At 38.0% G+C, this 115343-nt stretch carries 100 protein-coding genes and 2 rRNA genes (1 of these 102 running past the window's edge); 38 read left to right on the top strand and 64 right to left on the bottom strand.

Annotated elements, in window-relative coordinates; translation table 11 throughout:
* Both AACV01_RS06185 and AACV01_RS06180 read left to right on the top strand, forming a co-directional pair.
* Positions 1-871, top strand: partial view of an SGNH/GDSL hydrolase family protein gene (locus AACV01_RS06185; protein WP_004245807.1) — the 3' portion only. Its footprint begins 323 nt before the window's first position; only the last 871 of its 1194 coding nucleotides appear in the window; the start codon falls outside the window, past its left edge; it ends in the stop codon at positions 869-871.
* Positions 846-2078 (top strand): SGNH/GDSL hydrolase family protein, encoded by a 1233-nt coding sequence (locus AACV01_RS06180; RefSeq protein WP_004249223.1) that lies wholly within the window; start codon positions 846-848, stop codon positions 2076-2078. Before AACV01_RS06185 ends, AACV01_RS06180 begins: the two co-directional genes overlap by 26 nt.
* A 66-nt stretch (positions 2079-2144) precedes the next feature.
* Here the strand turns inward: AACV01_RS06180 and AACV01_RS06175 are convergent, their stop codons facing one another.
* The 4 genes from AACV01_RS06175 to gntR all read right to left on the bottom strand — a co-directional run bounded on the left by AACV01_RS06175 (position 2145) and on the right by gntR (position 6413).
* Positions 2145-3071 (bottom strand): methyl-accepting chemotaxis protein, encoded by a 927-nt coding sequence (locus AACV01_RS06175; RefSeq protein WP_004249221.1) that lies wholly within the window; start codon positions 3069-3071, stop codon positions 2145-2147.
* 151 nt (positions 3072-3222) lie between these two features.
* On the bottom strand, positions 3223-4560 hold the full coding sequence (gene gntU, locus AACV01_RS06170) for a gluconate transporter (protein ID WP_004245814.1): 1338 nt from the start codon (positions 4558-4560) through the stop codon (positions 3223-3225).
* Complete coding sequence (gntK, locus tag AACV01_RS06165) at positions 4557-5111, bottom strand: gluconokinase (RefSeq protein ID WP_004245815.1); 555 nt, start codon at positions 5109-5111, stop codon at positions 4557-4559. Before gntK ends, gntU begins: the two co-directional genes overlap by 4 nt.
* 306 nt (positions 5112-5417) lie before the next feature.
* Positions 5418-6413, bottom strand: a complete 996-nt coding sequence (gene gntR / locus AACV01_RS06160; protein WP_004250141.1) for a gluconate operon transcriptional repressor GntR — start codon at positions 6411-6413, stop codon at positions 5418-5420.
* 234 nt (positions 6414-6647) lie between these two features.
* On the opposite strand from gntR, the gene AACV01_RS06155 reads away from it, so the two are divergent.
* The 6 genes from AACV01_RS06155 to AACV01_RS06130 all read left to right on the top strand — a co-directional run bounded on the left by AACV01_RS06155 (position 6648) and on the right by AACV01_RS06130 (position 13202).
* Positions 6648-7679, top strand: a complete 1032-nt coding sequence (locus AACV01_RS06155; RefSeq protein ID WP_049218972.1) for an iron ABC transporter substrate-binding protein — start codon at positions 6648-6650, stop codon at positions 7677-7679.
* Positions 7676-8674, top strand: coding sequence for a FecCD family ABC transporter permease (locus AACV01_RS06150; protein WP_004250139.1), 999 nt, complete (start codon positions 7676-7678; stop codon positions 8672-8674). Before AACV01_RS06155 ends, AACV01_RS06150 begins: the two co-directional genes overlap by 4 nt.
* Positions 8671-9465 carry an ABC transporter ATP-binding protein gene (locus AACV01_RS06145; RefSeq protein ID WP_161682595.1) on the top strand — a complete coding sequence of 265 codons (795 nt, stop codon included), beginning with the start codon at positions 8671-8673 and terminating at the stop codon, positions 9463-9465. The genes AACV01_RS06150 and AACV01_RS06145 overlap by 4 nt, the downstream gene beginning before the upstream one ends.
* Entirely contained in the window at positions 9452-10276 is an 825-nt protein-coding gene (locus tag AACV01_RS06140) for a class I SAM-dependent methyltransferase (RefSeq protein WP_046335013.1), read from the top strand. Before AACV01_RS06145 ends, AACV01_RS06140 begins: the two co-directional genes overlap by 14 nt.
* A complete protein-coding gene (gene modD, locus AACV01_RS06135) occupies positions 10273-11121 on the top strand; it encodes a ModD protein (RefSeq protein ID WP_046335012.1) in 849 nt (282 codons plus the stop codon). Before AACV01_RS06140 ends, modD begins: the two co-directional genes overlap by 4 nt.
* Positions 11122-11252: 131 nt before the next feature.
* A complete protein-coding gene (locus AACV01_RS06130) occupies positions 11253-13202 on the top strand; it encodes a TonB-dependent receptor plug domain-containing protein (RefSeq protein WP_161682593.1) in 1950 nt (649 codons plus the stop codon).
* Positions 13203-13308: 106 nt separating this feature from the next.
* Here the strand turns inward: AACV01_RS06130 and AACV01_RS06125 are convergent, their stop codons facing one another.
* From AACV01_RS06125 to AACV01_RS06045, 17 genes are all read right to left on the bottom strand, one after another.
* The gene (locus AACV01_RS06125) at positions 13309-14355 is read right to left on the bottom strand and encodes an IpaD/SipD/SspD family type III secretion system needle tip protein (protein WP_046335010.1); all 1047 of its coding nucleotides are present in this window, start codon (positions 14353-14355) and stop codon (positions 13309-13311) included.
* Positions 14356-14414: 59 nt separating this feature from the next.
* Positions 14415-15245, bottom strand: a complete 831-nt coding sequence (locus tag AACV01_RS06120) for a type III secretion protein (RefSeq protein ID WP_161682592.1) — start codon at positions 15243-15245, stop codon at positions 14415-14417.
* Positions 15246-15269: 24 nt separating this feature from the next.
* Positions 15270-17429 carry a type III secretion system translocon subunit SctE gene (sctE, locus tag AACV01_RS06115; RefSeq protein WP_046335008.1) on the bottom strand — a complete coding sequence of 720 codons (2160 nt, stop codon included), beginning with the start codon at positions 17427-17429 and terminating at the stop codon, positions 15270-15272.
* A 4-nt stretch (positions 17430-17433) separates the two neighbouring features.
* The gene (gene sicA, locus AACV01_RS06110) at positions 17434-17952 is read right to left on the bottom strand and encodes a type III secretion system translocator chaperone SicA (protein WP_004245829.1); all 519 of its coding nucleotides are present in this window, start codon (positions 17950-17952) and stop codon (positions 17434-17436) included.
* A 121-nt stretch (positions 17953-18073) separates the two neighbouring features.
* A complete protein-coding gene (locus tag AACV01_RS06105) occupies positions 18074-19135 on the bottom strand; it encodes an EscU/YscU/HrcU family type III secretion system export apparatus switch protein (protein WP_046335007.1) in 1062 nt (353 codons plus the stop codon).
* Positions 19128-19901 carry a type III secretion system export apparatus subunit SctT gene (gene sctT, locus AACV01_RS06100; protein ID WP_020946301.1) on the bottom strand — a complete coding sequence of 258 codons (774 nt, stop codon included), beginning with the start codon at positions 19899-19901 and terminating at the stop codon, positions 19128-19130. Before sctT ends, AACV01_RS06105 begins: the two co-directional genes overlap by 8 nt.
* A 5-nt stretch (positions 19902-19906) precedes the next feature.
* Positions 19907-20155, bottom strand: a complete 249-nt coding sequence (gene sctS / locus AACV01_RS06095) for a type III secretion system export apparatus subunit SctS (protein ID WP_004249210.1) — start codon at positions 20153-20155, stop codon at positions 19907-19909.
* A 5-nt stretch (positions 20156-20160) separates the two neighbouring features.
* Positions 20161-20820 (bottom strand): EscR/YscR/HrcR family type III secretion system export apparatus protein, encoded by a 660-nt coding sequence (locus AACV01_RS06090; RefSeq protein ID WP_004245833.1) that lies wholly within the window; start codon positions 20818-20820, stop codon positions 20161-20163.
* 3 nt (positions 20821-20823) lie between these two features.
* A complete protein-coding gene (locus AACV01_RS06085) occupies positions 20824-21753 on the bottom strand; it encodes a FliM/FliN family flagellar motor switch protein (RefSeq protein ID WP_161682590.1) in 930 nt (309 codons plus the stop codon).
* Positions 21750-22955, bottom strand: a complete 1206-nt coding sequence (locus AACV01_RS06080; protein ID WP_161682588.1) for a type III secretion protein — start codon at positions 22953-22955, stop codon at positions 21750-21752. Before AACV01_RS06080 ends, AACV01_RS06085 begins: the two co-directional genes overlap by 4 nt.
* Positions 22936-23397 carry a hypothetical protein gene (locus tag AACV01_RS06075; RefSeq protein ID WP_049197667.1) on the bottom strand — a complete coding sequence of 154 codons (462 nt, stop codon included), beginning with the start codon at positions 23395-23397 and terminating at the stop codon, positions 22936-22938. Before AACV01_RS06075 ends, AACV01_RS06080 begins: the two co-directional genes overlap by 20 nt.
* Positions 23381-24679: a type III secretion system ATPase SctN gene (gene sctN, locus AACV01_RS06070; protein ID WP_161682586.1), complete on the bottom strand. Its 1299-nt coding sequence runs from the start codon at positions 24677-24679 to the stop codon at positions 23381-23383. The genes AACV01_RS06075 and sctN overlap by 17 nt, the downstream gene beginning before the upstream one ends.
* Positions 24680-24682: 3 nt before the next feature.
* Positions 24683-25096 (bottom strand): InvB/SpaK family type III secretion system chaperone, encoded by a 414-nt coding sequence (locus tag AACV01_RS06065; protein WP_004245838.1) that lies wholly within the window; start codon positions 25094-25096, stop codon positions 24683-24685.
* 8 nt (positions 25097-25104) lie between these two features.
* Positions 25105-27204 carry an EscV/YscV/HrcV family type III secretion system export apparatus protein gene (locus AACV01_RS06060; protein ID WP_161682584.1) on the bottom strand — a complete coding sequence of 700 codons (2100 nt, stop codon included), beginning with the start codon at positions 27202-27204 and terminating at the stop codon, positions 25105-25107.
* Between the two features lie 26 nt (positions 27205-27230).
* The gene (gene sctW, locus AACV01_RS06055) at positions 27231-28307 is read right to left on the bottom strand and encodes a type III secretion system gatekeeper subunit SctW (protein WP_060554906.1); all 1077 of its coding nucleotides are present in this window, start codon (positions 28305-28307) and stop codon (positions 27231-27233) included.
* Positions 28308-28311: 4 nt separating this feature from the next.
* Positions 28312-29967, bottom strand: a complete 1656-nt coding sequence (sctC, locus tag AACV01_RS06050) for a type III secretion system outer membrane ring subunit SctC (RefSeq protein ID WP_233902366.1) — start codon at positions 29965-29967, stop codon at positions 28312-28314.
* Positions 29968-30010: 43 nt separating this feature from the next.
* The gene (locus tag AACV01_RS06045; protein WP_004245842.1) at positions 30011-30766 is read right to left on the bottom strand and encodes a helix-turn-helix domain-containing protein; all 756 of its coding nucleotides are present in this window, start codon (positions 30764-30766) and stop codon (positions 30011-30013) included.
* 289 nt (positions 30767-31055) lie between these two features.
* Between AACV01_RS06045 and AACV01_RS06040 the strand changes: the two genes are divergently transcribed.
* The 7 genes from AACV01_RS06040 to AACV01_RS06010 are packed head-to-tail and all read left to right on the top strand — an operon-like array spanning position 31056 to position 35149.
* On the top strand, positions 31056-32129 hold the full coding sequence (locus AACV01_RS06040) for a hypothetical protein (RefSeq protein ID WP_004249200.1): 1074 nt from the start codon (positions 31056-31058) through the stop codon (positions 32127-32129).
* 49 nt (positions 32130-32178) lie between these two features.
* A complete protein-coding gene (sctF, locus tag AACV01_RS06035; RefSeq protein ID WP_004249199.1) occupies positions 32179-32433 on the top strand; it encodes a type III secretion system needle filament subunit SctF in 255 nt (84 codons plus the stop codon).
* Between the two features lie 23 nt (positions 32434-32456).
* Positions 32457-32735: a type III secretion system inner rod subunit SctI gene (sctI, locus tag AACV01_RS06030; protein WP_161682582.1), complete on the top strand. Its 279-nt coding sequence runs from the start codon at positions 32457-32459 to the stop codon at positions 32733-32735.
* A gap of 2 nt (positions 32736-32737) precedes the next feature.
* Positions 32738-33490 carry a type III secretion system inner membrane ring lipoprotein SctJ gene (gene sctJ / locus AACV01_RS06025; RefSeq protein WP_104836774.1) on the top strand — a complete coding sequence of 251 codons (753 nt, stop codon included), beginning with the start codon at positions 32738-32740 and terminating at the stop codon, positions 33488-33490.
* Positions 33483-34055: a type III secretion protein gene (locus AACV01_RS06020; protein WP_046334998.1), complete on the top strand. Its 573-nt coding sequence runs from the start codon at positions 33483-33485 to the stop codon at positions 34053-34055. The genes sctJ and AACV01_RS06020 overlap by 8 nt, the downstream gene beginning before the upstream one ends.
* The gene (locus tag AACV01_RS06015) at positions 34036-34728 is read left to right on the top strand and encodes a hypothetical protein (protein WP_046334997.1); all 693 of its coding nucleotides are present in this window, start codon (positions 34036-34038) and stop codon (positions 34726-34728) included. Before AACV01_RS06020 ends, AACV01_RS06015 begins: the two co-directional genes overlap by 20 nt.
* The gene (locus tag AACV01_RS06010) at positions 34718-35149 is read left to right on the top strand and encodes a hypothetical protein (RefSeq protein WP_004249195.1); all 432 of its coding nucleotides are present in this window, start codon (positions 34718-34720) and stop codon (positions 35147-35149) included. Before AACV01_RS06015 ends, AACV01_RS06010 begins: the two co-directional genes overlap by 11 nt.
* Here AACV01_RS06010 and soxR read toward each other — a convergent pair whose 3' ends face one another.
* A complete protein-coding gene (gene soxR / locus AACV01_RS06005; RefSeq protein ID WP_046334996.1) occupies positions 35150-35599 on the bottom strand; it encodes a redox-sensitive transcriptional activator SoxR in 450 nt (149 codons plus the stop codon).
* 124 nt (positions 35600-35723) lie between these two features.
* On the opposite strand from soxR, the gene AACV01_RS06000 reads away from it, so the two are divergent.
* Genes AACV01_RS06000 through AACV01_RS05990 form a run of 3 tightly spaced genes read left to right on the top strand, consistent with a single transcriptional unit; the run spans position 35724 to position 40388 of the window.
* Complete coding sequence (locus tag AACV01_RS06000) at positions 35724-36146, top strand: DoxX family protein (RefSeq protein ID WP_046334995.1); 423 nt, start codon at positions 35724-35726, stop codon at positions 36144-36146.
* 45 nt (positions 36147-36191) lie between these two features.
* Entirely contained in the window at positions 36192-37298 is a 1107-nt protein-coding gene (locus tag AACV01_RS05995) for an efflux RND transporter periplasmic adaptor subunit (protein ID WP_004249194.1), read from the top strand.
* Between the two features lie 12 nt (positions 37299-37310).
* The gene (locus tag AACV01_RS05990; protein ID WP_060554910.1) at positions 37311-40388 is read left to right on the top strand and encodes a MexW/MexI family multidrug efflux RND transporter permease subunit; all 3078 of its coding nucleotides are present in this window, start codon (positions 37311-37313) and stop codon (positions 40386-40388) included.
* Positions 40389-40469: 81 nt separating this feature from the next.
* On the opposite strand, the gene AACV01_RS05985 is transcribed toward AACV01_RS05990, so the two are convergent.
* From AACV01_RS05985 to yddG, 19 genes are all read right to left on the bottom strand, one after another.
* The gene (locus tag AACV01_RS05985; protein ID WP_046334993.1) at positions 40470-41606 is read right to left on the bottom strand and encodes a protein-tyrosine phosphatase family protein; all 1137 of its coding nucleotides are present in this window, start codon (positions 41604-41606) and stop codon (positions 40470-40472) included.
* 196 nt (positions 41607-41802) lie between these two features.
* Positions 41803-42129, bottom strand: coding sequence for a DMT family transporter (locus tag AACV01_RS05980; RefSeq protein ID WP_004245856.1), 327 nt, complete (start codon positions 42127-42129; stop codon positions 41803-41805).
* Positions 42130-42211: 82 nt separating this feature from the next.
* A complete protein-coding gene (locus tag AACV01_RS05975) occupies positions 42212-42628 on the bottom strand; it encodes a DMT family transporter (RefSeq protein ID WP_004249190.1) in 417 nt (138 codons plus the stop codon).
* Positions 42629-42662: 34 nt separating this feature from the next.
* Positions 42663-43367, bottom strand: coding sequence for a hypothetical protein (locus AACV01_RS05970; RefSeq protein WP_004245859.1), 705 nt, complete (start codon positions 43365-43367; stop codon positions 42663-42665).
* Positions 43368-43384: 17 nt separating this feature from the next.
* Complete coding sequence (locus tag AACV01_RS05965; protein WP_004245860.1) at positions 43385-44029, bottom strand: phosphate propanoyltransferase; 645 nt, start codon at positions 44027-44029, stop codon at positions 43385-43387.
* On the bottom strand, positions 44029-44535 hold the full coding sequence (locus AACV01_RS05960; RefSeq protein ID WP_046334992.1) for a BMC domain-containing protein: 507 nt from the start codon (positions 44533-44535) through the stop codon (positions 44029-44031). Before AACV01_RS05960 ends, AACV01_RS05965 begins: the two co-directional genes overlap by 1 nt.
* Before the next feature lie 16 nt (positions 44536-44551).
* A complete protein-coding gene (cutD, locus tag AACV01_RS05955) occupies positions 44552-45502 on the bottom strand; it encodes a choline TMA-lyase-activating enzyme (RefSeq protein WP_004249185.1) in 951 nt (316 codons plus the stop codon).
* A gap of 103 nt (positions 45503-45605) precedes the next feature.
* On the bottom strand, positions 45606-49034 hold the full coding sequence (gene cutC / locus AACV01_RS05950; RefSeq protein ID WP_161682580.1) for a choline trimethylamine-lyase: 3429 nt from the start codon (positions 49032-49034) through the stop codon (positions 45606-45608).
* A gap of 51 nt (positions 49035-49085) precedes the next feature.
* Entirely contained in the window at positions 49086-50234 is a 1149-nt protein-coding gene (locus AACV01_RS05945; RefSeq protein ID WP_004245865.1) for a 1-propanol dehydrogenase PduQ, read from the bottom strand.
* A 7-nt stretch (positions 50235-50241) separates the two neighbouring features.
* Complete coding sequence (locus tag AACV01_RS05940; RefSeq protein WP_004245867.1) at positions 50242-50505, bottom strand: EutN/CcmL family microcompartment protein; 264 nt, start codon at positions 50503-50505, stop codon at positions 50242-50244.
* Positions 50506-50531: 26 nt separating this feature from the next.
* A complete protein-coding gene (locus AACV01_RS05935) occupies positions 50532-52184 on the bottom strand; it encodes an acetaldehyde dehydrogenase (acetylating) (RefSeq protein WP_052715544.1) in 1653 nt (550 codons plus the stop codon).
* A 67-nt stretch (positions 52185-52251) separates the two neighbouring features.
* Positions 52252-52530 carry a BMC domain-containing protein gene (locus AACV01_RS05930; RefSeq protein ID WP_004245869.1) on the bottom strand — a complete coding sequence of 93 codons (279 nt, stop codon included), beginning with the start codon at positions 52528-52530 and terminating at the stop codon, positions 52252-52254.
* Positions 52531-52544: 14 nt separating this feature from the next.
* Complete coding sequence (locus AACV01_RS05925; protein ID WP_004245870.1) at positions 52545-52829, bottom strand: BMC domain-containing protein; 285 nt, start codon at positions 52827-52829, stop codon at positions 52545-52547.
* A gap of 20 nt (positions 52830-52849) precedes the next feature.
* Positions 52850-53128 carry a BMC domain-containing protein gene (locus tag AACV01_RS05920; protein ID WP_004249182.1) on the bottom strand — a complete coding sequence of 93 codons (279 nt, stop codon included), beginning with the start codon at positions 53126-53128 and terminating at the stop codon, positions 52850-52852.
* 583 nt (positions 53129-53711) lie between these two features.
* Positions 53712-54230, bottom strand: coding sequence for a FidL-like protein (locus AACV01_RS05915; RefSeq protein ID WP_004245872.1), 519 nt, complete (start codon positions 54228-54230; stop codon positions 53712-53714).
* Positions 54230-55090, bottom strand: coding sequence for a transcriptional regulator (locus AACV01_RS05910; RefSeq protein ID WP_004249178.1), 861 nt, complete (start codon positions 55088-55090; stop codon positions 54230-54232). Before AACV01_RS05910 ends, AACV01_RS05915 begins: the two co-directional genes overlap by 1 nt.
* Before the next feature lie 20 nt (positions 55091-55110).
* Positions 55111-55704 (bottom strand): TetR/AcrR family transcriptional regulator, encoded by a 594-nt coding sequence (locus AACV01_RS05905; protein WP_046334990.1) that lies wholly within the window; start codon positions 55702-55704, stop codon positions 55111-55113.
* Positions 55705-56134: 430 nt separating this feature from the next.
* Positions 56135-57409, bottom strand: coding sequence for a bifunctional O-acetylhomoserine aminocarboxypropyltransferase/cysteine synthase (locus tag AACV01_RS05900; protein WP_109880464.1), 1275 nt, complete (start codon positions 57407-57409; stop codon positions 56135-56137).
* Between the two features lie 188 nt (positions 57410-57597).
* On the bottom strand, positions 57598-58533 hold the full coding sequence (gene yddG, locus AACV01_RS05895) for an aromatic amino acid DMT transporter YddG (RefSeq protein ID WP_004245877.1): 936 nt from the start codon (positions 58531-58533) through the stop codon (positions 57598-57600).
* 869 nt (positions 58534-59402) lie between these two features.
* Here yddG and AACV01_RS05890 point away from each other — a divergent pair.
* The 6 genes from AACV01_RS05890 to AACV01_RS05865 all read left to right on the top strand — a co-directional run bounded on the left by AACV01_RS05890 (position 59403) and on the right by AACV01_RS05865 (position 65242).
* Positions 59403-59963 carry a fimbrial protein gene (locus tag AACV01_RS05890; RefSeq protein WP_004245878.1) on the top strand — a complete coding sequence of 187 codons (561 nt, stop codon included), beginning with the start codon at positions 59403-59405 and terminating at the stop codon, positions 59961-59963.
* A 98-nt stretch (positions 59964-60061) separates the two neighbouring features.
* Positions 60062-60739: a fimbrial biogenesis chaperone gene (locus tag AACV01_RS05885; protein ID WP_046334989.1), complete on the top strand. Its 678-nt coding sequence runs from the start codon at positions 60062-60064 to the stop codon at positions 60737-60739.
* 36 nt (positions 60740-60775) lie between these two features.
* A complete protein-coding gene (locus AACV01_RS05880; protein ID WP_161682578.1) occupies positions 60776-63307 on the top strand; it encodes a fimbria/pilus outer membrane usher protein in 2532 nt (843 codons plus the stop codon).
* Complete coding sequence (locus tag AACV01_RS05875; protein ID WP_004245882.1) at positions 63307-63825, top strand: fimbrial protein; 519 nt, start codon at positions 63307-63309, stop codon at positions 63823-63825. Before AACV01_RS05880 ends, AACV01_RS05875 begins: the two co-directional genes overlap by 1 nt.
* Complete coding sequence (locus tag AACV01_RS05870) at positions 63825-64898, top strand: fimbrial protein (protein ID WP_004250113.1); 1074 nt, start codon at positions 63825-63827, stop codon at positions 64896-64898. Before AACV01_RS05875 ends, AACV01_RS05870 begins: the two co-directional genes overlap by 1 nt.
* 26 nt (positions 64899-64924) lie before the next feature.
* Positions 64925-65242 (top strand): helix-turn-helix domain-containing protein, encoded by a 318-nt coding sequence (locus tag AACV01_RS05865; protein WP_004245886.1) that lies wholly within the window; start codon positions 64925-64927, stop codon positions 65240-65242.
* Between the two features lie 132 nt (positions 65243-65374).
* Here AACV01_RS05865 and potD read toward each other — a convergent pair whose 3' ends face one another.
* From potD to AACV01_RS05835, 6 genes are all read right to left on the bottom strand, one after another.
* Complete coding sequence (potD, locus tag AACV01_RS05860; protein WP_004245887.1) at positions 65375-66418, bottom strand: spermidine/putrescine ABC transporter substrate-binding protein PotD; 1044 nt, start codon at positions 66416-66418, stop codon at positions 65375-65377.
* A gap of 116 nt (positions 66419-66534) precedes the next feature.
* Positions 66535-67314 (bottom strand): spermidine/putrescine ABC transporter permease PotC, encoded by a 780-nt coding sequence (potC, locus tag AACV01_RS05855; RefSeq protein WP_004245888.1) that lies wholly within the window; start codon positions 67312-67314, stop codon positions 66535-66537.
* Positions 67311-68171, bottom strand: a complete 861-nt coding sequence (gene potB / locus AACV01_RS05850) for a spermidine/putrescine ABC transporter permease PotB (protein ID WP_004250112.1) — start codon at positions 68169-68171, stop codon at positions 67311-67313. The genes potC and potB overlap by 4 nt, the downstream gene beginning before the upstream one ends.
* Positions 68155-69270, bottom strand: a complete 1116-nt coding sequence (gene potA / locus AACV01_RS05845) for a spermidine/putrescine ABC transporter ATP-binding protein PotA (protein ID WP_004245891.1) — start codon at positions 69268-69270, stop codon at positions 68155-68157. Before potA ends, potB begins: the two co-directional genes overlap by 17 nt.
* Before the next feature lie 443 nt (positions 69271-69713).
* A complete protein-coding gene (locus AACV01_RS05840) occupies positions 69714-70988 on the bottom strand; it encodes a S8 family peptidase (protein ID WP_230629664.1) in 1275 nt (424 codons plus the stop codon).
* A gap of 225 nt (positions 70989-71213) precedes the next feature.
* The gene (locus AACV01_RS05835; protein ID WP_004245893.1) at positions 71214-72278 is read right to left on the bottom strand and encodes an Abi family protein; all 1065 of its coding nucleotides are present in this window, start codon (positions 72276-72278) and stop codon (positions 71214-71216) included.
* A gap of 496 nt (positions 72279-72774) precedes the next feature.
* Here AACV01_RS05835 and dusA point away from each other — a divergent pair, with 496 nt between their 5' ends.
* Positions 72775-73809, top strand: coding sequence for a tRNA dihydrouridine(20/20a) synthase DusA (dusA, locus tag AACV01_RS05830; protein ID WP_012368489.1), 1035 nt, complete (start codon positions 72775-72777; stop codon positions 73807-73809).
* 106 nt (positions 73810-73915) lie between these two features.
* Here the strand turns inward: dusA and AACV01_RS05825 are convergent, their stop codons facing one another.
* On the bottom strand, positions 73916-74899 hold the full coding sequence (locus AACV01_RS05825; RefSeq protein ID WP_004245895.1) for an NADPH:quinone reductase: 984 nt from the start codon (positions 74897-74899) through the stop codon (positions 73916-73918).
* 167 nt (positions 74900-75066) lie between these two features.
* Between AACV01_RS05825 and dnaB the strand changes: the two genes are divergently transcribed.
* Genes dnaB through AACV01_RS05810 form a run of 3 tightly spaced genes read left to right on the top strand, consistent with a single transcriptional unit; the run spans position 75067 to position 78857 of the window.
* Positions 75067-76476 carry a replicative DNA helicase gene (dnaB, locus tag AACV01_RS05820; protein ID WP_004245896.1) on the top strand — a complete coding sequence of 470 codons (1410 nt, stop codon included), beginning with the start codon at positions 75067-75069 and terminating at the stop codon, positions 76474-76476.
* 40 nt (positions 76477-76516) lie between these two features.
* On the top strand, positions 76517-77608 hold the full coding sequence (alr, locus tag AACV01_RS05815; protein WP_004245898.1) for an alanine racemase: 1092 nt from the start codon (positions 76517-76519) through the stop codon (positions 77606-77608).
* Positions 77609-77663: 55 nt separating this feature from the next.
* Positions 77664-78857 (top strand): amino acid aminotransferase, encoded by a 1194-nt coding sequence (locus AACV01_RS05810; protein WP_060554917.1) that lies wholly within the window; start codon positions 77664-77666, stop codon positions 78855-78857.
* Positions 78858-78978: 121 nt separating this feature from the next.
* On the opposite strand, the gene AACV01_RS05805 is transcribed toward AACV01_RS05810, so the two are convergent.
* The 3 genes from AACV01_RS05805 to uvrA form a co-directional block, all read right to left on the bottom strand.
* Positions 78979-80328 carry an L-cysteine desulfidase family protein gene (locus tag AACV01_RS05805; RefSeq protein WP_046334368.1) on the bottom strand — a complete coding sequence of 450 codons (1350 nt, stop codon included), beginning with the start codon at positions 80326-80328 and terminating at the stop codon, positions 78979-78981.
* Positions 80329-80389: 61 nt separating this feature from the next.
* The gene (locus tag AACV01_RS05800; RefSeq protein WP_004249166.1) at positions 80390-81721 is read right to left on the bottom strand and encodes an amino acid permease; all 1332 of its coding nucleotides are present in this window, start codon (positions 81719-81721) and stop codon (positions 80390-80392) included.
* A gap of 652 nt (positions 81722-82373) precedes the next feature.
* Complete coding sequence (gene uvrA, locus AACV01_RS05795; RefSeq protein WP_004249165.1) at positions 82374-85208, bottom strand: excinuclease ABC subunit UvrA; 2835 nt, start codon at positions 85206-85208, stop codon at positions 82374-82376.
* 252 nt (positions 85209-85460) lie between these two features.
* Between uvrA and ssb1 the strand changes: the two genes are divergently transcribed.
* Both ssb1 and zur read left to right on the top strand, forming a co-directional pair.
* Entirely contained in the window at positions 85461-85985 is a 525-nt protein-coding gene (gene ssb1, locus AACV01_RS05790; protein WP_004249162.1) for a single-stranded DNA-binding protein SSB1, read from the top strand.
* 341 nt (positions 85986-86326) lie between these two features.
* Positions 86327-86857, top strand: a complete 531-nt coding sequence (gene zur / locus AACV01_RS05785) for a zinc uptake transcriptional repressor Zur (protein ID WP_004245904.1) — start codon at positions 86327-86329, stop codon at positions 86855-86857.
* Between the two features lie 144 nt (positions 86858-87001).
* Here zur and lexA read toward each other — a convergent pair whose 3' ends face one another.
* Both lexA and AACV01_RS05775 read right to left on the bottom strand, forming a co-directional pair.
* Entirely contained in the window at positions 87002-87613 is a 612-nt protein-coding gene (lexA, locus tag AACV01_RS05780) for a transcriptional repressor LexA (RefSeq protein WP_004245906.1), read from the bottom strand.
* Positions 87614-87740: 127 nt separating this feature from the next.
* Positions 87741-88112 (bottom strand): diacylglycerol kinase, encoded by a 372-nt coding sequence (locus AACV01_RS05775; protein ID WP_004245908.1) that lies wholly within the window; start codon positions 88110-88112, stop codon positions 87741-87743.
* 130 nt (positions 88113-88242) lie between these two features.
* Here AACV01_RS05775 and plsB point away from each other — a divergent pair, with 130 nt between their 5' ends.
* Positions 88243-90726 carry a glycerol-3-phosphate 1-O-acyltransferase PlsB gene (plsB, locus tag AACV01_RS05770; protein WP_012368492.1) on the top strand — a complete coding sequence of 828 codons (2484 nt, stop codon included), beginning with the start codon at positions 88243-88245 and terminating at the stop codon, positions 90724-90726.
* 113 nt (positions 90727-90839) lie between these two features.
* Here the strand turns inward: plsB and ubiA are convergent, their stop codons facing one another.
* The 3 genes from ubiA to pgi all read right to left on the bottom strand — a co-directional run bounded on the left by ubiA (position 90840) and on the right by pgi (position 94100).
* Entirely contained in the window at positions 90840-91694 is an 855-nt protein-coding gene (gene ubiA, locus AACV01_RS05765; protein ID WP_004250107.1) for a 4-hydroxybenzoate octaprenyltransferase, read from the bottom strand.
* Between the two features lie 28 nt (positions 91695-91722).
* Complete coding sequence (gene ubiC, locus AACV01_RS05760; RefSeq protein WP_004245914.1) at positions 91723-92232, bottom strand: chorismate lyase; 510 nt, start codon at positions 92230-92232, stop codon at positions 91723-91725.
* Between the two features lie 221 nt (positions 92233-92453).
* The gene (pgi, locus tag AACV01_RS05755) at positions 92454-94100 is read right to left on the bottom strand and encodes a glucose-6-phosphate isomerase (RefSeq protein WP_161682576.1); all 1647 of its coding nucleotides are present in this window, start codon (positions 94098-94100) and stop codon (positions 92454-92456) included.
* A 264-nt stretch (positions 94101-94364) separates the two neighbouring features.
* Between pgi and lysC the strand changes: the two genes are divergently transcribed.
* Both lysC and AACV01_RS05745 read left to right on the top strand, forming a co-directional pair.
* The gene (gene lysC / locus AACV01_RS05750) at positions 94365-95735 is read left to right on the top strand and encodes a lysine-sensitive aspartokinase 3 (protein WP_020946341.1); all 1371 of its coding nucleotides are present in this window, start codon (positions 94365-94367) and stop codon (positions 95733-95735) included.
* Between the two features lie 224 nt (positions 95736-95959).
* On the top strand, positions 95960-96658 hold the full coding sequence (locus tag AACV01_RS05745) for a hypothetical protein (protein WP_237584999.1): 699 nt from the start codon (positions 95960-95962) through the stop codon (positions 96656-96658).
* A 70-nt stretch (positions 96659-96728) separates the two neighbouring features.
* On the opposite strand, the gene AACV01_RS05740 is transcribed toward AACV01_RS05745, so the two are convergent.
* Together AACV01_RS05740 and metH are read right to left on the bottom strand one after the other, a co-directional pair.
* Complete coding sequence (locus AACV01_RS05740; RefSeq protein ID WP_004249153.1) at positions 96729-97307, bottom strand: hypothetical protein; 579 nt, start codon at positions 97305-97307, stop codon at positions 96729-96731.
* Between the two features lie 133 nt (positions 97308-97440).
* Positions 97441-101112, bottom strand: coding sequence for a methionine synthase (metH, locus tag AACV01_RS05735; protein ID WP_041701347.1), 3672 nt, complete (start codon positions 101110-101112; stop codon positions 97441-97443).
* 263 nt (positions 101113-101375) lie between these two features.
* Between metH and iclR the strand changes: the two genes are divergently transcribed.
* The 3 genes from iclR to AACV01_RS05720 all read left to right on the top strand — a co-directional run bounded on the left by iclR (position 101376) and on the right by AACV01_RS05720 (position 105091).
* A complete protein-coding gene (gene iclR / locus AACV01_RS05730; protein ID WP_004245921.1) occupies positions 101376-102212 on the top strand; it encodes a glyoxylate bypass operon transcriptional repressor IclR in 837 nt (278 codons plus the stop codon).
* A gap of 305 nt (positions 102213-102517) precedes the next feature.
* On the top strand, positions 102518-104374 hold the full coding sequence (gene edd / locus AACV01_RS05725) for a phosphogluconate dehydratase (RefSeq protein WP_004249150.1): 1857 nt from the start codon (positions 102518-102520) through the stop codon (positions 104372-104374).
* Between the two features lie 75 nt (positions 104375-104449).
* Complete coding sequence (locus AACV01_RS05720) at positions 104450-105091, top strand: bifunctional 4-hydroxy-2-oxoglutarate aldolase/2-dehydro-3-deoxy-phosphogluconate aldolase (RefSeq protein ID WP_004245923.1); 642 nt, start codon at positions 104450-104452, stop codon at positions 105089-105091.
* Positions 105092-105163: 72 nt separating this feature from the next.
* Here the strand turns inward: AACV01_RS05720 and aceK are convergent, their stop codons facing one another.
* The 3 genes from aceK to aceB all read right to left on the bottom strand — a co-directional run bounded on the left by aceK (position 105164) and on the right by aceB (position 109929).
* Positions 105164-106882 (bottom strand): bifunctional isocitrate dehydrogenase kinase/phosphatase, encoded by a 1719-nt coding sequence (aceK, locus tag AACV01_RS05715; protein ID WP_161682575.1) that lies wholly within the window; start codon positions 106880-106882, stop codon positions 105164-105166.
* A gap of 71 nt (positions 106883-106953) precedes the next feature.
* Complete coding sequence (aceA, locus tag AACV01_RS05710; protein WP_004245925.1) at positions 106954-108261, bottom strand: isocitrate lyase; 1308 nt, start codon at positions 108259-108261, stop codon at positions 106954-106956.
* Positions 108262-108336: 75 nt separating this feature from the next.
* Positions 108337-109929, bottom strand: coding sequence for a malate synthase A (gene aceB, locus AACV01_RS05705; protein ID WP_161682573.1), 1593 nt, complete (start codon positions 109927-109929; stop codon positions 108337-108339).
* A gap of 341 nt (positions 109930-110270) precedes the next feature.
* On the opposite strand from aceB, the gene metA reads away from it, so the two are divergent.
* On the top strand, positions 110271-111200 hold the full coding sequence (metA, locus tag AACV01_RS05700) for a homoserine O-acetyltransferase MetA (protein ID WP_004245927.1): 930 nt from the start codon (positions 110271-110273) through the stop codon (positions 111198-111200).
* A 57-nt stretch (positions 111201-111257) separates the two neighbouring features.
* Here the strand turns inward: metA and AACV01_RS05695 are convergent, their stop codons facing one another.
* The gene (locus AACV01_RS05695; protein WP_004245929.1) at positions 111258-112361 is read right to left on the bottom strand and encodes a glycerol dehydrogenase; all 1104 of its coding nucleotides are present in this window, start codon (positions 112359-112361) and stop codon (positions 111258-111260) included.
* A gap of 359 nt (positions 112362-112720) precedes the next feature.
* Between AACV01_RS05695 and idi the strand changes: the two genes are divergently transcribed.
* The gene (gene idi, locus AACV01_RS05690) at positions 112721-113266 is read left to right on the top strand and encodes an isopentenyl-diphosphate Delta-isomerase (RefSeq protein WP_049197719.1); all 546 of its coding nucleotides are present in this window, start codon (positions 112721-112723) and stop codon (positions 113264-113266) included.
* A 122-nt stretch (positions 113267-113388) separates the two neighbouring features.
* On the opposite strand, the gene rrf is transcribed toward idi, so the two are convergent.
* Both rrf and AACV01_RS05680 read right to left on the bottom strand, forming a co-directional pair.
* Positions 113389-113504: ribosomal RNA gene (gene rrf / locus AACV01_RS05685) — 5S ribosomal RNA — on the bottom strand.
* A gap of 117 nt (positions 113505-113621) precedes the next feature.
* Positions 113622-115343 (bottom strand): 23S ribosomal RNA (locus tag AACV01_RS05680); the annotation flags it as partial.

Genomic DNA, 115343 nt, shown 5'->3' with positions numbered 1-115343 from the left:
ACATTTTATCAATGGCTATACTCGCCCCGCTTCGCAATTAACACAACAGTTTCCGCAACTCCTACAACGTCAATATGCACAAGGTACATTAGCAAATGCATCAACTATTGATCTGACAAAAGCCGCTGCTGAAGCCCAAAAACCTATTGTGCAAAAAACAGATGTCATATTATCTCCCAAAGACAAAGTGCTGTTTGCTGGAGATTCAATGATGCAAGGCGTTGCCCCCTTATTAAAACGCCAATTGCAAACAGATTATAATATAAGCAGTATTGATTTGAGCAAACAGAGCACAGGATTAGCCTATCCTAAGTTTTTTAATTGGCCTCAAACTATTGCTAATCGGTTAGCTAGCGATGATTCCATTAAGTTACTGGTTGTTTTTTTAGGGCCTAATGATCCTTGGGACATGCCCCCAGATGGTGGCGGACGTTATTTAAAATTTGCCAGTGAAGCGTGGGGTACCTTATATCGCGCACGTATCGCCAGCATTATTGATAATGCGCGCCAACATAATGTGAGTGTGATTTGGATTGGTCCTCCGAATATGCGTAAGCAAAAATTATCTCAAGGTATGGCTTATCTAAATCAACTTTACCGGGAAGAAGCAGAAAAAACGGGAGAAATTTACCTTTCTGTCAATGATATGTTTAAATATGAAAAAGATATTTATTCTGATTATATCGGTGATGGTAGCAGCCGCGTGAAGCTAAGAGCAGGCGACGGTATTCACTTTAGTTTAAAAGGGCAACAAATCATTGCTCAGCAGGTATTCTCGCGTATCCATCTGCAAAAAGTTGATGATGTGCCAGATGATGTAACAGACAAAAATATGGTCACGCCAAATGAAACAATTAACGCACATCCTTAAACCTCGAACCTTAGTCAGTCGTTCTATTATACTGGCTTTGGTTTCGCTGTTAGTCGCTTGTAACCAAGAGAAAGATAAATCTCTTACGCTATCAACACCTAGCGTGTTACCTGCAGATGGTTCAAGACAACTCTACAACTACCACGATCCCAACTTTGCCGCTTTTGCGCAAAAGTTAAAGCAACGACGCCAAAGGGTACATATCGTACAGTTGGGTGATTCACATACCGCTGCGGATTTTTTCAGTGGTAAACTACGTGAACGTTTTCAAGCTGATTATGGCAATGGTGGTATAGGTTTTATTCCCCCTACCGCTATTGCGGGTCAACGTATTGCCAATATCCAATATCAAAGCAGTAAAAAAGCGTGGGATTTACTTTCTAGTCGCAAAGAAAGCGATCCTGATTTTCCCTTAGGAGGATTTATCGCTGAGCCAGTCGCGAAATGGTCAGCATTGCAACTAAATGAAAATCCGACAACAGGTCAGCGTTACCAATTACAAGCGTTATATAAGGCGCCTACGGCTTCACAAATCCATTTACAATCCGCTGGCAGTAAAACGCTTTCACTTTCACAGACACAAGGTGAATGGCAATTTTCTAAACCCACAACGATCACCTTCCCAATCAATATTACGATTAGTAAAAACCAACCGATTAAATTAGGCGGTTGGTTAATCAGCAACCAAAAGCCAGGGGTGATGTTATCCGCATTAGGTATTAACGGCGCAACCATTAATATGATGGATAAATGGGGAGCACAGTGGAGTAAAACATTAGGCCAATTACATCCCGATATGGTGATTTTAGCTTATGGCACTAATGAAGCCTTTAATGATACTTTTGATTTAGTGGCTTACCGACAACTGCTTGTTGAAAAAATTCGTCAAATCCGCCAGCAAGCCCCGAATAGTGCCATTTTATTAATTGGTCCGTCGGATTCTATTAAGAATAAAGATGCATCAGATTGTCGCTCTCAACAACCCCAATGGTTAACCGATATTATTCGTATCCAAAAGGAAGTAGCTCAACAAGAGCGTACATTATTCTGGGATTGGCGCGATTATATGGGAGGAGAGTGCTCAATTAAAGCATGGTCTATTTATGATCTTGCAAGGCCGGACGGTGTCCACCTTTCTCGTGAAGGGTATGAAAGTAGTGCAAATACTCTCTATAGCCAATTATCAGCGCTGATTAATAAAAGTTAGATATTATTATAACGAAAAGGAGCCTCAGCTCCTTTCTCGTTATGTAGACTCTCTGTCATCGCATTATTAATTATGTAAAGCATCAATATATTTAATGACATCAACACTCGCTTGTTCCATTTGCTGAATATACTTCACTACCGCATCCTGATCACCGGCCATATTCGCCGCCAATGCAAGACGCCCACTTTGATGAACCAATTTATGAGGCTCTTCTAAACGACGAAAAGCTTCACTACCGGCAAATTTGCGTCCTTCACCTTGGTAGTACCATTTTCCTAAACGACATTCAGTATGCTGATTAACACAATTTTCATCATCATTATTTAATAAGTGAATATAAATCGCTTCTTTCCATAAAACATGATCTATTTTCACAGTATTAAAAAATTGTTGTATCGACATAAACTGAAAGATATTTTTTAAATCATTGGCTTGTTGAGCAAGCGCTGATAAATTAGCATGACCTTCCGTAACAAGATTTTTTATTTGCTTCAGTTGTTCTTGATTTTTCTGAGTATTTTGTTTTATTGGTGTAAAGCGGGCACTTACATTATTGTTGATAGACGCTATTTCTGAGGCCTGATTTTGGATCTTTTGTGAAAGGCTTTTCATCTCTTGTGCTAATACAGAAAATCCTGCACCTGCATGACCTATATGTCCTGCCTCTATTGCTGAATTAATTGATAATATATTGGCTTGATTTGACAGTTTATCAATATTATTAGCGCTATCTTTTATTTTATTTAGCCATTTAGCAAAATTCTCAATTTCTTCATTACTATGAGTAAAATGCTCATCAATTTCATTAAAAAAGACCACTAATGATTCTGCATTGATAAGCATATCATTAAAGAGATGTTCCATTTCTTCCAGCAATGCTAGCTTTTCTTGTAATTTCTGACTAGATGCCAAAATGGAATCACGAATAAGTGTAATAGTATGAATATTACACTCCGTATGCTGTTTAAACAGTGAATTATAATCACCCATAAAAATATCAGCCTCACCATGTTCACAAAACAATAAGACCTGTAGATTAATCAGTTGTTAACTATTTTCTATCAGATTTAATGGTGATTTATAGCAATGAAAAATGGCGCACCTATTGATGCGCCATTTGTTAAAAAGGAACAGCTCATTTTTATAAAAATGCAAAGAAAATCATTCCAACCACTGCGCCTGTAGTACCTAAAATGGTTTCCATTAATGACCATGTTTTTAAGGTTTGTCCTTCTGTCGCACCAGTAAATTTACCGTATAACCAGAAGCCGGAGTCATTAACATGGCTTAAAATAATAGAGCCACCAGCAATACAAACCGATAACGCCGCCATTTGTGCACCGCTATAACCTAGTTCACTGATCACCGGTAACACTAAACCAACCGCAGTTAAACAAGCCACAGTCGCAGAGCCTTGAATAACACGTACAGCACCTGCAAGAATAAAACAAGCCACAGCAATCGGCATACCGGCACCAATTAATGCATTCCCTAATGCTGGCCCCACACCTGAATCCACCAGCACCTGTTTAAATACGCCACCAGCACCCGTGACTAATAAGATGATCCCCGCAGGTTGAATAGCCGCAGAGCATACTTCCATGACTTTTTCTTTGCTCATTCCACGGCGAATAGCCAAGCCATAAATAGCCACTAAACACGCCACAAGGATGGCAATAAAGGGGTGACCAATAAACTCAAGAATATTGAATAGCTGAGAGTCAGGCTCAACAAAACGCGCACCAATGGTTTTACATCCAACCAAGACTAATGGTAATAAGACCAATGCAAGACTGAAGCCAAAAGAAGGCATTTTACTTTGTCCTAAGCTTGGCTCATCAAAATCTTTCGGTAATTCTAAGGTCACATAACGGCTAATAAAGTTACCAAAAATAGGCCCCGCTAATAACATACCTGGAATGGCTGCACATAAACCAATTAAGATCATCCAACCAAAATCAGCATTCATCTGGTCAGCAAGCAACATAGGCGTTGGCCCCGGTAATAAGAAAGCGGCAGCCCCTGCAACACCGGCAAAGAGAGGGATCGCCATTTTAACAACATTTCCCCCCGTACGACGGGCAACAGCAAATACCACCCCGATCAGTAAAACCACCGCAACATCGAAAAACAGAGGTAATGCGCAAACTAAACCCGCAATACCCAGTGCATAGTTAGCCCGTTTTTCACCAAAGGATTTCAGTAGCCGTACCGCAATTTGGTCTAATGCCCCCGTTTCATGCAGAATTTTACCAAACATTGCCCCCAAGGCGACCACGATGGAGAGAAAACCCAGTGTTCCCCCCATTCCGTTTTGCATGGTTTGCGTGATTTTTTCTAACGGCATGCCAGAGAAAATACCTGCACCAATAGCAACAATCATTAACGCAATAAAGGCGTGTAAACGCGCATACATTACAAAGAAGAGCAATAATAGGACGGAGCCAACCGCAGTTAGCACCAGTGTTAATGTACTCATACCGCACTCTCCTCAGTAATAGGTTTAGTAACAGATTCTATAGTGTTGATGACATTTTCAATCACGTTATCAAGAGATGGCGAAATATCTATTTCATAAACATCAGGTTCGTCATTCGTTGGCTCTTCTAATGTTTCAAATTGAGTAATCAACATCTGTGGTTTAAAGAAGTGACCTTTACGCTCTTTTAAACGACTTTCAATTAGCGCGTAATCCCCTTTTAAATAGAGAAAATGTAAGCAGTGATTACCTTCTCTTAACATATCGCGATACTGTTTTTTTAATGCGGAACAAACGATTAATGACACTTTATTGGTTCTTTGCATTGCAAAAGCAGCATCATTGAGAGCGTGTAACCAAGGTTTGCGATCTTCATCATTTAAAGCATGACCTGAAGCCATTTTAGTGATGTTTGCACGAGGATGAAGGAAATCGCCATCTAAAAATGCCGCACCGATACGTTGTGCTACACCATTTGCAACCGCTGATTTACCGCTGCCTGATACCCCCATTAAGATAAAGACATGGTGTAGGGATTGGGTATCTTTCATATATTGCTCCTTTAGGCAGTTATTAACTTTTTTGTAATGTTACCCGTAACTGTTACGGGTAACATTACTCGATCCAGAAAGATAAAAACAACCTACAAAACAAACTATGAAATGAAAGTGTGAAGCGTCTCGCAAATAGATTGTGGAAAAACAACAAAGTTACAACAAAATCATAAGTAATTGATAAGTTAACGACTGATTTTTACAAAGCAAAAAAACGCTAGGATATATCACTATATAATCAAAAATAGGGTCAATAAAAAAACCCTACCAAAGAAAAAAATAATTTAATAATCAAATAAATAACTAAATACTTTCACCGGTGATGATACGGAATCCCACATCAATCACTTGCCCACGAGCAATTTTACCCTTCATTCTTTTTAGTAATAAATCCGCCGCTTGTTGTCCCATTTCATCACGTGGCGTAAAAATACTGGCTAACCGTGGAGTCATGACTTGTCCCACATCATGACCGTGGAAACCAGAAATAGCAATTTGCTCAGGTACCGCAATCCCCATACGCTGACATTCGAAAATAGCCCCTATCGCAATATCATCATTGGTGCAATAGAGCCCATCTAAGTCAGGATATTGCTTGCGTGCCTCATGTAAAAGTTCTGTACCTAACGAATAAGAAGAGCTTTTAGGTGTCATCACATGACCTATGGGTAAGCCTGCTTCTTGCATCGCTTGTTCATATCCTTGTAAACGCATTAATGTTCGCTCATCTTGTCTTGCCCCAAGATAGATAATTCGTTTACAACCACGGTGGATCATTTCGCTGACCATTTTTCGCGAGGCTTCAATATTGTCTAACCCTACCGCCGAATCAAAACAAGGTGAAACACTATCCATAATTTCCACCACCGGAATACCCGCCGTTTCCAGCATTTTGACCGTTTTGGGTGTGTGTGTTCTTTCCGCTAAGATCAACCCATCAATATTATAAGAAAGCAGAGAAATAAGACGCTCTTCTTCTTTTTCTGCTTGATAGCCATAGTGCGCCAACATAGTTTGATAACCATATTTATCCGTCACAGATTCAATACCACGAATAACTTGTGCAAACACTTGGTTAGTAAGAGAAGGCAATAATACGCCAATCGCATGGCTGGTCGCATTCGACAAAATATCAGGTGCACGATTAGGAATATAATTCAGGCTGTCTAATTCACGAGCGATTTTGACTCGTAATGCTTCGGAAACTTGTTCTGGATTACGCAAAAAACGACTAACTGTCATTTTTGTGACACCAACACGGTCGGCAACATCCTGTAATGAGGGGCGTTTTTTTTTCATTTTATATCGTAACTATCCAAAATATCAGTATTAATACGCACTTGAGGTTTATTTAACAAACCTGATTATATCCTTAGGTTATACACTATTTCGAATAAAGTTTATCGGATGTCTTCTTAGATTTAATTTTGAATGCCTCTCCCTTGACTTAAGCCAAAGGAAATATAGTATGCATCGTTATATAATTTATGAAATAACGATTATTAATATAAAACAACACTACAGTGTGAACCTATGGCTATCCACAGACGACAATTTCTGAGTTATTTAACGACGCTTGCAGCATTATCAGCACTGCCACGTTGTGCAAGAGCGGCAATCACTTCGCGTATCGCCGCTCAATTTGGTGTGCTTCCTACACCAGAAAATATTCATCGCGTTATTAGCGCAGGCCCCCCAACCGACCAACTGTTGTTGGCTTTAGTACCAGAAAAATTATTAGGTTTCTCCTCGCTTAATCTAGGAAAAAGTAGCTTATTTGCCGACAAGTTGCGTAAATTGCCCCATTTAGGTCGTCTGTCTGGCCGTGGTAGTACACTCTCCTTAGAAACATTAATGGCGCTAGAGCCAGATATCATTATTGATAGTGGTAATGTTGATGAAACCTATCGTTCATTAGCTAAACGTGTTAGTACGCAAACAGGTGTACCTTATGTGTTAATTGACGGCAGCTTAAAAGACAGCCCAACTCAGTTACGCCAAACGGGGGCTTTATTAGGTGTGGCAGAAAAAGCAGAAACATTAGCACTTATTGCAGAGCAGTATCTTAGTGATGCGACCTTGTTTGCTTCTACTCTAAAAATAAGACCTCGTTTTTACCTTGCACGTGGTGCAAAAGGCTTACAAACGGGCTCAACAGGATCTATTCATACTGAAGCTATTGAACTATTAGGGTTCGAAAATGTCGCTGATATTGCTGGTTTTACCGGTCTTACTGATGTTTCCCCTGAACAGCTCCTTATGTGGAACCCTGAAGTTATCATCACACAAGATGAAAATGCCTATCAACAAATCAGGCAAGACTCTATATGGAAAAATATCCAAGCTGTTAAAAATAATAAAGTGTTATTATTTAAAGGATTACCATTTGGCTGGTTAGATGGCCCTCCTGGTATCAACCGTTTAATGGGAATGCGTCGCTTACAGAGCCATTTTGACCATCGAATAGCAGAACAAGCCACGCAAGATCTGCAAAATTACTTTGCTTATTTTTACCATACATCGTTAAGTGCTGAGCAATGCCAGCTGTTGATGAGGTCTTCATGAGCCAATCAGCACGTATCACTCTGTTGTTGCTGTTATTCTCAGCGGCTGTAGTTATTGCTATCACTAGTGGTAAGTATTCACTTACAGTCAATGAACTGTGGACAGTCGTCAGTAGCAAATTAACCGGGCATATTGAAGAGAGTCGAACAGCAACTGTGTTCTGGCAAATACGCTTGCCTCGAGTACTTGCTGCCATTTTAATTGGAGGTGGACTTGCTATTGCGGGGGCGGCTTATCAAGGTATGTTCCGTAACCCACTAGTATCACCTGATATTCTCGGAGTGTCATCAGGGGCTGGAGTCGGTGCTGTATTGGGTATTTTTCTTGGTCACTCCATGTTGTCAATTCAGCTTTTTGCTTTTGTCGGAGGGCTTATCACTGTTGCTTTAGTCTATTTTATTGCCAAATTGGCGAAACAACAGGATCCGGTCCTTTCTCTCGTTTTAGTCGGTATTGCGATTAGCGCCTTATGTGGCTCAGCTATTTCATTAATGAAAATTTTAGCTGATCCTTATACTCAGCTACCTTCCATCACTTTTTGGCTGTTAGGAGGGCTATCAACTATCACGGCGCCTGATTTACTCTCTGTTGCACCTTTAATGCTACTCGGGTTTATTCCACTGATTTTATTACGCTGGCGAATGAATATTCTCAGCCTTTCTGATGAAGAAGCGCGCTCCTTAGGCCTTAATGTAGAAATTACCAGACTTATCTTTATTTTATCGGCCACATTAATCACCGCGAGTGCAGTTTCTATTGCGGGTATTATTGGCTGGTTAGGTTTAATTGTTCCGCATATCGCAAGATTGTTAGTTGGTGCTAACTTCGGATATCAACTGCCTATTTCCTTACTCGTGGGCGCAACAATGTTATTAATAACGGATACACTAGCACGAACTATTGCGAATATTGAGTTGCCTTTAGGCATTTTAACCTCAGCTATTGGTGCGCCTTTCTTTCTGATGTTATTACTCAAAACAAGGCGGGATAGATGATCATCACTGCAGCTAAACAACTCACAATTGGCTATAAAACAACACCCTTGATCCAAAACCTCTCTTTTTATATTAAACAAGGGCAAATTGTCTGTTTATTAGGCGCAAATGGCTGTGGTAAAACCACGTTGATGCGTACCTTACTTGGTTTGTTACCCAGTCTTGCAGGCCATATTATCATTGAAGGCAAAGAAATAAGTAAGTGGTCACCAACTGATTTAGCCAAAGTGATTGCCTATGTTCCTCAAGCAACCCACCTCCCTTTTTCTTTTAAAGTGATTGATATGGTGATTATGGGGCGTGGAGCACATATCTCTTTTTTCTCGATGCCTAGCTCACAAGATAAAGCAATGGCAATGGAAACCTTAGAAATGCTCTCTCTTTCGCATCTTGCTCACCGCACTTTTGATACGTTAAGTGGTGGTGAAAAACAGTTGGTATTGATTGCACGGGCTTTGGTGCAACAACCTAAATTACTGGTTATGGATGAACCTGCTGCCAGCCTTGATTTTGGTAACCAAATCAAGCTAATTAACCAAATTAAGACACTAAAAGCCTTGGGTATAAGTGTGTTTATGTCTACACATCATCCACAACATGCCGCTTTACTCGCAGATGAGGTGATTTTACTCACCCCTCATCGCCACGTTTTACAAGATAAACCTGAGCTTTTGCTCACCCCCGAACATTTAGCTCAGCTTTATAATGTGAAACCCACTGATATTCAGGCGCACTTTTACGCCTACCCTGATAATAACAATCCATATAGGCAAGAATATGAACACCATTGAAACCACAGATTTTGCTGAGCTTTATAAAAACCATATGCAACAGGCACAAAGAACCAAAAAAGAGCCTGAACATTGGGATAAACGCGCTGAAAAAATGGCAGAAAACTGTGCGAATCCCAACGATCACTATTTGATCAAGTTTCGTGAAATGATGGATTTTTCCGATGCTGAAACACTATTGGATGTCGGCTGTGGACCTGGCTCTATTAGTATTCATGTTGCTGACAAGTTTAAAAAAATAATCGGGATAGATTATAGTACCGGCATGCTAACCGTTGCCAAACGTAGAGCCGCACAAGCGGGTATTCATCATGCTGATTTTCTTCATTATTCATGGGAAGATAATTGGGATGCGCTTCCACCTTGTGATATTGCGGTCGCTTCACGCTCCACATTGGTGATGGATTTAAAAGCTGCGCTGTTAAAACTAAATCGCCAAGCTAAATTACGGGTTTATACCACTCACACCGTATCACCCACTTTTGTTGATCAACGTATTCTTCGCTTATTAGGTCGCAATGTTCCCACATTGCCGACCTATATTTACGCAGTCAATATCCTTAACCAAATGGGGATCCACCCTAAAGTAGATTATATCCGTAGCCGTAATTGCCAAAATAATTTTAATAGCCTTGAGCAGTTTATTGACAGTATTAACTTCTCTGTAGGGCCTTTAAACGAAAATGAAATTGCACACTTAACCACTTATTATCATGAAAGTATGAAAAATGATGTGGCCCTTATATCGCCAACGCGTGATTGGGCGATGGTTTCTTGGGATGTCGTTCCTGAAAGCGAGCTAACCTTATGATTTATTATCCCGATGCTTTTCTTGATAATTTATTGCTGGAAGATATTCAATATGGCGATTTGACTTGTCGCGCACTCAATATTAACCATCAATTAGGCACAATAACTTTTACATGTCGTGAAGCCGGCTGCGTCAGTGGAATCACCCTAGGCTGCCGTTTATTAGAAAAATTAGGACTGACTGTCACCGCACATCTACAAGAAGGTGATTTTGCCAAGCAAGGTGATTGTTTAATTAGTGCAGAAGGTCGAGCAGATGCACTACACCAAGGCTGGAAAGTGGTGCAAAACGTGCTGGAATGGAGTTGTGGTGTGAGTAACTATATGGCAAAAATGCTCGAAATCTATCATCGCTACCAACCTAAAGGGCAAATTGCCTGTACACGTAAAAATATCCCTAATACCAAATTACTGGCCACTCAAGCGGTACTTGCGGGTGGTGGTATTATTCATCGCCAAGGCTGTTCTGAAACTATTTTACTCTTTGCTAACCATCGTCATTTTTTATCCGAGCCAGATAATTGGTTACAACAGGTTACACAGTTACGCCAAGCGGCACCTGAAAAATGCATTGTTGTGGAAGCAGATAACTTACAACAAGCAAGAGACGCGTTAAAAGCGCAGCCTGATATCTTACAACTGGATAAATTCTCTATTGAAGATATTACCTTACTACAACAAGAGGCTCTGCAAATTGCCCCACGCTGTCATCTTTCTGTCGCTGGGGGAATTAATCTAAATACCATTGAAAAATATGCCCAAACAGGGATCGGCTTAATGGTGACATCAGCACCTTATTACGCACCACCTAGTGATATCAAAGTTCGCCTTTATCCTAAAAATTAAATAAAAAATACAGATAAAAATATTAGTTTATTGACTGATAAAGATGAGTGCCTACATTAGGTAAGCACTCACTTTGTAACTTTAACTTGCGTCTATCGTTATATAAATAATTATATATTGAGATTAAAATAATGAAACTAACCCCCCTATACTGTTTGTCCCTTACTCTACTGCCTTGCAGCCTAATAGCACAGACAACTTACCAGCAATCAATCCCTGATGTATTAACCGTTTGGAGCAGTCCCATTGCGGCAAATCCCGATGTATTAACCCAACAGCAAATGCTCGAACAAAATAAAGTCAATGCAGCACAAGCACTGGCAACATTACCTGGTATTGTGATGCAAAAATCAGGTAATCGTAACGAATATACCCTTAAAGTACGTGGTTTTGATAGTCGCCAAGTTCCGGTGTTCTTTGACGGTATTCCAACCTATGTGCCTTATGATGGCAATCTCGACTTAGCGCGTTTTACCACTAACGATCTCGCCAGTATCGAAGTTAACAAAGGTTATACCTCATTACTGCAAGGCCCTAATCTGATGGGAGGTGCAATTAATATCACCACCGCAACGCCTCGCAAACCATTAGAAGGTCATATTGCTTATTCGCAAGGTTTTGCTCGTGGTGCTGATTATGCTCATAACATGAGTGCTCGTTTAGGAGCACGTACTGAATATGGTTTTATCCAAATTAGTGGCAGTCAACTCCAGCAACGTTTTACCCCCATACCTAATGCAGATGAAAATAATAACGCAGTTGGGACACATGGACGTCGTAGTCATTCAGCAACAGATGATAAACGAGGAATGATCAAAGTGGGTTGGACACCACGCGCTTCTGACGAATATACCCTCACCTATGTAAAACAAGATGGTAATAAAAATAGTCCACCGAATAGTGATCCTAATGCCAAAGGTCGATATAAATATTGGGCATGGCCAGATTATAATAAAGAGAGTTACTACTATAGTGGTGTGACACAACTTACGGATAGCATAAATCTACAAAGTCGTGCTTATCATGATAAGTTTGAAAATACCCTTTATATGTACCCTAAAAAAGGTAATAGGGTCGATTATAGTCATTATGATGATCACAGCACAGGCGCTGCATTACAATTCGGTATCGATACGAATGAAAGTGATCTACTCTCTTTTGCCGTACATTGGAAAGATGACGTTCACCGTGCCCAAAAAGAAAAAAACGGTGATTGGGTACGTTTTAAAGATAGAACTTGGTCATTAGCCACAGAATATCAATGGGTAGTGAGTAACGATCTTGATGTCGTTGGCGCCATAAGTTACGACTGGCGCAAAAGTATCGATACAGATAAAAAGGCTGATAACAACAAACAAAATGCCATTAACTGGGAAATCATGGCTAAATATTCATTAGCCAATGACGATAATATACGTTTTACAATCTCTGATCGCAGTCGCTTCCCTACTCAAAAAGAGCGCTATACCACCGAAAAACCCAAAGATGGATCAAGAGGAATTATTAACCCCAATTTAGATCCAGAACGCGCATTATCCTTTGATATGACCTACGAAGGTTATCTCAATGAGAAATGGGGCTACCAAACTAGCCTATATTACAATCGTGTGAGTGATGCCATTATGGCGCATACGCTTTATCGTCACGGTGAAGCGCTATTTCAAAACCAAAACAGTGGGCGTGTTGATTATCTAGGCTTGGATATTGGTACTAAAGGGAAAATGACCGATTGGCTAGAACTTGGCCTAAATTATAGCTATATCCATAGTGATCCAAAGCAAGTTGACCATATTGAAGGTTTACCAAAACATAAAGCCTATATGTGGTTAACCTTTATTCCTGTTGAACAAGTGCGCTTTACTATTATGGAAGAAGCACAAAGTTGGACTTATAACCGTATAGATGAGAATAATAAACTGGCTGGCTATACAAAAACCGATCTACGGTTAGATTATGATGTTGGATATGGTATTTCAGTTAATGCTTCCATTAATAATCTTTTTGATAAATCTTATCAATATACACAAGGTTATATCGAGGATGGGCGTAATTATTGGCTAGGCACTGAATATAAATTCTAATCAGCTCACTCATTATAAATAAAAGCGCTATTAAAAAATAATAGCGCTTATTTTTCAATATTATAATATCCATATTATATGCAAAAAATAATCTATTAATAAAATATCAGAAACGTAAAAATCCTTTTGCCATTTCTAATAAAGTGTTCATTGTACTACTGACAATCTTAACAAAGTTATCATAATTACTATTTGCTGTACTGTATTTTTTGGAAAGTTCATCTAAATTAGTGTTAATTTTCTTATCTAATGCGTCGATAGTTTTTCTAAATAGTTCAAATTCAGTTTGCTGAATATCATCCGTATTAGATGTCTTCTTAGATAAATCATTTAGCAATGTTTCTAGGTCAGTACAATCAATTCGGCCTCGACAATCAACGTCAACATCAGGCTCCCCCCCACGCCTTTGTATTGATACACTTATTCCATTTATACCTTTCAATAATTTTTCTAATACATCTACAGCATTATTCACCTGTTGTAGATCGCTATAATGAACTTCTTGGCCATCAATGGTACGTAAATATGTCCCATTATTTTGATGTTGAAAAAATAAACGAGTTTTAAAAACAAAAGGATCGCCAACAGTGCCTGTTGGAATTTTATATTTATCTCTAATTTTAGATAAGTCATTAAAAAAAGATTTAAAATCAAAATGCACCATACCTTCTTTACTTCCGGCCTTCTGATATTTATTTAAATTAGAGATAGTTTGCCTAAGTTCATTGACAAAATTCATGTAATTAGAAAAGATATCCTTTAATATATCAAGATAATCTGCTTTTCCTGAAACAATGGATTGTTTAACATTATTAAAAAGATCACTTAACGAATCAGTCTCATAACTCTTATTTTTTTTCCGAAGATCATTTAGATCATTAGAAAATTGATTTAAAAAATCATTTTTATCATTAATGGTTTTATTATAATCATCATCTAAATAATAATATTTATCTGTATCAGGTAACTTCTCTATAAATTTATTCTTTCTATTATTATCATTATTCATATCTTGATATTCCCGATTAGGTTCCCAAGATAAAAAATCCTCATCTTCTAGCAGGTTTTCGAAATAATTATCAGTATTTACTCTAGTATTTAAATGAGGTAAATCGTTAATCCCCTCAGTATAAACTGAAATATCATTAGACATAATCTTAACCTTTTATATTAAATAAAAGTTTATAAAAAAATATGATTTTATCTTTTAAATTAAGCTCTTACATTTGAAGAAATCGTAGAGGCTGCATCCTGCTGAGCATGAATTATCGCTTCTATTGCTTGTAATAATGCTCTTATAACTTCAGTCACTTCTCGCTGTATCTCATTGTTATTATTAATCACATTATTAGTAATACTTCCTCTCGCATCCAATACTTTTTGTTCACCTTCAATTGTACTACTTTCAGATTGTATAGTTTGGTCTGCAACCCTTGCTAATGGATCTGCCAAAGATGAAATAGTATTTCCCATCACTATGGTTGGATTGGAATGCCCAATAAGCTCTTTCCCCATCCCTTTAATAGAAAAAGTGGCTCCCATACCATGTATAGCCATAGAAATTCCAGCACTAGTAATTGCAGAACCAATCATAATATTGGCTTTTTTATTAAGATTATCTTTTACTTTATCGGCTATATCCAATTCAATATTCATTAGCATCACACCCATTTCTCTGGATGCTTCAAATTTTTTTATCATTGTTTCTAAATATTTAACAATGAGATCTATTAATTTTATCATATCGTCTGAAACAAAATTAAAAATTCCCGTTTTTTCTATTTTAGCATGATCGTAAATATCATTATCATTATCTACTTCTAATGAATCTAATATCTGTTTAAGATCCGGCTTGGTTATATGTTCTGGTTCAGATAAAACAGGCTTTAGATTAATTCTTTCTATTCCTGTTAATTTACTTAAGCTAGGTGCTACCTCTTTATATAACTTATTTCTATCAATAATACCTTCACCTTCATCAGAATTATTGATTGTAGTTTGATAGTGATTAGATACATTATCACTATTAATCTTCATATTCATATTTATACCTCACTAATTTTTTATTTAAATAGATATATTTCTTATCATGTCTGATTTTAATTTATTACTTACTGAAGATTTATCGCTGAGGTTTTTTAAAATATCTGTTATAGAATCAATATTCTCATGATAAGTTTCCATTATCTTATCCATTAATTTTTGAATAATATCTAAAACTGCAGTTAATTTTTTACTACCGGCAATAGACTGGATTATTTTTGACGCGATAACAGAACCATAAATATTAACAGTATTTGTTGCTGCTGAATTGGTTAACTTAGAAGCAACCACCGTTCTATTCAACATAATACTTGCTTTTTTAGAAATCTCTTTAGCTAACTGCTTATCAATTTTTTCCAGTGCTTCTTCAAGCGCTTTAATAATGATATCTTTGATCATTTTCCCCAATACCGCTTCAAGTCCATCATTGAGCACTTTTTTTAGTATTTGTCTAATTTGCTGATTCGATATTTTATTAACCGCATCTGAAATACCTTTCATGGCAGGTCCAATAACAAAACTCAATGCCGTAGCGGCAACAAATAAAACGACAGTGACAAGTATTTTAGTTGCCATTTTCAATTTGTCTTGTATTGAATTTTTCATCTCTTCGATGATTTTTTTATCTAGCCCTAATTCTTTGAGTCCATCCAAAGAACTATTAACTAAACTCACTAAGAAATCACTAACCTTATCGATAGCCTCCATAACCGCATCTGATATGGGTTGCATAATCTCATCCATAAAAGATTTATTATGAATAGATTGATACACTTCATCAGCAATAGTTAACCCAGCATCAGCAACAAATAAGGTTGTTGCGACTCCTACTAATACCATTGAAGAGCCAGCGGTAAAAATAGAAGAAACACCTGCAACAAGCGTTAATAATCCGCCTAATATTTTTAAACCAATACCAGCCCAAAACTGAATTTCTTCTTGTTTTTTGATTAATGATTTTTGCTCTTCAACTTTATCTTTAAGTGATTTTTCAGTCACCTCTTGCATTTCATTAAAAAGTTTCTGTTCACTTTCCGAACGATGTAACATGACCTTTAACGTCAACTCACGTGTCTTAGATAACAGAAATGTCAGTAATGACATACCGGATAAAGAGTTAGATGCAATTTCAAGCTCCAAGGAACTTTGTGAAATAGTCAGTTCTTTAAATAGATCTCTTATTTCTGCTAATTGTTTTTTTATTGATTCACTTTCTTTTTTGTTGATCAATGCCTTTAATTCATCAGCATGTGAAGTAATTTTATTGATTTTATCTTCACTTAAAGAAATATTTGGTAGGTAATTAAAAGAATCATCAAAAAAACCATCCAATTTTTTAGATAAATTATCTAGTTCATCTAATGAAAGCTTAGAAAAATCACTAGGAAAGTTTAAGAAAGGGAAAACATCTTCAAGGGCTTTTTCCATATCCGCTTTAGAGTGAATATTTCCTAATAACAACTGTTGAATTAATGAATCAGGAATATTGCAATTATTTAAAAAACTTTTAACTTCAGACTCTTTTTTGAAATTCTTTTCTTTTATTTGGCTATAAACTTCCATCCAGTAATCAACAAAAGCACCTTTGGTTTTATCAAGCTCATTGAAGCCAGATTTAAAAAGTTCTTTTAAATCATCTATGCCATTAGATAGCTTTTGTAATTTATCTCTGTAATAATCAAATTTCTCTGGATCTTTAATTTTATTCAAAATATCTTCATGTATAACATGCTGGTAAGATAATTGTAAAAACAAAAAATCATAATCTTTGTTGGATTTTTTATTTTCTAAATGATCGGGGCCGGAAGTAGGTAATGATGGGTTTTGTTGTGCAGATACGTCAAGATGATCATCTTTTTTTTTATTATTCTTCGGTTCTTCTTCTGCTAAGGAAGGCTTAGTATTGTCTTCATCATTTTCTAGTGAAAATGTCGTCATTTTATATTGTGGATCATCTTGAATATTAATTCTTTTCTCATTCTTCTCCTGTTCATGAGGAGCTCTAAGAAGTGGTATATCAAACTTACTTTGATTCTCCTTCTGTTGTTGAGTAGTCACATAATTACTTATATTATTAATTGCATTTGCTTGCTTAGTAGTATTTTTAATAACATTTTTTACTTCTTCAGAAACAAAAGGCGAAGCTAATCTACTATGTTCATTACTTTGATTAATCTTATTCATACTATTATTCCTTTTCTTCCTTTTCTTCCTCTTTATTAAGGACAACAAGAGGAATATCTTTTAATAGCTCTAAATAGCTATTAGCCTTCTCTTTTATCGTTTGATCATTAATATTTTGAGCCACCTGATGAAAACAATATTTAGCTTTTTCTTTTTCACCAATTGATAAATTACATTGTCCAGCATAAAAAACAGGTCGATAATCATTTTTAGCATTTAGATAAGCTAAAGCATAAAGATCGATAGCTGCTTGATATTGCTTTTTTAATTGATTAACTGCAGCAAGTCCCATAATGTAATCAACATTATAAAAATCATAGAGACATAAAAACTTAAAAATCGCCTCAGCTTCATCTAACTTCCCTTTCTGATAAAAATCATACGCAAATGAATAAATCCCTTCCATAAATCCATCTGGAATTTCACTTTCATCTTTGATAGATGCGCCATTTTGTACAATAGAAACAATGTAGTTTGCGAGCTGATCTAATTCTTTTTCTGACATTTTTTCATATGCTGACATTATGATAATCCTTTCATCTATGATGAATAATTAATAATAATATTCTAACTTAATTATTAATTACCCACTTTAATAAAACACACGTCTATATTCATAATTATAAATATTTCGACTAAATTTATTAATTATTGATATAGTCCATTTCTTCTCGAGATAACCCTTCAATTTCTACTCTTTTTAGCCAAATAAGAACATCCATAACATCTAATAGATCTTGATCTATTATCACTTCAAATAAATGATATTTATGATGTAGCTTCCTTGCTAATTCAGGATAACGAATAACGGGCGTGCCAACTTTTTTGGCATAGGCTTTTACCGCTAATGCTTTAGCATTAGTACAACTCAATGAAACTATTGGCATTATGCCATTATCAGGATCGAAGTAGATACCTACCGCGACATGTGTGGGATTGACAATAACAGCTGATGAGTCGCGGATCACACGTTTCATTGGCTCATCGAGTAATTCTTGATGAAGTTGTCTACGTACCGATTTTATTTCTGGATTTCCCTCCATATTTTTATGTTCTTGCTTAACTTCATGTTTTTCCATCATCATATCTTTTATGAATAAAAAGAAATCAGCAATAATATTTAAAATAAGAATAGGTATCGATAAAATAAAAAATATAAATATAAAACTAACAACCAATGAGCACCATTTATCAATCACCCCCTCTAAATCAGCGCGATATAGTATAACGACTTCCCCCATATGTAAAATCATGAAAACATAACAAGTTATTAAAAATATAATAATAAATAATATTGTTTTTAAAAAATCTTTTATTGTTCTTATGCTAAATATTTTTTTAAATCCAGAAATGGGGTTAATATGATTAAAATCAATTTTAATTGCTTCAGTGGCAAGTTTAAAATGGGAGCTAAATAGAGAAGGGATTGCGCCAGATAAAAAAGTCACAATAATGATCGGTAGTACAATATCAAAGAATAATTTTGATATGATTTCAACATAACTCTTTAAAGAAATACCTGTTGGATGCAGTAAAAGTGATTGATAAAATTGATTAAATTCATCCAACTTCACTTGATTAAATAAATATATAACACCAATGAAATAGACTAAACCAGAAACCAGTTCCTTACTTTTAAACGATTGTCCTTTTTTTGCTGAATCATCAAGCTTTTTCTGTGTTGGCTTTTCTGTTTTCTCAGCCATGATAAATACTCATAAAAATAGAATAAAAGTATCTACTGTTAAAAAAATGATATAATTCATTCGTCATTGCTGAGGTAAAAAAGAGCAGTAATACTAAAAAAGCGATAATACCTTTGATACAAAGAGAGAGAGAAAATGCATTTAGTTGAGGACAAAATAATGAATAAACCCCTAATGCAACTTCACTTAAAAACATAATAATTAATACAGGAGAAACCAAAATAATCGCCACTTTAACCATATCATTTAGCCAATGACCGATAAAATCGTAACCGATATTTTTATTAACATACCCAATAGGAAAAACATCGTAACTCTCTTTTATGGTACTCATTAAAACAACGAGCCCACCTGTAGCTAAAAAATAGGCCATACAAAACAATCCCGTTAATGACGCAAATTCTGACGATTCAATACCTGTAGTAGGATTAATTGTATCTCCTATGCTTGCTCCTCTTTGATTATCAACGAATTCTCCAAACGCAGAAGCTATCCAAAATGGCGTGGCAAGTAGCAAGCCGATAACTAGACCTATAATTAACTCACTAATTAGAACAATAGCCCAAGTCTCTCTTAAAACCCCTGTTATCGTGATGCTAGGTTTTATTCCTAATGCTATATAAAAAATAATAATATATTTTAATAATTGACTATTGAGAACTCGACTATTGAGGAATGGAATAAACATAAAAATAGGAAATAATCTAGCAATGAGCAAAAAAATATCGATTAAATAAGATTGTATATATTGCAACAGTACTAGCATGATCGTTACCCAGCTAACCCAATCGTCAACATCTCTTTAGCATAAATTAGTAACTTATCTCCCATCCATCCCATCATCATAAGTAAACAAACAAAAACCCCCACAAGCTTGACACCAAAAGGTAAAGTTTGCTCTTGTATCTGTGTGATCGTTTGCAATAGCCCAATCAGCAATCCAATAAAGGTCGCGATAGCAATAGGCGCAGCTGAAAGCAATATAATCAAATAAATAGCTTTATTAGCCGCATAAACCATATCCACTAGTTCACCGCCATCAAATCAAGATATTGATTAATGAGTCCCTTAGATAACAGTCCCCAACCATCCATGGCGATAAATAAAATAAGTTTTAAAGGTACAGATAATGTAATAGGGCTCATCATCATCATACCTAATGCTAATAAAATGCATGAGACAACTAAGTCAATAACAATAAAAGGCAAATAAAGATAGAAACCTATAATAAAAGCAGATTTTATCTCACTAAGTGCATATGCCGGTAATAATGATAAGAGTGAATTTTCTATGTTTTCTTTATCACCATCACTATTTGGTCTATTCTCTTGCGCTTGTTCAAAAAAAGCTAATAAATCAGGATCTGAGTAATGATATAGGTATTTTTTATAATCGCCTAACGCCTCATTTGAAAATGACTCGATCGCATCTGGAGATGACATATCCACTTTATTTTCAATAACATAGTAACAAATATTTTTAGTAATTGGTGTCATAACAAAAAGCGCCATCATTAAAGCGATAGCATTAAGTACCATATTAGAAGGAACTTGTTGCACACCTAATGCATTACGAGTCATGACTAAAACGATAGAAAACTTTAAATAACAAGTTCCTGCAGCAATAATAAAAGGAGCCAATGTGGCAAGAGCTAGGATCAAGATTAATTGTGTTGAGCTTTCCATATGTTATTCGCATTTTATAGATAATTTATTAATTTCTACCGCTAACATATCTTTAATTTTGATTAATTCTCCTTGGGCAATAGCTTTACCATTTGCTAAAATATTAATATGACGAATGGCATTATCAGGTAAAATAAATTTCTTCCCTGGTGCTAATTCTTCAAGTTGATCAATTGATAATGTTTTATTGGCTAAAAGAAAAGATATTGTAATCGGAATAGCGCCAATTGAATTTAAATCAAGTGATTGAGCTAAATCAATGCTATCTTCTATTATGGCATCGTTTTGCTCATCCTCTTCATTTTCTTCACTATTTTCAACGATAGCATCTAATGTCACACAATTACCCTCATCCCATGAAAAATAAAAATATTTTTTATCACCAACATTAAAAGAAAAATGGATATCATCTATTAATAAAATATCCCCTGGTAATATTGTTTTTAATAATGAAAGTGATATTTTACTGTAACCTAAAATAAAACTTGTTATAAAACCTATTTTATTTTTTGGAAATACTGTCAATTCATATTTCCATTTAATATCGCAAATAAAAACATGACCTAATGTGGTATCAACACAAGGATAGCAAGATCCTTTTTCAGCACCTAAACAGATATTATCAACACATGATGACATTGGCTCTTTAGAAAAAGGAAATAATAATGTTGATAAAGATTGTGAAAAAAGAGCAATTAAATAGTTTTCAGGCACTAACTCCCAATCAATTTTTTTTTCAGGATATAAGTTATCCATGACTTGACTAACTGAAATTAACGCCGTTAAGGTTCCTAATTTATTCTCACATCTCAATACAAAATATAGCTGTTTTTCTGTTATTTTTTTTGTACCAAAGATAGAAGATAATATTACCATGTCATTAATTTTATTTGTTTCTTTATGGTTATTATCTACCTCTACGTTAATACTCATTCATTTTCATCCTCTCTTTCATAAATAGCATTAATAGAGTTGATATACCACGATTTATTTTTATGGCTATTAGTTAGATCTATGGATAACCCCCCATTATATTGCTTCAAATTCTCTAATGCAGTTTGATAAACGCGTCCTGAGGAGGCAATTAACTGAACTTGTTTATCAATAAAATGAATTTTAGCCTGATGATAACGACTCTTCCATTTTGTAAATGTATAAGTAATGCTGGGTGGTAGAGTCAGCATAGATATTTTTTTATCTATTACTTGCCAAGCAGGTAGCTGTGAAACCATTTTGGCTACTTTTGGTAATGCAATTACCGTTTTTATTGGTGTAACTTGCGAAGGAAAAGGAACAACTTTATTAGTTTCATTGATATTTTCTTGATAAATTTCCGGCTCTTCTTTTGTATCAACTTTTGATACGTTATTTAGCGGCATTGCCATACTAGATTCAATATTCTTGTATGCACTGTTATTCTCTTTCTGATGAATTTGAGCCTGTTTTTCCTGCTTAGTTGCACTGCTAACTAAATCAACATTATCATTATTAACGGGTTCTTTTTTAATTATTTTTTCTGCTAACTTAATATACCGTTGTTGATTTATTTTTTTATCTACGAAAATAGGAAATGCTGAACTCTTTTTTGCCGTTAATAATTCATTAACCATCGTTTTAACATTGTTTTTTCTTATTATTCCTTTAATGACAGTTTTTTCTTCTGTTCCTACATGGGGTTGTAGTTTGTATTTATCTATCTTAGATGTTTTTTTATCTATCTTAGATGTTTTTTTATTTATTCTCTGATCAGTGAGCTGTGCTTTTTTTTCTTCTCTTCCTATATATAGAGAGTTAAATCCTTTTTTTATATTTATATCTAAAGATATTTTTTTAGTTTTAGAACCACCAGATGATAGTAAATATCGATGACTTAATAGCAAACCTTCATAATTTTCTGGCGTTTTATCTTCATCTTCGTGAAGGTCTTTCTCATCGTTATGACTGACAATATTGTCTTTTAAACTCGCTATTTTTTTAAGTATATCTAATTTCTCTGCTAATTTTTTTATACTTTCAGGTGTAAGCTGACATTTATTCAAATACCTATTTACGCTATAAGACTCAGTTGGAATATCACTTTCCGTTTTTTCACTAGATAGCGTCATCTTATTTGAGTTAGATATTCCCTGAACCATATAATGCTATCTCCTGTATTTCATTCTGCTCTAACCTTTCAATATATAGCTCTTTCTCTAATGCTTTTCTTTCAAAATAAAGTGTCATTTTATTTTGTTTTTTGACGGCCTTTTGTCGTTGTTTTTTTAGCGCCTCACTCTCTTTTTCTAAATCATTCAGTTTATCCTTTATTTCTTCAACTTGAGCGACATAAAAATTTATTGAATGTAAAACAATAGCTTGCTTCCTTCTTTGTTGATGAAACGAATGAATTGAATAAATACCGGCTTTTTCATAAGCGGGTACTTCACTCTTTAAAGCACTAATTAATTGCTCTTGCTCTTTTTTCTTCTGTTCAGCTTCTGTAATAAGTTTTTTATATTTTAATTGTTCTTTTTCTATTTTTTTTTGCCGTTGGGCAATGGCACTAATCAATGCTTGATGCTTAAGCGGTAATCTCATACATTTGTTCTAATGTTTGTTGAAAATCGGCTTTTTCTTTAAAGGATTGAGTAAGAAAGCTTTCTATCTTGGCTTGTTTTCTTACCGCGATATCATTTAATTCGTTATCTCCTTCATGATATTCTCCTAACTCTTGCAATAAGTTAACATCTTGTAATCGCATCAATATTTGTCTTATTTTTAAAGCAGATTTTTGTTGTTTACTATCAGTGACTTGTTGAAAAACCCGACTCACACTACCTAATACATCAATAGCAGGATAGTGCCCTGATGCTGCTATTTTTCGAGATAAATAAATATGTCCATCTAAAATAGAACGAATTTCTTCACCGATCGCATCTGGCTCATCATCACTCTCTAATAAAACAGTATAAAATGCCGTAATGGAGCCTGTTTTTGTTACCCCTGGACGCTCTAAAATAGCGGGAAGTTTATCAAATACAGATGCTGGATATCCTTTACGTACGGGCAACTCACCCGCTGTTAATGCGATATCCCTTAACGCTCGACAATAACGAGTCATAGAATCAATAAATAAAACGGCATTTTTTCCTTGTTGACGAAAATATTCGGCAACCGTTGTTGCCACTAAAGCCGCATTACACCTTTCTACCGCTGATTGTTCTGAAGTTGAGCAAATTAAAACCGTATTTTCACATCGCTTATGTTGCTTTAATTCTTCAATAAACTCTGTAACTTCTCTTCCTCGTTCACCAATCAAGCCAATAACAAAAACATCGGCCTGTGCAAAACGGATAATCATATTCATTAACATCGTTTTACCCGTTCCTGCACTAGCAAAAATCCCCATTCGTTGCCCCAATCCACAACTTAATAATCCATCAATAGCACGTATACCTGACTTAAATAGTGTTGTAATAGGCAGCCTATCACTAAACAAAGGTGGCCGACCTTCGATAGGACATAAGGTATTAAAGGTCTTCTCTGCTATTTCTGTATTAAATCGTAATAAGCAATTCCCTTTACTATCAATCATGCTGCCTAATATATGTGGGCCTAGGGCAACTGAAAATGTTTTTCCTGTTGGCTCAACTATAATTTGTAAAGAGTAACCTTGAGCGCTTCCCATCATACTTAATATTGCTATGTTATTATGAAACCCAATAACAATAGCTTCACCGAGAATATTTTCACTGAAAATATTCTCTTTTAGTTGGCAGACCTCCCCAATAAAAACATCACGTAACATCACTTCTAAAATATTTCCTTGTATTCGTAAAGGATGCGCTGCGTTATGAAACATTAGAAATCGGGCGTTCATTATTTAGCCAATAAACCGTTGATGTATACTATTCATAATTTGAAAATAGTCATCAATGGCTCTTGCCATGCTTTCTCCATTTTGCAATGCAATTGGCATAAATGATGCTCTTAATTCTAAAGAGTCCTCAATTCTCACCAAGGCCGGTTGTCCAGGGTAAAAACTTTCTGTTTGATTATTGATGCTATCTAATAATAATTCGGCACTAATTTGTGTAAGTAATTTTTCATCATAATCACAAAGCACCGACCAAATCATAGGAACCTCGTCAACAACCAATAAATTAATATCTGGCATATCACCTAAACTAATGGTAATGGTTGAATGGTTATCGATTGATTTCCCCCCTGAAAATAAATCATTCCGACCAATAACATTCATTGCATCCATAAGTAAGCTAGCAAGATCAAAAGACATAATCACTCCTAAATAGATTGTAATACATTAATTTCAATATCAGATGTTATCTCATCATAAGATAATACCGGTATTTGAGGATATTGAGTTTCTATTAGTTTTTTTACAAAACGCCTTATATCTATTGATGTTAAAAATATATAATCCTGAATATATTTAATATCATCAATAACCATAGATATTTTTTCTATTATCATATCTAATTCAGCAGGTTCTAAATTCAATAATGTGCCAGAAGAACTTTGTCTTATTCCACTACGAATTATCTCTTCCATATCGTTAGATAAGATAATTGCATTAAACTTCCCATCGGTTGAAAAAAAATAACTAATATAACGAGCAAGAAGCGTTCTAATGTGTTCAGTAAGTAGCACGGGATCTTTTTCTTTGCTCCCCCATTGAACTAAGCCCCCTATAATAGTCTTTATGTTTCTAATAGGAATTTTTTCTTGTACTAATCGTTGCAAAACATCATTTATCCTCTGAATAGAAACTTGCCTATAACACTCTTTTAAAAGCTCAGGGGCACTCTTTTCTAATTTATCAAGGATATCTTTTGTTTCTTGAATACCAAGAAACTCTGTAATATTTAATGTGATCAGATCAGAGAATTTTCTATAAAAGTAACTTTCTGAACGTTCCGCTTTGTAACCTAATGGAGCTAACTTAGATTCATCATCACGCTCAATCCAATAATGGGTTTTATTATCATCTTCAATACTTATTAAGTTAAAGCCTAAAGAGAGCAATTCATCATTAGGATTTTCTATATGAAAAAGAGGAAAAGGACAATTAAGTTCTTTTGCTTTAACTTCGTTAATTAAAATAATAATTTTATCGTCATCTATTTTATCTGAATAGTGAATCACAATATCTGGTAATAATATACCATATTGTAAAATAAATTCTTTTTGTAACCATTTTTCAAAAACTATTTTTGTTAAATATGGTTTTTTCTTAGTAGAAAGAGTGATAATTAATGGCAAAGTTTCAGCTTGTGATAAGGTAATATTTTCTGTTAATAAACTATTATCTACTTGTTGATCATGTTTACCAGAAAATAAATTTGACATAAGTCCTTTTTTACTGTCGGCATTAGTAGCATTATGATTATCTTTTTCATCTTCTGTTTTATATTCTTTTTTACTATTCTTCCATTTTATTTTAAAAAAGTAGACGCCAAGCATTGCAGATAAAATAAGAAAAACAGGTGTGGGAAATCCAGGTAAAAAACCAATACCAAAAGCCAAAATAGCCGTAACAAACAAAGCAAAATCTTGAGCCAATAGCTCGTTCATAATGCTATAGCCCAAATTATTATTTTCACCACCGACACGTGTTACAATAAATCCGGCACTAATAGAGATAAGTAAAGCAGGAATTTGTGCAACTAATCCATCCCCTATCGTTAAAAGTGTATATGTATGTAATGCCTCTGTAATAGATAACCCCATTTGAGCCATACCTACCGATATGCCACCAATTAAGTTCACGAAGATAATGACAATGCCGGCTATCGCATCCCCTTTTATAAATTTCATGGCACCATCGAATGAACCATATAATTGACTCTCTTGTCCTAACTCTTTCCTTCTGATCTGAACTTCTTCATTCGTAATGATCCCTGATTTTAAATCAGCATCAATACTCATTTGCTTTCCAGGCATACCATCCAAAGAGAAACGAGCAGCGACCTCCGCTACTCGTTCAGATCCTTTAGTAATCACTAGAAATTGCACTATGGTCACAATGGAAAAGACAACAAAACCTACAACAAGATTTTCACCAATGACAAACTCACCAAATGAGGTAATGATCTCTCCTGCATCTGCATCTAATAATATAAGACGGCTGGTGCTTATTGATAAAGCAAGCCGGAAAAGAGTTGTTATAAGCAATAATGCAGGAAATGTCATAAAGTTCAGTATACGTTTAATATAAAATGAACTCATGAAGATAAGAATCGCAATAGTGATATTTAAACCTATAAGAAAGTCGACCAAATAAGTTGGCAAAGGTATAATTAACATCATTATAACCAGTATCATCACTGATAGTACGATAAGTTCTGGTTTGTTTTTTATTGCTAATAGAAATTTATAAATCATAAACTTTGCCAATAATTAATTGTTTTTTATTTTCTTAATTGATATTGTTCTTGCTTAATATAATTATCTATAATTTTTTGTATTATTATTTGGCATTCATTTCTAAAATCATTAGATAAGTATAATAATTCAGGATATTTATTGAACATTGTCTTTAACTGTTGTAGCAACCTCATTTTTATTTTAATAAAATAACCTTTCCATTGATTATCCATAAGTGATATTAAATATTTTTCCATTTTTTCTGGAGATATCATTCCATTAATAGTTAGTTGATAAAAATCATCTTCTTTTATAAAACTCTTTAAATCTTCTTTCACTAAATTTTCTATATTCGTTTCTATAAAGCTATATAATAATCGTAATTTATTTACCTTTTCCAAAAGATAACCAAACTCTGAGCTTTGGGAGCAACTTGGCATTAACGATTTCATATCACAAATCAAGCTCTGTGTTAGAAAATTCAAAATAATTGAACATTTTTTTATATCATATTTTTCTATCCACATTTTGAAAAAATAAATAGGTTCAATATCCAGAATAATGTAACTACGGTAAAGGTCTCTTAATACTGATGCATCTAAACAAAGTAATTTAGCAAAGGCTTTAGCTTGGAGAGCAATATTAATGCCCGCCTTAATTTGCTTACCCTCTTCACCTGCAAGTAACCTATTGATCTCATTTTCAATACCTGCATCTAATTGTGCACCTAATTTTTTTTTCCTAAGTAATTCTCGTAAAACCATAACGAGATCACTAGGATCAGGGAACATTTTACGTAAATATTGCAATAATTCCTGTAAACTTCTCCCCGACTTTCTAAATTGGAGCATCACCTTATCAAGTTTCTCATCAGCACCATCTTCTGCAATATATAAAGCTTCTTGCCCTTTATTGGCTTTTTTGTCTAATAATTTTCCTAATCGCTGAGAAAAAAGAGTTGCCACCATAGACATATCATCAGATATTTCTATTAATTGATTTTGATAATTTTCACTTTCGTTTATTTGTGGTTGCTTATATTCTATTTCTTGCTGACTTTCTTTACTAATACTGTTGCTGGCACCATTTGTCGAAGTTGCAGTATTAATTGGTCCGATCATAATATCACCTCATAAATGCCTGAATTTGTTTTAGCGCTTGAGATGTTTTTTTATCCATCGGTAAAAATGGGTGTTCAGTTAAAGAGTCCAATCCGTGCGTATCAGTTTTATCTAATAAACGCGGTTGTAACATAAAAATACGCACCATTTTTTTATTATTATCTGACTGATAGCTGAATGCTCGGCCAAGTAAAGGTATAGCACTTAAAAAAGGAATTTTGTTTTCTGCTTTTATGTTATCTTCTCGTGTATATCCACCAATTAATAAACTACCGCCTTCAGAAACTCGCGCCACGGTGCTGATATTTGTGCGATTAATAACAGGTAATTTTTCAATCCCTTCTTCTCTATCTTCATCATCACTTTTTTTCTCGGCGCCATCTTCAAGATTGATAATCATCTCAATCTCTTGGTTACTATTACTAATACGAGGCAACACACTGATCATAGTGCCGAATGTTGTAGATTCTAATGAAGCAACTCGCTCACCTTTAATTTGTGTATAAAAGGTGGTGTTATTATCAAATATGGCGGGGGTATTTTCTTGAGTTAACAAAATAGGACGAGAAACCATTTTAGCTTCCCCTTCCTCACTGAGTGCTTTGATTTTACTTAAAAAACTAAAACCAGATACAGCACTTAAGCTAGCGGTATTAAAGAAAAATGTATTTTTACCCGAACCATAACTCCCCTGCCAATTCACCCCCAAACTATCGGCTTTACTTTTAGAAATATCAATTATCCATAATGACAACTCAACTTGTCTTTTCGGTTTATCTAATTGTGAAATAAGTGAACTAACTAAAGCTAAACCTTCTCGACTCGTTTTAACCAACAGGCTATTTGATCCTGGTAAAGGAACGAGCTCAACATTATATTTGCCCATTTGAGTGATAATCGGTGAATAAGTATCTTGTATATCGTTGGTAATTTTATCATCCTGATATTTATCATTATCTTCGATAATCTCACGCGCTCTTCTGACTGTTTTTTCTTTCTCTCCCGATGGCATAAATAGCTGTTGTAAAACCGTTGTTATACCTGGTAAAACCACTTTTTCATCACGTAATATATAGGTTCTATCTTGTACAAAAGTGTTTTTTAATGGAAATATCTGCACAAACTCATCGCCATAACGAGAGCTTCCGGTTGGAACTTGATTATTGATATTTTCATTAATTTGTTCTTGTACATCATTATCCAAAAGCTCAGCAGCAGCCTTAACTAGGCTAATATAAATAGGAGGACCTGAGAGATAAAAAGTACGCTGATCGTGACCTGCACGTAATGGGTAGCGGAGATCATATAATCCAACATCTTGTAGATACTCTTTCAGTTTACTCAAGCTGATATTTTTCACTTGAAATAGCTGTTGCTGTATCTCATTATCGCGATAAATATAAATAGATTCTCCGTCATTAAAATAAAGTAATGACAAACGTTTTACCATTAATTCAAAGGCGTCTTCAGGTGAAGAAATATCAAATTTTCCACTGATCCGCTCTTTTTTTACGGCGCTGCTTAAAATAAAAGGTTTATTTAATTTATCTGATAGCACTAGGAAAAACTGTTCAATATGTGTATTTACCGCAACAAAAACATCAGGTTTTTTAACCTGATGTGTATAAATAACCTTTCCTTCTGCCGCTTGTGTTGGCAAAAAGAAGCTATAAAAAATTATAATTCCAATGATACAGTAAATTTTATTTTTTATGTTCATAAAGATATTGGCCAATTCGCCGAAATTCAGTTGGTGTAATACCAAATAATGTCTTAATTTCATTAGAAAAATGAGATGCTGAACTAAAACCATTATCGACTGCAATCTGAGTCAATGATTCATCTGTTGATAGCGTTGTCAAAATAGAAGATGCCGCACGCCATGAACGTAATTGACTTTTACCACAATTACCTAAATAACGTTTACACAGCCGTCTAAAATGTGTCCCTGATACACCATATCGTTCACCTATTTGTGCAATATTGCTTTTTTTCTCATCCAAATAACTAATCAGATGTAATATAAGCCAGTAACTTTCACTGTGTCTTATTGTCACAAAAAGTGGTTCTAATTGGCTTTCATCTTTCAGTGCCTCATTAATAATCAGATGTTCTAATGTTCCACTCCCCTCTTTTATATAAAAAATTTGTTGATTAATATCAAAATTAGTGCCAACTGCTGTCATTTTTGAAAAATCTCTAGCATAATCAATAAATGCCAATAATCTGGCACAAATAAAAAATGATCTCTTTTCAATACGCCATGACTGATTTTCTGATTGAAAAATAACATTTTCATTTTTTGAATTATAAATAAAAGCCTTTCCCTTTATGATTTTAGTCGTTTTATCATCGTATATTCTTATTGGATATTCATCATTTAAAGGAATACACATGAATAATAAATTCCCTGATAAAATATTTTTATCGCCACTTATTTTTATATCATTTATTAACATGGTAAATACCTCAACCTATACTTATAATCTATTAAAGGTTCAAAAAAACAAACTATTTTTCAAAATGTTATTATAGCCATCATTTATAGAAAACTATAATAATATAGCCTAGAATTAACTTTAAAAATAAATAACAATTCTCATTGATTATTATTAAAAAAACAACAGTAATATATCAACATTTATTTTCAAATAAAACACCTATGTTTTTTTAAAGAATTTTATTATTTATATAACTAAAATATATTTATAACATGAATTAATTAACATTTATTATTGGGTTAACTCTATGCTGTATTATATTTATGTTCTCAGTGGTCCTTTAAAAGGGATAATAACGCCTTTACTACCTAATCAATACTCATTAATTCTACATAGTAAAGAACATATTGAAAATAAAATAGAAAATGAAAAATTAACACTTTACATTCCTTGCAACAAGAAAGAACATGAAAAGATAATTACGATTATGCTTGATGAGCATAATACAAAAAATAATAAATATAAAATAGAAGATGGTTTAATTTCTAAAGAAATTAGCAAAGAACTACCATTAGAACTCGATAAGCCTATATATATCAATAATTTTCCTATTTTTTTAATTAGTCATAAAGATGATTTGTCTATAACATCTTTTGATTTAAATTCAAAAAAATGGACAATTAATAGAAAAATCATTGTATCATTTATATTTGTTATTGCATTTTTTATAGTATCATTTACTTTTATGGATGTATCAAAACTATTAGAAAATAAACCAAAGGAATTGGCTTTTAAAAGTTCATATTCAAATGAATTTAAAGGAGAAAATGGTTATTTATGTATTTACACTGAACCTTACTCTTCTAAAAATTTAATAAAAGATAGTGATTCAAAAACAAAAATTTCATTTTTGAACAAAGAAAAAATTATCAAATTAGCAACTAATAATAAAATTCACGTTACTTTAAAAGACAACACTAAACCTATAGTGAGTTTTTTTTATTATAATAAAAATGAAAAGTTAAAAATCATTCAAGCCATCAATGACAATTTTCCCAAAAATTGTCAGCCAATCATAAAAGAATTATCAATTGCTAAAATTGTTGAAGAGATAAACAAGCTAAATTTCACTAAAACAATAGGATATACTATTGAAGAAAAAAATAACGGCTTAATTTTTATCTTTGATGATAAGCTAAGCGTAAATGACAAAGAAAAATTTAATGCTTATATAAAAAAACAGGCAGCTTTTTTTGGAAGAAAATTTATTTTTTATCGTGAAAATAAAGTTAATATCAACTTGAAAAATAAAGCAATGCTACAAGAAGATAATGGATATATTTTTCTTGATAATCAGCATCGTTATTTTCCTCAAGGATAATCAAGCTATGATGAGTAACATAACAAATTTAAGCACAAAGGAGTAATTTATGGCTGCGAGTCTTGTTCAAACAGATGTAAGTTCAATTAACAAAGTTGACCAATATTTTCATAAACCTGTAAGAACCCAAAGTAATAATTTATCAAAAGCTTTAGAAGCATTAAAAGCTGATACATCTAATGCCGCGGCATTAGCCGAATATCAAGCCAAACTTGCCGAATATAATATTACACGTAATGCTCAATCTACATCAATCAAAGTTGTTAAAGATTTAGCAATGAGCATTATTGGTAATATGCGTTAACATGAGTTTTACGGAGATTATGTATGGCTATTGCAACTATTATTCCGGTTAACTTAACCAAAGAGCTACAAGATACAAGTGATGATAGTTTATCGACTATCATGGTAAATGGCATTATTAGTAGTATGCAATATGAAAAAAAGATACAAGAAAAGTTAACAACATTAAGCCAATTAGGTGATACCCAAAGTTATACGAATTTACAAATAGAACTTAGCGATTATTCAATTACGATGAGCTTAGCGAGTACGTTAGCAAGAAAATCTCTCAATATTGTGGAAACACTACTTAAGGCTCAATAGTAATGAATAGACGGTATTTGTTATTACTATTTTTATGTTGCTTACTTCCTTTATTAAACGGTTGTAAGGATCAATCACTGCTCACTAATTTAAGTCAAAGGCAAGCAACTGAAATTCAAGCGGTGTTACAGAAACACCAAATAACAAGTACTCGTACTGCGTTAGGAAAAGGATTATTTGAGATCTCAGTTAAAAAGGAAAATATAGGGATTGCTATTCAAATATTAGAAGAATATCAATTACCAACAATTTCTCGTATTGAAATTACACAATTATTTCCATCAGATGCATTAGTTTCATCGCCTCAAGCTGAAAAAGCACGTTTAATTTCAGCCATTGAGCAACGGTTAGAACAATCATTATTAACCATTGATCATCTTATCGATGCGAGAGTACATGTCAGTTATCCACTATCATCAAATGATCGTATAACGCCAACACCTCATGCTTCTGCTTTAGTTTTCTATGAAGATGGCATGATAGATAGTGATCAGCTAAGTGACGATGTTCGTGCTTTTGTCCATAATGCTTTTAATGATATGGATGAGAGTAATATTACTGTTTTATTATATCCACGGAATATCAATAAATTTACGATATTAAATAATCAACTTCACCAAGATAATACGACATCATTGAGTAACTCTTGGTTACTCATAGGGTTATCAATAATTAGTTTAATTATAATAATTATGGTCATATTGATTATTTATCGTCGTAAACAAGTCAATAAAATGGTAAGCGAGAATGAGTAATCTGACTGCTGAACAATTTAAATTGATCTCTAATGTAATGTATGAACCGTTAAGTTATATCCATTCAGACTACGATGTATTAGCATCGCCAGAAGAAAATACCCTATGGCAAAAAATAGCTAATCGTCATTTAATTCAGCAATATCAACTTATACTGCATATTGATTGTGAGATTGATACTACCGTAGAAAAAATATTTACTCATTGGCACACTTTTCCTCGTTGTGCTTTATTTTTAGGTTATTTTTATTCTCGTCATACGCTATTAGCACAAAATTATTATCATTTAGAACCTTCATTAAAAGCATTTTTAGCTCTCTATCCTATGTTAAATAGGACTGTCGATAGCAAAATATTACTGTCACTAAAAGATATTGCCCCCATAGATATTGGCTATCAATTACTATTTAATTTTATTAAACTAATATCGAACGCACTAGCTCAACGTTTTAAATTACTTTTTTCACCAAAATCTTTATCAATTAATATTGAATTTCCTAAATCACTTGTTTTATCTCCTACACTTTTTTTACTGGTATTAGATTATGCTACGTTTGTTACCTGATAACCTTTTAAAATATACCTGTGAAGGTGTATTAATACGAGCTCACTATATACGACAGCTCGACAATATTCATAAAACAACATTAGCGACTAAGCAAGCAGCAAAAAAAATGTTGCATCACTTTAATCATAAACTAGATAAACTTCGTAATAAGGTAGCTAACGAAGCTTATGCTAAAGGATTACAGGTTTTATTAGCTGATATCATAAAATTCTCAATTGAATATCAAGAAAAATTTGTACAATATGAATTTCAGCAACGAGAACAACTCGTCGCAACGATCGGGGAATTCTTAGATTCACCTGAAATACAAGTTAAACTCACTCAATATCTGATGTCATCTGTTCCTCTTGAGCAAAAAGTGACACTCGATATTCCCACAACACTACAGCGCTATTTTGAGAGTGAACTCGACAATAGCAATATTAAGTTAAACTGCCATAGCAACAAGACCATTGCTATTCATACCGGTGATCAAATTACTTTTTTTGATCCTGCCATATTTCTCAACGATCTAAGAACACAATTTCATCGGCCTTTTTCTGAAACTTATCAACCTATTTTTGAGCAAAACATCAAACAAGTGCTATTAAACTTTATCAATACATTTACCCCCTCAGACGATCTTTCTTCAAGAAAGCCAATTTTAAACGAGGATAACAATGAAAATTGATCCTTTCCGCGCACAGCAGGTATATAACTCTCCTTCGACTTTATCTAGTGCTAACAATATTTCGAGAAAAGGATCAGATCCTATTATCGAAAATTTGAAACTGACTTTTTATCAAGATTTAAGCAAAGCGGATCTTAGCCATGCTAATGATATTCTTACTTTATTAGACCAATTTGATGTCAAAGATGGAGGCAATCAAACGTTAAAAGAGAAGCGACAAATAGCTTTATTAGTTTATGCACACCAACAAAGTGAATTAGAGCATCATGAAAATAAAAACTTGATTAATCAAGCACTAATTTCACGGCTCTCTTATCAAGGTTTTTATCATCAAGTCACCCAAGAATTATTAGGTATGATTGATAACAATGATGAATTCGAAGGTTTTTTTAAGCCTGATAGGGTGACATTTTCATTGTGATCATAACATTTGAGCACCAGATCCTTTTTCCCCTAAAATATCATCAGGGTTACGCAATGGACAATCATTTAATGATAGGCATCCGCAGCCAATACAGTGATCAAGTCCATTACGTAAACGCTTAAGACGTCGAATACGCTCATCGAGTCGTATTTTCCAATCCGTTGATATTTCATGCCATTGTTCTGCAGTTAATTTACTATTTGGTGGATATTTTCCTAATATTTCCTGAATTTCTTTTAATGGAATACCTGTGCTCTGCGCTGCTTTAATAATTGCTACATAACGAAGTACCACTGACGGGTAACGGCGCTGATTTCCAGAGCTTCGAGAACTTTTTATCAATCCTTTTTCTTCATAAAAATGCAGTGTAGAAATCGAAACACCACTACGTTTTGCCACTTCGCCAACCGTGAGCGCTCGATTAAAATCTATTTTCTCTTTACTCATTTGCTACCTTTTTTATTTTTCACTTGACCTCAAGTTAACTTGAGGTTTTATAGTCCTGTCCCAATACAAAGTCAAGTCAGCCAATTGCCTGATTTTATTTTTTAAGTTTATTGAGGACTGATACATGCCTAACTCAATTGCACGTATTCTTGAAAGCCAAACATTATGGATTGTCGCAAGAGTGCTAATTCTATTGTTATTTTTATCATCGGGTTTTGCCAAGGTATTTGATTATGAGAATAGTTTGGCAGAGATGCGTGCAGCAGGGTTAAACCCTGATTGGTTTTTTAATCTCGCCAGCGCCATTGTTTTATTCGCCGGATCGATTTTAGTTCTTTTTGATCGTTATCTATGGTTAGGTACTGGCGCATTAGCCACTTTCTTATTTTTAACCATTGTGATTGTACATACGTTTTGGAATATGACCGGCGATAAAGCGATGTTATCCATGTATTTTGCGATAGAGCATACATCTGTGATTGGAGGACTAATGGCAACCGCAATGGCTAGCCACTTCAGAGCATTATGGAAAAAATTCAACTCATAACACCCTAAAAATAGATAAAAACTTCACTATGGGATCGGCGGTAAAATGAATAAGAAATTGACGTTAACTTTATGTGCCTCACTATTTTTATTAAGCGCAGGGGCAATGGTTTATGCAACAATGGGATCTGATGAAGATGAAACACAGCCATTTGCTTATCCACCAACAAAAGTGGCATTAGCAACCGCGCAATCCGCTGAATTACCCAATACTATGCATGGTGTTGGAGAATTGGAAGCTGCTAGACAAGTCTATTTAGCGGCAGAAACAAATGGGCGCATCGCCACTATCCACTTTGCATCAGGACAGACCGTCACCGCGGGACAAATCTTAGTAAAATTAAATGATGAGCCAGAGCAAGCAGAATTATTACGCTTACAAGCACAACTAACTAATGCAGAAAAACTTTATTCAAGAACTCGCCAACTTTATAGTAAAAATGTGGCTGCTGCAGCACAATTAGATAGTACGTTATCAGAGCGCGATATGATTGTAGCCTCTATCCGTGAAGTGAAAGCGCGCATTGCACAAAAAACCATTAAAGCTCCCTTTGATGGTATTGTCGGCATAAAACTCGTGCATGAAGGACAGTATCTAAATGCTGGGGAACGTGTTGCCTCATTAGTGGATGCAAGCCACTTAAAACTTAACTTTTCACTCGATGAGCAAGTGGCGCCACAGCTTTCAACTCATCAACCTATTAATATTGCAGTTGATGCTTATCCTAATCAAACATTTACCGGCTCACTTAATGCCATAGACCCTCTTATTGGCCCTTCTCGCACTGTGCAAGTACAAGCCATTTTACCGAATACTGATAACAAATTAAAAGCGGGCATGTTTGCTCGTGTTCAAGTTACCTCCCCTACTCGTCATCAGGCATTAACCGTACCAGAGACAGCGGTTACTTATACTGCCTATGGGGATACCGTGTTTGTAGCGCAATCTGACAATCAAAAAAACCTTATCGCTAAGCGTGTCTCTGTGAAAGTTGGATTGCGCTACAACGGCCTTATCGAGATCAAAGAAGGCTTAAATCAGGGAGATCAAGTTGTTACCTCAGGGCAAATCAAACTTAGTGATGGCACCTCAATAGCCCCCATAGAGCAAGATACGTTAACACTGGCCCAATCTACTACTCGTCAACCATAACAGGAGTGTTTCATGAAATTCACTGATATTTTTGTGCGACGACCTGTTTTAGCGTTAGTAGTTAGCACCTTGATTTTTTTACTGGGCGCATTTGCGTTCAGTAAACTACCTATTCGCCAATACCCCATGTTACAAAACTCAACGATTACCATTGCAACAGACTACCCTGGCGCATCGTCTGAACTGATGCAAGGTTTTGTGACTCAGCCTATTACACAAGCCGTTTCCTCGGTGGAAGGCGTTGATTATATTTCTTCATCTTCAGTACAAGGAAAAAGTTTTGTCACGGTAAGAATGGAGTTAAATCGCGATCCGACACAAGCATTAACGCAAGTGATGGCCAAGGTCAATCAAGTACGTTATAAATTGCCAGAACAAGCTTATGATCCTGTGATTGAACTTTCTTCTGGTGAATCAACCGCAGTCGCTTATGTTGGCTTTTCCAGTGAGCAAATTTCTATTCCAGAATTAACTGACTATCTATCTCGTGTGGTTGAACCGATGTTTTCCTCCATTAATGGGGTCGCCAAAGTACAAGTCTTTGGCGGACAACAACTGGCCATGCGCGTATGGCTAGATACTGATAAATTAGCGGGGCGAAACTTAACTGCTAGTGATGTCGCTGATGCCATTCGCCGTAATAATTACCAAGCAGCTCCCGGGAAGGTCGAAGGTGAGTTTGTTATTGCGAATGTTTATGTCAATACCGATTTAACCAATGTGGAAGAATTTAAAGATATGGTGATCCACAATGATGGCCATAATCTTATACGTCTACGTGATATTGGCACCGTCGAGCTAGGTGCGGCTGCTACTGAAACCAGTGGCATCATGAATGGCAAAAAAGCCGTCTTCTTAGGCCTATTTCCAACACCAACAGGTAACCCGTTAATCATTGTTGATGGTATTCGCGAAAACCTTACTGATATAGAAAAAACACTCCCACCAGGTGTAAATGTGGAGCTGGCCTTTGAAACTTCACGTTTTATTAAAGCTTCTATTGATCAGGTGGTGCAAACATTAATTGAAGCCATTTTAATTGTTATTGCTGTTATTTATCTCTGCTTAGGCTCATTACGTTCTGTAATTATTCCTGTGCTTGCTATCCCTTTATCTATGTTGGGGGCAGCCGGATTAATGTTGGCATTTGGTTTTAGTATTAATTTGCTTACTTTGCTAGCTATGGTTTTAGCCATTGGATTAGTTGTCGATGATGCGATAGTGGTGGTTGAAAACGTACATCGTCATATTGAAGAGGGATTATCACCAGTGCAGGCCGCATTAGTGGGGGCACGAGAGGTCGCGGGGCCGGTTATTGCCATGACCATCACTTTAGCCGCCGTTTACGCGCCAATCGGTCTCATGTCAGGATTAACAGGTGCACTGTTTAAAGAATTTGCCATAACGCTTGCTGGTAGTGTCATTGTATCGGGTATTGTGGCATTAACCTTATCTCCGGTCATGAGCTCATTAATGCTCAAACCGAAAGAAAATGAAGGTAGGATGGCTAAAATAGCCGAATATACCTTTGATAAATTGGCGTATTACTATAGCTATTTGCTTAATTTTTCTTTAACTCATCGCTGGTTAACCGTCGTTTTCGCCTTAGCCGTGTTTGTTAGCTTGCCGTTTTTATATAGCCAGACAAAACAAGAGTTAGCACCTTTAGAAGATCAAGCGAGCGTTTTAACCGCGGTAAAAGCACCACAACATGCAAATCTTGCCTATGCGGAACATTTTAATCAGAAACTTGATGATATTTATATGAGCCTACCGGAAACAGACAGCACATGGATCATCAATGGTACTGATGGCCCTTCAGCAAGCTTTGGTGGGATTAATTTTGATGGTTGGAAAGGTCGTGATCGTAATGCCAATCAAATTCAGGCAGACCTACAAAATCGTGTTGCGGATGTTGAAGGAAGCAGTATTTTTGCTTTTCAATTAGCATCATTACCTGGCTCTGTCGGCGGATTACCTGTCCAAATGGTGTTACGTAGCCCATTAGGTTATCCCGTTTTATTTGACACGATGGAAGAGATCAAACAGCAAGCACGAGAAAGTGGTCTATTTGTCGTAGTGGATAGTGATCTTGATTACAACAACCCTGTTGTACAGGTCACTATTGATCGTGCCAAAGCCAATACCCTTGGTATTCGCATGCAAGATATTGGCGAATCACTATCCTTATTAGTGGGTGAACACTATATCAATCGCTTTGGTATGGATGGTCGCTCTTATGATGTGATCCCTCAAAGTATACGTCAACAACGTTTAACTCCGGCAGCACTTGCAGGGCACTATATTCGTACTCAAGATAACCTGTTAATTCCATTATCAACCGTGGTCAATATTACCACTCAAGTTGAACCCAATAAATTAACGCAATTTAATCAACAAAATGCCGCTATATTTCAAGCTATTCCGGCACCGGGTGTCACCATGGGGCAAGCTGTTGCGTTTCTTGAAAATGTGGCAAATTCCTTACCCGCTGGCTTTAGCCATGATTGGCAATCTGATGCTCGCCAATTTACCCAAGAAGGAAATACCTTAGTCTTTGCGTTTATTGCCGCCCTTATCATTATTTATTTGGTATTAGCCGCACAATATGAAAGCTTGGTTGATCCATTGATTATTTTAATTACGGTACCACTCTCAATTTGTGGTGCATTAGTGCCATTAGCTTTAGGTATGGTGACATTAAATATCTACACTCAAATTGGTTTAGTCACCTTGATAGGACTTATCAGTAAGCACGGTATTTTAATGGTGGAGTTCGCTAATGAATTGCAAGTTCATAAAAATCTAAATCGACGTGAGGCGATTATTGAAGCAGCAAAAATCCGCTTACGCCCTGTCTTAATGACTACGGCAGCAATGGTTATCGGGCTTATTCCTCTGCTATTTGCCAGTGGTGCTGGAGCGAATAGTCGCTATGGATTAGGGTTGATTATTGTATCAGGTATGTTAGTTGGCACGCTATTTACGCTGTTTGTATTACCCACAATGTACAGCTTCTTGGCACGAAACCATCAAGTCAGCGCTCAGACTGAGCGTCAAAAACAATTACAGCAAATCAGTGAGCAATAAAAATAACAAGCGGTAATGTCGTAAAACCCATCCCCATTGTAAATACAATGGGGATGGGTATAGTTATTTTTTGAATAAATATTATTTTATTTCAATATTATCATTGACTAAAGGAATGTTATGATTTATTGCAAACTTAATCAGCTCATCAACTTGTGTGTTCATTTTAAGTACCTGCCAACTGCGATTTTCCCTTAAATGAACGAGAATACTTTCTAAGCTTTTTGTTTTTGTATTTCCTGCCTCTATCATTTTCATCATCTCCATTAAAGCAATAAACTCCCCTGTTCTTCCTAATCCCGCAAGACAATGGACAGCTATATTTTCTTTTGTTGGGTTTATTGTTAATTGTTTGCCAATCAAATCAATTGTATTTTTTAATTTTGTCGCATCTATTGCTGTATGATCTCTCCAATTATAAATATGCACAAATTTTATATTTTTCTTTTCATCACAACCTTTTTTAGTTAATTTATTAATATATACTTTGCAATCTAAACTTCTTTCATTTCCTAAAATTTCATTATCTCCATTTTTATTTTCTATAAATTCCCCATTTTTACCTTTTATTTTAAAACGACTGAAATCCCACTTCTTAAAGTGGTGAGATTCTATATTATCTGAATAAAAATCCTCTCTAAAATATTTAAACCCCTTCTGCTTAGAATTGCTTTTATTATATTCACGATCAGGTTTTGAGCGATCGCATTCAATATCCTTATTCGAGGCTAAAACATAAACTGTCTTTATATCATTATCAAATAACATATTAAAATAATGTTTTAAACTCTCTTTATCATTAAGAGGATATTGGCTTGCAAAAGTCACATAAGGAGAGTTCTTAACACTCACATTATTAGTAGGTAATAATACACCATTAGATTCTATTAAAGTATTTTCACAATATGGTATTCTACTACCATATCTAGAATTAGGTACAAGTCGATAATTATTTTCATCATATTGAGGTGAGTTTGCATCATAATATAATTTGTTAAGAACTTCTGTAGATACTAATCTTTGGATATTATTTACTGTTTTTAATTTTGATGAAACCTGTGGAACAGATAGTTTTTTTTCAGATAAATCTTTTATATACCATATAGCACTAGTATTCTTAACACTACTAAAATTAGGATTTCCCGTGGTATCTTTTATTCCTAAAGCATTTTTTACGCTATTAAATTTTGTACTTATATAAGAAACTATTTTTGACATATATCACCCTTTTATAACTTAGTTTTACATAATAATCCCCCAACTTTATATTGATAAAAACTTTAAAATATAAAAAAAACATCTTTTCTCACTTATGTTCATTTTAAGAAATGAATATAAAAATGCCGATATTGTTGAATAACATATCGGCATTTAAAATTAAAAGACAATTTAGTCTCTTGTTTATAAACTTATCTTACATCGTTGAAAAGGTATTCATAATTATCCCACCAGAGATAATCAATGCCATTGAGAATATAGCGGGTAGATCGGGTTTTTGTTTATATAAAATCATGGCAACTAATGTTACCCCAACAATACCAAATCCACACCACAAGGAATATGCCACACCAACAGGGATATAGCCCATTGCACGTGTTAAAGCGAAATAGCAAATACAGTAAGCGGCAATCACTAAAACAGAGGGGGCTAATTTACTAAAGCCATTGGTCTTTTTAATCATTGAGGTGCCCGTGATTTCAGAACCAATAGACAGCGCCAGCCATAAGAATCCGGTAAACATAATGGTTATCCTTATTTATTTTAATAAAGTACTTATTTATTAAAAAATAGTTTTATTAAATATAGATTATTAAGAAATAGATTTATTTATTCACTGACGATACAGTCTGTTTTATATTTGATAACTCCGTCGTTTCTTCTGACTCTTCTTCGGAACCCATTTTCGAAAACAGATTCATAATGACGATCCCGCTGGCAATAACTGCCATACCAATAATAGCAGCCGTATCAGGATGTTGACCGTAAAATGCCATACCTAAAGTAGATACAACTAAGATACCGGTTCCGGACCAGGTGGCATAAGCTAAGCCTACTGGGATATTTTTAACTGCACGAGATAATGAATAATAACAAACAATATAAAGAACAATAATTAATCCTAATAATAATGTCTTTGTTATTCCTTCACTATTATCAAACATTTTTAAGGTCGAGGTTGCTGAGGTTTCTGAAATAATAACCGCCAGCATCCAAAGCCATGATTTTGCTTTTGGGGACATAATAAGACTCCTAAATTTTTAGATATGGTATATTTTAATCTTTCAAACTTTTTAAATATTCAATAGCAGAATCGGTTAATTTATCTTGTGATAATTGGTATTTTTCAGGGTTACTCATTACTTGTTTCAAAGTAATATAGCGATTATTATTCAGTTGTTTTGTTTCCGTTTTATTAATAAATTTTAACTTGTGATCAAAAGCATTCTTTTTTAAATTATCTTCAACTTCATTTATTGAGCAAAAAGTAATACCCATTGATATTAATCGTTCAATATTCTGTTTTAGCACTAAGTTATAGTGTTCATTTTGGTTTAAACCTAAAATTTCATTAATTTCACTGTTTGGCTGACAAAAGTAAGGTAATGCAATAATAGGAATATTTTTAGCCAATGCGGAATGAATAAGTGTTCCTTCTTCACTAATCATTAACCCATTAATAATTTCCCCCACCAGCTTTTTGTCAAAATAGGGAATAAATAATGCCTGATAAGCGGATAACCTATGGGGATCAAACTCATCGGCTTTAGTGATATCCCCTACATGGTACCACTGCGATAAATCATGGCATTGCTGTGCCTGTGTGGTAACAAAAATAGAGGCCCGTACAGTGGAAAAATGGCTAATGCGTTGATAGATTTCATCACGATATCCCGGCGCAGGTGTTAAAACTAACAACACCGGCTTTTTTATACGCTTTTCTATTTCTGCAACAATCCGTTCAATTAATTGATTGTCCATTACCTCACCTCATTGTCTTAGCTGACAATAAACACGCTGTCGTTATTTCTAACTCCTGCCGCATTTGCCTCATCGGTATCAATATGAAATTCCAATGCAAATTTATCACTGACGCGCACAATCACTTCATCAAAAATCAGGCTACGTTCACCCTCTGTTTTTACATGCACTTTCTGACCATTGGTCACATTTAACGCTCTAGCATCAATATTATTCATATGAATATGACGCTGAGCACAAATGACTTGCTGTTTTAATTCCACATATCCCGCAGGCCCCATTAAAACCGCATTACCGGAGCCTGCCAAATCACCGGAACTACGCACGGGTGCCTTTATACCTAATGCAAAACAATCTGCTTTTGAAATCTCTAATTGGCTTTGTGGACGAACCGGCCCTAAAACACGAACTTTACTGATAGAGCCTTTAGGCCCGACTACCATCACACACTCTTTGGCGGCAAATTGTCCTGGTTGTTTTAGATCTTTAAACGGGGTGATCTGATAGCCGTGACCAAATAACGCATCTACATCTTGTTGTGAAAGATGTACATGTCGATTAGAAATACCAACAGGAATAGCGATCCCTTGATTTATGCCCATTCCCACATTGGGGATATTTAAACGAGTGAGAATTTTTCCCATTAGTTGTTGATTAATCATTATTTTTTACCTTTACGGCTTTCAGGTTTACTCTCTTTTTTACTGCTTGGTGCTTTATCTGCTGTCATTGCTTTAGTTTCAGGGGCACTATTTTGAGCCAGTCGTTCTGCAACTTCTTTTGTCGCGTCACTATCTCCACTTTCATGCTTCATGACAGTTTCAACCCTGTTTTCAGCCAGCGTTTTGAGTGTATTCTGTTGTGTTTCTTCACTAATAACAGCGCTTTTTTTCTTACCTTTTATTGTCAGCAATTTGGTGATAACACTTGGCTCAGGTCTTGCTATGACGAGTGATCCGATAAGCAACTCTTTTTGGCTCACCACATCTACACCATGCTCAACCGCTGTTTTTACCGCACTGATCTCACCTTGAAAACAGACAGAAACTAACCCTGATCCAATTTTTCTATAACCGATAATTTCAACACTGGCAGCTTTACAAGCCGCATCAGCAGCTTGGATCGCAGCGGTTAATCCGCGTGTTTCAATCACACCTAAACTGTTCATCTTTCTCTCCTACTGATTAGTGGCGGACAAGACGGATCTCAAAATCAAATTGTTTAAAGAAGGCTTCTAAGCGATCGAGCTCTTCTGGCGTATATCCCGGATCGTTTTTAATGGGGTAGATCATCTCCAATTTTTGGTATTTATTACGGCCAAATTGGTGATAAGGTAGGATATCGATGCGCTGAAGATTACCGCGTTTTGACAACGCCATGGCGTAGTTAATTGCACCAGTAATCGCATCATAAGAGTCGTTATAACCTCGCACTAAAGGCATACGGATAACCACATTTGCACCGAGATCCATCAAACGCTCTAAATTACGGCGGACATTCTCATTACCAATGCCAAATAATGCTTTATGCTGAGTAGTATCAATGTGTTTGATATCAATTAGAAACTGATCAACGACTTGCGCTAATTTTTCATAATTAGCTACATTAGTGGTTGCTTGTGTTTCCACCGCGGTATTGATCATCATCTTTTTACATTCACGTAGCAGAGCTACAGCAAAATCCGTTTGTAAACTCATTTCGCCGCCACCGATTGTGACACCACCGCCGGAAGAGATATAGAAGTCGTAATCTTGCATGATAATGTCCATCAATTCAGATACAGAGACATCTTTACCCATAATATCCAGTGCATCAGAAAGACACACTTCTTCACATTTACGGCATCCAATACAATCAACGGCGCGATCAACGCGATGAACTTGCTGCCCTTGCTCATTGGTTGTCATGTAATGCACACCAGCCGGACACACATCAACACATTTACCGCAATCTACGCATTTATCGCGAGAGTACATCACCTGAAATTCACTGCTAAGACCTTCTGGGTTTGAACACCAAGGGCAGCGGATATTACAGCCTTTTAAGAAAACCAGAGTACGAATACCATCACCATCATAAATAGAGTATTTTTGGATATTAAATATCCGCCCTCTTATTTCTGCTGCCGTCTCCATCTTTACGCCTCCAAATCTGCATCAAACATCCTTGTTCGATAAATTTACATCTTGTCTTGTCGCGATTAATAGGGAGGACACTTAGCCCTCCTTAGGTCTATGATCAGAATTTCTCAATCACTGTACGACTAATAATTTCATCCTGAACTTCTTTACATAATTCAACGAAGTACGCACTGTAGCCAGCAACCCGGACAATTAGATCGCGGTACTTTTCAGGCTCTAATTGGGCTTTTTTCAGTACTTCATTATCGACATAGCTAAATTGCATCTGACCATTACCCAAAATAGAGGCAGTTCTTAATAAGGTAATTAATCCTTGGCGTCCTTCATTGGTATCTAGCAAGCCTTTGAGGAATTTAAAGTTATGAACCATACCGATATTCATGGTTTCAACATTCATCTTGCTGATGGATTTAATGATGGCTGTTGGGCCATGTTTATCGGCACCCTGTGTAGGGCTGATCCCATCTGATAATGGTTTCCATGCTAAACGGCCGTTTGGTGTTGCTGCGGTTAATTCACCAATTGGCGTGTTATTAGAGATAGATAACGTACCGTGACTAAATGTGGAGTAGAGCATTTTATATTTACGGCATTCACGTTCAGTCCATTCGGTAATGTCTAACGCATATTGGTCAACAACATCATCGTCGTTACCAAATTTCGGTGCATTTAAACAGTCACGCAGTAACTCTTCGTGCCCTTCAAAATTAGCTAATAAGCCGTCACGTATTTGCTCTAAGGTATATTTTTTGTCTTCATAAACCAGTTTGCGAATTGCCGCCATAGAATCGACATAAGTGGCTAAACCAGAGAAGATCAGACCCGGTCCATGGTTAACCATCGCACCACCCGCAGTCACGTCTTTACCTTGCTCCATACACCCCTCAACCAATAGCGACATGAGTGGTTTTGGAGCAATGTCACGGTGAACGCGCTGGCTGATAACCGTACCAATTGCTGATAAACGAATAATATGTGCGACTTGCTCTTTAACCGCGCGATCGAAATCCTCATAAGTACGTAAATCACGTAAATCGCCGGTGTCTAAGCCTTGGTAGCTATCAAACAGCACCATACGACCACGATTTAATACAAATTCAATGGCAATTGGCCACTGGGTATAACCCGTTGATGTCCATTGATAGATACGACCTGATTTTTGTGGTTCAACACAGCCCATTAAGCAGTAATCGCGTGCATCTTCAAAGTCGAAGCCTTTGCGCAACATCATCTTGATATGAGAATCATCGAAGTGACAGGCAGGGAAGCCCATTCCCGCTTTGACCACATCAACGATTTTTTCCATATATTGCTGTGGCGATTGGTTATGGATACGACAAGCCAGTGAAGGTTGATACACTTTCACAAAGCGTACTGCGTCCATAATCAAGTAAGTTAAATCGTTACAAGCATCGCCACCTGAGCGTTTTTGTCCCCCCACCGTTAAGTTGATAAAGGGTTGATAGCCGGCAAAATATTTTGCGCCAAGTTCACTAGACATCCACATTAATTCGGCACATTTGATGATAAAGGCCTGCATCATTTCCAGTGCTTGTTCACGCGTTAAACGACCTGTTTTAATGTCGTTTTCATACATTGGGAAACAGTATTGATCTAAGCGACCTAAAGAAAGTCCCGTTTGGTTCTCTTCAACTTCAAACAATGACTCTACAGTCCAGATACTTTGCAGTGCTTCTTGTAATGTTTTTGGTGGATTAGCAGGAACATTTTCATTGACTTGAGCAATGGTCAATAACTCTTCACGACGTTGTGGATCACTCTCTTTAGAGGCTAATTCACGGGCGTGCTCGGCAATACGATGAGCATAAGCGATAACACCTTCACAACTTTCAATCGACGCTTTATAGAAATAGATACGGTCAATATCAGCAGGATTTTCCATGCTTAATTCAGCCAATTTCGCTTGTGCATCAGCTTTAATACCGTTCATCCCTTTGGTGAATAACAGCACGTCATAACCGGGGCAAGTATCACCACCACCATTAATTTGATGATAAGAGAGATCGCTGACAAAGGTTTCACCACTGAACTCCCATACACCCGCTTCACGGTATTGCGCTTCACAGATTTCATCTAAAGAGCGACCTTCCCAAAATGGCACTATCTCTTCACGAATGACTTTTTTGTCTTCTTCCGAAATTTGGAATGGATCTTGTGGGCGCGTGCTCATGGTGTCGAGTTCATCACGTACCCAACGCCATGCAATATCAGGAGAGAAAGCGCCAGCACGCGGTTTCCCACAAGGATGTCCCACAATAAGCTCTTCATCTTGAATTAAGATAGGTGCGGTTTCACAAGCACGGCGGAAAGCTTTAGCACGCAATAAAATAGGGGGTAAACCAGGATTATTGCGAGCAATTTCAGTAAAGGCTAATGCTCTATAAATTGAAACACTAGGACGAGCCTCTAAATAACGATTACGCAGGCGCTGTAGACGGGGAGTTAAGCCTTCCATTACAGTCAACTCACCATTTGCTGTCGCCGGTGTAACAACATTGGCTGAAGGTGAAGCATATTGCGGTGGTGTATTCATACGACCGTTATATAAACGGACTTGTAGTGAACTGTGTAATGCTGATAGATTAGCGCGCGCTGATAACAACATTTCTGAAAGTTCGTTAATACTGACGCGAGGATCGTTAATATCGATACCTTGGGTCATGGCGTCAAACATTGGATAGCCATCGACTTCTTTCGTTGCGCGCACTTCGGATAGCTCAGCCAGTTTTAGCCAAAGACTTTCAACAATCTCATAAGCTTGTGCTGGCGTTAAACAGCCTTGGTCAATATCACGTTGATAGAATGGGTATAGTGCTTTATCAAAGCCCATTGGGTTGATAGCGTAGCTACCATTCTCCAGATGAAGAATAAGCTGTAATAAATAGAAAACTTGTACCGCTTCTTTAAAGGTTTCTGCTGGCTTGGCGGGTACTTTACGTAAAATAGCCGCACTTTCTAATAATTCAGCTTTACGGTATGGATTACCTTCCATTGCGGCTAAATTTTCTGCTTTAGCTGACAGTAGTTGTGCAAAATAAAGTGCCGCATCACATGCATAAATCGCCGATTTGCAGAAATTGGCTTCATCCATACTGCTACGATTTACCGCACTACCAATGCTTCTCATTCTATCTTCAAGTTGTGCTTTGATAGCTAAGAAACCTTGATTCACCACCAGCATATAATCAGGTGATGCAACGCTATTATTGATACTTAAAAAGCGATAAATAGAGTCACTACGCACTTCTTCTTCGCTGTGGAAAATCGCACCACGTGGTGTTGAGGATTGGCTACCGATAATAAGCTCATCTTGAGCGATATAGCTTGGAAAATGACGAATAAACTGATAAAAGCGTTGTGCAGGTTTAATCGCTTGGGGCACACCGGCAATATTGTTATCTAATGAATCAAAAATCGTCGCACGCTCTGTGCTAATAGAACTGTTACGTGAAACTAAACGTTCTGCCAGCATTTTTACGCGTGGCGTCAAAGAATATTTGGCCATGTGAGGCTCTCCTGATGTTCTTTACTAGACCTAATCGGTATTAATTGAGCATTAACTGTGTGATACACCGGCAAATGCCTGACGATACAATGTTTCTAATTGGTGTGTGTTTACGTCACGCGGATTTGTCGGCGTACAGCTATCGCGTAAAGCCTGTCCGACCATTTCCGTTAAACGGGCATAAAAGTCCGCTTCACTGACACCGGTATCGCGAATACTCTTCGGCATACCCATTTCATCTTTCAATACATTAATGGCGACAATAAGGCTGATAACGCCTTCTTTTACCGTCTGCGCAGGTAATCCTAAACTTTGGGCAAGGTAGGCATAGCGCTTCGCTGCTTCGCTATTACAATCACCATGAAGATTGGCATTAAAGGCAATAACATGTGTCATCAATAACGCATTCGCACGGCCATGAGGGACATGAAAAACACCGCCTAATGCATGGGCAAGACTGTGTGTAATACCTAGCGACGCATTAGTAAATGCCATACCTGCGATGCAAGATGCATTGTGCATTTTTTCGCGAGCAAGTAAGTTATCCCCTTGATGATGACAATCAAGCAGATGGCTAAACACTAATTTGACTGCTTTTTCTGCCATCGCATCAGAAAAATCAGATGCAGCTTTAGACACATAAGCTTCTAATGCATGGCAAAGGACATCCATACCCGTATCAGCGGTAATTGCAGGAGGTACAGATTTCACAAGTTCAGGATCGAGGATCGCGATATCAGGCAACATAAACTCATCGACCAATACCAGTTTTTCACTGCGTGATTTGATCACTGAAAAAGAGGTCACTTCAGAGCCAGTACCACTGGTCGTGGGGATCGCAATAAATTGCGGTTTACTTCTACTGTGCTCTTTACGGGTATGCCAGAGGGAGTACATAACGGCTTTAGCAGCATCGATAACAGATCCACCGCCGAGTGCGATAACCAAATCAGGATAATGGGCATCCATTATTTTCATACCACTGACAATGGCAGAAATATCAGGATCTGATGCAACATCATCATAGATTTGAAACTCAATACCTCGTTGCATTAATTTTTCAGTGACTTTATCTGCAAAGCCAAACTTCACCATTGCTTTATCTGTCACCACAAATGCGCGGCGGGCAGTTAACCCAGAGAGAAAATTCAGTGCATTGGTGCCAAACTGAATTTTGGGTTTTATCAGAAACTCACTCATGTCGTTATTACTCCTTACTGTCCCGATAAACCTTCTCAACAATGGCAACCACGGACATCGCCTTGTAACGATCTTTGTTTAGTGCGAAGTATTCTTCAGCCAACACCACATCGTTGATACCTGCACCCACACTATCCACTGCAACATAGGTTTTATTTTTCAGTGGATTAAGCTCATCATCTAAGGTCGCTATCATTAATAAATTGCTTCCTTTCAGTTCAGGGCTTTTTTGTGTCGCGACTACGTGTCCGATTACCTTTGCGAGGATCATGGTTTATATCGCCTTCTATCAATGAGTTATTTACCCAGACGTCCGAGAACTTCTTTGATAATGCGCTCCACGTTCTCTTCGGTGATCTCACCTTGTTCAATCACTTGTTGTGCACACGCACTGACTGTCGTTGTATAAGGGGACGCGCCAAAGCGATCATCACCTTGTGTTTGACGTTGTGCTGTTGCACATTCCGCATGAACAGGGGTTAAAGAAGGTGAACGAAAACGATCATCATCAAGAATGCTGGTGTGGTAATTTGCGTTAGAAACAGCAGGTTGAGCAGATTCTTGTGCTAATGGACAAGGTTGTTTTAACTCTTCAACACTACGTACCCCATAACCGACTTTACGAATATTCAGTAAATTCATCGGGCCGACGTTATCTGAGCTAGAACCACCGCCTACCGCACCACAACCTAGGGTTAACGCAGGAGTAATATTGGTTGTTGCGCCAATACCACCTAATGCCGCCGGAGTATTAATTAAAATACGATTAACGGGTTTTTCTAAAGAGAACTGACGAATAACATCTTCATTTTGGGTATGGATCACTAAGGTATGACCTAAGCCTTCGTTAGTGAGCAATTGCACCACACGATGACAGGCTGATTGCCAATCTTCTTCAATATACATACCTAAGATTGGGCACAGTTTTTCCCGTGAATAGGGATTCTTCGGTGAAACAGTATCTTGTAGTGCAATCAAGACGCGGGTATTAGCAGGTACAGTAAAACCGGCGCGCTGGCTTAAATAGATAGCATCTTTACCAACCACCGCAGGATTTATCGTGCCATTAGCGCGCAATAACATAGAAGCGACTTTCGCTGCTTCTTCATCATTCATAAAATAAGCACCTTGCGCTAATAGCTCACGGTGAACTTCGTTATAAATGCAACGTTCTACGATGATGGATTGCTCTGAAGCGCAGATCACGCCATTATCAAATGTTTTACTGGTGATGATATCGCTCACTGCTTTTTTGATATCCGCACTACGCTCGATAAAGGCAGGACCATTACCTGGACCACCACTGATAGTTGGTGTGCCTGATGCATAAGCCGCACGCACCATTCCTTCACCGCCAGTGGCTAAGATTAATGACACATCTTTGCTGTGCATTAATTCTTTTGTCGCTTCCAATGTCAGTAATGTCACACCATCAACAATTCCCTCAGGTGCTCCCGCTTCTAGTGCGGCTTTTTTGACAATTTCTAGCGCGCGGAAACTACACTGTTTCGCATTAGGGTGCGGTGAAAAAATAATCGCATTACCTGCTTTCAGTGCAATTAGGGTTTTATAGATAATGGTTGACGTAGGGTTAGTGGAAGGCACTAACGCTGTAATAACCCCTAAAGGTACCCCCACATCCATGACTTTTTTCACTTTATCGTCATTGATAATGCCAATGGTCTTTAGGTCTTTCATATGTTCATACACACGCAATGACGCAAAGGTATTTTTCAGTACTTTGTCTTGCCATTTACCAAAGCCGGTCTCTTCGCTGGCCATTTTTGCCAACTCTTCTGCGTGACGAGCAGCTTCAAATGCAATGTGTTTGACTATATTGTCGATTTTTTCCTGCGAAAATTTCGCATATTGTTGTTGTGCATTTTTCGCGTTACGAACTAGCTCGCGAGCCAGTTGTCGGGATTGCAAATCTTTATCCAATGCAACCATGTTTTCCCCCATACAGGAGTTAAAAATTTAGCTGAATAACGTTTTTTGCTTGGCAGCACCTGAATAATCAGGCTTTATGTTGCTCTGCAATCTTCTCGATATCGTTATGTGGTCTTGCAATAACACGAGAAGTCACTACTGTGCCGATACGTTTTGCCGCCTCAACACCAGACTCAACCGCTGCATTAACTGCACCGACATCGCCTTTCACCATGGCTGTCACTAAACCTGAACCGACGTTTTCATAACCAATCAGTTCCACATTGGCGGCTTTACACATTGCGTCAGCAGCTTCAATGCAAGCGACTAGACCTTTGGTTTCCACTAGACCGAGTGCTTCTTTCATATTTATTTCCTTCGTTATTCAGTCACTTTGTACTGGGCAACGATTTTTTGAATATCGTTATGTGGACGAGCGATGACTAATGAAGTGACCACCGTACCTACACGTTGAGCCGCTTCTAAGCCAGAATCTACAGCGGCTTTAACGGCACCCACATCGCCTTTTACCATTGCAGTGACCAAACCTGAGCCAACATTTTCATAACCAATCAATTCAACATTGGCGGCTTTGCACATCGCATCAGCGGCTTCAATACATGCCACTAGCCCTTGAGTTTCAATAAGTCCTAATGCATCACCCATACGTTCTCCTAAGGCAAAGACTATGCCTTGTGTTTGATAACAATTTTGTTGATGTCATTGTGAGGACGAGCAATCACAAGTGATGTGACGACTTCACCCACCCGTTGCGCTGATTCCACACCTGAATCTACCGCAGCTTTCACTGCCCCTACGTCGCCTTTCACCATCGCAGTCACGAGACCTGAACCAACGTTTTCATAACCAATCAATTCAACATTGGCGGCTTTGCACATCGCATCAGCGGCTTCGATACATGCCACTAACCCTTTAGTTTCAATCAGACCTAATGCATCACCCATTTTTATTTCCTCCAGGAAGCCGTTTAACGGTTTACAGTTACCCATCATGTCTGCGTGGTGATTTTTTAAACGCAGACCTTGGTTTCAAATTCACTATAACGGCTAAAAATAAAAACAACATATAAATCCATAAAAGATAAACATATAGTTTTATATTCTGATATTTATGCTTATTTAGCCTTGTTTTTATTTGTCTGTGCTGTTAATTGCCTTTTTTTATCTGTTTAAATTTATAAAAAAACACACAAAGAAGATGAAAAAAAAGACAATTTAAGTTTGTTAGAAGGATGTTGAAAAGGTGCAAAAAGGCAGTACAAATCAGCGGGAAAGATGTGCGGGATATCACTAATATTTCAATGCCAGCTCAAGGATGAGAAAAAGCTAAATCTAGTCTATATACAAAAAGTGCTATTTCTAGGTTAGCCCTTTATGTCTTAAGCCGAACTCATTATGCGGCGTCCTTAGCAGGCATAAATAGTCAATGTTTCCGTCGATGGGGGGACAGTATGAGAGAGGGAATATTCGCAAGAATACGTCGCAACGCTCGCCCAATATTTATTGAGCGAGAAAGTAATGTGGATTTTTAATCGAATTTACTGCCGGGTTTTAAGGTACAAATATAGAGTGGGGAATTGAGCGAACTGAGTAATAACGTTTTTTCATTTAGCTTTTGTGCATTAATAAATAATCCATCATGACTATCTGACATTTCACGCATAAAATAATCAAAAATAACATCGGGAGACTCATCAATTGAGGAGGCACTAGACTCCCATTGACTGACAAAATAGTGACGCTCGGTGGGGGAAACCCGCTTTGTGGTGTAATCAAATTTCACATAACGTTGTAAATAGAGCCAACCCGCTTTAGAGGTAGTATACCCCTCAACCACAATAGAGCCTTTGCCATTAGCACCAAAAGAGAAATGAATATTGCCATTCACATTCTCATCTTCCATATTTTCAAAGCGCATAATGCCCTTTGTTGAACAAACCATCATACCTTCATTTTTGATAGTTAATAATCTTGTTGCTGCATAAGTGGCGACCAAGATAAAAATCAGGGCCGATAAAAAACATAAAAGTTTCCCTGAGATTTTCATTAGTATTTCCAAGAATAGTAAAAGTAATTATCGCAATAGCTAAATGGATTATCTTCGTTCTTAGCGCAATGCGCTAAAAAGACACGCCCTAAGCCATTAGTTTGTAATTTATCACCATAGAAAAAAACAAAGCGCTCCCCTTTCACACACTGTAAATTAAGCTTCTTTCTTACAGCGTCAAAATTGCGAATATAATTATCACTGACAGAGGAGTTAATCATGGCCTCGTTAGAGAGTAATTCACAATCATTATGGGTGAGAGGTGTTAATGTGATAGGCTTTGATTGATGCTGATTTAAAAAGATGATCACCACAAGAAATATGGCGCCAAATAAAAAACCAATACTGGCTAAATACCAACAAATTTCTGGCTTTTGTGGCGATGTTACCGATAATTGAGGCTCTTTTTCTAATTCACTGTCTAGATTATCAGGCTCGGATGATAACGATGTCTCAATGGGTGATGCGGTATGACTTTTATTTGCTTCACCTTCGTGCTCATTTGTTTGCGTAACAGGTAACAGTGTTGAGTCATCAATTAATTCAACAGAGATATCAGGATTAAACTCTAGTCGCCCTTTGGCGATAGTGACAATAATATTTTCAATACCATAATGACGAAATGTTTTACGCAATAAACTTAAATATTGGTTTAAATTACTATTTGAAGAAACTAGCCCATTGTCATCCCACACGCGTTTTAATACTTCATCACGATTTACTACACCGGGATTTTGAATAAAATAAAAGAGTAACGCATTAGCGGTAATAGACAGATGTGTATCAACGTCACCTTTTTCTAACGATATCGCGCCATCCGTTGCGTCGTAATAAATTGAGGCATTTATTCTGTATTTCATTGTGCCCTCATTCATCCTAATTAACATGGCTGATTTGCTGTGTCGGCCATATATTCAAATGTCATTTTTAATAATCTTTCAACTAATGCACTACGCTCTTGTTGTGAAATCGTAGGGCCTTCTGTGAGTTCTGATAACCAAAGGCCATCGGCAGCATAACGAATTAAGGTACCTAAGTAGCTATTATCAAGTTTATCGCCTTTGGCTAAATGGCCTAACATCCAATCACGCCAACATTGACGCATTATTGGCTCGTTAGGCATAGCTAAAGAAAGTATTGCCAATTGGCGACTTTCATCTGACTGTTTAAGATCAGAAATATAGGTTAAGTAAGCGCGAGAAAAGCGCCCTGCTTCTATCGGATCGTTGGCCATAATTAACGCAATTCGTTTATCCATAATACCGAGTAAGCGTTTGAATACCGCCTGTATCAGTTCTATCTTCCCAGGAAAATGGTGCAATAATCCGCCTTTACTGACACCCGCTTCTTTGGCTACGGCATTTAAAGATAAAGAAGCAATTCCTTCATTCGCCACAATAATACTTGCCGCTTCTAATAACTGCTCTTGGACGCGGATAGGATCTTTTTTTCGGTGATGTGCGGTTGTATTCATGCGTAGGATAATACCGACCAGTCGGTATGTTCCTTATTGATCAAAATCAAGCACTATTAGAGTGAGCCTTATTATATGCCAATAATGTTGTCAACTTCACATTACTTTATTTAAAACCAAATTTAATTTTAAATAATAAAATTATTTTACAGTTTTGATCTCAATAAAATATTTAATTAACAACAAAAAAAGAGAACTTGATAATTATCAATTAAAAATAAGGATAAATAGTCATTAAGATATTTCAATAATGTGGTAACGCAATAAAACACACTTTCTCTCATAGAGAATAAATTAAACACTCCTTTAAAAGAGCGATTATTTGTTTGTTTTAAAATAAAAAGCCCTCTTTAAATTTAAAGAAGGCCTTTCTATTATTAATTAAATTACTATTACTTAATCGTTATTAATTAACTATTATTAATAACGGTTAAAAACTGGCGTTTAATGCTTGTTCTAGATCAGCGATAATATCGTCTATATGTTCAATACCAATTGAAAGTCGAATTAAATCACGAGAAACCCCCGCGCGTTCTAGCTCTTCATCATTGAGTTGGCGATGAGTGGTTGATGCAGGATGACAAGCCAAGGATTTAGCATCACCAATATTGACAAGACGCACAATCAATTTCAATGCATCGATAAATTTCGCACCCGCTTCAGCACCACCTTTGATACCAAAAGAGAGAATACCAGCAGGTTTACCTGACATATAACGTACTGCTAAATCATGCTCTGGGTGGCTGGTTAAACCTGCATATTTAACCCAGACAACTTGAGGATGATTTTGCAAATATTCAGCAACTTTTTGCGCATTTTCAGTATGACGCTCCATACGTAACGCTAATGTTTCTAGACCTTGAAGAATTAAGAAGGCGTTAAATGGCGAAAGGGCGGCTCCTGTTCCACGCAATGGAGCAACACGGCATCGCGCAATATAAGCAGCCGCACCAAAGTGCTCAACATAATTAACCCCATGATAAGAGACATCCGGTGTATTGAGGATTTCAAAACGATCTTTATGTTCAGCCCAAGGAAATTTACCTGAATCAACGACGATACCACCAATAGAGTTACCATGACCACCAATATATTTAGTGAGTGAGTGAATAATAATATCAGCACCATGCTCAAAAGGGCGACATAGGTAAGGCGTTGCTACCGTATTATCAACAATTAAAGGGACACCATGACGATGAGCCACAGTGGCAATAGCTTGAATATCAACAATATTACCACTTGGATTAGTGATAGATTCACAAAATACCGCTTTGGTTTTCTCATCAATTAACGCTTCAAGTGCCAGCAGATCATCATGGGGGGCAAAACGCGCTTCGATACCGATACGGGGAAAAGTATGTGCCATTAAGTTATATGTACCACCATAGAGTTTCGCAACCGACACAATGTTATCGCCCACTTGTGCAATGGTCTGGATAGCATAAGTAATCGCAGCCATACCCGATGCCACAGCAACTGCCGCAATCCCTCCTTCTAAGGCGGCAACGCGTTGTTCCAATACATCATTGGTTGGGTTCATGATACGCGTGTAGATATTGCCAGGTACTTTTAAGTCAAATAGATCAGCACCATGTTGCGTATCATCAAATGCATAAGAGGTGGTTTGGTAAATAGGCACCGCAACAGCTTTGGTGGTTGGATCAGGTGAATAACCAGCGTGAACAGAAAGTGTCTCAAGTTTCATAGCAATCCCTTTGTTCTTATCATATAGGTAGCATCTAAATAAAAGTTAGATCTTTTAACTTATAAGTAATATAGATAAGCGGATATTAGCCTTGTCGCATAGTGAAAAAATTTCAACTTATACCAATGAGACTTTTTTAAAATCGAGAGTATTTATTCAAATACCCTCAATTGGCGCAAAAATTTGACTTAAGAACCCTGTTTTACATTCGATTTGCTCGTTTTTGGCATTTTTGTCATTTTTTGACGAGTCGCTAACCAACAAATTAAAGAGCCGCCTGTCACCATCATAACGCCTTGCCAAAATGAAAAAGAGAGTGCTGTAGAGAGTAGTAGGGATGAAAAAGCCGTAGAAATTACCGGAGTAAAATAAGAAAGCGTCGCTAATAATGTCACATTACCGCTGATCATTCCTGCCGTCCACGCCGCATTAGCTAACCCTATCGCAGCCCCAGTAATAAGTAACAGTGAGATACTTTTTACATTAACCACCCACTCGATTGGAGCAGAAAAAATATATTGCCCCCAAAGTGCCAATGCCGTTAAGAAAAAGAAAGGCACAATACCATTATGTCCCCCCGAAATAAGACGAGTCACATTACTGTAAAATGCCCATAACACGGCGCCGATAAACGCCAAAATATAACTGAGAGGGTTACGACAAATATTATTCCATAAGCTTTCTATTGTCAGTGGATTATCACCACTAACAACCCAAACAAGCCCACTGAATGAGCATAATAACCCCACAATCAATAGGATAGAGAATCGCTGTTTATTTAAGAACACCGCTAATGCCAGTGTAAAGCTGGGCCATAAATAGTTAACCATGCCAAGCTCTATAGCTTGTGCTCTATCACTAGCAAATCCTAGCGCCAACGATAAACAGATTTCATAACTAACAAATAAAAGTGCCCCCCAAGCAAGGTAACGCTTAGGAAAAAGAGATAACTTAGGCACCCCTAAGATCAAAATCAAAAACAGCGTTCCCGTTGTGTAAATCAGCGCAGCACCCCCTACCGCACCAAAATACTCACTGATATTGCGAATTAACCCAACAATGGTACTCCAAAGGAATATCGCCACAATGCCATAGAGTGTTCCTTTTGATGTACTGGAAATCATGTTTATACCTTCAGATTTAAGTTTTTCTCTATATAGCCGATAGTAAAACAGAATCGGGGTAATTGCTTGAATTACTCACTCCCTATAGAAGAAGCGCACTCGAAAATGAAACATTTTGTTACAATTAATATAGCAAATTAAATATATTGATTTACTCCCAATACGAGTAATAAAAGTATCTTTTATTTTTATACGATAAAAATACGCTTTGTAATTTCCAATAAAAATGAATAAACAATATTTCTATTTTATTTACAAATAATAAATTTTCATTTTAAAATTTACTCAAATGCCCCCTTTCAGCGTGCTTTTTTGCTTAACAAAAAGCCATTTTTCGTTTCATTTTATAAAAAAACTGTCCATAAAATACATTTTATGAAACATCATCTTATAAGTATAAGTACGCTATCTTTTTACGATGCACCAGATAAATGATGAGATAGATGTAATAAAATCAAATAAAAAACCAAGCAATATCAATCAGATAAAAAATCACTCACAAAACATTAGACAAAGTAATATATTTTTCTATTTTTTAACAATTAAATATTACCGATAGTTGAGCAGATATTAATAGAATTTATCTATAAAACCAGCAAAAAACGATCGTTTAAAACGATTTCTCTATTTTTTTTACCACATTTATAATTTTTGTAAATTTGACTTAAGTGAATATATGGCAATTTATTCGTTTTCACGAAGATTGCTATCACTCGCTTTTGTTTTAATAAATAAAATAGTCTTATTTGGCATTTTCCAAAAATAATTTAATCCTTGTTTTTTATTATTAATAATAAAAACAGAATTAAATATTAGCTTATTTTATTAAGCTAAGTATTAAATATATATTGAAAATATAGGAACATTTAATGAAAAAGTTATTATTATCTGCAATTATTACTTCAGCAATGGCCATAATTGCTACACCTGCCCTAGCAGAAGATACTGGTACACCAGCACCCACAGAAGTTACAGTTAATGGTGGTACTATTAACTTTGAAGGTTCTGTCGTTAATGCTGCTTGTGGTGTTGATAGTAGTTCAAGTAACCAAACTGTTCGTTTGGGTCAATTCCGTGTCGCTGAATTCACTAAAAAAGGTGATGAAACAGGACGTATTCCTTTTAGCATTAAATTAAATAACTGCGATATTACTGTTTCATCATTGGCAGCAATTACCTTTAACGGTACAGCTTCTGATGGTGATGCAACTGCATTCGCATTACAAGGCAGTGGCGCAGCAACCAATGTAGCGTTAAAAATTACCGATTCAAGCAGCAAAAATGTTGTTCCAGGACAACCTTCTTCAACTCAAAAATTAATCGAAGGTGAAAACCAATTAAATTATAACGCTTCTCTTATTTCCACTGATGATACAGTGAAGGCAGGTAGCGCAAACGTTACAACTAACTTTATGGTGACTTACTCTTAATCACTTCATCACTTTTGATTGATGTCTTATCGCCAAGGACGGCCTATTTTTATCAAAAGTATTATTACTCCATATTCATTAGCTAATAAATATTTATTATGAAAAAGATATTTGCTTTTATTATTTTTTTATTCCCACTTATTGCTTATTCTAATGGTGTTTCATTAGGTGCTACGCGTATTATTTATAATTCTAATATTAAACAAACTAATCTTGTTGTGACTAATTCAGATAAAGAGAATAGTTTTCTAATTCAATCATGGGTATCTGATAATCAAGGTAATAAAAATAATGATTTTATTGTTACCCCTCCTTTATATATTCTTGACGCTAATAAAGAGAATGCTTTAAGAATTATGTATACAGGTGAACCTTTACCTGCAGATCGCGAAAGTTTATTTTGGATGAATGTCAAAGCTATTCCTGCTTTAGATGAAAAGCTTGCCAATGAAAATACACTACAAATTGCCATCCAGAGTCGGATAAAGCTTTTCTACCGCCCTAGTGGGTTGTCCGCTTATACTGAAAAATATGCCAATGAAGTGACTTTCTCCTATAAAAGTGGGGAGTTAATTGCCCATAATCCAACACCTTATCATATTACTATGGTCAATTTAGCCGCAACCGATAGTCAACTTCCTTCAAGTATTATGATTAACCCATTTTCACAATTAACATTAGGAAAAGTTAATCAGAATGCTAATACCATTTCATTCCAAACCATTAATGATTATGGCGCACAGACTCCTGTTTTAAAAAAAGAAATCGTTCATTAATCACAGCATCTTTTTCAACCTTGTTGGTCAAAAACCATGGTTAATAAGAATACTAATAAAGATATCGTTTATTTTCTCTTTCCAAGTGTCATTGCATTGTCATTGACGCTGTCCTTTTCATCATATAGCGCAAACCGATTTAATCCTGCATTTTTGGCTGACTCTCCTGATGCCGTCACCGATTTAAGTTATTTTGAAGCAGGCAACCGCATTAAACCCGGTGATTATCTTCTTGATATTGTTTTTAATCATGAGTATCTGCGTAGTGAAAATATTCATTTTATTAGTCAAGATAACCATGTTATTCCTTGTTTAAATCGAGATGATTATCAATCACTCGGGATCAATATTAAACTATTTGCTGATTTTGAGAAATTCTCGGCAAATGAATGTATTGATATTGAAAAAATCATTCCAGATTCTGTTGTTAATTATGATATTGAGAAACAAGCTTTAAATATTCAAGTCCCTCAAGCCGCGTTAGATCTGAAAGCGCGCGGTTATATTCCACCAGAAAAATGGGATAACGGTATAACAGCAGGTATTTTAAACTACACCTTTAGTGGCGCTAATAGCTGGGGAAATTCTCATAATAATAGCTACTATTTAAATCTACGTAGTGGGATCAATATTGGTGCTTGGCGATTACGCGATTATTCCACTTGGAATTCGTCAAACGGGAAAAACCAATGGAACCATATCAATACCTATCTGCAACGCAATATTGTGTCATTAAGAAGCCAATTACAAATTGGTGATAGTTATACCTCATCAACACTTTTTGACAGTGTTAATTTTCGAGGTATTTCATTAGAAAGTGACGACACTATGTTACCTGATAGCCAAAGAGGATTTGCACCTGTAGTCAGAGGTATTGCTAAAGGCAATGCTAAAGTGGTGATCCGCCAAAACGGTTATGTGATTTATCAAACCTTTGTTTCTCCGGGTGCTTTTGAAATCCGTGATCTCTATCCAACGTCAAATAGTGGCGACCTCTATGTCACCATTGAAGAAAATGATGGTAGCAAACACAGCTATGTTGTGCCTTATTCTGCTGTACCTATTTTACAGCGAGAAGGCCAAAAACAGTTTGTCATCCAAGCCGGTGAAATACGCCAAAATAACCAAAATAAAAAACCTCGCTTTATACAAGGTCATCTTATTTATGGCTTACCCTATGACACCACTGTCTATGGCGGTGCATTAGCAACAAAAGATTACCAATCTTATGCCCTAGGAGCAGGTAAAAATATGGGTACCCTAGGTGCCTTCTCTACCGATATCACCTTTGCTCATAGCCAATTGCCAAATAACTCAACATCAGATGGTTATTCTTTACGTTTTCTTTATGCCAAGTCGTTAAACCAATTTGGCACAAACTTTCAATTGCTCGGTTATCGTTACTCTACTTCGGGTTTTTACACATTAGATGAGACATTAAATACACGTATGTCCGGTTATCTGTATGAAGATAATCAAAAAAAACCGTTGAGTTATTTTAATTTGCATAATCGCAAGAAAGGGAGCCTACAAATTAATTTATCACAACAACTGGGGGATTATGGCTCTATTTTTATGATGACCAACTGGCAAAATTATTGGGGAACTAATGAGAAAAATGTCCTAGTACAAACCGGCTACAATGGCAATATTAAAGGGCTCTCTTATAACGTCATTTATAGTTATAACAGAATGATGAATAGTGGTCAGCGTGACCAAACATTGTCTGTGGGTCTTTCTATCCCATTACAATTGCTAATGCCGACAAGTTATCAATCCATCAATAGCACTTATCTCACATATAATTACAGCCACAATAATAACGGTTATTCGACACATAATGCGGGTATTGCCGGTACATTATTGGAAGACAATACCCTTAATTACAGTGTTCAACAAGGTTATAGCAATCAAGGTGGAAACTATACAGGTAGTGCGGCGTTGGGTTATCAAAGTCGCTATGGCAATTTAAATGCTAGCTATAACTATCATCAAGATGCTCAACAAATTAACTATAGCCTCGCTGGAGGTATGCTACTCCATAGTGGCGGATTAACCTTAAGCCAACCCTTAAGCGCTAATGCCATTTTAGTAGATGCTCGTAATACTGCGGATGTACCGATTGATAATGCGACAGGGATTTATACTGACTGGCGAGGGTTTGCCGTTATTCCCTATGCTACCGCTTATCGACAAAATCGAGTGGCATTAGACACCACCGCATTACCCGATAATGTTGAAATTGAGCAAAACATTAAGCAAGTGATCCCAACACAAGGCGCCGTCATTAAAGTTCAGTTTGATGCTAAAAAAGGGTATCGCTTATTACTGACGCTACAACACCAAGGTCGCCCACTCCCTTTTGGGGCAATAGCAACTGATAAACAAAATCATCTGTCCGGTATTGTTGGCGATGATGGCTTGCTCTACTTATCGGGTGTCCCTGATTCAGGAAAATTAGAGATCCGCTGGGGGCATAATGCCTCTCAATACTGTCAAGTGAACTATCAATTACCCGCCTCTCAACTTGATGAACCTTTTGTGAAAATGACACAGGAGTGCCAATAATGCACAAATTAATGCTTATTGTAGCGTTGTCATTACTGTTTACCACTAAGGGATCTGCTTACGATACATTGGTACACATTAATGCCAGAGTAACAGGAAACACATGTACGGTAGAGACAAACTCAAAACGTATTACCGTAAAATTAGGCCAAATCGCCACAAAAGATTTTATTTCTACGACGATAACGCAACAACGTACGCCTGTTATCCCTTTTAGTATTAAATTAGTCGATTGCCAACCTGAAGCCAGTGCTGTGAAGGTCAGTTTTAATGGTCGTGCCGATCCTATTGATAACGCCTTACTCGCCATTGATGCAACGGGTGCCAAGGGAGTTGCCATTTCCATTATGGATAACTCAGGAGCTTCCATCGATATTAACGATAAAAGCCAGTCTTATACCTTATTGCCTAACCAAGATAATACCCTGCAATTTTATGCTCGCTATGTAGCGACTCAACTTCCTGTTCAAGCCGGATCGGCGAATGCAACAGCAACCTTTTTACTGGAGTACCAATAATGACACGCTCTTTTTCTTTCTTCACATTGCTGGTTTCTCTTCTTTGTATCCCGAGCCAAATGGCATGGGCTATTGCAGATCCATTAGTGGTAACCCCTCCACCTATGAATTTTGATGGTGCCGCCGATGGTACTCCCGCAGGAACGCCCATCACATCAACTTGGATAGGTGAAACCTCTGTCCATAATGGTTTCAAATGTGAGAAGAAATTTTTGCAAAAATGTTGGGTTGAAACCCTCTATGCTAATGCTACTGGTTCAAAAATTAGCGGGATCTACTATTACGAAGGTAGTAATCGTTATCCTGTTTATTCACTCCCCGGAGTTAAAGGTATCGGCTATGCTTTTGGTTTAAAAGATAACAATGATAGTGTTGCTTACGTACCTATTGATGTTGATAACGGTTCGGGTGCAACGGTGATTTATCCTGCAGTAGGCTCTACCGTTAACCATAATGTGGATCGCGTTTCACTGAAAGGCAAAGTCGTCTTTGTGGTGACAGATAAACATCTTGAGACTGGCGTTTATAACATTCCATATACAGTTATAGCCAATACATGGTCTGAATATGGTGGAGGCCATAAAGGCAATAATACCTCTATCGTAGCAATTAACCCCGTCACTATTACTATTAAAGCTCGAGGCTGTACCGTAAATACCAAAAATCTCACCTATGAATTAGGTGATATCTCAATGCGAGATATGGCAGCCATTGGTTCAACATCAAAAAGTCAGGCTAAACCCATCTCTGTTACATGCGATAGTAATGTGCATTTATATGCCAGCATGACCGATCAGTCTACCTATTCTAATAATACAGATATCCTCACACTGACATCAGACTCTGATGCTTCTGGTATTGGTATTCAATTTTTCTTTAATGATAATCCAACTCCCGTGGTGTATGGCCCTGATATCAGTGCGATAGGACAACCTAACCAACGTTTACTCCATATAACAACTTCTAACAACGAAAACTACATATTAAACCTGTCAACTCGCTATATCACGACTGGGACACTAAAACCGGGTAAAGCAAACGGATTAGCCAGTCTCACTTTTTCTTATCAATAATGATTTGAATTTTTAAGGCTGATGAAATGATTGATAGCAGCAAAACGATTAATTTTCGTATAGGACAACGAATACGTCACTTGCGAAAAAATTTAAAATATTCGGGGAAACTATTTGCCAAAGAGTTAGGCATAAGTCAGCAACAACTTTCACGGTATGAACGAGGAACAAATAGGATCAGTATTGAGTTTGTTTATTTAATTACTGAAAAGTTTGATGTTCATATCAGCTATTTCTTACAAAGTAACTATATGATTAATATTGAGCAACAACGAAATATACAAGAAAAAAACAGCCTGCTGATTGCCGAGGCTTGTATAAAAAATGGCACTAATCGCCCTTAACTTATTTATCCTTTCGGTTCAAATACACACTGTCATCTATTTTATCGTTGATTTAATGATAATGTTCTCTTTTTTCTATACAAAATAAGAAGCCACCGTTTAACGGTGGCTTTTTGGTACTGATAAACTTAATTAACGACCCGCTTTCAGTTTTTGGTAATAACTTTCGTATAAAACCGTCGCTTCACCCACATCATTTTGCCATTCGCCTTTACTGATAATCTCTTCACTAGGGTAAAGTGAGCTATCTTTTGTGATAGCTTTTGGCAATAATTTTTGTGCCGCTAAATTAGGTGTTGGATAGCCGATATTTTCAGCTACTTTTGCAGCAACTTCGGGGCGTAATAAGAAGTCGATAAGCTTATGCGCACCTTCAACATTTTTTGCATTTGCAGGAATAGCTAAGCTGTCCATCCAGAAGATACCGCCCTCTTTTGGCCATACCAACTCAATAGGAGCACCGGCTTCTCGCGCAATAAATGCAGAGCCATTCCAGATCATCCCTAGATTCACTTCTCCTTGCATATAAGGATTAGCAGGATTATCCGAATTAAAAGCCAGTACATTAGGCATCAGCTTTTGTAACTCTTTATAGGCTTCTTCAATCTGTTTTGGATCTGTGGTATTACCTGAATAGCCTAATTTTAATAAAGCCATTTGGAATACTTCACGTGCATCATCCGTTAACAGTAAACTATCTTTATATTCCGGTTTCCATAAATCAGCCCATGAAGTAATGCTACTTACATCAACTTCATCACTATTAATCCCTATCGCAGTCGCTCCCCAAATATAAGGGATTGAGTAGTCATTTTGAGGATCGAATGATTTATGTAATAAACTTGGGTCAAGATTATCAAAATTGCTGAGCTTCGATTTATCAATCTTCTGTAGCATCCCCTCATGGCTCATTTTAGAAATAAAATAAGTTGAAGGAACCACCAAATCATAAGCACCGTCTTTATAGGTTTTTAATTTGGTATACATGCTTTCGTTAGATTCGTAGGTGGAATAAATCACCTTAATCCCAGTCTCTTTTGTAAACTGTTCCAGCAATCCTGGCGGTACATATTCCGTCCAGTTATAGAAATAGATTGTCTTACCATCATCAGCCGATGCTGTACCAATACTTAATGCCATTACACTGGCAGCAAGTACAGAGGACCACTTTTTCATTTAGGCTTCCTTCAGTGGTTGATGCGTTAATATCAAATAGGCGTAACGCCTACCTCCAACAGATTTGGTCATCAAGACCGTAAAAAGTGCGAGAAACTCGCACTAATACTTTTAAATTACGCTTTGCCAGTTCTATCTCGTAAGATCAACTGACTAATTAATACTAATACTAATGATAGCCCTAAAAGGATGGTTGCCAGTGCATTCACTTCCGGTGAAACACCCACTTTTACCATTGAGTAAATTTTTAATGGTAAAATTTCATAGCTTGGTCCAGTCACAAAAGAAGAGACAACCACGTCATCCATCGATAACGTAAAGCTTAATAGCCAACCCGAGGCTACTGCTGGCATCGCTAATGGCATAATGATTTTACGTAAAATAGTAAATTCACCCGCCCCTAGATCCTTAGCGGCTTCAAGCATTTTGACATCAAAACCACTGAGTCGCGAATAGACCGTGACCACCACAAAAGGCAGACAAAAGGTAATATGCGACACCAGTAATGACCAAAACCCTAAGGAAATGCCTAATAGCATAAATAAAACCAATAATGAAATCGCCATCACAATATCTGGCGACATCATCACCACAAACAGCATACCACCAACAAACTTTTTACCACGAAAACGATAACGATAAAGCGCCACCGCAGCCAATGAACCAATCAACGTCGCAAAGGTTGCTGAGGTGACTGCCATCGTTAATGAATGCCCTGCAGCTTGTAGCAGGCTGTCATTATTTAATAAAATGGTATACCAGTCAGTGGTAAAGCCTTTCCAGTTGATCCCGAAACGTGATGAGTTAAAAGAGTTAACTATCAGAATGATAATCGGGATATAAAGATACGCGTAAATGATGGACATAAATCCACCCCGCAATAACCGTCCTATCATTCTATTTCTACCTTCTTATGCAGTAGTTTTACGGCTCGGTAATACACAAATAGCATTAACCCCATCACCAGTGTTAAACAGATACTGGTAGCTGCCCCAAATGGCCAGTCGCGAATATTTAAGAATTGGCTCTTTATTACGTTACCAATAAGTAGGTTTTTCGCGCCCCCCATTAAATCCGCCACAAAGAATAAGCCCATCGCAGGTAACATTACCAATAAACAACCTGCGATGATCCCCGGCATAGTTAATGGGATAATAATACGAATAAAGGTCTGTAATTTATTCGCACCGAGATCTCGAGCTGCTTCCAAACAGGGTTTATCCAGTTTTTCAATGCTGGAATAGAGTGGCAGAACCATAAAAGGTAATAAAATATAAACCAACCCTAATACTACCGCCTCTGGGGTATAAATGATCCTTAGCGGTTTATCGATAAGCCCTATCCACAATAGAAACTCATTAAAATAGCCTTTCGTACTGAGAAAAATCTTTAACCCATAAATACGAATAAGTGAGTTAGTCCAAAAGGGAACTATTAATAAAAACAGCAGTAATGGTTGTATTTTCTTAGGCATTTTTGCCAGAAAAAAAGCAAAAGGATAACCTAATATTAAACAAGCTAAGGTCGCTACCAATGCCATATTAATAGAGTGCAGTAATACTTCTGCATACATTGGATCAAATAAGCGATAATAGTTATCGAGCGTAAAAACCATCTCGACTAAATTCGCATCATCACGGGTTAAAAAACTGGTGGCGATGATCATGATATTCGGTAAGAAGACGAACACCATTAACCAACCCACAACACCAGTAATAACGATGTTTTGAAATAGTTTACGTGTTTTCTTCATCAGCCAGCACGACCTCCCAGCTCTCAACCCAAGTTACCGCTATCTTTTGGTCTAACGAGTGATCAACATCCGGATCATCTTCATTAAAGAATTCACTCACCATCACCATCTTGCCATTTTCCATTTCAACAACAGAATCTAGCGTCATGCCTTTATAGTTACGTTCACGAACATAACCGATAAGTCCCGGAAGGTTTTCAAGATCGTGTATCTCTTCAACGCGCAGATCTTCTGGTCTGAGCAACACTTTCAGTTGCTGATTTTGAGTAACAGGTAATTGCGTATAAATATCGCATTCGTGCCCTTCAACATCCGCTCTAATACGTGTCTCATCAATACGATGTAGGACACGTGCATCAAAGATATTGATTTCACCTATAAATTGCGCAACGAATAAGTTAGTTGGCTCTTCATAGATTTCTCGAGGCGTGCCGTCTTGCTCAATACGCCCTTCTTTCATTACCACGATCCTATCTGACATAGTCAGTGCTTCTTCCTGATCGTGGGTGACGAAAATAAAGGTGATCCCCAGTTTTCGTTGTAAGGCTTTTAGCTCATTTTGCATCTGCTTACGTAATTTGTAATCCAGAGCAGACAATGATTCGTCTAACAACAATACCTTCGGCTTATTGACCACCGCCCGTGCAATCGCAACCCGTTGCTGTTGACCACCTGAAAGGTGAGCAGGACGGCGTTGGGCAAAGTCCTCCAGTTGCACCATACGTAACGCTTCCATAACGCGACTATTGATCTCTGCAGCAGGTGTTTTCTGCATACGTAGACCAAAAGCCACATTTTCAAATACGGTCATATGGGGAAACAGGGCATAACTTTGGAAAACGGTATTTACAAAACGCTGTTCTGCTGGAATATGGGTAATATCCTGTCCATCTAGGATAATTTGTCCATCATCCGCGTCTTCTAAGCCCGCAATTAAACGTAATACCGTCGTCTTACCACAGCCTGAAGGGCCGAGTATGGTTAAAAACTCGCCATGGTTGATAGTCAGATCGAGGCGGGAAATGATTTGTTTTCCGTCGAAACCTTTACTTAAGGATTTTAATTCGACTAGTGGTGTCAGAGATGTTTTCTCAGTCATTTAAGGTAATACTCTATCCCGAAGAATAATGCAGATAGAACCGCCGCCGGAAAAGACTGTGTGAGCTGCCGGAGCAGTATGCTCCACAGAAGCCCAAAACCAGCAACGCCGTATGTATAGTACAAGGGGCAAATGATAAACGTAGTGAGGTAAAATTGAAAGCAAAAAGGTACATTTCTTATGAAAAACTATTCATTTTTAAGCTTTTCATCATAACTCTCGACTTTGTTATAAAAAACAAAAAATATAATATAATCAAATAATTAATAATAAGCATAAATACTAATAAATTATTTTAATTTATGATTAAATAAATTTTTTATCACAAATCATTCTATCGCGGTATTTTCAAGTCTAAAACAGACTTAAAAAAGATTATTTTCAGCAAGATAAATACTAAAAATACCTTCCATAGTCTTAAGCCATAGAAGGTATCCTTTCTATTAATTATATTGGATTAAATTTTTTAAATGTAAGATGGCATTATTTACATTAGGCAAAGGGCCTATCTTTTCATTTAATGATGGATAAGTTCCTGTTTTAATCAGTAGCTCTCGCATCTCTATTGGCGTTAATACCGTGTTGGTTTTATCTTTATACCAAGATTGAATAACCGCAGCCGCCCCCGCGACTAATGCACAGGCTGATGATGTTCCACTAAAATTAGCCGTATATTTGTTATTCCCGTCACCATGAAAAAGATCACCATATCCGGCAGTGGTCACATCTTCTCCCCATGCTTGCACATGAATGGGGGAGCCATGCGTTGAGAAAGGTAAACGATTTAGCGTATAAGGCGAGCCCGCACCGACACGTATAGAGTGGTTATCGCTACGTTGACGATAGCTATCATAAAAAGGTAAATCGAGATCAACCCCCCCATTGCCGGCAGCCATGATCACAATAATCCCCGCTTCTGTTAATGTACGAGTTGCCTCCCAGATATGCATTTCATAATCAGCAGGAACATAAGCATGATGTTCACAAACTGTCTGCATCTCATATAAAACAATATCACCCGCGTGTAATTTCTGTTTACTGGCAATAATTGCTTCAATACGACCACTGCTTAATTCTGATATGGCATAAAACATATCTAATTTATAAGCAAGCCCAGTAATACCTTTACCGTCTTTTTTCCCCATAATTAACCCCGCCACTGCTGTACCATGGTCGGCTTGATCGGTTTTTTCAGTTAAAGGAAAAAGTGGCGTGATATTATTAGCTAACAAATCGGGATGTGATAAATCAAAATCCCACTCAATATCGGCCACCTGTATACCTTGCCCATAAGCATTTTTATTCCAAGCGTCTATAATACCTAACCCGTTTATTTCATTTGATTTTATTTTTGGGGTTTTTAAATAATGCTGATGGCGAGTTAAATCCGGCGTAATATTAGGTGGCTGTACAGGTAATTTTGGAATTTTTTGCACATATTCTATATCAGGATGTAGTTTTAATATTTTAATAATTTCATCTAATGTATATGTGTTATCATTAGGTAAATTTAAATAATAGTAATCATTTAAATGATTTGATGTGAGAGAAAGATGATTTTTAGGTGGTAATTGTGATGATGATAATACTGGAACAAAAGAAATATTAGATAAAAATGTATTATATTGATTATGGTAACCAGAGCGTAATAGTTTTTTATTTTGATCAAGTGAATGTATATTTTTTAGTTTGACTAGTATTTTCCTTTCAATATTCATAACCAATGCTCCTTTTCTATTTTTTATTTTTACTTTTGTTTTATAACGTAGATTTTTGAGCATTGGCTATTTTCATTTTTAATAGCATTGAGATAAATTTAATTATTAAGATAATATAATGTGTATTTATACTCATTAAATAATTTAGTTTTTCTTAGACAGGATGCATTTCCATTTGAATGGGATCAAAGATCCAGACCAGTGAGTGCACAATATAAATCTTTTTCATTGTTTTACTTGAGTCGCATTGGGATGGTTGCCTTGAGCTGAGGCTGGTTTTGGAATGAAAGTAACATCAATACCAACCGTTAAAGGCCAAGCTTTGCGTCTCTTTTGCATTGATTGGTTGGTGTAAAATATCTGATGTGACTTTTTACAGCGTATAATCGCATAATTTGCTGTCACACTAACGACTTCACCTTTGCGTCTGGTGTTGATTTCATGTCTTTCTTTCCATTTAATGATATCTGGAACAGAATAAAGTCCCGATGCTAACATTTTACTTCGCCATAGCGTATGTTGAGTGCAAGCTATTCCCATCAATTTGTCGTTGTCTATGACAGATAATAACTTTAAATTGTTAGGGTTAATCCAATGAATGACTTTTAAGCATCGTTCGTAATGTGAAATAACCATATTTATGCTGTCATCAGAATCAAACAAATCTGTTGCTTTCCAGATAGGTTCATGGTGCGCAATACGATTTCTAAGTCTATTTATTTCAAATAAATTTGAGCTAATATGGTTAATACTCAAAGAGGTACCATTTAAGTCCTTAGCATATGGAAAAACAAAATTATTAAGCTTTGGCCAAAGCTCGATAATAGGAGGATTAGCAAGGGATTGGCTTGAACGATGATTCTTGTCTGTTAAGTGAACCCAAAAACCAAATGTTAGTTTCGCGATTAGATTATCAGGAGTAATAGCTTTACCCTCTCTAACTAAATCCTTCTTAGCTTTAACTATCTGTTGAAACCCCTTACTATTATTTTGATTTGTATAAGAATTACTAAACCAAAACTGGTCTATTTTGGCTTTCTCTTTAGCCCAATCTTGTGGTTGATAATTTGCTTCGACTAGCTGCTCATGGTATTCGATGTAAGCATTATTGATAGCATTACGCAAAGAGACTTCTAATACTTGAAGTACTGGATAAAAGAGACCTGATAACTGTTTATTCCACACATATAACCCTAAGCTTTGTTCATCGCTTACATCGCATAAGTGTGGTTGTTTGTAAGTAGAGAGTCGAGAGTTAGATAGCGTCTTAATTATTGATTTTACAGGCATATTGATATTCCACTCTGATGATAAAAAAGTATATCTATACATCCGTTGAAGAACAAGCTACTTGACATCAATCGGGAATTGACTAGAATCTAATCATCGACGGAAACGTCACTAGATTGAAAGCGCGGTACAGTGTGAAGCTGGTTGGTCTTAGACCCCGTTAGCGAGATATTTTCGAAGGGCTCCTTATAGGAGCCCTTTTCGATCTAATAACTTATCTATTGATATCTTAAGCACAGTACTCTGTTTCTGTTTATTAAGTTCAACCCTCTAATAATTAAATCTAGATTAGTTCATCAATAATTAAGCTTCGTACATAAAATCTAATTATATCGGCCTCGTTTTAGGGAAAGATCACACCACCTGCTCTATCACATTTTGTTATGCTATAGTAAGCCATCTCGATATAAATCCTCTCTTACTCTCAGTAAAACACCAAAATCTGGTGTCCTCATTGGTGTCCTGATAAAGAGAAAACACACTAAAATGGGTTATAATGCACGAAAATACACCAACCGATAAAACACTAGAAAACAAGCAAACACAGGGCACTCAAGGGAATTACCCACTTAACCGCTTCTCTGTTGCACCTATGCTCGATTGGACTGATCGCCATTGCCGTTATTTCTTTCGCCAGCTTACCAAAAATACTTTGCTGTATACTGAAATGGTCACAACAGGTGCCATTATTCATGGCAAAGGTGATTATTTAAAATATAGCAACGAAGAGCACCCGATCTCATTACAGCTTGGCGGCAGTGATCCACAAGCGTTAGCGCAATGTGCAAAATTGGCACAAGAGCGTGGCTATGATGAAATTAATTTAAATGTAGGTTGCCCTTCTGATCGGGTACAAAATGGACGCTTTGGTGCTTGTTTAATGGGTGAAGCACAACTCGTTGCAGATTGCGTGAAAGCTATGCGTGATGTGGTCGATATTCCTGTGACGGTAAAAACACGTATTGGCATCGACAACCAAGATAGCTATCAATTTCTATGTGATTTTATTGATACCGTCAGCCGTGATAATAACTGCGATACCTTTATTATTCATGCTCGCAAAGCTTGGTTATCGGGATTAAGCCCCAAAGAAAACCGCGAAGTGCCTCCTTTAGATTATCCTCGTGTTTATCAATTAAAACGTGATTTCTCGCATCTCACTATGGCAATTAATGGGGGAATTAAGTCACTAGAAGAGGCGCAGGAGCACTTAAAATATATGGATGGTGTTATGGTAGGTCGCGAAGCTTATCAAAATCCATCAATATTGGCTCATGTGGATCACGTGCTTTTTGATAATCAGTTACCTGTTGCTAATGCCGTCGCTGCCGTAAAAGCCATGTATCCTTATATTGAAAAAGAGCTCTCACAAGGCACTTATTTAGGTCATATCACCCGCCATATGTTGGGAATTTTCCAAGGTATTCCCGGGGCAAGACAATGGCGTCGTCATTTAAGTGAAAATGCCCACAAACAAGGTGCTGATTTAACCGTGCTAGAGAATGCGCTTAAGTTTGTGACCGAAAAATAGTCCTTTTTAACCCGTGATAAAAATCCATCTTACTCAAATTGCTTAATCAACTATTTAGTTAATCAGTTAATAAAGATGGATTTTTTATACTTGTAACCTTTAAAAACTATGGGATCAATAGACTTGAACCTTGAGATTGACGACTTTCAAGATAACGGTGTGCGGCTTTAGCATCAGCTAATGCAAATTTCTGATTATCTGGCACACTGACATCAATTTTACCACGACCAATTAACGTAAATAGTGCTTCACTTGCTGCATCTAACTCTTCGCGCGTCGTAATGTAGCCGGAAATAGAAGGACGAGTAACATAAAGTGAACCCAATTTATTAAGAATACCTAAATCAACCCCTGTTACCGCACCAGAAGCGTTACCAAAACTGACCATTAAGCCTCGGCGTTGCAAACAGTGCAACGAATCCAACCAAGTTGCTTTGCCAACAGAATCATACACAACGGGTACTTTTTGGTTATTGGTGAGCGCAAGGACACGTTCAACAATAGATTCAGTTTGATAGTTAATCACTTTCCATGCACCTGCGGCTTTAGCTTTAGCCACTTTCTCATCACTGCCTGCGGTACCAATCATTTTAGCGCCAATCGCTTTCGCCCATTGGCTGGCAATTAGCCCGACGCCACCAGCCGCTGCATGGAATAAAAAGGTTTCCCCTGCACGTAATTTGTATGTTTCATTGAATAGATAATAAACCGTTAATCCTTTCAAAAAAGAGGCGGCGGCTTGTTCAAAAGAGATATTATCAGGCAGGCGAGCTACTTTATTTTCTGGTACATTATGCGTATCGCTGTAGGCGCCTAATGGAGATTGTGCATATACAACTCTATCCCCTTCTTTAAGTGAAGTAACATGAGCGCCTGTTTTAATCACAACACCGGCAGCTTCAGTTCCTAAGCCACTTGGGAAATGCTCTACTGGATATAATCCGCTACGCACATAAGTATCAATATAATTAATGCCAATGGCTTTATTGGCAACCTGTACTTCGTTATCGCCTAGAGGGGCGGGGGTAAATGAAGTTAGCTCGAGTACATCGGCATTACCATGAGCTGCAAACTGAATGCGTTTAGCCATCGTAATCTCCTTTATAAGATTGATGATTGACCTAGGATTATATAAACCAGCGTTGTAACGACCTGTAGAGATAATGACAAATGATCGTTATTTCTACAAGGCACAGATTATTGGGTTAGCGTATACTAATGCGCTGATTGATATTTTTTCGACTTTGTGCAGGATTTATGGCCAGAAACAAGACCACTGACAAGCTAATGTCTGAGATAAAAGATCGCCAAATGGAAGGGTTGAAACTTCCCCCCCATTCGCTAGAAGCCGAACAATCGGTGTTAGGCGGTCTAATGATAGATAACGAGCGTTGGGATAATGTCTCCGAGCGTGTCACTGCCGATGATTTTTATAGCCGACCTCATCGCACTATTTTTGCGCAAATGCAGCGTTTACTTGAGCTGGGTAAACCTATTGATCTGATAACCTTATCAGAAGCACTAGAACAAAACGCAGAATTAGAAAGCGTTGGAGGCTTTGCTTATTTAGCAGAACTATCCAAAAATACGCCAAGTGCAGCCAATATTAATGCTTATGCCGACATTGTTCGTGAGCGTGCTGTCGTTCGCGATATGATCAAAGTCGCCAATGAAATTGCTGATGCTGGATTTGATCCCCAAGGACGCACTAGCGAAGATCTGCTCGATTTTGCTGAATCTCGCGTCTTTCAAATTGCCGAAACCCGCGCCAATAAAGATGAAGGGCCAAAAGCAATTGATGCCATTTTAGAAGAAACCGTTGAAAAAATAGAGCAACTCTACCAAAAACCTCATGATGGTGTGACGGGGGTATCCAGTGGCTATCAAGATCTGGATAAAAAAACCGCCGGACTGCAAAAATCAGATTTAATTATTGTCGCAGCACGTCCTTCTATGGGTAAAACCACCTTCGCGATGAACTTATGCGAAAATGCGGCAATGACGGAAGAAAAACCTGTACTTATCTTTAGCTTAGAGATGCCAGGTAACCAAATCATGATGCGTATGCTCGCTTCATTGTCTCGCGTGGATCAAACCCGTATTCGTACTGGGCAACTTGACGATGAAGATTGGGCGCGTATTTCAAGTACCATGGGTATTTTGCTTGAAAAACGTAATATGTATATTGATGATTCCTCTGGTTTAACCCCCACCGAGGTGCGCTCTCGTGCCCGAAGAATTTATCGTGAACATGGCGGTTTAAGCCTAATCATGATTGACTACTTGCAGTTAATGAGAGTACCTTCATTATCTGAGAACCGAACTTTAGAAATTGCTGAAATTTCACGCTCTTTGAAAGCATTAGCTAAAGAATTACAGGTTCCTGTTGTCGCTCTGTCACAGTTAAACCGTAGTTTGGAACAACGTGCTGATAAGCGCCCAGTTAACTCTGACTTACGTGAATCGGGCTCTATTGAGCAAGATGCTGACTTGATTATGTTTATCTATCGTGACGAAGTTTATCACGAAAATAGCGACCTAAAAGGGGTGGCAGAAATTATCATTGGTAAACAGCGTAATGGCCCTATCGGTACGGTAAGATTGACCTTTAATGGTCAATGGTCTCGCTTTGATAACTACGCAGGCCCTGCTTACGACGACGAATAACCATCCACCTTGACGGAATAAAAGGAAATAGAGAAATAACATGAAAGCGGCAACCGCAGTAATAGATCGCCGCGCTCTGCGTCACAATTTTCAGCATGTGAGAGACTATGCACCACATAGCCACCTGATAGCTGTCGTGAAAGCAAACGCTTATGGTCATGGGTTATTAGAAACAGCATATACTTTGATGGATGATGCTGATTGTTTTGGCGTAGCACGTATCGGTGAAGCTTTAACATTACGTAGTGGGGGGATTGTGAAACCCATCCTACTACTTGAAGGCTTCTTTGATGCTGTTGATTTACCCATTTTGGTGGTTAACCATATTGAGACTGTTGTTCATAGTGAAGAGCAACTCGAAGCGTTAGAAAATGCCGATTTAGAAGAACCCGTAAAAGTCTGGATGAAGCTCGATACTGGAATGCATCGTTTAGGCGTCCGTCCTGAAGAAGCTGAGGCTTTTTATCAACGACTTTGTGCTTGTAAAAATGTCCAACAACCCGTCAATTTGGTCAGTCATTTTAGTCGCGCGGATGAGCCTGATATTCCTGAAGTCACACAAAATCAAATTCAGCTATTTCAAGCCTTTATCCAAGATAAAGCGGGTGATAAATCTATCGCTGCTTCTGCGGGAATTTTATTTTGGCCACAAGTCCATTATCAATGGGTTCGCCCTGGGATCATCACATACGGTATCTCACCAACGGGTGATAACAGAACAGGTAAAGACTTTGGTTTAACCCCGGCAATGACACTAAAAACGAGCCTTATTGCGGTTCGTAAACATAAAGCAGGTGAACCCGTTGGTTATGGTGGTACATGGGTAAGTGAAAAAGATACTTATCTGGGTGTTATTGCTATCGGTTATGGTGATGGTTACCCACGTAGTGCACCTTCTGGTACTCCTGTTTGGATCAACGGTCGAAAAGTGCCGATTGTTGGACGCGTTTCCATGGATATGATCAGCGTCGATTTGGGATCTGAGCTAATTGATCGTGTCGGTGATGAAGCTATTTTATGGGGAGATGTGCTACCCGTAGAAGAAATTGCCAAATATAGTGGTATTAGCGCGTACGAATTAATTACCAAATTAACTTCGCGCGTCATTATGGAATACCTAGACGAACAATAGCACACAAGATATTGTATCTATCTGGCACACAAAAAGTGATTGGAGAATAAAAGCCGTGTTTCAACAGGTTGAAGCGTTTGCGGGAGATCCGATTCTCTCATTAATGGATGTCTATAATAAAGATCCACGTCAAGATAAAATTAACCTAAGTATTGGTCTTTATTATGATGAAGAAGGCAAAACCCCCATTCTAGGCACTGTGTCTGTGGCGCGTCAGCAGCTTAATGCGATGACACCTACCGCAACACTGTATTTGCCAATGGAAGGACTCGCCCCTTATCGCCACGAAGTACAGACTCTCCTTTTTGGTGCTGATAACCCGCTTATTGCAGACAAAAAGATTGCTACCATACAAACATTAGGTGGCTCCGGAGCGCTAAAAGTCGGCGCAGATTTTCTACATCGCTATTTTCCAAGCTCTGAAGTTTGGATCAGTGATCCCACTTGGGACAATCATGCGTCTATTTTTGCGGGCTCCGGTTTTAAAGTAAATTATTATCCTTATTTTGATCCCGAAACCAAAGGGGTCAAATTCGATGCATTAATAGATTGCTTTAAAAAACTTCCTGAAAAAAGCATCGTACTGATGCACCCATGTTGCCATAATCCAACAGGATCCGATCTCACCAAAGCACAATGGGATCAGGTCATTGAGATCCTCAAAGCGCGTCAAGCAATCCCTTTCCTTGATATTGCTTATCAGGGATTTGCTGAAAGTTTAGATGATGATGCTTATGCGGTTCGCGCTATGGCAAAAGCGGGGTTACCTGTATTAGTCAGTAACTCATTCTCTAAAATCTTCGGGATTTATGGGGAACGGGCGGGTGGCTTATCGATTGTATGTGATAACGCGAAAGAGTGTGAGCATGTATTAGGGCAATTAAAAGCGGGCGCACGTCGTATCTATTCAAGTCCTGCTAACTATGGCGCACAACTGGTTAATCAAGTTTTATCAGATCATGTATTAACCGCACAATGGCAAAAAGAAGTGGCTCATATGCGTGACCGCATCAAAGAGATGCGTGTAACTTTAGTTAATGCCTTAAAAGAAGCATTACCTGAGAAAAACTTTGATCATTTATTAACACAACGCGGTATGTTCAGTTATACCGGCTTTTCACCAAAGCAAGTAGATAGATTACGTGAAGAGTTTGGTATTTACCTGATTGGTACAGGTCGTGTTTGTATGGCGGGTGTCAATAACAATAATGTGCAGCGCATTGCACAAGCCTTTGCAGCCGTCAGTTAATTAATATAACCAACCATTCGTTGCTGATATTAGCTTAAAAAAATACCTGCCTATTTTCATAAGCAGGTATTTTCTTTACTGCATTACAACATTTTTCACTGTCTTTTTAGGTCTTTGCCTTTTATGCATTGACAGCTTGCTGCTTTTCCCCGGCATTACGGCGTGCTTTTTCTTCCATGATCTCAATAATTTGAATATCTGTATGTTGCATTGCACGACTGGCTAATGCGCAGAGATTCGCAATTGAACTATCAACATCATCACTGACAATCCCGTCAGTACCCGCTACACTTTGATTTTGCATCGCCATCAAAACGGCTTTATACGCACTCGCCGCACTACTTGATACTTTCATTGCACAGCTATTCGAGGCGCCATCACAGATAATGCCACTAATATCACCAATCATACTGTTGATTGACATACTTACAGTGGTGAAGTCTTTAGTCAGTAGCCATGCCATACCCGCAGCCGCCCCCATTGATGCAGTGGTTGCCGCACACAATGCAGACAGAGGTGGGAAATGGCTATGAACATAAATCGCCATTAAGTGCGATAAAACTAATGCCCGTAATAAAGTTTCGTCATCTGCTTGAATAAATTCAGCAACTACCATTACCGGCAATGTTGCAGCAATGCCTTGATTACCGGAGCCTGAGTTACTCATAGCAGGTAATACAGCGCCCCCCATACGTGCATCTGAAGCGGCAGACGTTCTTATCATGATTTCACTCAGTAAATCCTTACCTAATAAGCCATTCTCTTGCTGTGAAACCAGCGTCCGCCCTATCGCCAATCCATAACTATTTTTTAGCCCTTCTTCTGATAAAGCACCATTTAGATAAGCCGCATCAAGCATAAAGGCGACTTGATCTATAGGTACATTGAGTGCAAAGCGATAAATATCTTCAGCACAAACCGTCGCAAAAGGCTTTTCTTCTACGCTATCCCCGGCATGAGTCAAACTCGTTTTATTATCCTCAAAAACAACTTTGCCATTACACTCACAGCGCACAACATGGGTATGCTCTTTAGCAATACTGACAATGGCATAACCTGACTGACCATATACTTTTGCTTCGGAGTAGAGTACATCACTACATGGCGTTTTCACGCCAACCGTCACTTTTCCTTCAGCAACCAATGTCTTAGCCTGAGCGATAGCTTGTGGTGATGCTGTAAGTAATACTTCAAGGCCAGCATCCGGATTGCCCCCTGTCGCCCCTAATGCAGCCGCGATGGGCAATCCCGCCATTCCCGTTCCTGGTACTGTTACGCCCATTCCGTTTTTCATTAAATTAGGCGAAACCCACGCTTCAATACCAACAACAGGCTCAGCTAATAATGCGGTTGCTTTTGCCGCAGCTAATGCCAATGAAATCGGCTCAGTGCAACCTACTGCTGGCTTAACACCTTCACGTAATTGACGAATAAACTGCGACCATAAATGAGAATTATTGTTCTGGCTCATAATCTAACACCTTGGATTAATATCGTTTTTAATAACAGCTAACTCGAACCGCAGTTGACGACTATGAGAATGCCAAGAACGGAGAAACACAAAGTAGCAGACCCGTAAAGATAATCAGATAAAGTGATGCGCCTTTGTATTTATGTAACATCGGTACTTTGTACACTAGGTATGCAGGGATAAGACAACCGACCATACCAAAGATAGGACTACAAATTGAGGTAAAGCTCAGTACTGGTGCATTGAGAATAATGGCGCCCCAAGCTAACAGCACAGCAAAGATCATAATGCCGTTTTGTACCCATTTTTCATTGATTTTTTCAACGGGCATCATGCGCTGCAGAATATTCATCACAATCCCTTGTGTGGCTTCACGGAAACCGAGATAGACACCAAAGAATGCGGTCATTACTGCGAAAATATTCAACATTACACTCACTACGGTTACCCAACCGCCAGGGAAGAATTTTGCCGCAATCGCTAATGCAGAGATATTTTGCTCATAAGCTTTTACTGCTTCATCATGTCCCATTGCTAATGTGAAGGAGATTGCATAGAAAAACACCGTACAGAACAACACACCGAAAGCGATATTCATTGCACGTAATGCTTTATGACGCGCTACTTCACGATTTTGGTTACGACTACGATAAGAGATAACCATTGGGCTTAATGTTTGGATAAACAGAATAGAAGTTAATGTAAAAGGTAGTGTGATAATGGCTTCTTTAATTAAACGTCCGGCAGGTGGTAATGCGCCAACATTATACAGATGCCACATACCAATCATTGAAAGACCTAATGCCGCAACAACTAGTAGTTTTGTCATTACCATAAAGCTTGATAGCTTAAATAGTAATTGTTCACCACGAGAAGAAATAGCCACTAACGCACAGATTAAAATCAGACCATAGAATGGATTTTCTGATAATAAACTGTCAGTCACACCAAAAGTTTGTAGATAAGAAGCACTGTCATTCGTGATAGCTGTGGAATAGACAAACATCCAAATCACTAACATCACAAAATAGAGTGCACCTAATAAAATACCCCAGTTTTTACCGAGATAACCAGTGATAACGCTTGGGTAGTCTTTACACTCAGGAGATTCAGCCAACGTATTAATAAATAGGCGTTGGAAAAGGTACATTGCGGGGTAACCAATCACGGAGGAAAGTAAGAAAACCCACAATCCCATTAAGCCAACCTGTACAGGTAAAAAAACAATCCCTGCACCGATAGCCATACCGATACTCATGATAACCCAGCCCACATCATTGCCGTCAAATTTAATTGCTGCACGCCATTGTTCTTCTGTCATACCTGCTCGGCGAGCGCCAGCACTAGTTGCGGGATAGCTTGTTGTCTCTGTTTTTGAGGAAGCCGTTTCCATATTAGTACTCACTTTTTATATTGTAATTGTTAATAGCAAAACGAATTTTGGGGGTAAAAAGAACTATCTAACTTTGCGATGACCTAATAGCCTTACTTTTTGCAGGTATTTTTATTATGGGTAAATGATAGGAAATATTGCGGAGAAAAAAGTTGTTATAAATCGTGATAGCTGAAAACGTTTTGGGAAATAATTCTCTCACAAGGAGAAAAGTAGGATTATCTGTTCAAAGGGAACAGTAAATAATAACCTTCCCCCTACGGCAACCTTTTGATTCACATAACACTTTGAAATATAACATAATATCACTATTGTTATACAATAATAGTCAAGTATAACAAATGAAACAAATCCATGAATAAACTGTGCTATGCATCACGATATACTATGATAATCCTTTCTATTTAGCTTTGTTATCTCGTATTTAGTTAAAATAATGTAATAAAACAGCAGAATTAACTATTTATTCTTTTTTTTATAAAAAGAGTGTTAATTATATAAAAAGCGGCTATCAGTGTGACTGACGAAAAAAGAATAGTTTTATCTAATAGAATTAATTTCTCTAATAAAATATCAAATTCCTTTTTATAAAGAAAAACGCTACAAACAAAATTTGTAGCGTTTAGACAAGAAGTGCGTAAACCGTGTGCTATTAATAACCACGCTCTAAAATTGGTTTCAAAAACCTTGCCGTGTGGGAGCCTTCAAAGTCAGCAACTTGCTCTGGCGTACCGGATATCAAGATCTGACCACCACCACTGCCCCCTTCAGGCCCTAAATCAACGATCCAGTCAGCGGTTTTGATCACATCGAGATTATGCTCAATCACCACAATCGTATTACCCTGATCACGCAACTGATGGAGCACATCAAGAAGTAACTCAATATCGGCAAAGTGTAAACCCGTGGTCGGTTCATCCAAAATATAGAGAGTTTGGCCTGTACCCCGTTTTGACAACTCTTTGGCTAATTTAACCCGTTGTGCTTCACCACCCGATAACGTAGTGGCAGATTGTCCTAAACGAATATAAGAGAGTCCCACATCAATCAATGTTTGTAGCTTACGCGCTAATGCGGGCACCGCATCAAAAAACTCTCTCGCTTCTTCGATTGTCATATCTAGCGCTTCGTGAATATTTTTCCCTTTATATTTAATCTCAAGGGTTTCACGATTATAACGTTGCCCTTTACACTGATCACAAGGCACATACACATCAGGTAAAAAGTGCATTTCAACTTTTAATACACCATCGCCTTGGCAAGCTTCGCAACGCCCCCCCTTCACATTAAAACTAAAGCGCCCCGGCGTATAACCGCGAGTTCGTGATTCTGGTACACCAGCAAAAAGTTCACGGATCGGGGTAAATACTCCGGTATAAGTCGCAGGGTTGGAACGTGGCGTACGACCGATAGGACTTTGGTTAATATCAATCACTTTATCAAAGTGCTCTAATCCCTCAACGTCTAAATAAGGTGCTGGCACGCTATTAGTGGCGCCATTTAATTGACGTTGGGCAATGGGGAATAACGTATCATTAATTAAGGTTGATTTACCCGAGCCAGAAACACCGGTAATACAAGTAAATAAACCAACAGGTATTTTTAAATTAACGTTTTTTAGGTTATTACCTTTCGCCCCTAAAATAGTGAGCATTTTTTCGCGATCAACAGGAACACGCTTTTCAGGGATAGCAATACGGCGTTCGCCACTTAAGAATTTACCGGTTAATGAGTTGGGATTATTAACAATATCTTCCAGTGTACCCTGAGCGACTATCTCACCACCATGAACGCCAGCACCCGGCCCAATATCAATAATATGATCAGCGGCACGGATAGCGTCTTCATCATGCTCAACGACGATCACCGTGTTACCTAAATCACGCAAGTGGATCAACGTTTCCAGTAGGCGATCGTTATCGCGTTGATGCAAACCAATTGAAGGCTCATCAAGTACATACATTACCCCAACTAATCCAGCACCAATTTGGCTTGCTAGGCGAATACGCTGCGCCTCGCCGCCTGATAATGTCTCCGCTGAACGAGAAAGAGTGAGGTAATTTAATCCCACATTGACCAAGAATTTTAATCTGTCACCAATCTCTTTTAATACTTTTTCGGCAATCTTCGCTCGCTGACCACTGAGTTTTAGATTTTGGAAAAAGCTCATCGCATGACCAATACTGTAATCCGCAATTTCAGGTAACGTGGTATTTTCAACATACACATGGCGAGCTTCGCGACGTAAGCGAGTACCACCACAAGAGGCGCAAGGACGATTGCTAATATATTTAGCTAACTCTTCACGCACCGCACTCGATTCTGTTTCACGATAGCGGCGCTCCATATTATTTAATACCCCTTCAAAAGGATGATGGCGAACCACAACATCCCCTCGATCATTGGTGTATTTAAATTCAATATTTTCTTTACCTGAACCGGATAAAATCACTTTCTGGATCTTGTCGGGTAATGAGTCAAAGGGAGCTTCAACATCAAAATGATAGTGCTCGCCTAATGAGCGCAACATTTGGAAATAGTAAAAATTGCGCCGATCCCACCCTTTAATCGCACCACCGGCCAGAGAAATTTCTCGATTTTGGATCACCAAATCAGGATCGAAAAATTGTTGAACCCCTAAACCATCACAAGTAGGACACGCACCTGCGGGGTTATTAAAAGAGAATAACCGTGGCTCTAGTTCACTCATGCTATAACCACAAATAGGACAGGCAAAGTTTGCAGAAAAAACGATATCTTCAGCACTGCTATCGTCCATATCAGAGATGACCGCCGTGCCTCCTGATAATTCAAGCGCCGTTTCAAAAGATTCTGCTAAACGTTGAGCCAGATCGTCACGAACTTTAAAGCGGTCAATGACCACTTCAATGGTGTGCTTTTTCTGTAATTCCAAGGTAGGGGGATCTGATAAATCACACACTTCACCATCGATACGAGCACGAATATAGCCTTGTGCAGCAAGATTATTGAGTAATTTTACATGCTCACCTTTGCGCTCTTTTACGATTGGCGCCAATAACATTAAGCGTTTACCTTCAGGTTGCGCTAAAACATTATCCACCATTTGGCTTACCGTTTGAGCCGCTAAAGGGATATCGTGATCAGGACAGCGCGGTTCACCCACACGTGCAAATAATAGACGTAGGTAATCGTGGATCTCGGTAATGGTACCGACCGTTGAGCGTGGGTTATGTGATGTCGATTTCTGCTCAATCGAAATAGCGGGCGATAACCCTTCAATATGATCAACATCAGGCTTTTCCATTAAGGAAAGAAACTGACGAGCATAAGCTGAAAGCGATTCAACGTAACGCCGTTGGCCTTCCGCATAAAGCGTATCAAAGGCTAAAGAGGATTTACCTGAGCCAGAAAGTCCCGTAATAACAATAAGTTTATCGCGGGGAATGACCAAATTGATATTTTTTAGGTTATGGGTGCGAGCGCCCCGTACTTCGATTTTATCCATGAATATATCCCGGATTAAGTGAGTCGCCGAAAAAGAAAGAATCGGATAATTATGACACAAAACTAGCTGAATGGATATACAGTATATATATTGAAACTGAATGATAATGAAAATTTGCCATATTAAGACAATAAAATGTCGATCCTGTTCTCAATGGAGAAATTCATTACTCATCATATTCAAATTTTAGCTTACGTGATAAACTTCATCGCTTATGATTTCAAAAAATTTACTTTCGCAGGAGTACCTCACATGGCGAGCAGAGGCGTTAACAAAGTTATTCTTATCGGTAATTTAGGGCAGGATCCAGAAATCCGTTATATGCCAAGTGGTGGTGCAGTGGCAAATCTGACACTAGCAACTTCAGAAAGCTGGCGCGACAAACAAACCGGTGAAATGAAAGAGAAAACCGAATGGCACCGTGTGGTCATTTTCGGCAAACTAGCAGAAATTGCTGGCGAGTATCTGCGTAAAGGTTCACAAGTTTATATTGAAGGTCAATTACAAACACGTAAATGGCAAGATCAAAGTGGTCAAGATCGCTACAGCACTGAAGTTGTGGTGAATATCGGTGGCACAATGCAGATGTTAGGTGGCCGTGGTGGTCAAGATAATGCACCTTCACAAGGCCAAGGCGGTTGGGGTCAACCTCAGCAACCACAAGCATCACAACAGTTTAGTGGTGGCGCACCATCTCGCCCAGCACAACAACCAGCAGCGGCACCAGCGCCAAGTAATGAACCACCAATGGACTTTGATGACGATATCCCGTTCTGACGGTTACTTAAGAACTTACCTTATCTTCTAAGTCATATAACATCAAACGCTAAAGCCTGTTATACCATTAACGGGCTTTTCTTTGTTTCATGCTTATCCCGCATTTGCCAATCATATTGTCACACCTTGTCTATTTCCCATTGACTATTACTCGTTCATCATTGGCGTTAAGGTAAGTCTTGTGAATGAGTATTAGCCCCTTTCACCATGGTTAGATTTGATTTACTGATAATGACAATTTATAACGTTATTTTCTCAAAATCCCACTTTCCACAAAGGTTTGCTCAAAAAAAATATGGTAAGATCATCGCAATTAATCACGTCTGAGAGCATCCTATCCTATGAATGAAGAGAAATTGCTCGCTCAGGCAGAAAAGATCTGCCAGAAACGAGGTGTTCGCCTGACTTCACAACGTCTGGCAGTATTGCGTCTGATCATGCAACAACCTACCGCAATCAGCGCTTATGATTTATTAGATTTATTACGCCAAGTAGAGCCTCAAGCTAAACCACCTACCGTATATCGTGGATTGGAATTTCTACTTGAACAAGGTTTTATTCACAAAATAGAATCCACCAATAGCTATGTGCTTTGTCATCATTTTGATGATGCTGAGCATACATCGGTGATGTTAATTTGTGATCGTTGCTTATCAGTCACAGAAAAAAGTAGCCATAAAATTGAAGGGGCGATCACCACACTCGCTAAAGATAATGGCTTTCATTTACGCCATAGTGTGATTGAAATTCATGGGCTGTGCGCTCAGTGCCATGAAGCCCAAGCCTGTACACATCCAGAAGGTTGTCACCATGATCATAGTATGGATGATAATCTTAAGCAGAAAAAAACCGGTGACTATAAACCTCGTTAAGCAGATAAAAGAGAAAATGCAGATGATTTTATGTTTTTACACATCATCTGCATCTTTTTGACGTTCTCCCCGCCCTGATAAACTGGAGGACGAGGTTTCGGCGCATCTGGTACAATAATTTGTATTGAATGAATTAGATACAAATTACAGCCATTCGCCGTTACGGATAACCCCTACTGCTAATCCTTCCACAGTAAAGCTCTGCTCACGTAAATCAACGATAATAGGTGAAAACTCTGGATTTTCTGCGTGCAGTTCTATCTTACTACCGACTTTCTTAAATCGTTTTACGGTTACTTCATCTTCAATACGTGCGACAATCACTTGGCCATTATGGACATCTTGTGTTTTATGCACAGCAAGTAGATCGCCATCCATAATACCGATATCTTTCATCGACATACCATTAACACGCAGTAAAAAATCTGCGCTCGGTTTAAAAAGCATAGGATCAACTTGATAATGGCTTTCGATATGCTCTTGCGCTAAAAGTGGTTCACCGGCTGCAACTCGTCCAATTAATGGTAAGCCTTCAGGCTCTTCTTCAAGTAGCAAACGGATACCTCTAGATGCACCAGAGACAATTTCTATCACGCCTTTGCGAGCAAGTGCTTTTAAATGCTCTTCTGCCGCATTAGGTGAGCGAAAACCAAGTTGGGAAGCGATTTCCGCCCGTGTTGGTGGCATACCCGTTTGCGAAATGTGATCACGAACCAAATCGTAAACCTGCTGCTGCCTTGCAGTTAATGCTTTCATTCCGCCCCCTGTTTGTTTATACAGTCAGACTGTGAGTATATACAGGTATATGCCGATTGGGAACTACAAATGCATATAAAACACGCATCTTTGCATTATTTTTCGACAATTGTCGATTTTTTTTACTTTATGCAAAAAAATGATGCCAAAGAATGGTTCCCCAAGTAAATAATCCCAATATAATAGCGACGAGAACGGCAGCTGATCCCATATCCTTTGCTCGTCCTGATAATTCATGACGTTCTGTACCAATGCGATCGACGACAGCTTCTATAGCACTATTGACCAGTTCTAAAATGACGACAAGGACGACTGAACCAATCAATAAAATGCGCTCTAGAACACTGACATCGATAAAAAATGCAAGGATAATTGCTATTAAGGTCACAATAGCTTCTTGTCTAAAAGCGGCTTCATTGATCCAAGCGGCACGTAAGCCCTGATATGAATAGCCACCAGCTTTAATGATTCGGGTAAGACCTTTATTTTGATTAGCCATAATAAACTCTATCGAAAACAAACGATTATTTTGCCACTTTTCTCTATTAATATTGTCACAGCACCACAGATCTACGAAAGACTTTCTGTTATGCTTTCGAAGTATTGCTAATAAGAGGCTACAACTATTTATGTCAGCTTGGCGTAAACTATATTATAACACATTGAATTTACCACTGAAATTGTTGGTAAAAAGTAAACGAGTTCCGACTGATCCTATCACTGAGTTAGGCTTAGATACGTCGCGATCTTTCCTTTATGTTCTGCCTTATCACTCTAAAGCAGACTTACTGACATTACGTCAGCAATGTTTATCTCTTGGCTTGCCAGATCCTCTGCAACCCATAGAAATTAACGGAACCAAACTGCCAGCCTACGTCTTTATTGACGATGGCCCTAGAGTATTCCGTTACTACTCTCCCGATCCGCGTAAAGATTCAGTGAAAACATTCCATGCTTATCTTGATGCTCATCGTAACAATCCGCATCTTGATATTGAAATGTTACCTGCATCAGTGATGTTCGGTCGCTCACCGGGTCGAGAAGGTCATAATGGCGTCCCCCATTTACGCTTATTAAATGGGATACAGAAATTTATTGCCATCCTCTGGCTAGGTCGAGATAGTTTTGTCCGTTTCTCGCCGACCGTATCCATGCGCCAAATGGCGAATGAACATGGAACCGATACCAGCATTGCTCGAAAACTTGCGCGTGTGGCGCGTATTCACTTTTCACGTCAGCGTTTAGCAGCAGTTGGCCCAAAACTGCCTGCACGCCAAGATCTCTTCAATAAACTATTGGCATCCAAAGCCATTGAAAAAGCCATTGAAGATGAAGCAAAAGCGAAAAAAATTACGCTTGATAAAGCACGTAAAAATGCCACTGATATCATGGAAGAGATCGCCGCTAATTTCTCTTATGAAGCGGTACGAATGACTGATCGTGTATTAAGCTGGACATGGAATAAGCTCTATCAAGGTATCAACGTTTTTAATGCAGAACGTGTGCGCCAACTTGCGCAAGATGGACATGAAATTGTCTACGTACCTTGTCACCGTAGTCATATGGACTACTTATTGCTTTCCTATGTACTTTATCATCAAGGATTGGTTCCCCCACATATTGCTGCGGGTATTAACCTTAATTTCTGGCCAGCAGGACCGATTTTCCGTCATTTAGGGGCTTTCTTTATTCGTCGAACCTTTAAAGGAAATAAACTTTATTCAACCATCTTCCGGGAATATTTAGGTGAGTTATTCTCTCGAGGCTACTCTATTGAATATTTTGTTGAAGGTGGACGCTCCCGTACAGGTCGACTGTTAGATCCTAAAACAGGGACGCTGTCAATGACCGTGCAAGCCATGTTACGTGGTGAGACACGCCCTATTTCCATCGTTCCCATTTATATTGGCTATGAGCATGTCATGGAAGTTGCCACTTATGCCAAAGAGTTGCGTGGTGCGACAAAAGAGAAAGAAGGTTTTATGCAGATGATCAGAGGATTGCGTAAACTACGCAACCTTGGTCAAGGCTATGTCAATTTTGGTGAACCTATTTCGCTATCACAATATCTTAATCAGGCCGTGCCTGACTGGCGCGATGATATTGATCCCATTGAGCCACAACGTCCAAGCTGGTTAAATCCTGCAGTTAGTGCGTTAGCGGATAATATTATGGTCAATATTAATAATGCCGCTTCGATTAATGCGATTAACCTTGTCTCTACGGCGTTGCTAGCGTCCCGTCAGCGAGCACTAACTAAAGAACAATTATTAGAGCAAATAGATTGTTATCTACAGTTACTGCGTAATGTGCCTTACTCATCAGATATGGTTGTCCCCGATAAAAGCTCAGAAACATTATTAGCACACGCCTTGCAAACAGATAAATTCCAAGTTGAGCAGGATAGTCTTGGCGATATTATTATATTGCCTCGCGAAAGTGCCGTATTGATGACTTATTATCGCAATAACACCATTCACTTAATGGTTACACCATCATTAATTGCGAGCATTGTCTTGCATCACGAGCGTATACACCGTGATGACTTAATGAAACAGGTAGAATTAATTTTCCCTCTTATCAAAGCTGAGTTGTTTATTCGCTATGAAAAAGAGGAGTTACCTGATGTGGTTAATACACTGATTAGTGAACTTTGTCGCCAGCGTCTAATTTGCTGTGCTGATGATGGCATATTACGGATCAATCCAGCACGTATTCGCCCATTACAGCTTTTAGCAGCAAGTGTTAGAGAAACGCTACAGCGTTATGGTATTACGCTCTCTCTACTCAATTTTGCTCCTGAAATTAGCCGTGCACTATTAGAAAGAGAAAGCCGCATTTTGGCGCAACGACTTTCTGTATTGCATGGTATTAACGCACCTGAGTTCTTTGATAAAGCGGTTTTCTCCACTTTAGTTTCTACACTGCGTGAAGAAGGTTATCTCAAAGATAATGAAGATATCCTCAAAGCAGATGCCTCTGCACTTTACCAAGTTATTGCGAAATTAATGTCACCAGAAATTCGTTTAACCATTGAGAGTGTAGGCGTTACTGAAGATAACAATTCAGCACAAGCGATTGAGGAAAACCCTGAATCCAACATGGATAAGTAGTTGCTTAATAGCAAATCGCGCTATAATCAGTAATAGAAAAGGGATAAGCAATTGGCTTATCCCTTTTATTTTTATGCAACTTCAGTGCTCAGCTAGTGCTGGTAATATATTTATTAGAAATAATTAAATAAAATACCTGCGAATAAAACAAAACCAACATAATTATTATTCATAAACGCTTGAAAACAAGGGGCTCTTTCCCGTTCAGCAATTAATTTCTGTTGATAAATAAACAGGGCTGTCACGAGTAACAATGACCAATAATAGATCCCTTTCATATTCAGCAAAACGCCAATCGCCACTAATAATGCCAACATTACTAACTGTAAAATACCAATAATGATTTTATCGTAACGACCAAACAGAATGGCTGTCGATTTCACCCCTATTTTTAAATCATCATTGCGATCGACCATGGCATATTGAGTGTCATACACAACAGACCAGATAATATTGACCAAAAAGAGTAACCAACATACTAAAGGTAGTGTTTCAGAAACTGCAGCAAATCCCATAGGGATAGACCAACCAAAGGCCATACCTAAAATTAATTGAGGCAAATTACTAAAACGTTTTACAAAAGGATAAAACCATGCGAGTGCAAGTGCGGCAATAGATAACCAAATGGTCATGGTGTTTAACGTAAGCACTAATCCAAACGAAAACAGCACCAAGACAATAAAGATAATCTTGCTCTCTTTCTCCGTTACAGCACCACTAGGTAATGGTCTATTTTTAGTTCGTTCAACGTTGCCATCAATTTTTCTGTCAGCAAAGTCATTTATTACACACCCAGCGGCACGCATGGAAAACACACCTAGAGTAAATACAATTAGGATATGCCAGTCAGGAAAGCCTTTAGCGGCGATCCATAATGCCCAATACGTTGGCCAAAGTAATAATAGCGCTCCAATAGGCTTATCTATACGCATTAAACGGCTATACGCCTGCCATTTATTGTGCGTCATACTTCCCTCCAATTTTAGCTCCCCCTAACTACTGCTTATATACAGGTGATGCAGGCAAAAACACCTCAGTTAATAATAAAGGTTTATCTGAAAGCTGGAAACGGGAACGACGTAACCAATGTCCATTTTGTTGCCCAATATGAATAAAATCACGACTTAAGGTTGTTTCCTGGAACAGATAACGTCCTAATGGCACCGTACGCAAATTCACTAATTGGCGATCTTCACCCGTTAATGTCTCTTCCGGCACTAATGTTCGCCCTAATAACCAAGGTACATTATCTCCACAAAGGACGATTTCTCTTAACCAATAGCGTCGGCTATAAGGTAAACACTTTTGTTCATCAGCAGGCTCGATATATTCAATAAAACCTTCTTGATATGGCATTACCGTCACTTGATGGCAATGTTGCTCAAAACGTCGTGTCATTGAACCTAATTCCAGCAGCCAACTTAAGGTATTTTCTGCGACTTCTTCACGCTCTTCATCTGATAACCAGTGAATAGGTGCGTGAGTAATTATGGATTTTTTAAACATTCTTTCATCATCACAACTATGATGATCCTAACTTTATAAATCATTATGCACTAAGGATATCATGATGTAGCGATAGGAAGTTAAAAGCTGATAACATTTCGTATAAATAATCTAAAAAAACGTTAAAAGATAATCAGAATTCACTCAAATTGAGAAAAAACAAAGGAGGTCACCATCAACCTCCTTGGTTATAAGCGCTTAATCACACTTAATTTATTCTCTTAACGCCATGCTTTGTAACGATTAATTAAATTATTTGTTGAACTATCATGACTGTTAACACTTTCCTTACCTTTTAACTCAGGCAATATGCGATTAGCTAATTGTTTGCCCAACTCAACGCCCCATTGGTCAAAGGTGAAGATATTGAAAATTACACCTTGTACAAAGATTTTATGTTCATACATCGCAATTAACGCGCCTAATGAATAGGGAGTGATCTCTTTTAAAAGAATGGAGTTGGTGGGACGATTCCCTTCAAACACTTTAAATGGTGCCACATACCCCATGGTTGCGGGATCTTTTCCTGCTGAGGCAAACTCTGCATCGACTTGCTCACGGGTTTTACCAAATGCTAATGCTTCGGTTTGTGCAAAGAAGTTCGACATTAGTTTTGCATGATGATCAGATAATGGATTATGGCTGATCGCTGGTGCAATAAAATCACAAGGGATCAGTTTGGTTCCTTGATGAATTAATTGATAAAACGCATGCTGGCCATTAGTCCCCGGCTCTCCCCAAATAATAGGTCCGGTTTGGTAACTGACTTTGTTTCCATCACGGTCGATATATTTACCATTGGATTCCATATTGCCTTGTTGGAAGTAAGCAGCAAAACGGTGCATATATTGATCGTATGGCAGAATCGCTTCAGTTTCGGTACCAAAAAAATTGTTATACCAAATGCCAATAAGCGCCAATATCATCGGAATATTATTTTCGGCTTCAGTGGTTCTAAAGTGATTATCCATAGCATGAGCACCGGACAGTAACTGCTCAAAGTTGTCATAACCAATAGATAATACAATGGATAAACCAATTGCTGACCATAATGAGTAGCGGCCACCAACCCAATCCCAAAACTCAAACATATTTGCGGTATCAATACCAAATTTTTCTACTTCAGCACTATTAGTTGATAACGCAACAAAGTGTTTCGCAACAAAAGTACTCTCTTTAGCCGCAGATAAGAACCAATCTCTTGCAGAGTGTGCATTAGTCATGGTTTCTTGTGTGGTAAAGGTTTTTGAAGCAATCAAGAATAGCGTTGTTTCTGGATCGCATTTTTTCAAGGTTTCTGCAATATGTGTACCATCAACATTAGAAACAAAATGCATGGTCAAGTGGTTTTTATAAGGGCGCAGTGCTTCTGTCACCATATACGGGCCTAAATCAGAGCCACCAATACCGATATTGACCACATCAGTAATCGCTTTACCTGTGTAACCTTTCCATTCACCACTAATCACACGCTCACTAAATACTTTCATTTTATGCAATACGGCATTGACTTCTGGCATCACATCTTTGCCATCGACCATAACCGGTGTATTGCTACGATTACGTAATGCAGTGTGGAGTACCGCACGATCTTCCGTACAGTTGATTTTTTCACCGCTAAACATACTCTTTATCGCACCAGCAACATCACACTCTTTAGCCAGAGTCTGTAATTTATCTAATGTTTCTTGGGTGATACGGTTTTTTGAAAAATCGACTAGAATTTGGTCTGAAAACGTTCTTGAAAAGGTGTCAAAGCGTGATGGATCTTGAGAGAACAGTGTTTTCATTTCTGTATCTTTCATCACAGCAAAATGGTCTTCTAATGCCTTCCAAGCTAAGGTATGAGTTGGGTTTACATTTTTCATTCACAATACTCTCTTAAGATTACAATCCGATACTCTCAGATTGTAGCCTGTCATTTAATAGTTACGGTCAATTCTTTCTTATTTGATGATATTCGTCAAAACCATTCAACAAATCTAGTATTAATTACTTACATAGGCAAAACCGATAATCTCTGAGTGATTATTAATTAAATTGATTATCCTTCACTCTTGATTGACTCTTTTGGCAATAACCGATATTCCTAACTGTGTTTAACATCTCACTGGGACTAAAGGAATACAACAATGAAAGATAATACTGCAACACCTTCATCACCTTTTACTATCGCCAAATTTGGTGGCACTAGCGTGGCAAATTTTGCGGCGATGGAAAAGTGTGCAGATATTATCTTAAAACAGAAATCAGTCCGTGTGGTGGTTCTTTCTGCTTCAGCGGGGATCACCAATTTGCTTATCGAACTTGCGACAGGTGTTGACGCAACACAACGAGCCGCTTTATTGGCTCAAGTTCGTGATATTGAATACGCCATCATCAATCAATTATCACAAGCGGAAATTATTTCTCAAGAAATAAACCGCTTATTGGAAAATATTGAAATGCTGTCAGAAGCGGCAGCCTTGGCAACTTCTGATGCGTTAACCGATGAGTTAGTCAGCCACGGTGAATTGATGTCAACGTTATTGTTTGTTGAACTGTTACGTGAAAAAGGAATAAGTGCAGATTGGTTTGATGTCAGAAAAGTAATGAAAACCAACGATCTGTTTTGTCATGCTGAGCCAGATATGGCGCAATTAACTGAGTTAACACAAAGTTTAATTCAGCCCCGCTTAACAGAAACCGTGATTGTTACCCAAGGTTTTATCGGACAAGAGTCTAAAGGAAAAACCACCACCTTAGGGCGTGGTGGAAGTGATTATACTGCGGCACTGATTGGTGAAGCATTAGGGATGTCACGTGTCGATATTTGGACTGATGTACCTGGTATTTATAGCACTGATCCAAGAATAGTCCCGCAAGCACATCGTATTGATCATATTGCTTTTGATGAAGCGGCTGAAATGGCAACCTTTGGTGCTAAAATTCTCCATCCCGCAACATTATTACCTGCAGTGCGTAGTGGGATCCCTGTGTTTGTCGGCTCAAGCAAAGCACCAGAGGAAGGTGGCACATTGGTTTGTGCACAAACTGATAATCCTCCTGTGTTTCGTGCCATTGCACTACGTAGAAACCAGACACTACTTACCCTGCATAGTTTGAAAATGCTTCATGCCCGTGGCTTTTTGGCAGAAATATTTACCATTTTATCACGCCACCATATTTCGGTTGATGTGATAACCACATCAGAAGTCAGTATTGCTTTAACATTGGATACCACAGGTACCACTAGCTCATCAGGCAGTCTGTTAACTAATGCTTTATTAACAGAATTATCCGCATTATGTCGCGTTGAAGTAGAAGAAGATCTGGCATTGGTCGCTATCATTGGTAATTCACTATCGCAAGTAAATGGCTTAGGAAGTCAAATTTTTGGCACTTTAGAGGATTATAATATTAGAATGATAAGTCATGGTGCGAGTACCCATAACTTATGTTTATTAGTGGATGGCAAAGATGCAGATAATATTGTCAGAAAACTACACGATACCTTATTTTAAGGTATTACTTAGTAAATATTTATAGAGTAAATATAAAAATAAGATTAAGATATGAAAATAGAATAACAACATTTCAATGACTTTAGAATTTAACATAGGCTTCTTGCAATAAGGAGCCTATTTTTATTTATTTTTACAGCTAAAATGATTTATATTTAAAATTATTATATTTAAAAATAATATAGAGTATTTTTAATTTATTTTATCATCTTTAAGAGGGAGTTATGTCTATAAAATTAAGCTATGATATTTGTAAAACTGTCCAATATATGCATGTGAACGTTATAAATAAGAGTAAAAAATTAAAAGAACTACGAAATGAAATAAAATCACTATATAATCTATCACAACCTTTTCAAAATTCATGTGTTAATACTCATACTTTTTATAAACCACAAAATAGCATCATAGCCTCAATAGCAAATATCAATAATAGAATTAATAAAAATCAACACGCACTTACAGGAATAGAATCAAAATTAAAAGAAAAATACAATGATATAAAATCAATTAATGATTTAATTAAAAATAGATATAAATCAGGTTTAGTTACAAATGAGCATGACTATAAAAACATGAAAAATGTTTTAACAAACAATTTTAAAAGTGAAATAAATGATTTAAATCAACAAAAAGAAATAATAAAAATTAGATTAAATGAAAATGAAAATACACTTGCATATTTTAACAATAAATCAGATTTTCTTTCATATCCTAATCAAGAAACTCTCAAATTTTTATTCTATACTGAAGTTTTCCCCAACAGAATCGAAAGAGAATCAATACCAAAAGAAAAAATCAATATTGATTGTATCAACAATATGATAAACATCCATAAAAAGAGTTTGTTTATCAGTTCAGAGAACAAAGAAAAAATAAACACATATAAAGAATTTTTAAAAAAAATAAATATACCTTTCTAACAATATCCAACCCTATTACAGTATTAACGTAAGCGGATGCCTTTCGATAGAAAGATCCGCTTTTTATTTTTTAATAAACTCGATAACCACCATATTTTTTAGCAAATTGATTAAATTTACCAAAATCAATCAACGCGATTTCTAACGAGCGATAGGCAATATGAGACATCTTAGCCACTTGTTCCACAAATACATGGTTATCTTCAAGAAGCTTAGCTGTAAGTGCTGAGGCAATAATCTCACACTCTTTCGGTGTCACAATCCAACCATCATTTGTAGCAAACTTATAAATTGGAATACACCCTTCTTTTTCACTCTCTTTAGCTAACAATGCCTCTTCTTCTTGCATAGCTTGCTTAAATAGTGTGATCTCTTCTTCTAGGGGGGCTGGATGTGTAGGAATATGATGATAAATATAGTCACCAATTTCTTCCATGCGCGCCGGTGTCATTTCAGCCTTAAGCCAAATCTTATCAAACATTTTTTCATCTAATAATGCATCTGTATCCAAATTCCCTGTTAATTGCATCAGATTTAAAAACGCATTAATGATAACTTCATTTAATGGGTAATTTCCTTTGGCTAAAGAAGGAAAAGGAACTTTAGTGCCAACTGTTGGGGTTTGCTGAAGATACAAAGTATAACTCATCATCATGTCCTTTTTTCTGATACAGGCTTACAGCTTATACATCTTTAATGGGAACTGCGAGAGAAAATAACAAGGGGATATGATTATCACCTTGTTATTTATTACATTATTATAATCTTCAGATACCGTTTAATTAAGGCTCATAGCCTAAATTAGGGGCTAACCAACGCTCAACTTCACTTATACTCATACCACGACGTTTGGCGTAATCTTCCACCTGATCTTTTTGAATTTGAGCGACGGCAAAATATTTACTTTCAGGATGACTAAAATACCAACCCGATACCGAAGCCCCCGGCCACATCGCATAAGCATCAGTAAGCTTCATACCAATACGATTTTCTACATTTAACAGTTGCCAAATTTTTGCTTTTTCTGTGTGCTCTGGGCAAGCCGGATATCCCGGTGCAGGTCGTGTTCCTTGATATTTTTCTCTAATCAACTCGTCATTAGAGAGCGCTTCGTCAGGACTGTAACCCCAAATCTTGGTTCTCACTTGTTGATGCAAATATTCGGCAAAAGCTTCTGCAAGACGATCGGATAGCGCTTTTACCATAATTTTATTGTAATCATCATGAGCATTATCATACCCATTAGCGAGTGCATCTTCTTCTAGACCGCCGGTAACTGCAAAAGCACCAAAATAGTCAGCAAGACCACTATCCACAGGGGCAATAAAGTCTGCTAAGCAATAGTTAGGGTACTCTTTTTTTTCTGTTTGTTGGCGTAAATGGCAACAACGTAATAACTCATGCTGTCGCGTTTCATCTTGGTAAATAATAATGTCATCACCAAGGCGATTAGCAGGGAATAAACCAACGATACCTTTCGGTGTCAGTAATTTTTCACGGCTGAGTTTATCCAACATGGCATTCGCATCTGCAAAAACGCGTCTTGCCTCTTCTCCGACAACCTCATCTTCTAATATACGTGGATATTTCCCCGCCAATGACCAAGTCATAAAGAAAGGTGTCCAGTCGATATACTTACGTAAAGTTTCAATATTGGCTGTAACTTGTTGTACCCCTAATTGGTTCGGCTTAGGTGGCGTATAGTGTTGCCAGTCAAGCTGCAATGCATTGGCACGAGCTGTCGCTAAGGAAACGGGAGGCGTACGCGGTTTTTTTCTCGCATACTGCTGACGTACCACTTCATATTCATGGCGTGTTTTAGCGACAAAATCAGCCTTTTGTGTGGCCGATAATAATGCAGCGACCACCCCGACCGTTCTTGACGCATTCTGCACATAAACGGTTGGGTGGCTGTAATTAGGTTCAATTTTTACTGCCGTGTGCGCTTTCGATGTTGTCGCACCACCAATCATTAAAGGAAGAGAAAAACCGCGTCTTTCCATCTCCTTAGCAACATTCACCATCTCATCCAGTGATGGAGTGATCAATCCAGACAATCCAATAATATCAACATTTTCGTCAATGGCTGTTTGCAAGATTTTATCGCAAGGTACCATGACCCCCAGATCGATAATTTCATAGTTATTACATTGCAACACCACTCCGACAATATTTTTGCCAATGTCGTGGACATCTCCCTTTACTGTCGCCAGTAACACTTTTCCTGCCGAGCTGCCTGCTTTTTTTGTCGCTTGAATATAAGGTTCAAGGTAAGCTACGGCCTGTTTCATCACCCGTGCCGATTTTACTACTTGGGGTAAAAACATTTTACCTTCACCAAACAGATCGCCCACTGTGTTCATGCCATTCATTAATGGCCCTTCTATCACTTCGATAGGACTCGAAGCTTGTTGGCGGCACGCTTCGGTATCTTCAATGATAAATTCGGTGATCCCTTTCACTAACGCGTACTCTAGGCGCTTTTCGACCTCCCATTGTCGCCATTGCGCAAGCGTAGAGTGCTGTTCCTCACTTTTAGTACCACGATAACGCTCTGCGAGTGCCAGTAAATTATCAGTACTCTCTGCATGGCGATTTAAAATAACATCCTCTACCGCATTACGTAGTTCATCCGGTAATGAGTCATAAATAGCGAGCTGCCCAGCATTGACAATCCCCATATCCATACCATTTTTTACAGCGTAATAGAGAAAAACGGAGTGGATAGCTTCCCGAACGGGATCATTGCCCCGAAAAGAGAATGACACATTAGAAACACCGCCAGAAATTAAAGCATAAGGCAGTTGAGATTTAATATCCGCACAAACTTCTATAAAATCAACCGCATAATTATTATGTTCAGCAATACCCGTTGCTACAGCAAAAATATTGGGATCAAAAATAATATCTTCTGGTGGAAATCCAGCTTTTTCAGTTAATAGATAATACGCACGCCGACAAATTTCTATTTTTCGCTCTCGAGTATCTGCTTGCCCTATTTCATCAAACGCCATCACGACAACCGCAGCACCATACTTACGAACTAATTTTGCATGCTCAATAAAAAGGGCTTCCCCTTCTTTCATCGAAATCGAATTGACTATTCCCTTACCCTGAATACATTTCAATCCTTCCTCAATGACTTGCCATTTTGACGAGTCAATCATAATCGGGACTTTGGCAATATCGGGTTCACCCGCAATAAGATTAAGAAAACGTGTCATTGCTTCTATCGCATCTAACATGCCTTCATCCATATTGATATCGATGATTTGAGCACCGTTTTCAACTTGCTGACGAGCAACATCAAGGGCTTCTTGGTAATTACCTTCTTTTATTAAACGTTTAAATTTAGCCGAACCTGTCACATTCGTTCGTTCCCCCACATTGACGAACAGCGAATTATCATCAATGACCAAAGGCTCAAGACCTGAGAGTCGACAGGCTTTTTTAATGACAGGTAATGTTCTAGGTGCTATGCCATCAACCGCTTGAGCAATAGCCTGAATATGGGCAGGGGTTGTGCCACAACAACCACCGACAATATTAAGAAACCCAGCTTGCGCCCACTCCTTGATTTGTTCCGCCATCTCATTGGCATCTAAATCATATCCGCCAAAGGCATTAGGTAAGCCAGCATTAGGGTGAGCACTGACATAAGTTTCTGATATTTGGGAGAGAGTTTGAATATATTGGCGTAATTCTTTTGGCCCTAGCGCACAATTTAAACCAAATGATAACGCGTCGGCATGACGTAGTGAGTGATAAAAAGCTTCTGTGGTTTGCCCTGTTAATGTTCTACCTGACGCATCAGTGATAGTCCCTGAGATCATCACCGGTAATTCAATATTAAGATTATCAAACTCACATTTAATCGCAAAAATAGCCGCTTTAGCATTTAGGGTGTCAAAAATGGTTTCCACCATAATTAAATCCACCCCTCCTTTAATGAGTCCGCAGATCGCCTCTCGATAAGCCATCACCAATGTATCAAATGAGATATTACGAAACGCGGGATCGTTAACATCCGGAGAAATGGATGCTGTTCTATTGGTTGGCCCTAATACCCCTGCAACATAACGTGGTTTATCTGGCGTTAATGCACTCCATTTATCAGCACAGGCTCTGGCAAGTTTAGCAGCCTCTTCATTCAATTCTGCACATAACCCTTCCATCTGATAATCAGCCATGGCAATAGAGGTTGCATTAAAGGTGTTTGTTTCTACGATATCTGCACCGGCTTCAAAATAAGCATTATGAATTTCAGTAATGATCTGCGGCTGCGTCAAGACTAAAAGGTCATTATTCCCTTTAACATCACATTGCCAATGGGCAAAACGTTCACCTCGGTAATCTTCTTCTGCCAGCTGATATTGCTGGATCATGGTTCCCATTGCGCCATCAAGGACTAAGATCCGTTTGGCTAATGCTTGCGTAAGCTGCTGAGTTATCATGGTCACATTGCTTCCTCTACCAAAGAATATTGTGTTGTTGTTATTTTCGTTATATAGCAAGTTCGTTGTTTTTTTATCCTATCATATCTCTTTGCAAAGATTCCTAAGAGGAATATGAGAGATTTTCACCTAACCATAACCCGATAACATCAATATTTGTTTTCATATGCTTTGTTTTGAAAAATATACAGATCAGAGGAGTTTTATTACGTTATATAGGTCATAATAGAGGATAATATGGACAGTATTTCTGGAGTGTAAGTATGACCGTCTCCCCTACCAATAAAAAAGCTCGTAAGCCAAAAACACCCGCAACTCAAAGTACTGCACAAGGTGGCCCCGTTCAGTCATTAAGCCGTGGCTTAACATTATTGGAATATATTTCCGAATCTCCAGGCGGTATTGCTTTAACTGATTTAGCTTTTCAAGCAGGACTACCCAATTCCACTACTCACCGCTTACTTACTACTTTGCAACAACATGGTTTTGTACGCCAAGTAGGTGATTTAGGTTTATGGGTAGTGGGCACTCATGCCTTTATTGTCGGTAGTAGCTTTCTGCAAACCCGTAACCTACTGGTTATGGTGCACCCTATATTGCGTCAATTAATGGAAGATTCAGGTGAAACCGTTAATTTGGCTATTCTTGATCAAGTTGAATTTGATGCGGTGATTGTCGACCAAGTACAATGTAATGCATTAATGAGAATGTCTGCCCCAATTGGCGGCAAGTTGCCAATGCATGCATCTGGTGCAGGTAAAGCATTTCTATCCACTTTACCGGAAAATAAGTTACTCCCCCTTTTACAGAAAAAAGGTCTGATGGCCTATACCCCTTATACCAAAACCTTACCTTCCGCATTAAAAGAGAATTTAGAACAAGCTCGTAAACAAGGCTTCTCTTTTGATGATGAAGAGCATGCATTAGGTTTACGTTGTATTGGCGCTTGTATCTATGATGAACACCACCAGCCTTTTGCCGCTATTTCACTCTCTGGCCCCGTATCTAGAATGACAGATTCACGCATTACGGAATTAGGTGCACTGGTGATAAAAGCGGCTAAGCAGATCAGCCGTGAATATGGTGGTGTAAAAAGTTAACCCAGCTAGGCCTTTCTATTTATTTATGTACAAATTAGGAAGGCTTCTCCTTAAATAAAACGATTCAGCTTATGCAAAAATCGTTTTTTTTCATTTTTAGCCGTTAAATATTAAAAAACTGTTACTTATCATCTTAAAAAATTGATATCGATCACAGATGTTGTTTAAGCTTGGTTTAAGAGTATTGCAACTGAGCTTGTTACCCGTAACAATGTTACCGGTAACAAGTTATTGCTAAGCGCTTATATTTTTTCTTATAGCAATAAGTAATGCCGTCACCCTGTGTGAATAAAGGAAGCACTATTATGAACCCGAAAAATCATGACCAGTTTCAGAACAACTTCGCCGCATTAAACGAAACCGTACAACAAGTGACTGAACGTATTGTTGCTCGCTCACAAATAACTCGTCGCGCTTATCTGAAAAAAATTGAAGCTGCTAAAAGCCAAACCGTACACCGTGCCCAGTTAGCTTGCGGTAATTTGGCTCATGGTTTTGCCGCCTGTCAAAGTGAAGATAAAAATTTACTTAAGAATATGGTTCATAATGATATCGCCATCATTACTGCGTATAACGATATGTTATCCGCTCATAAACCTTATGAAGATTATCCACAAAAAATTAAAGCGGCATTGCATACTGTTGGTGCTGTAGGTCAAGTCGCTGGTGGTGTGCCTGCGATGTGTGATGGTGTGACACAAGGGCAAGATGGAATGGAGCTATCACTGCTAAGTCGCGATGTTATTGCTATGTCTGCAGCTGTAGGGTTATCTCATAATATGTTTGATGGCGCCCTTTATTTAGGGATCTGCGATAAAATCGTTCCAGGGCTTACTATGGCAGCACTGTCATTCGGTCATCTGCCTGCAATTTTCGTCCCTGCAGGTCCAATGACCAGTGGTTTACCCAATAAAGAAAAGGTGCGTATTCGCCAACTGTATGCAGAAGGCAAGGTCGACCGTAATGCTTTATTAGAAGCAGAAGCGGCCTCTTACCATAGTATGGGAACTTGTACTTTTTATGGTACAGCAAACTCCAACCAAATGGTGATGGAGGCAATGGGCTTACATTTACCTGGCTCCTCTTTTGTTCACCCAGATACTCCATTACGTGAAGCATTAACAGAAGCGGCAGCAAAACAAATTGTACGCTTAACAGAAAACTCAGGAAATTATTTACCTATTGGTCAATTAGTTGACGAAAAGGTGATTGTTAACGGTATTATTGTGCTGTTAGCCACAGGTGGCTCAACAAATCTCACCATGCATTTAGTGGCAATGGCACGGGCGGCGGGCATTATGATTAATTGGGATGATTTTTCTCAATTATCACAAGTTGTGCCATTAATTGCTCGTATTTATCCTAATGGTCCGGCAGATATTAATCAATTCCAAGCGGCAGGTGGTCTTGCTCTTATTATTCGTGAATTACTGAAAAAAGGCTTAATTCATCGCGATGTCAATACGGTGGCAGGATTTGGTATTGAACGCTATACCTTAGAGCCGTGGCTAAATGAAGGTAAACTTGATTGGCGTGAAGGTGCAATACAATCTTTAGATAAAGATGTGATTGCCGATATCAATACGCCATTCTCTTCACACGGCGGAACACAGGTGATGGAGGGTAATTTAGGTCGAGCAGTGATGAAAACGTCGGCGGTGCCTGATGAAAATAAAATTATTGAAGCACCTGCTGTTGTGTTTAATAGTCAACATGATATTGCCGCTAAATTTAGCGCCGGTGAATTGAATAAAGATTGTGTAGTCGTTGTGCGTTATCAAGGTCCCCAAGCCAATGGGATGCCAGAATTACATAAACTCATGCCTCCTTTAGGGGTATTGATGGATAAAGGCTATAAAGTGGCATTAGTCACAGATGGCCGTCTTTCTGGTGCATCAGGTAAAGTTCCTGCCGCTATTCATGTAACTCCAGAGGCAGTAAACGGTGGACTATTAGCAAAAGTACAAGATGGTGACATTATTCGTGTTAATGGCAAAACAGGTGAATTAACACTCTTAGTTGATGAACAAACCTTAGAAGCTCGCCAAACTGAAATACCTGATCTCAGCGCAAACAATAGCGGTTGCGGTCGTGAGTTGTTCGTTAATTTACGTCGCCATTTATCAGGTGCTGAACAAGGTGCTTGCTGTATTGATTTTTAATACATAAAGTTTTCATTGCCTAATGAGGAGCAAGCCTATTTATTTGCTCTTCATTGCTGATTAGGAAAGATAAAGATGAATCATTGGAATACAAGTGCAGAGTCTGTACTAAAATCAGGGCCCGTTGTTCCTGTTATTGTTATTAATCATATTGAAGAAGCTGTACCTGTCGCAAAAGCGTTAGTCGCCGGTGGCGTAAAAGTTTTAGAAGTGACACTACGTACAGACTGCGCTATTGAAGCTATTCGTCGCATTGCTAAAGAAGTACCAGAAGCCATTGTTGGTGCAGGAACAGTGATCAACCCTCAACAATTAGCCCAAGTCACAGAAGCGGGTGCGCAATTTGCCATTAGCCCAGGCTTAACCGATGCACTATTAAAAGCTGCGGTAGCAGGCTCTATTCCTCTTATTCCTGGTATCTCGACTGTTTCTGAATTAATGCTCGGTATGAGTTACGGTTTAAATGAATTTAAGTTTTTCCCAGCAGAAGCTAATGGTGGCGTTAAAGCATTAAAAGCAATTGCAGGACCATTCTCACAAGTACGTTTCTGCCCAACCGGCGGTATTTCGCCAGAAAACTACCGTAACTACCTTGCACTGGAAAGTGTACTTTGTATCGGTGGCTCTTGGTTAGTTCCAAGTGATGCAGTGAAAGCAGGGGATTATCAACGTATTACTGAGCTAGCAAAAGAAGCTGTTGCTGGCGCTCAACATTAATTTAATGCTTTAATTATTACCCAATAAAGATAGGTATATCATTCGATTATCTATCTTTATTACTCTTTTTTATTAACCGATATCGTTATCAATGAAACGTTTACTTTGTGGATAGGCGTAAACATCTTCAATATACCCTTGTTTAATTCTTTGCTGCTGTTGTTGCCAGTATTCAGGTGAAAGAAGATCACGATGTTGAGCTTCAAAATAATGACATACTTGCTTATCACAACATAAAAAGTAACGAAACTCTTCAGGAAAAACATCATTTTCAGCAACGCTATACCAAGGCTCACTGGCCAGTTCATCTTCAGGATAGCGGGCGGGAGGAATGGCACGGAAATTCATATCTGTCATATAACTTATTTCATCATAATCATAAAAAATAACGCGATGATGACGTGTCACGCCAAAATTCTTAAATAACATATCACCAGGAAAAATATTTGCGGCAATCAACTCTTTAAGTGCTTGGCCATAATCTTCAACCACAGCTTTTAACTGTTTATCGTTACACTGCTCCATATAGATATTAAGTGGCGTCATACGGCGTTCCATATACAGATGGCTGATCAGTAACTTATCACCTAGATCTTCTAATTTATTGGAGATCTCCTGTTCTAAGATCGCCATTAAGTCGTTACTGATCCGCTTTTTATCAATAACAAAGTTCTCAAACTCTTGCGTATCCGCCATTCTCCCAACACGATCATGTTCTTTCACCAAGCGATAGCACTCTTTGACACGCTCTGCGGTCATTGTTTTTTGTGGCGCAAACCTATCTTTGATCACTTTAAACACTCTATCGTAAGTAGGCAGTGTGAAAACGAGCATCACCATTCCTTTTACCCCCGGAGCTTCAATAAACTGTTCCGATGAAAAATTCATAAAAGCAAGGTATTCACGGTAATATTCAGTTTTGCCATGTTTCTGACAACCAATCGACATATAGAGCTCAGCAATAGACTTTTCAGGGAGAATATCCCGTAACCATGTTACTAATGCCGCGGGAAATGGCGCATAAACCATAAAATAAGAACGAGCAAAGCCAAATACAATACTGGCTTCATCTGTTGTCGTTAAACAGGTATCAATAACTAAGTGCTGTTCAATATTATGAATAGGTAATAACAGGGGAATAAATTGATTATTTATCGCTATCTTACCAATCATCCATGCCGCTTTATTACGGTAAAATAGCTCATTAGCAATGTGAAATACCGCATTTTGTAATTCCTCATGGCTAAATTGCGCATAGAGCGTTTGGCAAATAAATTGAATATCTCGCGATTTATTTTGCCACGGTAAACGCAAAGGTAGGCGCGATAAAATATCTTGCAATAATGCGGGTAAATCACTTTGTATAACAAACGTTCTTGATAAAGGACGAGGGGCTTGCGTAAAACGATACGCAGGTTGTGATGAAAAAACGAATAAGTTTTTTTTATTAAGCTCTCGATGATGAAATAGACGACAATAGACTGAATTAAAAAAACTTTCAGCAATTTCAAAACGGGGATAGTTAGGTAATAATTGTGTGTATCGCTCTTTGACTTTTTGTAAGAAAACACTTTCTTTATCAATATCATGTCGGATACATCTAAGTTGTTCCACAACTAATCCAACATGATTATCGTATAAGCGGATGCGCTCTTTCATCGCCAATTGAATACCATGCCAATCTGCTTGCTCAAAACGATATTGAGCACCTGACGTTATCTCAAGAAAACGCCCATATTGTGCATCAAAGCCTTGTAAGATCGTTTGAGCGACTAAGTCTTCAGTTGTCATCAACTGACCTCATGAAAAAGAGGAGCATCCTGCTCCTGAATTATCACCACAAAAGTGCATCACAGTAAGGACTAGAATTGTTGCTCTTCAGTAGAGCCAGTTAATGCCGTAACAGATGACATACCACCTTGAATAATCGTCGTCACTTTATCAAAATAGCCGGTGCCCACTTCTTGTTGATGAGATGAGAAGGTGTAGCCTTTCGATAGTGCAGCAAATTCTTTTTCTTGTACCTTTTCAACATAGTGTTTCATACCTTCACCTTTAGCGTAATCATGCGCTAAATCGAACATATTGAACCACATACTATGAATACCCGCTAAAGTGATAAACTGGAATTTATACCCCATCGCAGAAAGCTCATCTTGGAAATGGGCGATCGTGCTATCGTCAAGATTCTTTTTCCAGTTAAAAGATGGAGAACAGTTATACGCTAACATTTTACCGGGATATTTATCATGGATCGCTTCGGCAAATTTAGCCGCCATTTTCAGATCCGGAGTGGAAGTCTCACACCAAACCAAATCGGCATAAGGGGCATAAGCAAGTCCTCGACTAATGGCTTGATCAATTCCTGCATGAGTACAGAAAAAACCTTCAGCGGTACGCTCACCAGTTAAAAATGAACTATCGTAAGGATCGCAATCTGAAGTTAAGAGATCTGCCGCATCCGCATCAGTTCTGGCAACTAATAAGGTAGGAACATCAGAAACATCTGCCGCTAAACGTGCTGCCACCAGCTTTTGCACAGCCTCTTGCGTAGGTACTAAGACTTTTCCGCCCATATGACCGCATTTTTTCACTGCGGCTAACTGATCTTCAAAGTGAACGCCTGCTGCACCCGCCTCAATCATTGCTTTCATTAATTCAAATGCGTTAAGCACACCACCAAAACCCGCTTCCGCATCAGCAACAATAGGAAGGAAAAAATCAATATAATCTTTATGCTGAGGGCCGATACCATTTGACCACTGAATTTGATCAGCTCGTCTAAACGTATTATTAATACGCTGAACAACATTGGGTACAGAGTCCACCGGGTATAAAGATTGATCAGGGTACATACTGGCAGCAGTATTCGCATCAGCTGCCACTTGCCAACCAGATAGATAAATGGCTTCTAATCCCGCTTTAGCTTGCTGTAATGCTTGCCCTCCTGTTAAAGCACCTAATGCATTGACATATCCCTTCTTCGACTTACCATTTAATGATGACCAAAGCCGTTGCGCACCACGTCTTGCTAAGGTATGTTCAGGGTTAACGGAACCTCGTAATTTAATGACATCTTCTGCGCTATAAGGACGTTTGATCCCTTTCCAGCGAGGTTGTTCCCACTCTTTTTCTAATTGGGCAATCTGCTCTGATCTACTCATAGACATAAAATAACTCCTATAAATCTGGTAGTGATGATGTTTTATATTTGCAGTTTATAAATACGTTATGACGTATCTTTTTTAATTTAAAAGTTGATAACCCGGTAAAGTCAGAAAATCGACTAATTCATCTTGGGTAGTAATGTTATCCATTAAGGTTGCTGCTTCTTTAAAACGACCTTGCTCAAAGCGGGTATCACCCACTTCTTGGCGAATTACCTCCAGCTCTTCTTTCAACATGTTGCGAAAAAGCGCTTTTGTTACAATCTGTCCATCCGATAATGGTTTTTGATGACGGATCCATTGCCAAATAGAGGTTCGAGATATTTCCGCCGTGGCGGCATCTTCCATTAGCCCATAAATAGGCACACAACCATTACCTGAGATCCACGCTTCAATATATTGCACAGCAACGCGGATATTCGCTCTCATTCCTGTTGCGGTTCTTTCACCTTCACAGGGGGCCAATAACATTTCTGCGGTGATCTTTTCATTACGTTGTACATCAAGTTGGTTTGCTCGCTCTCCTAATACCGCATCAAACGCAGATAACACTGTTTCGGCTAATCCAGGGTGAGCTATCCAAGTACCATCATGGCCATTAGTTGCTTCAAGCTCTTTATCTTCAAATACCTTTTGTAAAATGACACCATTTTGCTCCGCAGAGCGACTGGGGATAAAAGCAGACATTCCTCCCATCGCAAATGCACCACGTTTATGACAAGTTTGAATAAGTAGTCGGGAATAAGCACTTAAGAAAGGTTGAGTCATAGTAATACCCTGTCTATCCGGTAACACGCGATCAGGGTAATTCTTCAACGTTTTGATATAGCTAAAGATATAATCCCAACGTCCACAATTAAGGCCCACAATATGCTCTTTCATATGGAATAAGATCTCTTCCATTTGAAATACCGCCGGTAAAGTTTCAATTAATACTGTGGCTTTAATAGTTCCGCTGGCTAAACCGAAGCGTTTTTCAGTGAAATGAAAAACATCACTCCACCATTTTGCCTCTTGCCAAGTTTGTAATTTAGGAATGTAAAAATAAGGCCCACTGCCCTTTGCCTGTAATGTTTTATAGTTATGGTAAAAATATAAGGCAAAATCAAACAAGCACCCAGGAATAGGTTTTCCCTGCCATAGCACATGCTTCTCTGGCAAGTGTAATCCCCTGACTCGAGCAATTAACACCGCAGGCGATGCTTTTAGTTGATAGCACTTGCCTTGCTCATTGGTATAGGAAATTGTTCCTTTGACAGCATCACGTAAATTAATTTGGCCATCAATAACCTTATCCCATGTCGGGGCAAGTGAATCCTCAAAATCTGCCATAAATACTTTTACATTAGCATTTAATGCATTGATCACCATTTTACGATCTACGGGGCCTGTAATTTCGACCCGACGATCTTGCAAGTCTTTAGGAATTGGATTCACTTTCCATTCTGAGTTTATAATGGAATCTGATTCTGAAATAAAATCAGGAAGCATTCCATTATCCACTTTTTGTTTCCAAATTTCTCTTTCTGCTAATAAGGTGTCACGACGTTCTGAAAACTGACTGACCAAATCAGTCAAAAATGACTCAACATCATGATTTAATATCTTTTTTTCAGCTATCCCAAAAGGTTTTGTGAAGCTTAATGCTTCTGTAGTTAATGATTGTGACATTCTGCATTCCCCTAAAATCTTTTACACACCTGATTAAGATTAATGCAGTTTTTACAAAAATCAAAAATGAATTCCATTTTTATTTAAACATTTTTTAACAATGTGATTACACCAATGTTTTTTGGCTGAATAAAAATGGCTATTTCAAAAATAACTCGAGGGATCTTGGTTTGTTGAATGATTAAACAAATTAAAATCATGCGAAGATCACATAAAGCTCGGCTTATAACATTTACTTATATGAATATTCTTCATATACAGCATCTACACCTCGACTTTTAGATCTGAATTGGCTAAATTCAGGCTTCTAGATGTCTAGATGTTTTTTAGAGGTTATTGAGATGCCGATCAGAGTACCAGACGAACTACCCGCAGTGAGTTGTTTACGCAATGAGAATGTCTTTGTCATGACATCAAGTAGAGCGAGTATTCAAGATATTCGTCCTTTAAAAGTACTGTTACTCAATCTGATGCCCAAAAAAATAGAAACAGAAAATCAATTTCTACGGTTGCTCTCTAATAGTCCATTACAAATTGATATCCAATTATTGCGTATTGATTCTCGTGTTCCCAAAAATACACCTGTTGAGCATCTTGATACTTTTTATTGTGATTTTGCCCAAATTAAAGAACAGAATTTTGATGGCTTGATTGTAACGGGAGCACCATTAGGTTTAGTTGAATTTGAAGATGTGGCTTATTGGGAGGAAATAAAAGAAATCATTACATGGGCAAAAGAGCATGTTACTTCAACACTTTTTATTTGCTGGGCCGCTCAAGCGGGCCTAAATATTTTATATGACTTACCTAAATATACCTTAAAACAAAAAATTTCTGGGGTATATCGCCATACAACATGTGATCCTTTCGCGTTACTGACTCGTGGGTTTGATGAAACATTCTTTGCCCCTCATTCACGTTATGCTGGTTTTCCTGTTGAGTTTATTCAACAAAATACAGATTTAGAAATATTAGCAACATCAGAGCAAGCAGGGGCTTACCTATTCGCATCTAAAGATAAACGTGTTGTCTTTGCCACAGGTCACCCAGAATACGATCCCAATACATTAGCTGACGAATATCATCGTGATGTTAAAGCTGGTTTAGCACCACAACTACCTGAAAATTATTTTCCCGATAATAATCCTAATAAAAAACCTCTTGTATCTTGGCGTAGTCATGGACATTTACTCTTTGCAAATTGGCTAAATTATTATGTTTATCAAATTACACCATTTGATCTGGCACAGATGAACCCAACTTTAGATTAAAATAAAACCCCAAATTCAATTTATTTGGGGTTTGATATTAAAAAAAAATACTTGAGATTATTTATAGCGATGCGCTAATGCATTCGCTGCAATCATTGCGTTGTAGACATCTTCTTCAGTCACTTTCATCGGCATATTGCCCATGGTATCACCTTCTGCACAAGCAATTTTCGCTACATTACGCCATTCACTTTCAATAAACTCTTTCATTCCCATATCTTCAAGCGTTAATGGCAATTCAGCCGCTTTGATAATACGAATAACTTCATCAATTTCTTCTTGTGGCGCATTTTCTAACACTAATTGTGTTAATAATCCAAATACCACTTTTTCACCATGTTGCACATGATGTAAGGAAGCAACTGCAGACATACCATTATTGACCGCATGAGCGGCTGCTAAACCACCTGCTTCAGCCCCCACACCACTTAAATAAATAGTCGCTTCGATAGTTTGCTCTAAAGCTTGTGTGGTAATTTTATGGCGCACAGCATCCATTGCTTTATCAATATTTTCACTCAATATTTCAAAACACAATTGTGCTAGACCTAAACCTGTACGTGATGGACGTTGATTAACTAAATTAAGTCCATCAGCTTGATAGCAAGCACGTGCTTCAAAATAAGTGGCTAAAGCATCACCGACACCTGCAGAGAAGAAGCGTTGTGGTGCAGAAGCAATAATCGCGGTATCCGCAATCACCATATCAGGGTTCTGAGGTAAGAATAAGTATTTATCAAATTCACCATTTTCTTTATAAAGAACAGAAAGTGCTGTACAAGGTGCATCTGTAGAAGCAATCGTTGGGAATAAAATAACAGGGAGGTGATGATAATAAGCAACCGCTTTAGATACGTCTAATGTTTTACCACCACCGATACCGATAATAACATTCGCTTTATTTTCAACAACAATCTTACCCAAGCGATCCACTTCAGCTTCTGTACATTCGTAATTAAATTTTTCAACGAAACCAGATAGCCCATTTTCTTTAATTGACGACAAAGCTTCTTTATTTACTTTTTCTAGGAAAAATTCATCGCTGATAATAAAAGCATTATCTCCGAAATCTTTCATATAATTACCAACAGAAGCAAGTAATTGACTACCAATAAAGAATTTTTTAGGGGATGTTACAGAGCGAGGTAATATAGAAGACATAACTAAATTCCTTTATTTAGATTTTGCTACAGTAAGTAGCAGAATTAACATTTATCTTACCCCTCATCAGAATTCGAATCTAGTAAACTCTGTAATAGATATTATCAATATATTCTATTTAGTTTAAAGAAAACAACATGTTAATAAAATAATAAATTTTATAGAATGGCAAGATAGCTTATCGTAAAGAAGATAATTTCCCTTAAAACTTCAATTAAACCTAGAAAACTAAACAACTATATTATGATGTTATCAGTAGCGTTACCCACTAATACCATTAAAGGAACAACACAATTAACCATTATTTGATATACATGCATGGTATATTCGCGTTATAACTCTCTTTTATTTTTACCAAGGTGATTTTTGTGAAAGACGCCGTGATCCTCGTTGATAAAAATGACAATGAGCTAGGAACCATGCCCAAGCTGGAGGCACATATTACTGGTGCCTTACATAGAGCCTTTTCATTATTTATTTTCAATTCTAAGCAACAAATGTTGATCCAGCAACGAGCACTGACTAAATATCACTCTGGTGGTCTATGGGCGAATACTTGTTGTAGCCATCCTTTACCCAATGAACCTCTATCACAAGCAATACATCGGCGTTTAAATGAAGAATTAGGTATGCAGTGTGATATGCAACCTATTGGTACGATTTTATATAATGAAAAAGTCACGGATGATCTTATTGAGCATGAGTTTGATCATCTTTTTTTAGGCTTTAGTGATAAAACACCGCAGTGTCATCCCGATGAAGTTATGGATCATCGTTGGATTTCATTAAACGAGCTTTATCATGATGTAGAAAAACATCCTGAAAACTATAGTGCATGGTTCTGCCATATATTAATGGCTCTTGGTGTAGAGCAGTTTACTCGATGGAGTAAAAATATTACTTAGTTGCTCTCTTATTGAAATTGATACTTAACTATAAAAAAGTGTTAGCATGACTCAAGGTAAAATACGATCTTCTAAACGCAAAAAAGCCAACCCATTGGGTTGGCTTTCTCGTCTTATTTAATGCTTGGCAGTTCCCTACTCTCACATGGGGAGACCCCACACTACCATCGGCGCTACGGCGTTTCACTTCTGAGTTCGGCATGGGATCAGGTGGGACCACCGCGCTATGGCCGCCAAGCAAATTCGGTTTTAATTACCCGTTATCTTCTGTTATCACAGTCTATAACCAGTAATTCAATCTTAAACAAGCTGACTTTATTGTTTCGTCTCTCTGACAAAACACTTTCGGTGTTGTCAGGTTAAGCCTCACGGTTCATTAGTACTGGTTAGCTCAACGTATCGCTACGCTTACACACCCAGCCTATCAACGTCTTAGTCTTAAACGTTCCTTTAGGTCGCTTAAAGCGACAGGGAAGACTCATCTCGAGGCAAGTTTCCCGCTTAGATGCTTTCAGCGGTTATCTCTTCCGCACTTAGCTACCGGGCAATGCCATTGGCATGACAACCCGAACACCAGTGGTGCGTTCACTCCGGTCCTCTCGTACTAGGAGCAACCCCTCTCAATCTTCCAACGCCCACGGCAGATAGGGACCGAACTGTCTCACGACGTTCTAAACCCAGCTCGCGTACCACTTTAAATGGCGAACAGCCATACCCTTGGGACCTACTTCAGCCCCAGGATGTGATGAGCCGACATCGAGGTGCCAAACACCGCCGTCGATATGAACTCTTGGGCGGTATCAGCCTGTTATCCCCGGAGTACCTTTTATCCGTTGAGCGATGGCCCTTCCATTCAGAACCACCGGATCACTAAGACCTACTTTCGTACCTGCTCGAGCCGTCACTCTCGCAGTCAAGCTGGCTTATGCCTTTGCACTAACCGCATGATGTCCGACCATGCTTAGCCAACCTTCGTGCTCCTCCGTTACTCTTTAGGAGGAGACCGCCCCAGTCAAACTACCCACCAGACACGGTCCCCGACCCAGTTTATGGGCCTAGGTTAGAACATCAAACGTTAAAGGGTGGTATTTCAAGGTTGGCTCCATGCAGACTGGCGTCCACACTTCAAAGCCTCCCACCTATCCTACACATCAAGGCTCAATGTTCAGTGTCAAGCTATAGTAAAGGTTCACGGGGTCTTTCCGTCTTGCCGCGGGTACACTGCATCTTCACAGCGAGTTCAATTTCACTGAGTCTCGGGTGGAGACAGCCTGGCCATCATTACGCCATTCGTGCAGGTCGGAACTTACCCGACAAGGAATTTCGCTACCTTAGGACCGTTATAGTTACGGCCGCCGTTTACTGGGGCTTCGATCAGGAGCTTCGCTTGCGCTAACCCCATCAATTAACCTTCCAGCACCGGGCAGGCGTCACACCGTATACGTCCACTTTCGTGTTTGCACAGTGCTGTGTTTTTAATAAACAGTTGCAGCCAGCTGGTATCTTCGACTGGCTTCAGCGCCGTCCGCGAGGGACTTTACCTACCGCCAGCGTGCCTTCTCCCGAAGTTACGGCACCATTTTGCCTAGTTCCTTCACCCGAGTTCTCTCAAGCGCCTGAGTATTCTCTACCTGACCACCTGTGTCGGTTTGGGGTACGATTGTTGGTAACCTGAAGCTTAGAGGCTTTTCCTGGAAGCGGGGCATCAATTGCTTCACCACCTTGGTGGTTCGTCATCACATCTCAGCATTAAGTGACCGGATTTGCCTAATCACTCTGCCTACCTGCTTGAACCGGGACGACCGTCGCCCGGACAACCTAGCCTTCTCCGTTCCCCCATCGCAGTTACCACCAGTACGGGAATATTAACCCGTTTCCCATCGACTACGCTTTTCAGCCTCGCCTTAGGGGTCGACTCACCCTGCCCCGATTAACGTTGGACAGGAACCCTTGGTCTTCCGGCGTGCGGGTTTTTCACCCGCATTATCGTTACTTATGTCAGCATTCGCACTTCTGATACCTCCAGCATACCTCACAGTACACCTTCGCAGGCTTACAGAACGCTCCCCTACCCAAC

The organism is Proteus sp. G2609 (assembly GCF_963896135.1).
Taxonomy (GTDB): domain Bacteria; phylum Pseudomonadota; class Gammaproteobacteria; order Enterobacterales; family Enterobacteriaceae; genus Proteus; species Proteus mirabilis.
Note: the sequence above shows the minus strand (reverse complement) of the source record. Positions and strands in the feature narration are given on the sequence as shown.

What these genes read in the sequence shown, in the direction of transcription:
- AACV01_RS06180 (WP_004249223.1), top strand. Translation starts at nt 846, where the DNA reads ATGAAACAATTAACGCACATCCTTAAACCTCGAACCTTAGTCAGTCGT.
- AACV01_RS06175 (WP_004249221.1), bottom strand. Translation starts at nt 3,071, where the DNA reads ATGGGTGATTATAATTCACTGTTTAAACAGCATACGGAGTGTAATATT.
- gntU (WP_004245814.1), bottom strand. Translation starts at nt 4,560, where the DNA reads ATGAGTACATTAACACTGGTGCTAACTGCGGTTGGCTCCGTCCTATTA.
- gntK (WP_004245815.1), bottom strand. Translation starts at nt 5,111, where the DNA reads ATGAAAGATACCCAATCCCTACACCATGTCTTTATCTTAATGGGGGTA.
- gntR (WP_004250141.1), bottom strand. Translation starts at nt 6,413, where the DNA reads ATGAAAAAAAAACGCCCCTCATTACAGGATGTTGCCGACCGTGTTGGT.
- AACV01_RS06155 (WP_049218972.1), top strand. Translation starts at nt 6,648, where the DNA reads ATGGCTATCCACAGACGACAATTTCTGAGTTATTTAACGACGCTTGCA.
- AACV01_RS06150 (WP_004250139.1), top strand. Translation starts at nt 7,676, where the DNA reads ATGAGCCAATCAGCACGTATCACTCTGTTGTTGCTGTTATTCTCAGCG.
- AACV01_RS06145 (WP_161682595.1), top strand. Translation starts at nt 8,671, where the DNA reads ATGATCATCACTGCAGCTAAACAACTCACAATTGGCTATAAAACAACA.
- AACV01_RS06140 (WP_046335013.1), top strand. Translation starts at nt 9,452, where the DNA reads ATGAACACCATTGAAACCACAGATTTTGCTGAGCTTTATAAAAACCAT.
- modD (WP_046335012.1), top strand. Translation starts at nt 10,273, where the DNA reads ATGATTTATTATCCCGATGCTTTTCTTGATAATTTATTGCTGGAAGAT.
- AACV01_RS06130 (WP_161682593.1), top strand. Translation starts at nt 11,253, where the DNA reads ATGAAACTAACCCCCCTATACTGTTTGTCCCTTACTCTACTGCCTTGC.
- AACV01_RS06125 (WP_046335010.1), bottom strand. Translation starts at nt 14,355, where the DNA reads ATGTCTAATGATATTTCAGTTTATACTGAGGGGATTAACGATTTACCT.
- AACV01_RS06120 (WP_161682592.1), bottom strand. Translation starts at nt 15,245, where the DNA reads ATGAATATGAAGATTAATAGTGATAATGTATCTAATCACTATCAAACT.
- sctE (WP_046335008.1), bottom strand. Translation starts at nt 17,429, where the DNA reads ATGAATAAGATTAATCAAAGTAATGAACATAGTAGATTAGCTTCGCCT.
- sicA (WP_004245829.1), bottom strand. Translation starts at nt 17,952, where the DNA reads ATGTCAGCATATGAAAAAATGTCAGAAAAAGAATTAGATCAGCTCGCA.
- AACV01_RS06105 (WP_046335007.1), bottom strand. Translation starts at nt 19,135, where the DNA reads ATGGCTGAGAAAACAGAAAAGCCAACACAGAAAAAGCTTGATGATTCA.
- sctT (WP_020946301.1), bottom strand. Translation starts at nt 19,901, where the DNA reads ATGCTAGTACTGTTGCAATATATACAATCTTATTTAATCGATATTTTT.
- sctS (WP_004249210.1), bottom strand. Translation starts at nt 20,155, where the DNA reads ATGGTTTATGCGGCTAATAAAGCTATTTATTTGATTATATTGCTTTCA.
- AACV01_RS06090 (WP_004245833.1), bottom strand. Translation starts at nt 20,820, where the DNA reads ATGGAAAGCTCAACACAATTAATCTTGATCCTAGCTCTTGCCACATTG.
- AACV01_RS06085 (WP_161682590.1), bottom strand. Translation starts at nt 21,753, where the DNA reads ATGAGTATTAACGTAGAGGTAGATAATAACCATAAAGAAACAAATAAA.
- AACV01_RS06080 (WP_161682588.1), bottom strand. Translation starts at nt 22,955, where the DNA reads ATGGTTCAGGGAATATCTAACTCAAATAAGATGACGCTATCTAGTGAA.
- AACV01_RS06075 (WP_049197667.1), bottom strand. Translation starts at nt 23,397, where the DNA reads ATGAGATTACCGCTTAAGCATCAAGCATTGATTAGTGCCATTGCCCAA.
- sctN (WP_161682586.1), bottom strand. Translation starts at nt 24,679, where the DNA reads ATGAACGCCCGATTTCTAATGTTTCATAACGCAGCGCATCCTTTACGA.
- AACV01_RS06065 (WP_004245838.1), bottom strand. Translation starts at nt 25,096, where the DNA reads ATGTCTTTTGATCTTGCTAGCTTACTTATGGATGCAATGAATGTTATT.
- AACV01_RS06060 (WP_161682584.1), bottom strand. Translation starts at nt 27,204, where the DNA reads ATGATTTATAAATTTCTATTAGCAATAAAAAACAAACCAGAACTTATC.
- sctW (WP_060554906.1), bottom strand. Translation starts at nt 28,307, where the DNA reads ATGATCGGACCAATTAATACTGCAACTTCGACAAATGGTGCCAGCAAC.
- AACV01_RS06045 (WP_004245842.1), bottom strand. Translation starts at nt 30,766, where the DNA reads ATGTTAATAAATGATATAAAAATAAGTGGCGATAAAAATATTTTATCA.
- AACV01_RS06040 (WP_004249200.1), top strand. Translation starts at nt 31,056, where the DNA reads ATGCTGTATTATATTTATGTTCTCAGTGGTCCTTTAAAAGGGATAATA.
- sctF (WP_004249199.1), top strand. Translation starts at nt 32,179, where the DNA reads ATGGCTGCGAGTCTTGTTCAAACAGATGTAAGTTCAATTAACAAAGTT.
- sctI (WP_161682582.1), top strand. Translation starts at nt 32,457, where the DNA reads ATGGCTATTGCAACTATTATTCCGGTTAACTTAACCAAAGAGCTACAA.
- sctJ (WP_104836774.1), top strand. Translation starts at nt 32,738, where the DNA reads ATGAATAGACGGTATTTGTTATTACTATTTTTATGTTGCTTACTTCCT.
- AACV01_RS06020 (WP_046334998.1), top strand. Translation starts at nt 33,483, where the DNA reads ATGAGTAATCTGACTGCTGAACAATTTAAATTGATCTCTAATGTAATG.
- AACV01_RS06015 (WP_046334997.1), top strand. Translation starts at nt 34,036, where the DNA reads ATGCTACGTTTGTTACCTGATAACCTTTTAAAATATACCTGTGAAGGT.
- AACV01_RS06010 (WP_004249195.1), top strand. Translation starts at nt 34,718, where the DNA reads ATGAAAATTGATCCTTTCCGCGCACAGCAGGTATATAACTCTCCTTCG.
- soxR (WP_046334996.1), bottom strand. Translation starts at nt 35,599, where the DNA reads ATGAGTAAAGAGAAAATAGATTTTAATCGAGCGCTCACGGTTGGCGAA.
- AACV01_RS06000 (WP_046334995.1), top strand. Translation starts at nt 35,724, where the DNA reads ATGCCTAACTCAATTGCACGTATTCTTGAAAGCCAAACATTATGGATT.
- AACV01_RS05995 (WP_004249194.1), top strand. Translation starts at nt 36,192, where the DNA reads ATGAATAAGAAATTGACGTTAACTTTATGTGCCTCACTATTTTTATTA.
- AACV01_RS05990 (WP_060554910.1), top strand. Translation starts at nt 37,311, where the DNA reads ATGAAATTCACTGATATTTTTGTGCGACGACCTGTTTTAGCGTTAGTA.
- AACV01_RS05985 (WP_046334993.1), bottom strand. Translation starts at nt 41,606, where the DNA reads ATGTCAAAAATAGTTTCTTATATAAGTACAAAATTTAATAGCGTAAAA.
- AACV01_RS05980 (WP_004245856.1), bottom strand. Translation starts at nt 42,129, where the DNA reads ATGTTTACCGGATTCTTATGGCTGGCGCTGTCTATTGGTTCTGAAATC.
- AACV01_RS05975 (WP_004249190.1), bottom strand. Translation starts at nt 42,628, where the DNA reads ATGTCCCCAAAAGCAAAATCATGGCTTTGGATGCTGGCGGTTATTATT.
- AACV01_RS05970 (WP_004245859.1), bottom strand. Translation starts at nt 43,367, where the DNA reads ATGGACAATCAATTAATTGAACGGATTGTTGCAGAAATAGAAAAGCGT.
- AACV01_RS05965 (WP_004245860.1), bottom strand. Translation starts at nt 44,029, where the DNA reads ATGATTAATCAACAACTAATGGGAAAAATTCTCACTCGTTTAAATATC.
- AACV01_RS05960 (WP_046334992.1), bottom strand. Translation starts at nt 44,535, where the DNA reads ATGAACAGTTTAGGTGTGATTGAAACACGCGGATTAACCGCTGCGATC.
- cutD (WP_004249185.1), bottom strand. Translation starts at nt 45,502, where the DNA reads ATGGAGACGGCAGCAGAAATAAGAGGGCGGATATTTAATATCCAAAAA.
- cutC (WP_161682580.1), bottom strand. Translation starts at nt 49,034, where the DNA reads ATGGCCAAATATTCTTTGACGCCACGCGTAAAAATGCTGGCAGAACGT.
- AACV01_RS05945 (WP_004245865.1), bottom strand. Translation starts at nt 50,234, where the DNA reads ATGAGTGAGTTTCTGATAAAACCCAAAATTCAGTTTGGCACCAATGCA.
- AACV01_RS05940 (WP_004245867.1), bottom strand. Translation starts at nt 50,505, where the DNA reads ATGATCCTCGCAAAGGTAATCGGACACGTAGTCGCGACACAAAAAAGC.
- AACV01_RS05935 (WP_052715544.1), bottom strand. Translation starts at nt 52,184, where the DNA reads ATGGTTGCATTGGATAAAGATTTGCAATCCCGACAACTGGCTCGCGAG.
- AACV01_RS05930 (WP_004245869.1), bottom strand. Translation starts at nt 52,530, where the DNA reads ATGAAAGAAGCACTCGGTCTAGTGGAAACCAAAGGTCTAGTCGCTTGC.
- AACV01_RS05925 (WP_004245870.1), bottom strand. Translation starts at nt 52,829, where the DNA reads ATGGGTGATGCATTAGGACTTATTGAAACTCAAGGGCTAGTGGCATGT.
- AACV01_RS05920 (WP_004249182.1), bottom strand. Translation starts at nt 53,128, where the DNA reads ATGGGTGATGCATTAGGTCTGATTGAAACTAAAGGGTTAGTGGCATGT.
- AACV01_RS05915 (WP_004245872.1), bottom strand. Translation starts at nt 54,230, where the DNA reads ATGAAAATCTCAGGGAAACTTTTATGTTTTTTATCGGCCCTGATTTTT.
- AACV01_RS05910 (WP_004249178.1), bottom strand. Translation starts at nt 55,090, where the DNA reads ATGAAATACAGAATAAATGCCTCAATTTATTACGACGCAACGGATGGC.
- AACV01_RS05905 (WP_046334990.1), bottom strand. Translation starts at nt 55,704, where the DNA reads ATGAATACAACCGCACATCACCGAAAAAAAGATCCTATCCGCGTCCAA.
- AACV01_RS05900 (WP_109880464.1), bottom strand. Translation starts at nt 57,409, where the DNA reads ATGAAACTTGAGACACTTTCTGTTCACGCTGGTTATTCACCTGATCCA.
- yddG (WP_004245877.1), bottom strand. Translation starts at nt 58,533, where the DNA reads ATGATTTCCAGTACATCAAAAGGAACACTCTATGGCATTGTGGCGATA.
- AACV01_RS05890 (WP_004245878.1), top strand. Translation starts at nt 59,403, where the DNA reads ATGAAAAAGTTATTATTATCTGCAATTATTACTTCAGCAATGGCCATA.
- AACV01_RS05885 (WP_046334989.1), top strand. Translation starts at nt 60,062, where the DNA reads ATGAAAAAGATATTTGCTTTTATTATTTTTTTATTCCCACTTATTGCT.
- AACV01_RS05880 (WP_161682578.1), top strand. Translation starts at nt 60,776, where the DNA reads ATGGTTAATAAGAATACTAATAAAGATATCGTTTATTTTCTCTTTCCA.
- AACV01_RS05875 (WP_004245882.1), top strand. Translation starts at nt 63,307, where the DNA reads ATGCACAAATTAATGCTTATTGTAGCGTTGTCATTACTGTTTACCACT.
- AACV01_RS05870 (WP_004250113.1), top strand. Translation starts at nt 63,825, where the DNA reads ATGACACGCTCTTTTTCTTTCTTCACATTGCTGGTTTCTCTTCTTTGT.
- AACV01_RS05865 (WP_004245886.1), top strand. Translation starts at nt 64,925, where the DNA reads ATGATTGATAGCAGCAAAACGATTAATTTTCGTATAGGACAACGAATA.
- potD (WP_004245887.1), bottom strand. Translation starts at nt 66,418, where the DNA reads ATGAAAAAGTGGTCCTCTGTACTTGCTGCCAGTGTAATGGCATTAAGT.
- potC (WP_004245888.1), bottom strand. Translation starts at nt 67,314, where the DNA reads ATGATAGGACGGTTATTGCGGGGTGGATTTATGTCCATCATTTACGCG.
- potB (WP_004250112.1), bottom strand. Translation starts at nt 68,171, where the DNA reads ATGAAGAAAACACGTAAACTATTTCAAAACATCGTTATTACTGGTGTT.
- potA (WP_004245891.1), bottom strand. Translation starts at nt 69,270, where the DNA reads ATGACTGAGAAAACATCTCTGACACCACTAGTCGAATTAAAATCCTTA.
- AACV01_RS05840 (WP_230629664.1), bottom strand. Translation starts at nt 70,988, where the DNA reads ATGAATATTGAAAGGAAAATACTAGTCAAACTAAAAAATATACATTCA.
- AACV01_RS05835 (WP_004245893.1), bottom strand. Translation starts at nt 72,278, where the DNA reads ATGCCTGTAAAATCAATAATTAAGACGCTATCTAACTCTCGACTCTCT.
- dusA (WP_012368489.1), top strand. Translation starts at nt 72,775, where the DNA reads ATGCACGAAAATACACCAACCGATAAAACACTAGAAAACAAGCAAACA.
- AACV01_RS05825 (WP_004245895.1), bottom strand. Translation starts at nt 74,899, where the DNA reads ATGGCTAAACGCATTCAGTTTGCAGCTCATGGTAATGCCGATGTACTC.
- dnaB (WP_004245896.1), top strand. Translation starts at nt 75,067, where the DNA reads ATGGCCAGAAACAAGACCACTGACAAGCTAATGTCTGAGATAAAAGAT.
- alr (WP_004245898.1), top strand. Translation starts at nt 76,517, where the DNA reads ATGAAAGCGGCAACCGCAGTAATAGATCGCCGCGCTCTGCGTCACAAT.
- AACV01_RS05805 (WP_046334368.1), bottom strand. Translation starts at nt 80,328, where the DNA reads ATGAGCCAGAACAATAATTCTCATTTATGGTCGCAGTTTATTCGTCAA.
- AACV01_RS05800 (WP_004249166.1), bottom strand. Translation starts at nt 81,721, where the DNA reads ATGGAAACGGCTTCCTCAAAAACAGAGACAACAAGCTATCCCGCAACT.
- uvrA (WP_004249165.1), bottom strand. Translation starts at nt 85,208, where the DNA reads ATGGATAAAATCGAAGTACGGGGCGCTCGCACCCATAACCTAAAAAAT.
- ssb1 (WP_004249162.1), top strand. Translation starts at nt 85,461, where the DNA reads ATGGCGAGCAGAGGCGTTAACAAAGTTATTCTTATCGGTAATTTAGGG.
- zur (WP_004245904.1), top strand. Translation starts at nt 86,327, where the DNA reads ATGAATGAAGAGAAATTGCTCGCTCAGGCAGAAAAGATCTGCCAGAAA.
- lexA (WP_004245906.1), bottom strand. Translation starts at nt 87,613, where the DNA reads ATGAAAGCATTAACTGCAAGGCAGCAGCAGGTTTACGATTTGGTTCGT.
- AACV01_RS05775 (WP_004245908.1), bottom strand. Translation starts at nt 88,112, where the DNA reads ATGGCTAATCAAAATAAAGGTCTTACCCGAATCATTAAAGCTGGTGGC.
- plsB (WP_012368492.1), top strand. Translation starts at nt 88,243, where the DNA reads ATGTCAGCTTGGCGTAAACTATATTATAACACATTGAATTTACCACTG.
- ubiA (WP_004250107.1), bottom strand. Translation starts at nt 91,694, where the DNA reads ATGACGCACAATAAATGGCAGGCGTATAGCCGTTTAATGCGTATAGAT.
- ubiC (WP_004245914.1), bottom strand. Translation starts at nt 92,232, where the DNA reads ATGTTTAAAAAATCCATAATTACTCACGCACCTATTCACTGGTTATCA.
- pgi (WP_161682576.1), bottom strand. Translation starts at nt 94,100, where the DNA reads ATGAAAAATGTAAACCCAACTCATACCTTAGCTTGGAAGGCATTAGAA.
- lysC (WP_020946341.1), top strand. Translation starts at nt 94,365, where the DNA reads ATGAAAGATAATACTGCAACACCTTCATCACCTTTTACTATCGCCAAA.
- AACV01_RS05745 (WP_237584999.1), top strand. Translation starts at nt 95,960, where the DNA reads ATGTCTATAAAATTAAGCTATGATATTTGTAAAACTGTCCAATATATG.
- AACV01_RS05740 (WP_004249153.1), bottom strand. Translation starts at nt 97,307, where the DNA reads ATGAGTTATACTTTGTATCTTCAGCAAACCCCAACAGTTGGCACTAAA.
- metH (WP_041701347.1), bottom strand. Translation starts at nt 101,112, where the DNA reads ATGATAACTCAGCAGCTTACGCAAGCATTAGCCAAACGGATCTTAGTC.
- iclR (WP_004245921.1), top strand. Translation starts at nt 101,376, where the DNA reads ATGACCGTCTCCCCTACCAATAAAAAAGCTCGTAAGCCAAAAACACCC.
- edd (WP_004249150.1), top strand. Translation starts at nt 102,518, where the DNA reads ATGAACCCGAAAAATCATGACCAGTTTCAGAACAACTTCGCCGCATTA.
- AACV01_RS05720 (WP_004245923.1), top strand. Translation starts at nt 104,450, where the DNA reads ATGAATCATTGGAATACAAGTGCAGAGTCTGTACTAAAATCAGGGCCC.
- aceK (WP_161682575.1), bottom strand. Translation starts at nt 106,882, where the DNA reads ATGACAACTGAAGACTTAGTCGCTCAAACGATCTTACAAGGCTTTGAT.
- aceA (WP_004245925.1), bottom strand. Translation starts at nt 108,261, where the DNA reads ATGTCTATGAGTAGATCAGAGCAGATTGCCCAATTAGAAAAAGAGTGG.
- aceB (WP_161682573.1), bottom strand. Translation starts at nt 109,929, where the DNA reads ATGTCACAATCATTAACTACAGAAGCATTAAGCTTCACAAAACCTTTT.
- metA (WP_004245927.1), top strand. Translation starts at nt 110,271, where the DNA reads ATGCCGATCAGAGTACCAGACGAACTACCCGCAGTGAGTTGTTTACGC.
- AACV01_RS05695 (WP_004245929.1), bottom strand. Translation starts at nt 112,361, where the DNA reads ATGTCTTCTATATTACCTCGCTCTGTAACATCCCCTAAAAAATTCTTT.